Source organism: Acinetobacter sp. NIPH 2699 (assembly GCF_022549355.1).
In the GTDB taxonomy this organism is placed as follows: domain Bacteria; phylum Pseudomonadota; class Gammaproteobacteria; order Pseudomonadales; family Moraxellaceae; genus Acinetobacter.
In genome coordinates, this window is the sequence record NZ_JAKZGL010000012.1 from 1 (window position 1) to 98,997 (window position 98,997).

At 40.3% G+C, this 98,997-nt stretch carries 87 protein-coding genes and 1 pseudogene; 64 read left to right on the forward strand and 24 right to left on the reverse strand.

What is annotated here, in order from left to right:
• Both MMP72_RS11660 and MMP72_RS11665 read left to right on the forward strand, forming a co-directional pair.
• A partial coding sequence (locus tag MMP72_RS11660; protein ID WP_241317455.1) for an RHS repeat-associated core domain-containing protein occupies positions 1 to 630 on the forward strand: 630 nt, incomplete at its 5' end.
• Positions 620 to 1,078 carry a hypothetical protein gene (locus tag MMP72_RS11665; protein WP_241317457.1) on the forward strand — a complete coding sequence of 153 codons (459 nt, stop codon included), beginning with the start codon at positions 620 to 622 and terminating at the stop codon, positions 1,076 to 1,078. The genes MMP72_RS11660 and MMP72_RS11665, both read left to right, overlap by 11 nt.
• Before the next feature lie 243 nt (positions 1,079 to 1,321).
• Here the strand turns inward: MMP72_RS11665 and MMP72_RS11670 are convergent, their stop codons facing one another.
• From MMP72_RS11670 to folE2, 4 genes are read right to left on the reverse strand one after another with little or no spacing between them, the layout of a single operon-like run.
• Positions 1,322 to 2,677, reverse strand: a complete 1,356-nt coding sequence (locus MMP72_RS11670) for a dihydroorotase (RefSeq protein WP_241317459.1) — start codon at positions 2,675 to 2,677, stop codon at positions 1,322 to 1,324.
• Positions 2,667 to 3,227 (reverse strand): carbonate dehydratase, encoded by a 561-nt coding sequence (locus MMP72_RS11675; RefSeq protein WP_241317461.1) that lies wholly within the window; start codon positions 3,225 to 3,227, stop codon positions 2,667 to 2,669. Before MMP72_RS11675 ends, MMP72_RS11670 begins: the two co-directional genes overlap by 11 nt.
• Before the next feature lie 22 nt (positions 3,228 to 3,249).
• Positions 3,250 to 3,669: a phosphoribosyl-AMP cyclohydrolase gene (hisI, locus tag MMP72_RS11680; protein ID WP_241317463.1), complete on the reverse strand. Its 420-nt coding sequence runs from the start codon at positions 3,667 to 3,669 to the stop codon at positions 3,250 to 3,252.
• Positions 3,663 to 4,565, reverse strand: coding sequence for a GTP cyclohydrolase FolE2 (gene folE2 / locus MMP72_RS11685; RefSeq protein ID WP_241317465.1), 903 nt, complete (start codon positions 4,563 to 4,565; stop codon positions 3,663 to 3,665). Before folE2 ends, hisI begins: the two co-directional genes overlap by 7 nt.
• Before the next feature lie 110 nt (positions 4,566 to 4,675).
• Between folE2 and MMP72_RS11690 the strand changes: the two genes are divergently transcribed.
• The 3 genes from MMP72_RS11690 (at position 4,676) to MMP72_RS11700 (ending at position 9,879) form a co-directional block, all read left to right on the forward strand.
• Complete coding sequence (locus MMP72_RS11690) at positions 4,676 to 5,422, forward strand: D-Ala-D-Ala carboxypeptidase family metallohydrolase (protein WP_241317467.1); 747 nt, start codon at positions 4,676 to 4,678, stop codon at positions 5,420 to 5,422.
• 107 nt (positions 5,423 to 5,529) lie between these two features.
• The gene (gene zigA, locus MMP72_RS11695; RefSeq protein WP_241317469.1) at positions 5,530 to 6,756 is read left to right on the forward strand and encodes a zinc metallochaperone GTPase ZigA; all 1,227 of its coding nucleotides are present in this window, start codon (positions 5,530 to 5,532) and stop codon (positions 6,754 to 6,756) included.
• Positions 6,757 to 7,413: 657 nt separating this feature from the next.
• On the forward strand, positions 7,414 to 9,879 hold the full coding sequence (locus MMP72_RS11700) for an acyl-CoA dehydrogenase (protein ID WP_241317470.1): 2,466 nt from the start codon (positions 7,414 to 7,416) through the stop codon (positions 9,877 to 9,879).
• Positions 9,880 to 9,996: 117 nt separating this feature from the next.
• Here the strand turns inward: MMP72_RS11700 and pcaU are convergent, their stop codons facing one another.
• Positions 9,997 to 10,821: an IclR family transcriptional regulator PcaU gene (gene pcaU / locus MMP72_RS11705; protein ID WP_241317472.1), complete on the reverse strand. Its 825-nt coding sequence runs from the start codon at positions 10,819 to 10,821 to the stop codon at positions 9,997 to 9,999.
• Between the two features lie 247 nt (positions 10,822 to 11,068).
• On the opposite strand from pcaU, the gene MMP72_RS11710 reads away from it, so the two are divergent.
• The 17 genes from MMP72_RS11710 (at position 11,069) to MMP72_RS11790 (ending at position 29,289) form a co-directional block, all read left to right on the forward strand.
• Positions 11,069 to 11,755, forward strand: a complete 687-nt coding sequence (locus MMP72_RS11710; RefSeq protein ID WP_241317619.1) for a 3-oxoacid CoA-transferase subunit A — start codon at positions 11,069 to 11,071, stop codon at positions 11,753 to 11,755.
• A gap of 10 nt (positions 11,756 to 11,765) precedes the next feature.
• Positions 11,766 to 12,419, forward strand: coding sequence for a 3-oxoacid CoA-transferase subunit B (locus tag MMP72_RS11715; protein WP_241317474.1), 654 nt, complete (start codon positions 11,766 to 11,768; stop codon positions 12,417 to 12,419).
• 216 nt (positions 12,420 to 12,635) lie between these two features.
• The gene (gene pcaF / locus MMP72_RS11720) at positions 12,636 to 13,844 is read left to right on the forward strand and encodes a 3-oxoadipyl-CoA thiolase (RefSeq protein ID WP_241317476.1); all 1,209 of its coding nucleotides are present in this window, start codon (positions 12,636 to 12,638) and stop codon (positions 13,842 to 13,844) included.
• Positions 13,845 to 13,852: 8 nt separating this feature from the next.
• Entirely contained in the window at positions 13,853 to 15,208 is a 1,356-nt protein-coding gene (locus tag MMP72_RS11725; protein ID WP_241317477.1) for a 3-carboxy-cis,cis-muconate cycloisomerase, read from the forward strand.
• Positions 15,205 to 15,990 carry a 3-oxoadipate enol-lactonase gene (pcaD, locus tag MMP72_RS11730; RefSeq protein WP_241317478.1) on the forward strand — a complete coding sequence of 262 codons (786 nt, stop codon included), beginning with the start codon at positions 15,205 to 15,207 and terminating at the stop codon, positions 15,988 to 15,990. Before MMP72_RS11725 ends, pcaD begins: the two co-directional genes overlap by 4 nt.
• Positions 15,991 to 16,032: 42 nt before the next feature.
• Entirely contained in the window at positions 16,033 to 17,385 is a 1,353-nt protein-coding gene (locus tag MMP72_RS11735; protein ID WP_241317479.1) for an MFS transporter, read from the forward strand.
• A 26-nt stretch (positions 17,386 to 17,411) separates the two neighbouring features.
• On the forward strand, positions 17,412 to 17,825 hold the full coding sequence (gene pcaC, locus MMP72_RS11740; protein WP_241317480.1) for a 4-carboxymuconolactone decarboxylase: 414 nt from the start codon (positions 17,412 to 17,414) through the stop codon (positions 17,823 to 17,825).
• A 10-nt stretch (positions 17,826 to 17,835) separates the two neighbouring features.
• Entirely contained in the window at positions 17,836 to 18,561 is a 726-nt protein-coding gene (gene pcaH / locus MMP72_RS11745) for a protocatechuate 3,4-dioxygenase subunit beta (protein WP_241317481.1), read from the forward strand.
• A 13-nt stretch (positions 18,562 to 18,574) separates the two neighbouring features.
• Positions 18,575 to 19,204, forward strand: coding sequence for a protocatechuate 3,4-dioxygenase subunit alpha (pcaG, locus tag MMP72_RS11750; protein WP_241317482.1), 630 nt, complete (start codon positions 18,575 to 18,577; stop codon positions 19,202 to 19,204).
• A 61-nt stretch (positions 19,205 to 19,265) separates the two neighbouring features.
• Positions 19,266 to 20,105, forward strand: coding sequence for a type I 3-dehydroquinate dehydratase (gene aroD / locus MMP72_RS11755; RefSeq protein ID WP_241317485.1), 840 nt, complete (start codon positions 19,266 to 19,268; stop codon positions 20,103 to 20,105).
• A gap of 19 nt (positions 20,106 to 20,124) precedes the next feature.
• Positions 20,125 to 21,585 (forward strand): NosD domain-containing protein, encoded by a 1,461-nt coding sequence (locus MMP72_RS11760; protein WP_241317487.1) that lies wholly within the window; start codon positions 20,125 to 20,127, stop codon positions 21,583 to 21,585.
• A 61-nt stretch (positions 21,586 to 21,646) separates the two neighbouring features.
• A complete protein-coding gene (locus MMP72_RS11765; protein ID WP_241317489.1) occupies positions 21,647 to 22,975 on the forward strand; it encodes a carbohydrate porin in 1,329 nt (442 codons plus the stop codon).
• A 16-nt stretch (positions 22,976 to 22,991) separates the two neighbouring features.
• Positions 22,992 to 25,415, forward strand: coding sequence for a glucose/quinate/shikimate family membrane-bound PQQ-dependent dehydrogenase (locus tag MMP72_RS11770; protein ID WP_241317492.1), 2,424 nt, complete (start codon positions 22,992 to 22,994; stop codon positions 25,413 to 25,415).
• 168 nt (positions 25,416 to 25,583) lie between these two features.
• A complete protein-coding gene (gene uraD / locus MMP72_RS11775; RefSeq protein ID WP_241317494.1) occupies positions 25,584 to 26,084 on the forward strand; it encodes a 2-oxo-4-hydroxy-4-carboxy-5-ureidoimidazoline decarboxylase in 501 nt (166 codons plus the stop codon).
• Positions 26,084 to 26,419 carry a hydroxyisourate hydrolase gene (uraH, locus tag MMP72_RS11780; protein WP_241317496.1) on the forward strand — a complete coding sequence of 112 codons (336 nt, stop codon included), beginning with the start codon at positions 26,084 to 26,086 and terminating at the stop codon, positions 26,417 to 26,419. The genes uraD and uraH overlap by 1 nt, the downstream gene beginning before the upstream one ends.
• Before the next feature lie 46 nt (positions 26,420 to 26,465).
• Positions 26,466 to 27,839, forward strand: a complete 1,374-nt coding sequence (locus MMP72_RS11785) for a nucleobase:cation symporter-2 family protein (protein WP_241317498.1) — start codon at positions 26,466 to 26,468, stop codon at positions 27,837 to 27,839.
• Between the two features lie 154 nt (positions 27,840 to 27,993).
• A complete protein-coding gene (locus MMP72_RS11790; protein WP_241317500.1) occupies positions 27,994 to 29,289 on the forward strand; it encodes a hypothetical protein in 1,296 nt (431 codons plus the stop codon).
• A gap of 135 nt (positions 29,290 to 29,424) precedes the next feature.
• Here MMP72_RS11790 and hpxO read toward each other — a convergent pair whose 3' ends face one another.
• Together hpxO and MMP72_RS11800 are read right to left on the reverse strand one after the other, a co-directional pair.
• Positions 29,425 to 30,582: an FAD-dependent urate hydroxylase HpxO gene (hpxO, locus tag MMP72_RS11795; protein ID WP_241317502.1), complete on the reverse strand. Its 1,158-nt coding sequence runs from the start codon at positions 30,580 to 30,582 to the stop codon at positions 29,425 to 29,427.
• A gap of 448 nt (positions 30,583 to 31,030) precedes the next feature.
• Positions 31,031 to 31,744 carry an FCD domain-containing protein gene (locus MMP72_RS11800; protein ID WP_241317504.1) on the reverse strand — a complete coding sequence of 238 codons (714 nt, stop codon included), beginning with the start codon at positions 31,742 to 31,744 and terminating at the stop codon, positions 31,031 to 31,033.
• 161 nt (positions 31,745 to 31,905) lie between these two features.
• Between MMP72_RS11800 and alc the strand changes: the two genes are divergently transcribed.
• The 3 genes from alc (at position 31,906) to MMP72_RS11815 (ending at position 34,380) form a co-directional block, all read left to right on the forward strand.
• Positions 31,906 to 32,910 (forward strand): allantoicase, encoded by a 1,005-nt coding sequence (gene alc, locus MMP72_RS11805; protein ID WP_241317507.1) that lies wholly within the window; start codon positions 31,906 to 31,908, stop codon positions 32,908 to 32,910.
• Positions 32,911 to 32,968: 58 nt separating this feature from the next.
• Positions 32,969 to 33,478 carry an ureidoglycolate lyase gene (locus MMP72_RS11810; RefSeq protein WP_241317509.1) on the forward strand — a complete coding sequence of 170 codons (510 nt, stop codon included), beginning with the start codon at positions 32,969 to 32,971 and terminating at the stop codon, positions 33,476 to 33,478.
• A 134-nt stretch (positions 33,479 to 33,612) separates the two neighbouring features.
• Complete coding sequence (locus MMP72_RS11815) at positions 33,613 to 34,380, forward strand: hypothetical protein (protein WP_241317511.1); 768 nt, start codon at positions 33,613 to 33,615, stop codon at positions 34,378 to 34,380.
• A gap of 118 nt (positions 34,381 to 34,498) precedes the next feature.
• Here MMP72_RS11815 and MMP72_RS11820 read toward each other — a convergent pair whose 3' ends face one another.
• Positions 34,499 to 35,512 carry a 2-oxoglutarate and iron-dependent oxygenase domain-containing protein gene (locus tag MMP72_RS11820; RefSeq protein WP_241317513.1) on the reverse strand — a complete coding sequence of 338 codons (1,014 nt, stop codon included), beginning with the start codon at positions 35,510 to 35,512 and terminating at the stop codon, positions 34,499 to 34,501.
• Positions 35,513 to 36,169: 657 nt separating this feature from the next.
• On the opposite strand from MMP72_RS11820, the gene MMP72_RS11825 reads away from it, so the two are divergent.
• Genes MMP72_RS11825 through MMP72_RS11840 form a run of 4 tightly spaced genes read left to right on the forward strand, consistent with a single transcriptional unit; the run spans position 36,170 to position 40,250 of the window.
• Complete coding sequence (locus MMP72_RS11825; protein WP_241317515.1) at positions 36,170 to 37,150, forward strand: ABC transporter substrate-binding protein; 981 nt, start codon at positions 36,170 to 36,172, stop codon at positions 37,148 to 37,150.
• 52 nt (positions 37,151 to 37,202) lie between these two features.
• Positions 37,203 to 38,024: an ABC transporter ATP-binding protein gene (locus MMP72_RS11830; protein WP_241317517.1), complete on the forward strand. Its 822-nt coding sequence runs from the start codon at positions 37,203 to 37,205 to the stop codon at positions 38,022 to 38,024.
• Complete coding sequence (locus tag MMP72_RS11835) at positions 38,017 to 38,811, forward strand: ABC transporter permease (RefSeq protein ID WP_241317519.1); 795 nt, start codon at positions 38,017 to 38,019, stop codon at positions 38,809 to 38,811. The genes MMP72_RS11830 and MMP72_RS11835 overlap by 8 nt, the downstream gene beginning before the upstream one ends.
• Complete coding sequence (locus MMP72_RS11840) at positions 38,808 to 40,250, forward strand: amidohydrolase family protein (RefSeq protein ID WP_241317521.1); 1,443 nt, start codon at positions 38,808 to 38,810, stop codon at positions 40,248 to 40,250. The genes MMP72_RS11835 and MMP72_RS11840 overlap by 4 nt, the downstream gene beginning before the upstream one ends.
• Before the next feature lie 273 nt (positions 40,251 to 40,523).
• Here the strand turns inward: MMP72_RS11840 and puuE are convergent, their stop codons facing one another.
• Positions 40,524 to 41,474 carry an allantoinase PuuE gene (puuE, locus tag MMP72_RS11845; protein ID WP_241317523.1) on the reverse strand — a complete coding sequence of 317 codons (951 nt, stop codon included), beginning with the start codon at positions 41,472 to 41,474 and terminating at the stop codon, positions 40,524 to 40,526.
• 128 nt (positions 41,475 to 41,602) lie between these two features.
• On the reverse strand, positions 41,603 to 42,535 hold the full coding sequence (locus tag MMP72_RS11850; RefSeq protein ID WP_241317525.1) for a LysR family transcriptional regulator: 933 nt from the start codon (positions 42,533 to 42,535) through the stop codon (positions 41,603 to 41,605).
• Positions 42,536 to 42,713: 178 nt separating this feature from the next.
• On the opposite strand from MMP72_RS11850, the gene MMP72_RS11855 reads away from it, so the two are divergent.
• The 9 genes from MMP72_RS11855 to MMP72_RS11895 all read left to right on the forward strand — a co-directional run bounded on the left by MMP72_RS11855 (position 42,714) and on the right by MMP72_RS11895 (position 53,811).
• A complete protein-coding gene (locus MMP72_RS11855; RefSeq protein ID WP_241317527.1) occupies positions 42,714 to 43,769 on the forward strand; it encodes an aromatic ring-hydroxylating dioxygenase subunit alpha in 1,056 nt (351 codons plus the stop codon).
• 150 nt (positions 43,770 to 43,919) lie between these two features.
• Complete coding sequence (gene hutC, locus MMP72_RS11860; RefSeq protein WP_241317529.1) at positions 43,920 to 44,672, forward strand: histidine utilization repressor; 753 nt, start codon at positions 43,920 to 43,922, stop codon at positions 44,670 to 44,672.
• Positions 44,669 to 45,250 (forward strand): HutD family protein, encoded by a 582-nt coding sequence (locus MMP72_RS11865; RefSeq protein ID WP_241317531.1) that lies wholly within the window; start codon positions 44,669 to 44,671, stop codon positions 45,248 to 45,250. Before hutC ends, MMP72_RS11865 begins: the two co-directional genes overlap by 4 nt.
• Positions 45,251 to 45,491: 241 nt before the next feature.
• Positions 45,492 to 47,168 (forward strand): urocanate hydratase, encoded by a 1,677-nt coding sequence (hutU, locus tag MMP72_RS11870; RefSeq protein WP_241317533.1) that lies wholly within the window; start codon positions 45,492 to 45,494, stop codon positions 47,166 to 47,168.
• Positions 47,169 to 47,255: 87 nt separating this feature from the next.
• Complete coding sequence (gene hutH / locus MMP72_RS11875) at positions 47,256 to 48,794, forward strand: histidine ammonia-lyase (RefSeq protein WP_241317535.1); 1,539 nt, start codon at positions 47,256 to 47,258, stop codon at positions 48,792 to 48,794.
• Between the two features lie 64 nt (positions 48,795 to 48,858).
• Positions 48,859 to 50,271: an amino acid permease gene (locus MMP72_RS11880; protein WP_241317537.1), complete on the forward strand. Its 1,413-nt coding sequence runs from the start codon at positions 48,859 to 48,861 to the stop codon at positions 50,269 to 50,271.
• A 50-nt stretch (positions 50,272 to 50,321) separates the two neighbouring features.
• Positions 50,322 to 51,527, forward strand: coding sequence for an imidazolonepropionase (hutI, locus tag MMP72_RS11885; RefSeq protein ID WP_241317539.1), 1,206 nt, complete (start codon positions 50,322 to 50,324; stop codon positions 51,525 to 51,527).
• 34 nt (positions 51,528 to 51,561) lie between these two features.
• Positions 51,562 to 52,482, forward strand: a complete 921-nt coding sequence (gene hutG / locus MMP72_RS11890; protein WP_241317541.1) for a formimidoylglutamase — start codon at positions 51,562 to 51,564, stop codon at positions 52,480 to 52,482.
• Between the two features lie 57 nt (positions 52,483 to 52,539).
• Positions 52,540 to 53,811 carry a Glu/Leu/Phe/Val dehydrogenase gene (locus MMP72_RS11895; RefSeq protein ID WP_241317543.1) on the forward strand — a complete coding sequence of 424 codons (1,272 nt, stop codon included), beginning with the start codon at positions 52,540 to 52,542 and terminating at the stop codon, positions 53,809 to 53,811.
• Positions 53,812 to 53,879: 68 nt separating this feature from the next.
• Here the strand turns inward: MMP72_RS11895 and MMP72_RS11900 are convergent, their stop codons facing one another.
• Positions 53,880 to 54,707 (reverse strand): NAD(P)-dependent oxidoreductase, encoded by an 828-nt coding sequence (locus tag MMP72_RS11900; RefSeq protein ID WP_241317545.1) that lies wholly within the window; start codon positions 54,705 to 54,707, stop codon positions 53,880 to 53,882.
• Between the two features lie 39 nt (positions 54,708 to 54,746).
• Positions 54,747 to 55,463: an enoyl-CoA hydratase/isomerase family protein gene (locus tag MMP72_RS11905; RefSeq protein ID WP_241317547.1), complete on the reverse strand. Its 717-nt coding sequence runs from the start codon at positions 55,461 to 55,463 to the stop codon at positions 54,747 to 54,749.
• A gap of 119 nt (positions 55,464 to 55,582) precedes the next feature.
• On the opposite strand from MMP72_RS11905, the gene MMP72_RS11910 reads away from it, so the two are divergent.
• On the forward strand, positions 55,583 to 56,647 hold the full coding sequence (locus MMP72_RS11910) for an AraC family transcriptional regulator (RefSeq protein ID WP_241317549.1): 1,065 nt from the start codon (positions 55,583 to 55,585) through the stop codon (positions 56,645 to 56,647).
• Here MMP72_RS11910 and MMP72_RS11915 read toward each other — a convergent pair.
• Positions 56,644 to 58,056 carry a PLP-dependent aminotransferase family protein gene (locus tag MMP72_RS11915; protein ID WP_241317551.1) on the reverse strand — a complete coding sequence of 471 codons (1,413 nt, stop codon included), beginning with the start codon at positions 58,054 to 58,056 and terminating at the stop codon, positions 56,644 to 56,646. The genes MMP72_RS11910 and MMP72_RS11915 overlap by 4 nt on opposite strands.
• A gap of 232 nt (positions 58,057 to 58,288) precedes the next feature.
• Between MMP72_RS11915 and MMP72_RS11920 the strand changes: the two genes are divergently transcribed.
• From MMP72_RS11920 to MMP72_RS11940, 5 genes are all read left to right on the forward strand, one after another.
• Positions 58,289 to 59,107 (forward strand): hypothetical protein, encoded by an 819-nt coding sequence (locus MMP72_RS11920; RefSeq protein ID WP_241317621.1) that lies wholly within the window; start codon positions 58,289 to 58,291, stop codon positions 59,105 to 59,107.
• A 41-nt stretch (positions 59,108 to 59,148) separates the two neighbouring features.
• Positions 59,149 to 59,307 carry a cbb3-type cytochrome oxidase assembly protein CcoS gene (gene ccoS, locus MMP72_RS11925; protein WP_241317553.1) on the forward strand — a complete coding sequence of 53 codons (159 nt, stop codon included), beginning with the start codon at positions 59,149 to 59,151 and terminating at the stop codon, positions 59,305 to 59,307.
• A gap of 90 nt (positions 59,308 to 59,397) precedes the next feature.
• Positions 59,398 to 61,806: an FdhF/YdeP family oxidoreductase gene (locus MMP72_RS11930; protein ID WP_241317555.1), complete on the forward strand. Its 2,409-nt coding sequence runs from the start codon at positions 59,398 to 59,400 to the stop codon at positions 61,804 to 61,806.
• Between the two features lie 58 nt (positions 61,807 to 61,864).
• On the forward strand, positions 61,865 to 62,653 hold the full coding sequence (gene fdhD, locus MMP72_RS11935; RefSeq protein WP_241317557.1) for a formate dehydrogenase accessory sulfurtransferase FdhD: 789 nt from the start codon (positions 61,865 to 61,867) through the stop codon (positions 62,651 to 62,653).
• 84 nt (positions 62,654 to 62,737) lie between these two features.
• On the forward strand, positions 62,738 to 63,679 hold the full coding sequence (locus tag MMP72_RS11940; RefSeq protein WP_241317558.1) for a Dyp-type peroxidase: 942 nt from the start codon (positions 62,738 to 62,740) through the stop codon (positions 63,677 to 63,679).
• Between the two features lie 63 nt (positions 63,680 to 63,742).
• On the opposite strand, the gene MMP72_RS11945 is transcribed toward MMP72_RS11940, so the two are convergent.
• Entirely contained in the window at positions 63,743 to 64,585 is an 843-nt protein-coding gene (locus tag MMP72_RS11945) for an SDR family NAD(P)-dependent oxidoreductase (protein ID WP_241317560.1), read from the reverse strand.
• Positions 64,586 to 64,633: 48 nt separating this feature from the next.
• Positions 64,634 to 66,121: pseudogene (locus MMP72_RS11950) on the reverse strand (NAD(P)/FAD-dependent oxidoreductase).
• Between the two features lie 118 nt (positions 66,122 to 66,239).
• Here MMP72_RS11950 and MMP72_RS11955 point away from each other — a divergent pair.
• The gene (locus MMP72_RS11955; RefSeq protein WP_241317562.1) at positions 66,240 to 67,265 is read left to right on the forward strand and encodes an AraC family transcriptional regulator; all 1,026 of its coding nucleotides are present in this window, start codon (positions 66,240 to 66,242) and stop codon (positions 67,263 to 67,265) included.
• Positions 67,266 to 67,277: 12 nt separating this feature from the next.
• Here MMP72_RS11955 and MMP72_RS11960 read toward each other — a convergent pair whose 3' ends face one another.
• Complete coding sequence (locus tag MMP72_RS11960) at positions 67,278 to 67,895, reverse strand: TetR/AcrR family transcriptional regulator (RefSeq protein ID WP_241317564.1); 618 nt, start codon at positions 67,893 to 67,895, stop codon at positions 67,278 to 67,280.
• Between the two features lie 505 nt (positions 67,896 to 68,400).
• Here MMP72_RS11960 and MMP72_RS11965 point away from each other — a divergent pair.
• From MMP72_RS11965 to MMP72_RS11985, 5 genes are all read left to right on the forward strand, one after another.
• On the forward strand, positions 68,401 to 69,360 hold the full coding sequence (locus MMP72_RS11965; protein ID WP_241317566.1) for a metal-dependent hydrolase: 960 nt from the start codon (positions 68,401 to 68,403) through the stop codon (positions 69,358 to 69,360).
• A gap of 134 nt (positions 69,361 to 69,494) precedes the next feature.
• Positions 69,495 to 70,469, forward strand: coding sequence for a metal-dependent hydrolase (locus MMP72_RS11970; protein WP_241317568.1), 975 nt, complete (start codon positions 69,495 to 69,497; stop codon positions 70,467 to 70,469).
• Between the two features lie 37 nt (positions 70,470 to 70,506).
• Positions 70,507 to 71,331, forward strand: coding sequence for an SDR family NAD(P)-dependent oxidoreductase (locus tag MMP72_RS11975; protein ID WP_241317570.1), 825 nt, complete (start codon positions 70,507 to 70,509; stop codon positions 71,329 to 71,331).
• Positions 71,332 to 71,625: 294 nt separating this feature from the next.
• The gene (locus tag MMP72_RS11980; RefSeq protein ID WP_241317572.1) at positions 71,626 to 73,146 is read left to right on the forward strand and encodes an NAD(P)/FAD-dependent oxidoreductase; all 1,521 of its coding nucleotides are present in this window, start codon (positions 71,626 to 71,628) and stop codon (positions 73,144 to 73,146) included.
• A gap of 90 nt (positions 73,147 to 73,236) precedes the next feature.
• A complete protein-coding gene (locus MMP72_RS11985) occupies positions 73,237 to 74,118 on the forward strand; it encodes a class I SAM-dependent methyltransferase (RefSeq protein ID WP_241317574.1) in 882 nt (293 codons plus the stop codon).
• A 139-nt stretch (positions 74,119 to 74,257) separates the two neighbouring features.
• Here MMP72_RS11985 and MMP72_RS11990 read toward each other — a convergent pair whose 3' ends face one another.
• A complete protein-coding gene (locus MMP72_RS11990) occupies positions 74,258 to 74,434 on the reverse strand; it encodes a hypothetical protein (protein ID WP_241317575.1) in 177 nt (58 codons plus the stop codon).
• A gap of 396 nt (positions 74,435 to 74,830) precedes the next feature.
• Here MMP72_RS11990 and MMP72_RS11995 point away from each other — a divergent pair, with 396 nt between their 5' ends.
• The 4 genes from MMP72_RS11995 to MMP72_RS12010 all read left to right on the forward strand — a co-directional run bounded on the left by MMP72_RS11995 (position 74,831) and on the right by MMP72_RS12010 (position 80,542).
• The gene (locus MMP72_RS11995; protein ID WP_241317577.1) at positions 74,831 to 75,760 is read left to right on the forward strand and encodes a lauroyl acyltransferase; all 930 of its coding nucleotides are present in this window, start codon (positions 74,831 to 74,833) and stop codon (positions 75,758 to 75,760) included.
• Between the two features lie 681 nt (positions 75,761 to 76,441).
• On the forward strand, positions 76,442 to 77,200 hold the full coding sequence (locus MMP72_RS12000) for a 5-oxoprolinase subunit PxpA (protein ID WP_241317579.1): 759 nt from the start codon (positions 76,442 to 76,444) through the stop codon (positions 77,198 to 77,200).
• A gap of 35 nt (positions 77,201 to 77,235) precedes the next feature.
• Positions 77,236 to 78,822 carry an urea amidolyase family protein gene (locus MMP72_RS12005; protein WP_241317581.1) on the forward strand — a complete coding sequence of 529 codons (1,587 nt, stop codon included), beginning with the start codon at positions 77,236 to 77,238 and terminating at the stop codon, positions 78,820 to 78,822.
• Positions 78,815 to 80,542 (forward strand): biotin carboxylase N-terminal domain-containing protein, encoded by a 1,728-nt coding sequence (locus tag MMP72_RS12010; protein WP_241317583.1) that lies wholly within the window; start codon positions 78,815 to 78,817, stop codon positions 80,540 to 80,542. The genes MMP72_RS12005 and MMP72_RS12010 overlap by 8 nt, the downstream gene beginning before the upstream one ends.
• A 63-nt stretch (positions 80,543 to 80,605) precedes the next feature.
• Here MMP72_RS12010 and MMP72_RS12015 read toward each other — a convergent pair whose 3' ends face one another.
• On the reverse strand, positions 80,606 to 81,382 hold the full coding sequence (locus MMP72_RS12015; protein ID WP_241317586.1) for a M48 family metallopeptidase: 777 nt from the start codon (positions 81,380 to 81,382) through the stop codon (positions 80,606 to 80,608).
• A gap of 210 nt (positions 81,383 to 81,592) precedes the next feature.
• Entirely contained in the window at positions 81,593 to 82,300 is a 708-nt protein-coding gene (gene crp, locus MMP72_RS12020; RefSeq protein ID WP_005196588.1) for a cAMP-activated global transcriptional regulator CRP, read from the reverse strand.
• 147 nt (positions 82,301 to 82,447) lie between these two features.
• On the opposite strand from crp, the gene MMP72_RS12025 reads away from it, so the two are divergent.
• The gene (locus MMP72_RS12025) at positions 82,448 to 82,870 is read left to right on the forward strand and encodes an OsmC family protein (protein ID WP_241317588.1); all 423 of its coding nucleotides are present in this window, start codon (positions 82,448 to 82,450) and stop codon (positions 82,868 to 82,870) included.
• A gap of 61 nt (positions 82,871 to 82,931) precedes the next feature.
• On the opposite strand, the gene MMP72_RS12030 is transcribed toward MMP72_RS12025, so the two are convergent.
• Positions 82,932 to 83,732 carry a M23 family metallopeptidase gene (locus tag MMP72_RS12030; RefSeq protein WP_241317590.1) on the reverse strand — a complete coding sequence of 267 codons (801 nt, stop codon included), beginning with the start codon at positions 83,730 to 83,732 and terminating at the stop codon, positions 82,932 to 82,934.
• 264 nt (positions 83,733 to 83,996) lie between these two features.
• Here MMP72_RS12030 and clpB point away from each other — a divergent pair, with 264 nt between their 5' ends.
• Both clpB and MMP72_RS12040 read left to right on the forward strand, forming a co-directional pair.
• Positions 83,997 to 86,576 (forward strand): ATP-dependent chaperone ClpB, encoded by a 2,580-nt coding sequence (gene clpB / locus MMP72_RS12035; protein WP_241317592.1) that lies wholly within the window; start codon positions 83,997 to 83,999, stop codon positions 86,574 to 86,576.
• 168 nt (positions 86,577 to 86,744) lie between these two features.
• Positions 86,745 to 87,179 carry a hypothetical protein gene (locus MMP72_RS12040; RefSeq protein ID WP_241317595.1) on the forward strand — a complete coding sequence of 145 codons (435 nt, stop codon included), beginning with the start codon at positions 86,745 to 86,747 and terminating at the stop codon, positions 87,177 to 87,179.
• Between the two features lie 13 nt (positions 87,180 to 87,192).
• On the opposite strand, the gene rlmKL is transcribed toward MMP72_RS12040, so the two are convergent.
• Positions 87,193 to 89,397 carry a bifunctional 23S rRNA (guanine(2069)-N(7))-methyltransferase RlmK/23S rRNA (guanine(2445)-N(2))-methyltransferase RlmL gene (gene rlmKL / locus MMP72_RS12045; protein WP_241317597.1) on the reverse strand — a complete coding sequence of 735 codons (2,205 nt, stop codon included), beginning with the start codon at positions 89,395 to 89,397 and terminating at the stop codon, positions 87,193 to 87,195.
• A 275-nt stretch (positions 89,398 to 89,672) separates the two neighbouring features.
• Between rlmKL and MMP72_RS12050 the strand changes: the two genes are divergently transcribed.
• The 5 genes from MMP72_RS12050 to MMP72_RS12070 all read left to right on the forward strand — a co-directional run bounded on the left by MMP72_RS12050 (position 89,673) and on the right by MMP72_RS12070 (position 94,064).
• Positions 89,673 to 90,047: a hypothetical protein gene (locus MMP72_RS12050; RefSeq protein ID WP_241317599.1), complete on the forward strand. Its 375-nt coding sequence runs from the start codon at positions 89,673 to 89,675 to the stop codon at positions 90,045 to 90,047.
• Between the two features lie 120 nt (positions 90,048 to 90,167).
• Positions 90,168 to 91,184 (forward strand): aspartate carbamoyltransferase catalytic subunit, encoded by a 1,017-nt coding sequence (locus MMP72_RS12055; RefSeq protein WP_241317601.1) that lies wholly within the window; start codon positions 90,168 to 90,170, stop codon positions 91,182 to 91,184.
• 12 nt (positions 91,185 to 91,196) lie between these two features.
• Complete coding sequence (locus tag MMP72_RS12060; protein ID WP_241317603.1) at positions 91,197 to 92,429, forward strand: dihydroorotase; 1,233 nt, start codon at positions 91,197 to 91,199, stop codon at positions 92,427 to 92,429.
• Positions 92,430 to 92,631: 202 nt separating this feature from the next.
• Positions 92,632 to 93,201, forward strand: a complete 570-nt coding sequence (locus MMP72_RS12065; RefSeq protein ID WP_241317605.1) for a hypothetical protein — start codon at positions 92,632 to 92,634, stop codon at positions 93,199 to 93,201.
• An 83-nt stretch (positions 93,202 to 93,284) separates the two neighbouring features.
• Positions 93,285 to 94,064: a Rossmann-like and DUF2520 domain-containing protein gene (locus tag MMP72_RS12070; RefSeq protein WP_241317607.1), complete on the forward strand. Its 780-nt coding sequence runs from the start codon at positions 93,285 to 93,287 to the stop codon at positions 94,062 to 94,064.
• Position 94,065: 1 nt separating this feature from the next.
• Here MMP72_RS12070 and trmB read toward each other — a convergent pair whose 3' ends face one another.
• Complete coding sequence (gene trmB, locus MMP72_RS12075; protein WP_241317609.1) at positions 94,066 to 94,782, reverse strand: tRNA (guanosine(46)-N7)-methyltransferase TrmB; 717 nt, start codon at positions 94,780 to 94,782, stop codon at positions 94,066 to 94,068.
• 183 nt (positions 94,783 to 94,965) lie between these two features.
• Here trmB and MMP72_RS12080 point away from each other — a divergent pair, with 183 nt between their 5' ends.
• Together MMP72_RS12080 and MMP72_RS12085 are read left to right on the forward strand one after the other, a co-directional pair.
• Positions 94,966 to 97,422, forward strand: a complete 2,457-nt coding sequence (locus tag MMP72_RS12080; RefSeq protein ID WP_241317611.1) for an ExeM/NucH family extracellular endonuclease — start codon at positions 94,966 to 94,968, stop codon at positions 97,420 to 97,422.
• 238 nt (positions 97,423 to 97,660) lie between these two features.
• Positions 97,661 to 98,272 (forward strand): glutathione binding-like protein, encoded by a 612-nt coding sequence (locus MMP72_RS12085; RefSeq protein ID WP_241317613.1) that lies wholly within the window; start codon positions 97,661 to 97,663, stop codon positions 98,270 to 98,272.
• Positions 98,273 to 98,337: 65 nt separating this feature from the next.
• On the opposite strand, the gene MMP72_RS12090 is transcribed toward MMP72_RS12085, so the two are convergent.
• A complete protein-coding gene (locus MMP72_RS12090) occupies positions 98,338 to 98,649 on the reverse strand; it encodes a hypothetical protein (RefSeq protein ID WP_241317615.1) in 312 nt (103 codons plus the stop codon).
• Between the two features lie 159 nt (positions 98,650 to 98,808).
• Positions 98,809 to 98,997, reverse strand: a 189-nt coding sequence (locus MMP72_RS12095; protein ID WP_241317617.1) for an FAD-dependent oxidoreductase, incomplete at its 5' end; no start/stop codon positions are given.

Sequence of the window (98,997 nt, forward strand, 5' to 3'; positions counted from 1 at the left end):
CAAGGTCAATATTACGATCAAGAAACAGGATTGCACTATAACCGTTACCGATATTATGAGCCACATAGTGCAAGATATGTGAGTAAAGACCCGATAGGATTGGAGGGTGGGTTAAATATAATGAAATATGTTAGCAACCCGAATCAATTGACGGATCCAATGGGATTATATGTTGTATTAGATTTTTATAAAGATAAAAATATAATTGTTGCTAGAGATATTGAGAAAGACACTAAGTTAATTATTCGAGACGTGTATACTGGTGGGCAAATTAGTGATGCTGGTTTTACTTCCAATGGTACTGGATTACCTAATGGGAAATATTTTTTGGTGCCTGATGATAGACATCCAGACTGGTATGCTTTATATGGTGATGATGGTTGGATTGATGATTTTACAATTGATGGTAAAAGAAGTGGATTTCGATTACATCCTGGAAGGTTAAGTTTAGGTTGCGTTACAGTTAAATCTACTGGAAATAATGAGCAGTGGAATAAGTTAGATGAAATGATTTCTACTACTAAAACTCAACAGAAATATGTTTGGAAAGGAGGCCGTTCAGATACTTGGATGAATTTTGGTTGGAAAAGAAAGGAAGTTACAAATTGGGGGGAGCTGAATGTTAAATAAAATCAAAAAAACCTTATTTATAATTGGAATATTGTCATTTGCAGGGTGTTCCTCAATTGAAAAAAAATCTTGCATTAATAGTTTTAACAATAGGGTTGCTGTTTTAACACAGGATATTCAAATTGTTAACTCAATCAATCTTATTGACAAGAATATCTTCTGTGGTAGTCAGCCCTACAGTGAGTTTTATAATAATTTAGATAAATTTCTGTTAGGTTTAAGTGATGAGCAGAAAAAGATCTTTTATACAACTTTATTTTTTACTGAGTTTCATCGAAATGAAAACGGTGGGGAGTTTGTCGAATTCTTGGTAGAAAATAAGATTAATATTTTTGATCAATATATTAAAATTATAAGTGATCATGAGCTGTTATCGAAAATGAAATATACAGATGAAGAATTACAGAATCTTAAAATATTAGGGAGAATATTAAAAGGAATAGATTGAACTTATAAATTAAATTTTAGTTACCTATTAAGAAAGCCTAATAATTCCTTTTTTGTAGAAAACTTACAAAGGATCAATCCTGTATTGATCGATGAGAGAAATGAGATATTCTTAATTTTAAGAACTCAACTTCAATTTGGTCTATTTTCAACGGGGCAATATAATACTTACACCGTTGAGCAGACCAGAACTGGACTAAAAGTTGTAGAGCAGGCAAGTTCGGAATTCAATAGAATATCCTTCCTATCGATCAATCTCTAAGGCTTTGCCTCGACAACTTAAAAACAATTGTTGTTGATGCCACGCAAGTTGTCCTGAAACAATAGTGGTATCAACCTCATAACGGAAAGCTTTATCATGGAAAGGACTCCAATTGCACTTCATATAATTTCGCTGATCTTTCACTGCGATACGTTGCGTATTTTCTCTAAGTAAAACGAGATCAGCCCAATATCCCTCACGAATATAACCACGATCTTTGATCTTAAATAGGTCTGCGACTTGATGAGAGGTTTTACGTACCATCGTTTCGATACTGAGTTTCTCATCTGCAACCAGTTCCATCAATGCGGACAGAGCATGTTGCACTAGTGGCAGACCTGAAGGCGCATTCATATAGGATTGATGTTTTTCATCCCAAGTATGGGGTGCATGATCAGTCCCAATAATATCCAAACGGTTGCTGTTTGATATTGCATTGATCAGCGCTTCTTTATCTTGTTGGGTTTTGATTGCTGGATTACATTTAATTAAATGTCCAAGTGCAGCATAGTCAGAATCATCAAAACTGAGATGATGAATACAAACTTCAGCAGAAATATGCTTTAAATTTAAGGGTAAGTCTTTAAATAAGCAAAGTTCTTTGGCAGTTGTAATATGTAAAACATGCAGTTGCGTTCCATATTTTTCAGCCAATGAAACAGCCAGTCGTGAACTTTCATAACAGGCCTGTTTATCTCGAATTTCAGGATGCATTGCTGCTGGAATATTTTCGCCATATTTTTCTAAATATAGTTTTTCCTGTTCTTTAATCCGAGGCGTATATTCACAATGGGTCAATAAGATAGTCGGTACATTGGCAAACAACCGTTCAAGGATTTGAGGATCATCGACTAGCATATTGCCAGTTGATGCACCCATAAACACTTTGACGCCACTGACCAATTTTGGATCAAGTTGTTCAATAGTGTCTAAATTGTCAGAACTCACACCAAAATGAAATGCATAATTGGCCATGCTGTGTTGTGCAGCAATCTGCTTTTTTTGCGCTAAGGTTTCTAAGTTCAATGTCGCGGGATTGGTATTGGGCATATCCATATAACTGGTAATGCCACCAATCGTTGCTGCCATAGATTCCGATGCGATACTCCCTTTTTGTGGTGAACCAGGGTCTCTAAAATGGACTTGATCATCAATCATGCCGGGGATCAGCCAAGCACCATTGGCATCAATGGTTTTCGCATTGAAAATACCTGTGATGTCAGAGGCGATTTTCTCGATTCGTCCATCTTGAATCAGCACGTCTGCAATATACTGTTTATCTTCACTCACTAGATTGGCATTGCGAATAATGATCTTGGGAAATTGTTTAAAACTCATTGTGCAACGCCTTATAACCTTTGACTAACTCGATATTGGTGCTGACCACACTTTCAGAAAACTCACTGATCGAAACATCAACAGGAGGATATTGATCTAAATCGGTTTTAGGATTGATATAACTCATTGCAGGCACATAAAAATGGTTAGGTAAATCACGCCCATCGACTACCGCATTGTGTCGAATCGCACTGTGATCGCCCACTTTGCAGTTGAATAGCACACTATTAAAACCTACAAAAACATGGCGACCAATTTCACAAGGACCATGAATAATCGAACGATGTGCAATCGATGAGTTTTCTCCAATTGTCACTGCTGCACCAGCTTTGGAGTGAATCACCACGCCATCTTGAATATTGGAATTTGCGCCGATAATAATCGGTTCCATTTCGCCATGTTCATCAGTTTCATCTGCTCGAATCACCGCATAGGGTCCAATAAACACATTGGCATGAACAATCACTTTCCCACAAATAATCGCGGTTTGATCGACATAAGCAGATTGATCAATGACAGGAAGATGACCAGATGGATTTTTACGAAGCATAGAATTACCACTTTAAAAAAAGTTAAATCATCGGTTGGGTTAAAATCTCGACCTGATCACCTTTCAGACCAAGATAAAAACAGTTGGGGCGTTGGGTGTGGCAAGCAGGGCCGATTTGATTAACCAGAAACAAAAGGCTATCGCCATCACAATCAAGTCTGGCTTCAATTAAATGCTGCCGATGACCTGAACTTTCGCCTTTTCGCCACAAACATTTGCGTGATCGTGACCAGTAACACACTTGTTTTGTTGTCAATGTTTCGATTAAAGATTCGGCATTGACCCAAGCCATCATCAGTACATCTTTGGTATGGTGATCTTGCGTGATGGCAGGGATCAGGCCATCTTGATTCCACTTGATCTGCTCAAAAACACTGTTGAAATCAAACTTTTGTGCTAAAGCACCTTGTTCCATTTGCTTGAAAACTGAAAGCTCTACCATTGCCATGATCCCTGAGCGACTGCGTCATGTGCATGTAAGCTTTCGGCATGAATGACCTTGAAGTTGAAGCCTTTGATATTTTTATGCTGTAGAAATGTGCCATATAAACGTCTTAACGCATCCTCGCAAAACATGAGGTTCTGACCATTGGCGACAGCAAATGCTTGTTCATCAATCCGTTTTACTGCGGTTTGCACGGGTGTCATCAGTGACTGTTCAGCTTGATTAATAAATAGAATTAAAGGAATCAGTTTAATATTTTGATCTAATTTAAAATGGAGAATGGCAAAGCTTCTTTGACTATGTGGTGTTGCTGCGATTGCATCCGTGGTATTGAGCCAGTCTACGATTTGTTGTTGATCTAAACTGATTTCTTGATGAGCCAATGCGGTTAGAAATCGTTGTTGAATAATATTTCTAGATAGTGCTGCGGAACAAGGACAAGTCGAAGAATAGGGAATTTCAACTTTTAGCTTTGCTTCGAATTGATCTTGTAAAAGTTGGCATGACAGCACAAACGGATAACTTTTCCAACCTGATAAGTGACTAATCAATGCGGCTCTTTCGATATAAAGCTCACTGTGAATCTCGATTTTGGCATGTGTTGATAAACCTTTGTGGCTTTCTAGAAAGTCTTTTAAAACGTGTTTGATATCAAATAGGCTGAGATTTTTGATGCTGGTCAATTCTAAAAGTCGGGTATACAAACGCGACATGTGAATGCCTTTGGCTAAAGGATCATCCAAACTGACATACGCATTGATTTGGCTTTGACATAAGGTGTTTTCGATACGTACTGGTAGAGCGATGTTTTCCATACCGACCCAATCCAGACTATAGCGAGAAGATGTCAGAGGAGTCGATTCGGAAGAAATATCAGGAAGAGAAAGCGTCATTTGAGAAATAGAGAAAGTTGAAATGTATATTGTTATGTTATAACATAACAATATAGATCGGCAAGTTTGATCTGAACGGAAAATTCTCTGAGTGAACATGGCAAATCGAAATGAATAAAATCTATTTAATTGGATTGAGTATCTGTCTAGCAGCATGCAGCCAGAGTAAGGTACAGCCAACGAAACAAATCCATTCAGTGAATGATCGGAATTATTCTGATATCCCCAAAAGCAATAAAATTATTGCTCATAAAGAAAAAAATGTGCCCGTTACATATTCAGTTTGGGCGAGCATGCCTGATCATCAGCAACAGATTCAGGCATATAAAGGTTATTTACAGCAACAGGGTTTGTCTACTCGTGTTCCAGATTTTGAGTTTTTTCAGACAGCTAGAGATTGGCAAAAATGCAATGATGCTGAATACGAAGTTCCACCAAGAGAGCTATGGCCTAACATTGTTCCAACTTTAAATATTCTGAATCAATTTATAGAACAAAAGCTGATTGATCAGTTCACGGTGACATCCGTATACCGAAACTATCATTTAAATCAGTGTGCTGGCGGAGCGGGAGCATCAAAACATGTCTTTAATGCTGCTTTAGATTTCCGTATTGGCAGTGAAAATCCAGATCCTATTGAACAAATAAATATCGAGCACGTAAAAGCCAAACTTTGTCAGTTTTGGCGCGATCAAGGCGAAGCACTGAATATGGGCTTGGGTGTTTACGCATCAGGACAAATCCATATTGATGCATCGGGATATCGGACATGGGGTGTCGATCATCGTTATAGCTCATCGCCCTGTATCAAAGATTCTTTAGCCTCCAATTTGATCACTTCGTTGCAGCAGCAATGAATGCCAAAAAATGAGCACAAATTCCTATCTTTAGAAACTTTAGCTCAATGTGTTTGATGTGACAGCAAGCCATTGAACAGTCACCATGAAATATAGTGAGAAAGCCAATGAATCATTCTTTAGCCACTCCAACCAAACTGCCTGTTACCGTATTATCAGGTTTTTTGGGTGCAGGTAAAACCACTTTACTCAATCATATCTTGAACAATCGTGAAGGGCGAAAAATCGCTGTGATCGTGAATGATATGTCTGAGGTCAATATCGATGCCGCTTTGGTTCGTGAAGGCGGGGCGGAGCTGTCTCGCACAGATGAAAAGCTGGTGGAGATGAGTAATGGCTGTATCTGCTGTACCTTACGAGAAGATTTGCTGATCGAAGTACGACGTTTGGCAGAGGATCAGCGCTTTGATCAGTTGGTGATTGAATCTACAGGGATTTCTGAGCCATTACCTGTTGCTGAAACTTTTACCTTTGAAGATGAAAATGGCATTTCTTTGAGTGAGTTTGCTCGCCTAGATACCATGGTCACAGTGGTGGATGCTTATAATTTCCTGAAAGATTATAGCTCGCTCGATAGTTTACAAGCACGTGGCGAATCACTGGGTGAACAAGATGAACGTAATGTGGTTGATCTGTTAATTGACCAAATTGAATTTTGTGATGTGATTGTACTCAATAAAGTGGATTTAATTAATGCTGAAGAAAAAGAACAGTTATTTGGCATTTTACATTCACTGAATCCTAGAGCAAAAATTGAAATTTCCGAGTTTGGTCAGGTGAATTTGGATCGGATATTGGATACACATTTGTTTGATTTCAATGAAGCGGCACAGGCACCGGGTTGGTTAAAAGAACTTAGAGGTGAGCATACGCCAGAAACAGAAGAATATGGTATTCGTAGCTTTGTTTATCGTGCTAGAAGACCATTTCATCCACAGCGGTTTTTTGATTTTGTAAATTCAGAATGGACAGGTGTGATTCGCTCAAAAGGCTTTTTTTGGCTTGCATCTCATCCTGAATATGCAGGCACTTGGTCTCAGGCAGGTGCAATGGCGCGACATGGTGTAGCGGGGTATTGGTGGGCGGCTGTAGCTGATGAGCATTGGCCTGAAGATCAAGCAAGTCGTGATGCTATTGAAAAAAGCTGGGATGAGTTAACCGGTGATGCGCGTCAGGAAATTGTTTTGATTGGCATGGAAATGGATGAATTAAATTTAATAGATCAATTTGATGCCTGTTTATTAACTGATGATGAAATGGCGCTGGGTGCGAAAGAATGGGAGAAATTCGAGAATCCGTTTGTTGAATGGAATGACTTAATCGTTAATAAATAGCACCATGACTGTTTATCACTGAATGATCGCTAGAACTTTCTAAATGAACCTATTAGACTTCTTTCATAATGATTGACACCCACTTTGTATTTCTCCCATAGGGAGAATGAGGAACAATTGAAGTTTCGCAAGGGGATTTATGAAAGCAGTCTATTATAAAAATAGAGCGTTCTCGCTTTTTTAAATTTTTGTTATTTAGATGAGGAGATGAGTCAGGGACAAAGCTTTAATTCTTGCCTGAATGTTTAGAAAGGGTCTAAACATTTCAATGATGGATTTTGTTGATACAGGAAGTATGAGGTATTATCAGTTTAAAATAACTTTTATAATATTTTAAGAAGTAAGTGTATGATATTTTTGATGAATTAATAATAAGGATGTTGGTTTTATATAAGTCACCTTTGATTTGTTACCGATGTTGTAACTGAATATACGGATAGATTCGATTACATTTAATACCTATTAAAATAATTGCTATTTTATTTAAGTTTTGTTTTGCAAGGATTATGTAATGTTTGGTAGTTTATAAGGAAAATAAACAAACTCTCTGTACAATAAATATTCACTATTTTTATTAAGCAAAGACTAAATTCAAGCATAAATTTAATGACTTAGGCTTCATTTTTCTCAGTTCAAGTTCAATGCAAAGGAGCAACCATGACGCTATTATTGATATTGCTTAGCTTGTTGATTCAGTTTGTTATACTGTGGGCTGTATTTTATTTCGAACTCAATCGAACAATCGGTAGTATTCTGTCTATCCTCGTCGCTATTCTATGTAGTGTTTTTATCACGCCATGGAGTTTATTGGCGGGCTTACCCATCATCCTAATGAGTGTGATTTTACTCATTCCTCCCTTACGTGAAGCACTGATTAGTCGACCTGCTTTCAATATCCTTTCTAAAGCGATGCCAAGTATGAGCAGCACAGAAAGAGAGGCCTTAGAAGCGGGTACAAGCTGGTGGGAAAAAGAATTATTCATGGGTGCTCCCGACTGGGAAAAATTTGATAACTATCCTTATCCTCAGCTTTCAGTAGAAGAACAATCATTTATAGACAATGAAGTACAACAATTGTGTTCGATGCTGGATGAATGGAAAATTCATCACCAAGATAAAGATTTGCCACCAGAGGTTTGGCAATTCGTCAAAGACAAAGGTTTTTTAGGCTTAATTATTCCAAAGTCATTTGGGGGGAAAGAATTCTCACCTTTTGCGCAAAGCCGAATTATGAGCAAAATTGCTTCGCGTTCCTTAACTGCTGCCGTGAGTTGTATGGTTCCAAACTCACTGGGGCCCGGTGAATTATTGCTGCACTATGGAACTGAAGCACAGAAACAACGCTATTTGCCGGGTTTAGCAAATGGCACTGAAGTTCCTTGTTTTGGTTTAACCAGTCCAGAAGCGGGTTCGGATGCGGGCGCGATTCCAGATACAGGTGTGGTGTGTCATGGTACATATCAAGGACAAGAAGTGCTTGGTCTGAAAATGAATTTTTCTAAGCGCTGGATTACCCTTGCGCCAATTGCAACCGTGATCGGTTTAGCCTTTAAACTCCATGATCCTGAAGGCTTGTTAGGGGATAAAAGTAAGCTTGAATATGGTATTACCTGTGCCTTAATTCCTGCGAGCCATGAGGGCATAAAAATTGGGGCAAGGCATAATCCTGGTGCGCCATTTATGAATGGTACTGTTGAAGGAACCGATGTTTTTATTCCGATTGACTGGATTATTGGTGGTCCGAAAAATGCGGGCAAAGGCTGGCGTATGTTGATGGAATGCCTTGGGGTCGGTCGAGGTATTTCACTGCCTGCTTTGGCAACGGCTGCGGGTGAAATGAGCTATCTTCTGGTGGGTGCTTTTGCCAGTGTTCGTCAACAGTTTAAAATTTCTGTTGGGCAGTTCGAAGGGGTACAAGAAGCCACCAGCGATATCGCCAGTGACGCCTATATGCTGGAGTCATTCCGATATTTAGTGACCTGTGGTTTGAACCAAGGTGGGACACCAGCAGTCATGACTGCGATGGCAAAGTACTATGCCACTGAAGCCATGAGAAAAGTCATTAATCATGGTATGGATGTCGTAGGTGGTCGTGCAATTCAACTCGGACCGCGTAATTTTCTAGCGTTGACTTATCAATCAATTCCAGTTGCGATTACGGTTGAAGGTGCCAATATTTTGACGCGATCATTGATGATTTTTGGTCAAGGTTCGATGCGATGTCATCCATATTTATTCGAAGAATTACAACTTCTACAATCGGAAGATAAAGTATCGGCATTAAAACAATTTAATCCGTTGTTATTTAAACACCTTGCTTATACGTTCAACCGCGCAGCGAAAGCAGTCGCATTTGGTCTTACAGGTGGATCAAGTCAGGGCTCTCAGCAATCTGATGATTTCTCAAAACCCTATTACAGCATCATCAATCGTATGAGTACGGATTTTGCATTAACAGCCGATATGGCACTTGGTATCTTGGCTGGTGATTTAAAGCGTAAAGAAATGCTTTCAGGTCGCTTAGCTGATATTCATTCGCATTTATTTATTGCTACAGCCATTTTAAAATACTACCAAAATGGTCAAAGGACAGATGCAGAACAGAAGCATGCTGAATTGGCATTAAATAAGGCGTTATATAATGCACAAGAAGCATTTTTCGGATTTTACGAGAATTTTCCTGTCAAGATCGCAGCTCAGTTGGTGAAACTTGTTTGTTTCCCATTTGGACGTCCGATCTCACAACCTTCGGATCAGCTTAAACAAGAAGTTGCTCAATTACTTTTACAGGAACATGCGTTCCGAGAAGAATTGAAAAAACATGTTTATTACACGACTGAGGAAGATGATGTTATGGGACGAATGGAGTCAACATTCCAAATGCTGCTTAGTATGCAACCGTTGTGGAATAAGTTTAAAAAAGCTGAATCTAAAGATCAGTTTAAAGGGCTTACTTTTGAAGAACGAATTGCAGATGCGGTTTCCGTTGGATTTATTGACTCAAGCGAAGCTGAAAAGCTTTTGCAATACAATGCAAAACGCTATGACAGCATGTTGACAGATATTTTTGATGAGCATTTAGAACATGATCTGCAACCAGAGAATCCTCATTTGAAAAGTTAATTCAAGATGGAAGTGTAGAAAAGCGAGTGATGAATGGCTCGCTTTTTTATTGATCAAATGGGTAACACATTTTTCCCGCTGTCAGATTCAGTAGCAATCAGGACAGTAAATTCAGGCTTAGATGACATGCCGTAAATCACGTGAGGTTTCTAGCAATAAAGGTAAAATATGAGTGATTAAGTAGTCTTTGGTTGTCCGCATAGTGGGCGATACGATATTCAGAGCTGCCACGACAGTCGCATTTGAATCATAGATCGGTACAGCAACTGCATGTACGCCAAGCTCATGTTCTTCGCAGGAGTAACACCAATCTTGCTCTTTAATTTCATGTAATAGGGCTAAAAAATCCTCACTATTGGTATGCGTATATTTGGTCAATCGTTTGAGAGGATATTTTTCTAACCATTGTTTCTGTTGCTCTAAATCAAGATGTGCAAGTAGGATTTTACCTGCCGAAGTGGCATGTGCGGGGAGGCGATTGCCTAAATGTAGGCCATAAGGATTAACACGGTCGGTTTGTTGGTGTGCAGCACTACGGGCAATGGTAATGGCTTCATAACCATCTAAAACCATAACCGAATAAATTAATGAAGTCTGATTGGTCAATAGATTTAATAAAGGCTGGCAAATCTTTGGTAAAGGAGAACCATCTAAATATGCACCTGAAAATTTAAGAATTTTAGGGGTTAAATAATAGTAATGACCATCAAACTCTAAATAGCCTAAGTATTCCAAAGTCAATAGATGACGACGAGCAGCGGCACGTGTCATGCCTGTTTTTTCCGCTGCGGTACTCATATTTAAACGATGTCGTTCAGGTCCAAAACATTCCAAAATACTTAAGCCTTTGGCGATACCTGCAATATAGTCCTCATGCCGAATAGTTTTTTTATTTTCAGTATGATGAATGAGCCGAACAGTTTTGTTTTGATCATTTCCCATAATTAAAGTACCTATTTCGAAATCCATTGTCTAAAATTTATTCTAATTGAAATATGATTCATTTACTTGGATTTTGTTCGATCATCGAACTTAAAAAATAATAATCGAACAAAATAGGATTCTAAGCGTAGAAGTTAGAGAAAAACTCATCAAGAATGAATATAAGAAATCCGAACAAAACACTCAGCTTAATTTCGTCGGTTTTCAGGATGAAAATTGAGTGGCTCATAGTACAGGAAGTAGTCAGATGATTGATAAAAGTTCAACCTCATTAACTGAAGCACTGTCCCAAATTAAAGATGGTTCTACCATCATGATTGGCGGTTTTGGCACCGCAGGTCAACCCGCTGAACTGATCGATGGATTGATTGAACTTGGCGTCAAAGACCTCGTCATCGTCAATAACAATGCAGGCAATGGCGATTATGGTCTGGCTAAACTGTTAAAAACAGGTGCCGTGCGTAAAATCATCTGTTCTTTCCCACGTCAATCTGATTCATGGGTGTTTGATGAACTCTATCATGCAGGCAAGATTGAACTGGAACTGGTGCCACAAGGCAATCTCGCTTGTCGTATTCAAGCTGCGGGTATGGGTTTAGGTGCGGTTTTCACTCCAACAGGTTTTGGCACATTACTGGCTGAGGGTAAAGAAACCCGCCATATTGATGGTAAAGACTACGTGCTTGAATCTCCGATCAAAGCCGACTTTGCCCTAATCAAAGCTTATAAAGGCGATCGTTGGGGCAATCTAATTTATCGTAAATCTGCACGTAACTTTGGTCCAATCATGGCCATGGCAGCCGATGTCACCATTGCTCAAGTCTCTGAAGTGGTCGAACTGGGTGAACTTGATCCTGAACATATCATTACACAAGGGATTTTTGTACAGCACGTGGTTGAAGTTGAAGCGACTTCACCGATTGCTGCGCAGTAAGGAGAACAACATGAGCTATCAAAAACTCAGCCGTGACCAAATTGCAGCACGTGTGGCACAAGATATTCCTGATGGTGCTTATGTCAACTTAGGCATTGGCTTACCGACCAAGATTTCAAACTATCTACCTGCGGATAAGGATGTATTCCTGCATTCTGAAAATGGTTTATTGGCTTTTGGTCCAGCACCAGCCAAAGGTGAGGAAGACTCTGAACTGATCAATGCAGGTAAGGAATACGTCACCATGCTCACAGGTGGTAGCTTTTTCCATCATGGTGATTCCTTTGCCATGATGCGTGGTGGTCATTTAGATATTGCAGTACTGGGTGCATTTCAAGTGGCGGCCAATGGTGATCTGGCCAACTGGCACACGGGTGCAGCCGATGCGATTCCAGCGGTGGGCGGTGCCATGGATTTAGCTGTGGGTGCCAAGAAAGTATTTATCACTACCGATCACGTCACCAAACAGGGTGAACCCAAGATTGTTGAAGAATTGACCTATCCCGTGACAGGCAAGCATTGTGTCGATCGTATCTACACTGATCTGTGCGTGATTGACGTAACACCAGATGGTTTAAAAGTGATTGAAAAGGTAGATGGTCTCTGCTTTGACGAATTACAGGCTTTGACAGGTGCTCAATTGATTGATGCGACACAGGGATAAAACCAGCACTGCCGCAAATGATGACAATGTTCAAAAGCTTTTTGTATAGGCGACATCTTACTTTTCAAAGATGAAAAGTAACAAAAATCTTTGTTGGGCTGATGGTATATCCATATACCACAGTCCAACGGGCGACATCCATGTCGCTGCCGCGAAATACTTAGAGTGAAATTGAGTCGAATTAAGCCAGACATGGATTGAAGGAAAATATTTAAAATGAAAAATGCTTATATTGTAGATGCCATCCGTACCCCATTTGGTCGTTATGCCGGTGGTCTGGCACCAGTACGTGCAGATGACTTAGGAGCTGTTCCACTTCAGGCATTGATGCAACGTAATCCAACAGTCGATTGGCAACAAGTTGATGATGTGATCTATGGCTGTGCCAACCAAGCGGGTGAAGATAATCGTAATGTCGGTCGTATGTCAGCATTACTGGCAGGTTTACCGTATCAAGTACCCGCCACCACAGTGAACCGTCTATGTGGTTCTTCGCTTGATGCGATTGCCATGGCGGCTCGTGCCATTAAAGCTGGTGAAGCAAATCTAGTGATTGCAGGTGGTGTGGAAAGCATGAGCCGTGCACCCTATGTGATGGGTAAATCGGACAGTGCCTTTGGTCGTAGTCAGAAGATTGAAGATACCACCATGGGGTGGCGCTTTATCAATCCAAAACTGAAAGAATTATATGGTGTAGACACCATGCCACAAACCGCAGAGAACGTGGCAGAACAATTCAATATCAATCGTAGCGATCAAGACCAGTTTGCCCTGAACAGCCAACAACGTACCGCAGCAGCGCAAGCCAAAGGCTTTTTTAGACAAGAGATTGTGCCAGTCAGCATCCCTCAACGTAAAGGTGATGCCGTTGTGATTGATACCGATGAACATCCACGTGCATCGACTACGTTGGAAGCATTGACCAAGCTCAAAGGAGTGGTGAAAGCCGATGGTACGGTTACAGCAGGCAATGCCTCAGGGATTAATGATGGTGCAGCAGCTTTGCTGATCGCGTCAGATCAAGCGGTTGAGCAATATCAACTGAAACCACGTGCCAAGATTATTGCAGCAACCACAGTGGGTGTTGAACCACGGATTATGGGATTTGCGCCAGCACCAGCGATCAAGAAATTACTCAAACAAGCCAATCTGACTTTAGATCAGATGGATGTGATTGAGTTAAATGAAGCCTTTGCGGCTCAGGCATTGGCAGTAAACCGTGATTTAGGTTTAGCCGATGATGATGCACGTATCAATCCGAATGGTGGTGCGATTGCCTTGGGCCATCCACTCGGTGCATCGGGAGCCAGACTGGTCACAACAGCACTGAATCAGCTTGAGCAGATTCAAGGGCAATATGCTTTATGTTCAATGTGTATCGGTGTTGGTCAGGGTATTGCCTTGATTATTCAGCGTGTTGAGTGAGGTGAACCATGAGCCAGTTATATGCCAGCTTATTTTATCAGTCTGATGCCACTGCGATTTTTAGTGACCGCGCTTTATTGAATTATATGATTCAAGCCGAAGTGGCTTTGGCAAAAGCTCAGGCTCAGGTGAATGTCATTCCTTGTCATGCTGCAACGATCATCGAACAAGTTGGGCAAGATGCTTTAGCAAAAATTGATTTTGATGCTTTAGCGATTGCGACAGGTTTGGCTGGAAATATTGCGATTCCCTTTGTCAAGCAATTCACCGCGATTGTGAAACAGCAAGATGAAGAAGCATCTCGCTATGTACATTGGGGCGCAACCAGTCAGGACATCATTGATACGGCAACGATTTTGCAGTGTCGTGATGCTTTAGCATTGATTGAAAAACAACTTCAATCTGCTTACCAAATTTCACTACAGCAAGCTGAACGTTACCGTGATCAAGTGATGATTGGCCGTACATGGTTACAACAAGCTTTGCCGACTACATTAGGACATAAGTTTGCACGTTATGCAGCCGCATTGAAACGTGATCTTGATCGTCTACAAACTATGAAAAGTCGTGTTTTAACCGCTCAACTGGGTGGTGCAGCAGGTTCATTGGCATCACTACAAGATCAAGGTTCAGCCGTAGTTAAGGCTTTTGCTGCTGAACTCAACCTGACTATGCCTGAATGTACTTGGCATGGTGAGCGTGATCGTATGGTTGAGATTGCCAGTGTGCTTGCCATGATCGTGGGTAATGTGGGAAAGATGGCACGGGATTGGTCTTTGCTTATGCAAACTGAAATTGCTGAAGTGTTTGAACCGACAGCAAAAGGCCGTGGTGGTTCATCTACGATGCCGCATAAACGTAATCCTGTCGCAGCAGCCTCTATTCTGGCAGCAGCAAATCGTGTGCCTGCACTTATGGCAAGTGTTTATCAAAGCATGGTGCAAGAACATGAACGTGCTTTAGGTGCTTGGCATGCGGAATGGTTAGCCATTCCAGAAATTTTTCAGTTATGTGCGGGTGCATTAGAGCGTACTAGCGATGTACTGGAACATATGCAAGTCAATGCAGATGCAATGCAACGTAATCTTGAATGTACTCAGGGTTTGATCATGGCAGAAGCGGTGATGATGGCGCTTGCCGCCAAGATTGGTCGTTTAAATGCTCATCATTTGGTTGAGCAAGCGTGTCAGCAAGCTGTCGCACAACAGCTCCATTTGAAAAACGTTTTATCCAACCTCGATGAAGTAAAAGCCCATTTTTCAGCACAAGCTTTGGATGCGCTTTTTCAATCTGAGTCATACCTCGGCAATATTCAGGCACAAATTGATGCGGTACTGCAAGCTGCTCAAGGAGAGTCACAATGATGATCAATATCAATAATCGTCAAGGACATCAACTTGCTGTGCAAGTACAGGGTCTAAAAGATGCACCAGTGATCATGTTTTCTAATTCGCTTGGAACAGATCATGGCATGTGGCAAGCACAAGTACTTGCATTGGCAGAGCATTATCAAATTGTGACTTACGATACCCGTGGTCATGGGGCGAGCAGTGTAATTGCCATCAGTACATTGCAAAACCTCGCTGAAGACGTGATTGATATCTTGGATGCACTCAAGATTGAAAAAGCACATTTTTGTGGTATTTCCATGGGCGGAATTACGGCACTTGAATTAGCGATTCAGTATTCAGAGCGTTTGCATAGTATTACGGTTGCAAACTCAGCTGCGAAAATCTGGACAGCAGAGGGCTGGAATGCTCGTGCTGATAGTGTAGAGCAGCAAGGTGTGGCAGAACTTGTTAAAACTACGCATACACGATGGTTTAGTGCGTATTTTGATTATGCACATGATGTGTTGGCGCAAAAAACCATACAAAGTTTAGCGCTGACACCTGCACAGGGTTATGCCCATGCGTGTCGAGCTTTAGCAGATGCGGATGTTCGAGATCAACTTCAACAGATTCAAATCCCAACTTTAATTATCGCAGGTCAGTACGACCCAGTAACGACGATTCAAGATGCAGAGTTTATGCATCAATTTATTCCAACCAGTCAGCTTGAAATCTTGGCAGCTTCGCATTTGTCCAACATTGAACAACCTCAAGTATTCAATCAAGCATTGTCCAAGTTCATTCAAAAAATATAACCGTAAGAGGTTAGAAAGGAATTCGCCTACAAGGAGACAACTATGGCACAGGAATTTGCTGCTCCAAAAAGCAGTATGGATGCACAGGCTCTCATTAATGATGCGCCGATTAGCAAGTATCAGTGGATGATTGCGATTATCTGTTTTCTCATCGTATTTGTAGATGGGATTGATACTGCTGCAATGGGTTTTATCGCACCTGCTTTGGCACAAGATTGGGGCATTGACCGTTCGCAACTTGGCCCTGTAATGAGTGCTGCACTGGGTGGCATGATCATTGGTGCATTGGTCTCAGGTCCTACAGCAGACCGTTTTGGACGAAAAATTGTTTTAACGATTTCTATGCTGATTTTTGGTGGTTTTACTTTGGCTTCTGCCTATGCAACCAATTTAGATAGTTTGGTGCTATTACGTTTCTTAACGGGTATTGGTCTAGGTGCCGCGATGCCGAATGCGACGACACTGTTCTCAGAATATTGTCCACATCGCGTTCGTTCATTATTAGTGACCTGTATGTTCTGTGGCTATAACTTGGGTATGGCAACAGGTGGCTTTATCAGTAGTTGGTTGATCCCAACTTTTGGATGGCACAGTCTATTTTTATTGGGTGGATGGGCACCACTGATTTTAATGATCTTGGTGATTTTTTTCTTACCTGAGTCTTATCGTTATTTGATTGTGAAAGGTAAAGATCCTGAAAAAGTACGCAAAATCTTAGGCCATATTGCACCTACGAAAGTTCAAGGCGTGACCGAGTTTCATATCCCAGAAGAACAATCTGCGGTCGCACAAAAGAAAAATGTATTCGGGATGTTGTTCTCTAAACAATATTCCAAGGGCACGGTTTTATTGTGGTCAACCTATTTCATGGGCTTGGTGGTGATTTATCTACTCACCAGTTGGTTGCCAACACTGATGCGTGAAACAGGCGCAACGATGGAGCGTGCTGCATTTATCGGTGGTCTATTCCAGTTCGGTGGTGTGCTCAGTGCCTTATTTATTGGTTGGGCAATGGATCGTTTCAATCCAAATCGAATTATTGCAGGCTTCTATTTCGTTGCTGGTTTATTTGCCATCGCAGTCGGTCAAAGTCTAGCAAATCCAACTTTACTTGCCGTTTTAGTGCTCTGTGCAGGGATTGCCATCAATGGTGCGCAGTCAGCAATGCCAGCCTTAAGTGCGCGTTTTTATCCAACTCAATGTCGTGCAACAGGTATTGCATGGATGACAGGGATTGGTCGTTTTGGTGCGGTATTTGGTGCGTGGATCGGCGCAGTTTTACTAGGTAACAATTGGTCATTCACCATGATTTTAAGCATGTTGTTCATTCCAGCAACGGCTGCTGCTGTGGCGATCTTTGTCAAATCTCTTGTTGCGCATACTGATGCAACCTAATTTTCTTCCAATTCAGGACAACGTCAATGAATGATGAACAACGTTATCAACAAGGGCTGAAAGTCCGTACTGAAGTACTGGGTGAAAAGCATGTCGGGCGTTCTCTAGAGAATCTGAATGACTTTAACCAAGATTTTCAAAACTTTATTAGCCGTTTTGCTTGGGGTGAGGTGTGGTCACGTGAAGGCTTACCACGTCATACCCGTAGCTTAGTCACCATCGCCATTTTGCTGGCGTTGGGACGTGAAGATGAACTCAGAATGCATTTACGTGCTTGTTTTAACAATGGTGTCACCAAGGATGAGCTTAAAGAGCTGATTTTACATAGTTCATTGTACGCAGGCTTGCCAGCCGCAAATGCAGCAATGCACATGGCAGAAGAAGTGTTCAAAGAACTTGGAATCGAGGTGCAACCCGTTTCGGCACAACCACAGGATTAAGGAGATGAGCATGTTTAATCATACTTTGGGTGCATATCCACAACGTAATACTGATGATCACCCGCCAGCTTATACACCCGGCTATAAAACCAGTGTATTACGCTCGCCAAAAAATGCGTTGATTGCGATTAATGAAACATTGACGGAAGTGACATCACCACATTTCTCACCAAATATTTTTGGCGCGAAAGACAATGATTTGATTTTGAACTATGCCAAAGAAGGTCTACCAGTGGGTGAGCGAATCATTGTGCATGGTTATGTGCGTGATCAATTCGGCCGTCCTGTGAAAAATGCGCTATTGGAAGTGTGGCAGGCCAATGCATCGGGTCGTTATCGCCATCCAAATGACAAGTTTATTGGGGCGATGGATCCGAACTTTGGTGGCTGTGGACGTACCTTAACCGATGAAAATGGCTTCTATATTTTCCGTACCATAAAACCGGGTCCATATCCTTGGCGTAACCGTATCAACGAATGGCGTCCAGCGCATATCCATTTTTCTTTGATTGCGGATGGTTGGGCACAACGTCTAATTTCGCAGTTCTATTTTGAAGGCGATACCTTGATTGATTCTTGCCCGATTTTAAAAACCATTCCATCTGAAGATCAGCGTCGTGCCTTGATTGCATTGGAAGATAAAAACAATTTCATTGAATCAGATAGCCGTTGTTACCGCTTTGATATTCATCTTCGTGGTCGTCGTGCGACTTATTTTGAAAATGATTTGACTTAATGGGAGTAACACAATGAATGCATGGAATTTTCAGGAACTCAAGGAAACTGCCTCACAAACAGGTGGTCCTTATGTGCACATTGGTTTGTTACCTCAACAAGCCAATATTGAAGTGTTTGAACATAACTTTAACAACCAGTTGGTGAATGAAAAAACTCAAGGTCAGCGTATTCGCCTCGAAGGGCAAGTGTTTGATGGACTGGGTTTACCGTTAAGAGATGTTTTGCTGGAAATCTGGCAAGCAGATGCTAATGGTGCTTACCCAAGTCAGGCAGATACGCAGGGCAAAACGGCTGATCCAAACTTTTTAGGTTGGGGACGTACAGGCGCTAACTTTGAAACTGGTTTTTGGAGTTTTAACACCCTTAAACCGGGTGCTGTTGCAGGTCGTAAAGGTACAACACAAGCACCGCATATTGCAGTTGTTGTATTTGCACGCGGTATCAATCTTGGTTTGCATACACGTGTTTATTTTGAAGATGACGTTGAAGCCAATGCCAATGATCCTGTTTTAAACAGCATTGAATGGGCAACACGTCGCCAAACTTTGATTGCCAAACGCAGTGAAGTTGATGGTGAGGTGGTATATCGCTTTGATATCCGTATTCAAGGTGAAGACGAAACCGTGTTTTTTGATATTTAAACCAATAAAGAATGATTGCTGTGCCTTGGGAAAGGCAAGCAATCCATTAAGGAAGATGATGATGAAAATGAAAACATTGGCAGCGTTGATGCTGCTGGTCAGCCCGTTATTTACGGTTCAAATGACTCAAGCCCAAGTGACTTCGGCAGATTCAGTTGAATTGGCTGAGCTTGCAAAATTACCCGTTAAAACCATTGTACCGATTACGGCTAAAACCAAAGAGCAGGCGATTGCACAGGCAAAAGTCATTGCAGCCAATCAAGATGCTGACTTGGCTGAGTTTCGTATTGATTTATTAGATTTTGCTAGTGATACCAAACAGGTGATTGCTTTGGGGCATGAATTAAAAAAGGTATTAGGCAATAAAGCCATGATTGCTACGATTCGTACCCATAACGAAGGTGGACAACTCACCATTAGCGATGCGGACTATGGCAAAACCTATCAAGCGTATTTGAAACAACCTTTCATGGACATGCTGGATGTGGAAATGTTCCGAGATCAGCAAGTGGTTAAAAATACCATCAAATTAGCGCATCATAAAAAAGTCCTGATCGTCATGTCGAATCATGATTTTCAGAAAACCCCAAGTGAAGATGAAATTGTTAAACGCTTACTCAAACAAGATCAGCTTGGTGCGGATATTTTAAAAATCGCAGTGATGCCACAAAACAAACAAGATGTATTCACCTTGATGAATGCCACTTTAAAGGTCAGTCAACAATCGAAGAAACCGCTATTGACGATGTCGATGGGCAAATTGGGTACGATTTCACGTATTGCAACTGCGAATATGGGAGGCAGTTTCAGCTTTGGCATGATTGGTGAAGCATCTGCACCGGGTCAAATTGATGTGACTGAACTCAAACAGTTATTAAAAACAGTTCAACCAACACAATAATTTAAAAGGATTTATAGAGATGAAATCGATTTCTTTACGTTTAAGTACTTTAGCTATTGGTTTAGCGGTATCGAGTTTAGCAGCAGCTGAAACCTATGTGGTAGACCGCTATCAAGATGATACCGAAAAGGGTTCACTACGTTGGGCGATTGAACAAGCCAATACCAAACCAAGCGAAGCAAGTGAAATTTTGATTCAAGCGGTTGGCAAAGCACCGTATGCAATTAAGGTCAATAGTCCACTTCCTGAAATTAAAGCACCTGTCAAAATCATTGGTACACAATGGGCAAAAACAGGTGAACATATTGCCATTGATGGTTCAAACTATATCAAAGGACGTGGTGTAGAAGCATGTCCGGGTGCTGTAGAAGGGCAGTTCGGAACCAATGTGCGCACCACAACCTTACCGGGTATCGTGTTACGTGACATTAATGGCGTGACCATTCAAGGTTTAGAAATTCGTCATTTCTGTATCGGTATCTTGATGAATCGCGCCAGCAATAGCTTGATTCAACATAACCGCATTATGCACAACTACGGCGGTGCTGGCGTGATGCTGACAGGTGATGATGGTCAAGGTAATCCAACGGCAACCACCACCAATAACAACAAAGTTCTCGACAACTATTTCCAAGACAATGGCGATGGGCTTGAGTTAACTCGTGGTGCTGCATTTAACTTGGTTGCCAATAATCACTTTATTTCGACGTCTGCAAATCCAGAACCGTCACAAGGAATTGAAATTCTTTGGGGCAATGATAATGCCGTGGTTGGCAACAAATTTGAAAACTATTCAGATGGCTTGCAGATTAACTGGGGTCAGCGTAATTACATTGCTTATAACGAACTCACCAATAACTCATTAGGATTTAACCTGACGGGTGATGGTAATATTTTAGATAGCAACAAAATTCACGGCAATCGTATTGGTATTGCGATCCGTTCTGAAAAAGATGCCAATGCACGTATTACATTAACAAAAAATCAAATTTGGAATAATGCCAAGGACATTAAACGCTGTGAAGCGGGTGGAAACTGTGTACCAAATCAACGTTTAGGTGCAATTCGTTTTGATATCCCTGGGCTTGAGCACGCGCATTTTGTCGGTTCCCGTGGTCATGGGGTCAAGATTGATCCTGCAAATTTACAGAAAACTTGTCAACAACCAAACGAGCAAGGTTGCAATGCTCAACCGAACCAAGCCATTCAAGCACCAAAACTCACAGTATCAAAAGGACAGATTGCTGTTGAGGTGAAAGGACAACCAAATCAACGTTATCAAATCGAATTTTTTGGAAACGCATCAGCACAGTCAAATGAAGCAGAACTTTATTTAGCATCAATTGTTGCTGTGACCAATGCACAGGGGGTTGCAACTGTTTCATGGAAACCGACGACTAAAGTAGCTTCAGTTACTGCCAATGTGACGGATCATTTAGGTGCAACTTCTGAACTAAGTTCAGCAGTGCAAGTCAAATAACAATAAAAGCAGCATCTTTTAGGGGATGCTGCATACATTAAAAAAGACAAGGAATTTTTCGATGAGACAACATTCATTTTTATTTAAAACCAGCTTACTCGCTTTATCTATTCTATCTGCGCCACATGTTATGGCTGATCAGCCATGGTCGCAAGATCGTCAATGGTTGTTGGGTGATTGGAATGGACAACGCCAGCAGCTAGAACAAGACGGTTATAAATTTACTGCATCGATCATGAGTCAAGGTGCGACCAATTTAGAGGGTGGTTATAACGAGAACAACACCTTTAAAAATGCAGCTCAACTGGCTTTAGGTGCAAATTTTGATTTAGACAAAATTGCAGGCTGGAAAGACACCACCGCCAATATTTTAATCACCAAGCGTGACGGCAATGCGTTGACTTTAGAACGACTTAAAGATCCACGTTCAAGTGCTTTAGGGAACACCCAAGAAATCTATGGTCGAGGCAAAATCTGGCGTTTAACACAGGCATGGATTAAAACAGGTTTTGTGGACAATACCGTTCAATTCAAGATTGGACGTATGGGCATGTCAGAAGACTTTAATGGTTCGCAATGTGAATTTCAAAACCTATTGCTTTGCGGCGGACAGCTTGGCAAATCAATCGGTTCAATTTGGTACAACCTACCAGTCGGTCTGTGGGGGGCAAATGTGAAGTATCAGTTTGCACCTGAGTGGACGTTGGGTGTCGGTGTGTATGAAGTGAATCCTGATAATGTGAAAACAGATAAAGACAGTGATGGTTTTAACTTGGATATGGATCACGTTAAAGGTGCAACTATTCCAGTAGAACTGGCTTGGAAACCTAAACTTGCTGTTTTTAATGGTCTAGCCGGTGAATATAAAGTGGGAGCACTTTATTCAACAGCAGAAGCGAATGACATTGCGATCGCAGATAAAGTGCATGATAGTAAACACAGCTTTTGGCTCAATGCACAACAACAACTCACCCAAAAAGCTGATGACCCAAAACGTGGTTTATTCGTGAGCTTTAATGCCGTTGTGAATGACAAGGACACCACCGCTGTACAAAGTACACAACAACTCGCACTTTGGTACAAAGGTGCTTTGGATAGCCGACCAAATGATTCGATTGGTTTTGGTATCGCAAATTATTTAGTCAATGATCGATATAAAGATCGTCAGATTGCAACCAATAGCAGTCGTGGTTACGACCGATACGATGCACTCGCAGCGGATTATGTACCAGTTCAGCGTGATGAACTCAATATCGAGCTGAACTATACCTATCAATGGTCACCTGCGGTTATGTTACGACCAAACCTCCAATATATTCATCAACCTGCGGGCGTAAAAGAAGTGGATGATGCATGGGTTGCTGGTTTGAGCATGCGCGTGAATTTCTAATATAGGAGTATGACGTATGTCTGAATCTTCAAGTACACATACCATACTGAAAATATGGTGTTTTATTTTAGGCCTAGCTTTGTTGCTCACAGGACTGTTCTTTACAGTCGGTGGCGCAAAGCTGGTGACACTGGGTGGATCATGGTATTTCGTGATCTCAGGTTTATTGACCCTCGCATCTTCATTTTTTATTTTTAAGCGAAAAGCCTTCGGTGTTTGGTTATTTAGTCTGGTTTTTGTCGCTACCATCATTTGGTCTTTATTTGATGCGGGTTGGGAGTTTTGGCCATTATTCTCTAGGCTGATGTTCCCAGCAGGTATTTTTGCTGCGTTGATGTTTACATTGCCAGCGATTCGTCGTTATCAATTTCAACCAAGCGCTGATTTGCCTGCTTATGGTTTAGGTGCGTTAACCGTGTTTGGTATGCTGATTGGCTTTTATCAGATGTTTCAACCCCATCCAACGGTTGCTGCATCTGGGGAACAATTACCATTGGTGCCTGTTAAAGCCGATATGACCCAGACCAATTGGCAACATTATGGTCAGGATGCAGGTGGTAGTCGTTTTGCCGCATTGGATCAAATCACTCGTGATAATGTGCATCAGTTGAAAGAAGCATGGCGCTTCCGTACCGGTGATTTCACCACAGGTACAGGCAATGGTGCAGAGGATCAAATGACACCTTTGCAGGTTGGAAATAAAGTCTTTTTATGTACACCGCATAACAATATTTTTGCTCTAGAGGCGGATTCTGGTAAACAAATTTGGAAGGCTGAAGTCAACTCTAAAGCAGATGCTTGGGAACGTTGTCGTGGTGTTGCTTATTTCGATTCAACTCAAGCATTACAACAGCCAACTTTAGCAGGCGCTACGCCTGTGCAGCCTGTTGCAACCAATACAGCATGTTTGCGTCGTGTGTATACCAACACACCTGATGGTCGTTTAATCGCAGTGAATGCCGATACCGGTGAGCGGTGTAAAGACTTTGGTGTAGATGGTACAGTCGATTTACATAAAGGACTGGGTGAGGGCACTAAGGCGCCACGTTTCCAAGTCACCTCTGCGCCAACTGTTGCTGGATCAGTCTTGGTTGTGGGCAGCCGTATTGCTGATAACTTTGCCGCAGATATGCCTGGTGGTGTGATTCGTGCATACGATGTCATTACAGGTGAATTACGTTGGGCCTTTGATCCACGTAATCCAGATCCAAACTATGTACTCAAAGAAGGTGAAATTTATAAACGTAGCTCTGCAAATGCTTGGGCTGCATTATCTTATGATCCTCAAATGAACACCGTATTTTTACCAATGGGCAGTTCATCTGTCGATGTATGGGGCGGCAATCGCCAACCTATTGATCATAAATACAATTCATCCGTATTGGCTTTAGATGCGAGCACAGGTAAAGAAAAGTGGGTGTATCAAACCGTTCATAATGATTTATGGGACTTTGATTTACCAATGCAACCAAGTTTGGTGGATTTCCCAATGCCAGATGGTTCAAATAAACCAGCGGTTGTTATTGGAACCAAATCGGGTCAGTTCTTTGTACTTGACCGCCTAACAGGTCAACCGTTAACAAAGGTGACTGAGCAGCCTGTTAAACCGGCTGATATTCCTGATGAGCAATATAGTCCGACTCAACCACGTTCAGTGGAAATGCCACAAATTGGCAATCAAACTATAACTGAATCAGATATGTGGGGTGCGACACCATTTGATCAACTGATGTGTCGTATCAATTTTAAATCGATGCGTTACGAAGGTTTATTTACCGCACCGGGTACTGATATTTCTTTAAGTTTCCCAGGTTCTTTGGGTGGAATGAATTGGGGCAGTATTGCTTTTGATCCAAGCCATCAATATTTGTTTGTCAACGATATGCGGTTGGGCTTATGGATTCAGTTGATTAAACAAACACCAGAAGATTTGGCACTTGAAGCAAGTGGCGGTGAGAAAGTGAATACAGGTATGGGTGCTGTTCCAATGAAAGGAACACCATACAAAGTGAATAAAGATCGTTTCTGGTCGAAGTTCAATATTCCATGCCAAAAACCGCCTTATGGCACAATGACTGCAATTGATATGCGAACACGTCAAATTGCTTGGCAAGTGCCAATGGGGACTGTTGAAGATACTGGACCAATGGGCATTAAAATGGGGCTGAAAGTACCGATTGGGATGCCTACCATTGGTGGACCAATGGCGACACAAGGTGGCTTAGTGTTCTTCGCTGCAACGCAAGATTACTACTTACGCGCGCTTGATTCTTCAACAGGTAAAGAACTATGGAAATCACGGTTGCCTGTGGGAAGCCAAGGTACGCCGATCAGTTATGTTTCACCTAAAACAGGTAAACAATATGTGATGATTACTGCTGGCGGTGCTCGTCAATCTCCTGATCATGGTGACTATGTGATTGCATATAGTTTAGATTAAATCATTCAAAATATTCAGAAACCAAACCTGCAATAGTTGATCTATTGCAGGTTTTTTATTTTTCAATTTTTATATTTAACCAAAGTTCTTTTATAAATTGGCATATTCATTGCTTCATATAAATCATCTGGTCTGACCAGTCAGACAGTGCTATAAATTGGAGCAAATATGGACTTGGAACAATTCAATCAACTCAATGTTGAACAGGCGATGAACACCTTGCAGCCGTGTGTTCATATTGGCTCTTGGATTCAACACCTCATTCAGCAACGTCCTTTTACCTCAACCGATGCGTTATATCAAACAGCAGCGGCACAAGCCCAATTTTGGCAATGGTCTGAAATTTCAAATGCACTTGCACAACACCCAAGAATTGGTGAGAAAAAAGCAGCCATTGTTTTATCTAATAAAGAGCGACAATTTTCCCAAAAAGAACAAAGTCAACTTGATGCAGACATTCAGCTCCAGCAAGCGCTATATCAGGGCAATTTAGCCTATGAGCACAAATTTGGGCATATTTTTCTGATCCGTGCAGCAGGGCGTTCAGGTATTGAGATGCTGGCAGAATTAAATCGTCGTTTAAAAAATACCAATGAACAAGAACAGCAAGAGGTGAAACAACAGCTCAGTGAAATCGCACTAATTCGTCTAAAACAGGAGATCCAATAATGGCAGCTATAAGTACACATATTTTAAATGCATCACTGGGGCAGCCTGCGGTTGGTGTCCTCGTTCAATTATTTCAACAAACCGATCATGGTTTGGTTTTGCGAGATGAACAATTTACAGATGTTGATGGACGGGTTAAGGCATTTGAGACCATTTCACTTACTGAGGGAGATTATCAACTTATTTTCAATATCGCTGAATATTTCCAGTCTTTAGCGGTTGAAAGCTTTTATCCGAGAGTGTGCATTGATTTTAAGGTGGCTGATATTCAGCAACATTACCATGTGCCTTTATTAATCAGTCCATTTTCATATTCCACCTATCGCGGCAGTTAAAACAAGCAATGTAGAAATCATGAACTTTCATTGAGGAAGAAGCACCATGCACAACGATAAAATGCACAGTGATACTGATGCAACAATTTCAGCGGAACATCAATATTTAGGCATGAATAAAAATGTCATTTATGGTTTGCAACATGTACTGACCATGTATGGTGGGATTATTGCTCCGCCATTGATTATTGGTGCTGCCGCGGGTTTAGATGCATCGGAAATTGGATTGTTGGTTGCTGCTGCGCTCTTTGTTGGTGGTATCGCGACCATGTTACAGACATTGGGTTTTAAACATTTCGGGGCAAAGCTTCCTATTGTTCAGGGGGTATCTTTTGCAGGTGTTGCAACGATTCTAGCCATAGTGACCACAGGTGGCGGTTTGGCTTCTGCTTTTGGTGCCGTGATTGTGGCCTCACTGATTGGTTTATTGCTTGCACCATTCTTCTCAAAAATTATTCGGTTTTTCCCACCAGTGGTGACAGGCTGTGTGATTACCATGATTGGTCTTTCTCTTTTACCTGTCGCAATCCGTTGGATGATGGGGGGAAATCCGAAAGCTGAAAATTGGGGAGATCCTGCCAATATTGGCTTGGCGGCGATGACTTTGGCGATTGTCATTCTCTTTAGTATGTTAAAGAGCCAATTATTGCGTCGATTAGCGATTTTAATTGCGATTATTCTAGGAACTATTCTTGCTTCCTTCGCTGGATTTGCTGATTTTTCCAAAGTCGCGAGTGGATCAATGTTTGCCTTTCCTCATATCTTTCATTTTGGTTTGCCTGTCTTTGAATTTACCGCGATTCTTTCCATGGTGATTGTCACCTTGGTAATTATGACCGAAACCACAGCAGATATTATTGCGATTGGCGAAATCGTGGGAAGTAAAGTGGATTCAAAACGTATCGGTGATGGTTTACGTGCAGATATGTTATCCAGTGCAGTTGCACCAATCTTTGGTTCATTTATGCAAACGGCATTTGCACAAAATGTAGGGCTCGTTGCGATCACAGGGATTAAAAGTCGTTTTGTAGTGGCAACAGCGGGTGGGATTTTGGTTGTACTCGGTTTGCTACCTATCGTCGGGCGTTTAGTTGCCGCAATTCCAATGCCTGTTTTAGGTGGTGCTGGAATCGTACTGTTTGGCACCGTCGCAGCGAGCGGTATCCGTACTTTAGCAAAAGTGGATTATAACGATCATAAGAACTTGATTATCGTTGCCACTTCACTGGCAATCGGCATGATTCCAATCGCAAATCATGAATTTTATGCTCAATTTCCAAAATGGGTCGGTACGCTATTACATTCAGGTATTAGCTCAGCATGTATTACCGCCATTTTACTCAACCTTTTATTTAACCATTTACCCTTTAGCAAAAAGTCAGTAGATAGTACGGCATTGCCAGTAAATTCAGGGCATTAATGACACAATTTGGTTATTTTTATTTTCTAAAACTGTAACATTTTTTAATCATCCATCATTAAAAGTCGCTTATTCATTTTTGAATAGGTCTAGGGGAGTTTTGGCTTTTTAAAAGGTTTAAAGCGATTTTTTAATGACATATTCGGGGAACTTTATGAGAACTTTTACTTTAAAATCTGCGACTCTAGTGCTTGCAATGACCGCAGCAATGCAAAGTTGGGCAGTGGATACCAGTTTAAATGGTCTATTTAATTTAGAACAAGACTGTAACGTTAATGACAATTCAGTCAAAACAGTGCAACAAATGTTTGGCTGTGGCGCTGTACATGGTGTCGTTAAATCAGCGTACTACTCTTTAAATAATGGCTATTTTGTCAATAACTTAAATCAAGATACAGTTGCGATTGGCGGTTATATCAAATACGAGACAGCACCATTTTATGGGGTGCAGGCAGCGATTGGTTATGACTTACAACGCCGTTTAGACGAGAAGAATAAAAATGATGAAGTCTCAGAATTAAAAGAAGATCGTGATGGTTTAGCGGAAGCTTATATTACTTGGAAAAATGATTTGGCTAGAGTGACCATTGGTAATCAGCGTCTCAATTTACCTTTTATGGGCGATTATGCAGACCGTCGTATTTTGATGGCTTTATATCAAGCAGCGGATATTCAGGTGGGGAACAATACAGATTTCTTGCGTCTAACCAAAGTCAATAAATTTAAAAGCTATGGCGATGATGCGTTTACCAAAACCACGCGTCAAAATGCCAATATTAAAACAGATGGGGTTTGGTCAATCGGTGCAGGGAAGAGTTTTGAGTTAGCCAATGACAAAAAATTAAAAATGCAGCTTTGGTATCAAGATTATGAGGATTACACAGGTTTAATCTATACACAAGCCGATTTGGCATTTCCCAAACTGAATTATGCGCCTGAGTTTTCACTGCAATATATTTCAGGAAAAGATCAGGGAAAAGCGCTTGCTGGGGAAGTCAACAGCCAGATTTTGGGTGTTCAGGCAGCGTTTAAGGTGATGCCAACTGCAAGTCTTAAAGTGGCATATAACTATATCAAACCTGACCATGACAGTTATCTAAATGGTGCGCTTTTAACGCCTTATGCCACAAAAACATCTTCTGGTGAATTTTTTGCCCAGCCATTTTTTACCAGTACCCAAGATTTAGGGGCTGGAAATGCCTTTATGCTGTCCTTAGAGGGTAAACTGACAGACCAAGTGATTGCGGGTACTCGCTATTCTTTTATGGACTTAAAGGAAAGTGCAGATGTTGCCAGTCGTAATCAATCTGAATATATGATTTTTGGTATCTATAATTTTACAGGTGCTTTAAAAGGTTTGAGCGTCAGTAATTTCTTTGGTATCCAAACCTCACCACGTTATGAAAAGGACTTTCTACAGAATCGTTTTGCCTTGAGTTATAAGTTCTAAAACGAATCTTATGAATACGACCTATTTCAAATGTGAAATAGGTTTTTTATTTTCCACTATATTTTTCTCACTGTTTTGATCTAACTCTGCATAAAAAAAGCCCCCAATGAAGGGGGGAGTTAAAACTTTACTTTATTAATCTAATGGATTTCCCACAATATTGCTAATGATTCCTTGCATAATATGTGAACCTTGTTCCTGATACAGGGATTGATACCATTCTTCAGTCACTTTTTGATCTTTCATATGGGTCACATCACAACGTTTACGTGCACGTAATACCATTTCTTTGGTTCGATCATTACGTTTGTTTTGGTATCTTTCCAGTGCATCATCTAAACCAAAAGTATTTATCTGCAAAGCACGTGCCAAGTAAATGGCATCTTCAATGGCTTGGCAACCACCTTGTCCAATATCAGGTGTTGTACTGTGGGCTGCATCACCGAGTAAAACCACTCGACCTTTATAAAAATTCATAAAAGGTTCAATATCATGTATTTCGACACGATTGGTTTTTTGCTCGTCCAAAGTATCAATCAATCTTTGGACTGGAGCACACCAACCATTAAAATATTTCTTTAAATCTTGCTTATAGCATTCACGTTGATTGGGTAGACCCGCATCTAAAGGCACATCGAAGAAGAAATAAAAACGGTTTTGTGCGACAGGCATGAGTGACACTCGTTTTCCTTCACCCACATAAGTGGTCCATTGCTGTGCAGGGGCAATATTCTCATCTATGTCTACTAAACCATTCCAATTTACATAACCTGCATAACGACGTTCGACTTGATAACCAAGTACAAATTTACGGGTGATGGAATGGGTGCCATCTGCACCAATCAGTAAATCGGCTTTTATTTGGGAACCATCTTCAAAATGGAGAGTAACATCATCTTGATGATCTTCAATTCCAGTCATTTTCATAGCAAGTTTGATATCTTCAAAACCAAACTGTTGCATGAGAAGCTGTTGTAAATCTGCACGAGCGACAGGATAGGCACGTTGTCCAACTTCTTTATAGAGAGGTGTTAAGCTAAATTGGGTCATGCTTTGTTGCGTGAGTCCATCGATATAGGCAAGGGATTCCATTTGCCCACCTAAGGTCTGAATTTGCTCAGTTAAACCGAGATAGTTCAGACATTTGACACCATTGGACCAAAGAGAAATCGCTGCACCCACTGGTCGAATTTCAGCAGCTTGTTCGTAGATCGTAACCTGATGACCAAATTTCTTTAAAGCGATACCAGCAGTTAAACCGCCCATACCAGCACCTACAATCGCAATATTCATCGTTTAGATCCTGATTGTTAAAAATATAAAATTTCTAAACAGTCTTAAGCGAGAATTGTGCCAGTTTTTAGCTTGTGGTTTTACTGGTCATACCAGTTATTATGCCTTATAAAATAGCAGTAATAGGAAAGGTGCGTTGATGTGGTTCGAAGCATGGGGCAAAGTGGTGCATTAATAAAAGTTCAAGTTTTTATCTAAAGTAGAAATAAGATTTTTCTTAAATTAATGTGATTACGATAGGCTACATATTTTAAAACATTTTATAAAAAACTTAATTCGGTAGACTTTAAGACGATAAATTTTTACCTTACTTTTGAGAGATCAAAAGTAACAAAAATCCTTTGTTTAGCTGATGGTACTTCCCTGATACCACAGCTAAACAGGCGGCATCCATGCCGCCAGTCACGATAGTCAATAAAGTTTATATTCAAATTAAATGTGGGGCTTTTTAAGCATTCTCATGTCGAGAAAAATACACACCAGCCCTTTGCGCAGCACCGATGATATGGGCTTGCATGGCTTTTTCAGCGGCAGCAGCATCTTGTTTAAACAAGGCTTGTAAAATAACGTCATGCTCTTGAATAGTTTTAAAAGCAAGATTGGGTTGTACAAAGGGGAGAATCTGGCTTTTTTTCATCCATTCAGTATGCATTTTAAGTGTCTGAATAATAGACTGATTATGACTGAGTTCAATAATATGTTGGTGAAAAGCGTAATCAAATTCAGAAGCAGCTTGCCAATTTTGTTCTTTGATTGAAGTCGAGAGCGCTTCATAGTGTTGTTTTAAGATATTTTTATCATTTTCGGTTAAATACTCGCAGGCGAGGAGAGCACAAAAGCCTTCTAATACATAGCGTAATTGATAGAAATCTTTTAAAGAAACTCGATGTTCACCTTCCCATTGTTCCGCTGCTTTACTATGTTGTGAAATGACATAGACCCCTTTACCTGCCTTGATTTCTAATAATCCTAAAGCTGCGAGACGCGTTAAGGCTTCTCGTAAAGAAGCACGACTGATGCCTAATTGGATGGCTAAATCACGTTGAGAGGGTAAAGCAGAACCGATCGTGTAAGTGCCTTGTTGAATGCGTTGATGAATGACTTCCACAGCTTGCTCAGTCACCTGAGATGATTTTCCATTGAGCATTGCTTGTGGGCTCATCCGTAACGTATCCTAAATAAAATAAACAATTTGATTCTACACAAAATTTATAAATTAAGATTGATTCAGCGTAAATTTAAGTAGAGTTTTTACAACAGGTCAGACCAGTTGGACTGGTTTTTGCTTATAATAAACGAAATGAAAATATTTAGGATTGATCAATGACGGTGCATATTGCTAAAGCAGTCACTTTACCAGACAACTTACAGGGTTTAACCAATTTAGCTGATGCGCGTATTGGTGCGATGATTGTCTCTTGTTCAGATGAGTTTTTCGCAAGCGCGGAAAGAATGCTGCAAACTGAACCAGCCAAGTTTGTCGAAGGTAAATTTGATGATCATGGTAAATGGATGGATGGATGGGAAACTCGCCGTAAACGTGAAGCGGGGTATGATTGGTGTATTGTTCGTTTAGGGGTAACAGGAACAGTATCAGGCTTTGATATTGATACGTCCTTTTTTACGGGAAATTATCCTGCTTCTGCATCAATTGAAGGATGCTATGCACCTGATGAGCAACTGGAAAATATAACTTGGGTTTCATTGCTCGAAAATTCGGTTTTGTCTCCAGATCATCATCATTTTTTTAATTGTGAAGCACATAAAATCACTCATATTCGTCTCAATATCTTCCCTGATGGTGGTGTTGCTCGCTTACGTGTGTATGGAAATGTCGTTTTAGAGAATATAGATACAGCTCAACACATTGATCTGGTCGGCTTAAAGAATGGTGGACGCATCGTAGCATTTAGTGATGCACATTATGGACATCCCAATAATCTACTTAGCCCTGATCGTGGAATCAATATGGGCGATGGTTGGGAAACTAAACGTCGCCGTGCACCTGGGTTTGACTGGTGCATTATTGCTTTAGGTCAAGCTGGGCAAGTTGAGAAAATAGAAATTGATACAGCGCATTTTAAAGGTAATTATCCTGCATTTTGTTCGATTCAAGCCGCTTATGTTGAAGATGCAACGGATGCACAATTGATTCCTCAAAGTATGTTTTGGCCTTTCTTAATTGAACAACAACCTTTATCAATGGATGCTATTCACGAATATATTGCTGAAATTATTCAGCATCAAAAAGTGAATTATATTCGGGTCAATATGATTCCTGATGGTGGGATTAGTCGGATTCGTTTGTGGGGAAAGATTACTGAATGATTTAGATACGTAAAAGTTAAAAGTCTTTATCTCTAAATTTAAAATGTGAAGATAGTCTATGCATGAAAAAAATATCCAGATTCAGCCCTTAACTCAGGAAAACTTTGCACCTTTTGGTGATGTGATTGAAAAGAGTGGCAAAGACTTTATCCCCATCAATCAGGGCTTGACTGAGCGTTATCATGCACTGTCTTTGGCACAGGTGTCAGGTGAAAATGTGGCAGTAGCTATGAGTATTTTTCATAATCTATTCGCCACAGCAATTCCTTTCCAAATTGAGATGTTGGAACGACATCCTTACGGTTCACAATCCTTTATTCCATTGCAACAGCAGCAGTTTGTGATTGTAGTCGCGTTGCCTTTAGATGAGACACAACCCGATGAGCAACAGATTTATGCTTTTCTCAGCAATGGGAAACAGGGCATCACTTATCATCAAGGAGTGTGGCATCATCCATTAATCACATTGGAAGCTGAAAGTGACTTTTTAGTGGTTGATCGTATTGGTGGTGGTCAGAATTGTGATGTATATCCTTTGTCTCAACCACACTGGGTTGTTGACCTTTAAATGAATATACTTGCTCTAGAATATTGGAGTATGAGCATTTTTAATTTAGAATGTACTACCATATTTCTATTTATGTATCTTTATTTTTATAACTCAGATTGTTTTGAGGAAAAAGCAACAAATATTAATTTTATATGTCAACTAACCGTTATTTAGCAAGGGAATTACTTGCACAACATACTCGGCAAAAAAAGCAAAAAAAGCTAGAACAACGACGTTTATTGCTCGAGCAAAAAGCTAAACAAAAAAAACAGGATCAAAGGCTTTTGTTTTTTGGATTTGGTTTATTCTCACTACCATTATTTTTATTTCCAGCATATCCAAAGAATCAATGGCAGTATGATCTTTATCGTTATATCACTGAGGAAATGTTTATTATTGTTGGTACTAAAGGACCATTGCCTTTTTTTACTATTCTTTCAAGCATTTATACCACTTTGGTAATGATGGTTTTTTGCTGTTATCTATTTTTTTTATTGATCAAAAAATTCAGAATAAACAAAGAATTCCAAGAGTTCGTCTATAGTAAATTTTTTCAGGCTGAATTTGAGTCTTCTAAGAGGTATCCATGGCTTGAAAAACCATTAATCAAGAAAATAATTGTTTCTGGTATGTTTTTATTATGTCTCTTAATGGGAGTTTTACATTTTATTTTTGATGAGATTTCATTTAAGACAGGTAGTCGGAGAGGTGCTTTAATTGAATTTAGTTACAATTATAAGATTGGAGTTATTTTCTGGGAGTTTATCTTTAGCATATTTACAATATTTCCATTCTTTTATTTTGGGCTTTTCACGATTTATCTATTCAACTACTTTTTCCGAGGATTGGGAACAGGAAAAATTATTATCCCACTGAAAACAATAAGGAAACGGAAGAGGAGAGGCAAAAGAAAAAATTGAACTTATTATTCAAGTTTAACATTTTGCCTCAAATTTAGTCCATTAATTACATAGATGAAAAATTTTGTATTTCCATTCGTTGATTCGGAAGTCACAAATGTATTGAATGTTTATCAACTTAATACTTCCCTTTAAAATTTGCACTAATTCGTTGTTTTAAATACTCTTTTGCCGTAATGGCTGGATATTTGTTTTGAGGGCTTTCAATCAGCACATCTTCATTGGCCTGACAAAAGAATGCCAAACTATAACGTGCACCTTGATATTCATGTGCTTCAGGATTTTTCACACGATGGAAATTAGAGGGGAGTTGATCATCGCTCCAGCGCATCAGCATATCACCGATATTACACGTGATCACATCATCTCGTGGTTCGATACTGGTCCATTGCTGTTGTTCCATATCTTTACCAGGACAGACTTGTAAACCACCTTGTCCTTTACGTTGGAACAATAAAGTTAAACAATCAAAATCGGTATGAGCCCCAGCACGCCATAAACCCAATTGATCTTTAAGTGCAGGATCAATGGCATAGTAGTGCAACATGCGTAACGTGCTTTGGTAAGTTTCTTGATCAGGGTCATGGGCAAGGGCAAAGAAATTATCTGCAAAACCCAGTTTATAGGCAAAACAGGATAAAATTTTCATACCGACCTGCCAACAGGCTTGTTCAAACTCAAGCATGGTATTTTTGAAATCAGGTAGTTCCTGTTCGCTTGGGTAGAGTCCTGTCATCCTTGGGCGGGTAATTTGATAGGATTCTTTCTGATCTGGAGTACTGGTGGATGGGCGAATCTGGGCTTTACTTTCCCAACCAGCATTACGATTTAAAGGGTATTGCGCTTTGACGTGTTCAGGGAGATGAAAAAACTTTTGTGTCATGTCAAAAGCATTTTGAATTTGATCAAGATCAATGCCATGATTTGAGACTTGGAAAAAACCAATATCTGTCGCAGCAGACCAAAGCTGATCTGCAATTTCATTTTTACGCTGTTCAAAATCAGACAAATCAATGATTCGTACTTCACGTTCAAAGGTTTCTTGACCGAAAGCTCCCATACGGGATTCTTTTTGCAATTCTTCTAAGCTGTAGTGGTTTTCAGCTACATTGGTCATATTCGCGCTATTCATTTTCAACCTCGATTTCTGGATAACCATGACCCAATCAAATGGATTGAAAGAGACTGGGTCATTATTTTCAAAAAAGAGCCGTACTTTCTAAATCAATAGAAAGAAAGCTTATTTCTGAGCAATGACCCACATATATGCCGAATTGGTTATATATGCTGAACGCTTCTACTCTGACAGAATTTTAATAAGCATTTTCTATACCAGATTTTAAAATCTTAGATTATGGTGATATTTGATTAGCAAACTTATGTACTAGGTGAGAAGCGATCATTAAAATGAAGTTTTATGATTCTTTTTTGCGCATTCTATTGTTTTAAAATGGTGCATTTAAGAATTTATTTGAAAAACAGCATTTGTTAAAAATGTATTCAATCAAAAATAGATAGTGAATTAAGACCTAAAACAAATTGTTGGGATCTATTTTATTGAAAAATAAGTCATAAATAAATACTGGCATGGTGTTTGCTAAATCATAACTGAGTATAAGCGGTTAGTGTGTATTACACATGGGACATTGCTCTACAGCGTTTGCTGTTCCTCTTTTGGGGACAAAGTCATTGCTTGGCTTTGAGAGAATCTGTGTGCTTTTATACATGTGGTTTTTATTCCCCTAAAAGAATAGCGAGATGAGTTCATACATATTTAGGGGTCTTACTTATGAAAATTCAGCACAATGTAGGCAAAGCACGATTAACTGTTATTGCTGGCGCATTATTCTTCAGTTCATTTACCCATGCTGCCGATAAACTGGTGTTACAAACAACATGGTATGCACAAGCTGAACAGGGTGGGTATTATCAGGCCTTGGCACAGGGTATTTATAAAAAATATGGTCTAGATGTCGAGATTAAAATCGGTGGACCACAGGTCAATAATATGTCTTTATTATTGTCTAAACGTGCCGACATTATTATTAATTATGATTTACAAGTATTAAAAGGGATTGAAAGTAAATTTCCAATCAAAGCTGTAGCAGCACCATTTCAGTTTGATCCCCAAGGTGTTTTAACACATAGCGATGTAAAGTCTTTGGCTGATTTAAAAGGAAAAACCATCCTTGTTTCAACCAGTGGACAAGCAAGCTGGTGGCCTTGGCTAAGAGAAAAATATAATTTAAATGCAGCTCAAGCTCGTCCTTATACGTTCAATATGCAGCCATTTCTAGCGGGTAAAAATGTAGCACAACAAGCCTATGCCACTTCAGAGGTTTTTCAGGCAAAAAAAGCCGCACCATCAAGTAATTTCTATTTATTTGCTGACGCTGGCTATCCAGCTTATGGCGGCATTTTAGTGACTCGTAATGATGTGATTCAGAGTAAACCCGATGTGGTAAATCGTTTTGTACAAGCATCTATGGAGGGATGGAAAAACTATCTGGCTGATCCACGTCTAGGAAATGCGGTTATTAAAAAAGAAAATCCAAATATGAATGATGAGTTGCTGGCTTTTGCTGTCAGTCAAATGAAAAAGTTACAACTGATTGATGGAGGTGATGCCAAAACACAGGGTATTGGGGTGATGACCGATGCACGTTGGAAAGCAACACGAGATTTTATGGTGAATGCAGGTTTACTGAATGCCAATACCAACTGGAAATCAGCTTATACGACACAGTTTATTGGGCCTGTGAAGAAATAAGGGCTGTTTTTGGGGTTAGGAAAATAGGGCTATTGCACGAAGGGGAAACCATATGAATTCAGTTTTATCTGTTGATATTCCAGTAAATACATCATCAAATTTCATCACACCCATGCTCATGCTAAGAGGTGTGGAAAAGACTTATCCAAATGGCACACATGCATTGCAGCGTCTAGATTTAAACATTGGGCGTGGTGAGATTGTTTCTTTGCTCGGGCCATCAGGCTGTGGCAAAAGTACTTTATTGAAAATGTTTGCTGATCTTGAACAGCCATCAGCAGGGCATGTGCGCTGGAATGGTAAAGCGGATATCCAGTCACAATGTAAAATGGCAATGGTGTTTCAGGAAGCGACCTTAATGCCTTGGGCCAATATTGAAGACAATGTTCGTCTACCTTTAGATTTGCAGCATGTTGCAAAGTCGGTGAGTACGCCTAAAGTGTTGGATGCTTTAAAAGCAGTAGGGCTGGATAACTTTACCAAATCTTACCCACGTGAACTGTCTGGTGGGATGCAAATGCGCGCTTCTTTAGCCAGAGCTTTGGTGACAGAACCTGATCTATTACTCATGGATGAACCCTTTGGGGCTTTGGATGAATTTACTCGGCATAAGCTTGATAGTGATATTCGTAAACTTTGGTCTGAACGTGATTTAACCGTTGTTTTTGTCACGCACAGTATTTATGAGGCAGTGTATTTGTCTTCTCGTGTGGTTGTCATGGGGGCACGTCCAGGTCGTGTGGTTGCTGATCTGGAAATTGAAGGTCCTTATCAACGCGATGAATCATTTCGAACGTCAGAAATCTTTATTAAACAATGTTCGCATCTTTCAGAAGTATTGGCTAAAGCAAGTGGGGAGTATGATCATGATTAAACCATTAATAAAAAATCCTGCGATACAGCGTATAGCAGCTCCTTTGACCCTCGGTTTTTTATTGTTGCTGCTTTGGCAGTTGAGCTTTCAACAGCTTGAAGTCCCTGTATATGTGATACCGAAACCAAGCGACATTGTGATGGCGATGATTAATCATTCTGCATTGTTGTTTGGCAGCTTGTTGGTTACTTTAAAAATCACCTTATTGGCTTTTGCTTGTGCTGTGGTGATTGGAATCCTCATTGCATTTTTATTCGTGCAAAGTCGTGTAATTGAAGCCTGTTTTATGCCTTATGCCATATTATTTCAAGTGACACCGATTGTAGCGATTGCGCCATTGGTGATTATCTGGATTCAAAACACAACTTTAGCGTTGGTGGTGTGTGCGATGTTGGTGGCAGTTTTTCCAATCCTGACCAATACCACGTTGGGGTTGCGTAGTGTCAATAAAGGTTTACTTAATCTTTTTCAAATCAATAAAGCCAGTCGTTGGCAAATTCTGATGCGGTTACGTGTGCCAAATGCATTGCCTTATTTCTTTGGTGGTTTACGGATTTCTTGTGGACTTGCTTTGATCGGTGCTGTGGTTTCTGAGTTTGTTGCAGGAGCAGGTGGTACAAGTGCAGGCCTGGCTTATCAAATCTTGCAGGCAGGTTTCCAACTGGATTTGCCTCTCATGTTTGCAGCGCTATTTTTGATTACTTGTACGGGTTTAGGGCTGTTTGTATTGATGTCTTTATTAAGCCGTGTGTTTTTAAGTAAATGGCATGAGAGTGAGCAAGTATGATGAGTCAGCGTTATTTAATTAAAAATGCTTATGCCATTTTAACAGGCTTATCTGGTGATGCAGCTCGTTCCTCATGTACCGATATTCGTATCCAAAATGGCAAAATTACAGCATTAGGGCAATTGACTCAGCAAGCCAATGAACAAGTGATCGATGCTAAAGATTGTGTGATTTATCCAGCATGGGTCAATACCCATCACCATTTGTTTCAGTCTTTATTAAAAGGTGAGCCACAAGGTTTAAATCAAAACTTAAGCGCATGGCTTGCCAGTACACCGTATCGTTTTCGTGGTGCATTCGATGAGGAAACTTTTCGGGTTGCGGTACGTATCGGTTTGATTGAATTGTTACGTTCGGGTTGTGCAACCGTCGCAGACCATCATTATTTATATTGGCCGAAAATGCCTTTTGATGGCGCTGCAATTTTATTTGATGAAGCTGAAAAGTTAGGGATGCGCTTTGTGCTGTGTCGCGGTGGTGCAACCCTGACACGTGGTTTAGAAAGTGAGTTACCTCAAGCCTTACGTCCAGAGAAATTTGAAGACTATATGGCGGATATTGAACGTTTAGTCAGCCAATATCATCAGCCGAGTGGGACAGCATTTAGAAAAATTGTGATGGCACCCACTTCAACCTTACATTCAACGACACCGCAACAGTTTAGAGAAAGCGCCAAAATTGCTAGACAATTAGGCATTGGGATGCATAGTCATTTATCCGAAACGGTTGATTATCTGGATGCAGCCAAAGCCAAATTTAACATGACTCCTGTACAGTTTTGCGCTGAGCATGATTGGGTAGGGGCTGATGTTTGGTTTGCGCATCTGGTTAAATTATTGCCCGAGGAAATTCAGATTTTAGGTCAAACTCGAACAGGAATTGCGCATTGCCCACAAAGTAATGCGCGATTAGGCAGTGGTATTGCTGATCTTGTAAGTCTAGAACAAGCTGGCATGAGCATTTCAATCGGTGTTGATGGTGCAGGTTCGAATGAAGCCGCAGATATGCTCTCAGAAACACATGCCGCATGGTTATTACAACGTGCTAGAAAAGGCATGTTGGCGACACCACAATATGAGGGTGGATCATTTGAGGGCGGTGCAGACGCAGCAACGATTGAAGATGTGATTCGTTGGGGAACCGTGGGTGGTGCAAAAATCTTAGGACTCGATCAGGTTGGTACGATTGAAGTCGGGCAACAAGCCGATTTGGTTGTGTATCAACTGGATGATCCTCGTTATTTCGGATTACATGATATGGCAATTGGTCCTGTTGCCAGTGGTGGGCGAGCGCATATTAAAGCGATGTTTGTTGCAGGTAAAATGGTGATTGAAAATGACCAGATTCCTGAGCTGGATATGATGGAATTGGCTTGGCAAGCTAAGCAATCGGTGAAAGTGTTGCAACAGCGAAGTATGGAAATGGCTAAAATAGCCTAAGCAAAAATAGAATCGTACACAAAATATGATACTCGGAAACGTCATTTGCAACCTGCGTGGTGTCAACAAAATACAAAGTTTTATACAACTAGTTAGTGTATGGTAAATGCAAGAAGTGAACAGGTTTTGCAAATGACAATGGTTTTGCCTACTTTTCCCGAAAGAAAAGTAGGGCGAACCGCAGGTTTATCTTGAAATTGGATGAGAACTCGGCAAGACTCCGCTAAGATTATTATAATTATTTGTATATCAATATTTTGTTCCTAAGACAGCTTATCCCTGATAAGGATGATATTTATACCAATGATCTGCAATCTGCTGACGAGTACATACCCAAACCCGATCATGGTTTTGCACATAATCCAGAAATTTTTGTAATGCTTTAAAACGAGCAGGGCGACCTAAAATTCGACAATGCATGCCGATGGAAAGCATTTTAGGGTGGGTTGTTCCTTCAGCATATAAAACATCAAAGGCATCTTTTAAATACTCAAAGAAATCTTCACTGCGGTTAAAACCAGTTGGTGAAGCAAACTTCATGTCATTGGTATCAAGAGTATAGGGAATGATTAAATGTGGACGAGTTTCGCCATTCTCTTTTGTTAATTTTGTCCAAAAAGGCAGATCATCGCCATAATAATCACTGTCATATTGAATCTGATCATAGTCTGCTAATAATTGACGAGTGTTGGGGCTATCACGACCTGTGTACCAACCAGTAGGCATTTCACCAAACAAATCTTTTAAGATCTGCATAGCCTCAGCCATATGCTGTTTTTCAGTTTCAGGATCAACATTTTGATAATGAATCCAGCGTAAACCATGCGATACCACATCATAGTTATTCTGTTTGATTGCCTCGACAATTAATGGATTTCTTTGTAATGCCATGGCAACTGCAAAAATAGTCATCGGTAAGTTGCGTTTGGCAAATTCCTGTTGAATACGCCAAAAACCAACGCGTGAACCATATTCATAGATCGAATCCATGGACAAATGTCGAGCAGGATAACTTTCTGCACCACTGATTTCAGACAAAAACTGCTCTGAACCGTCATCGCCATGCAAGATATGTTTTTCACCACCTTCCTCATAGTTCAATACAAACTGAACCGCAATTTTTGCTTGATTAGGCCATTGCGCATGCGGAGGATGGTTAGCATAACCGACCATATCTCGTGGATAGTCTGCTGTTAAATCAATGTCTTTATGGAACCAAACCATATCAATGCCTGAATCGTGAAATAGGTGAAACTTCACATCAATTTACTGGATAGGTTCTCTAATTGTCAATTATTATATCTATTTAAATCAATGGTTTATTTGTTTTATTTTGGTGCAATAATACGGTTTCATTCATGAATATTCTTTAGCATGCGCAATTTCAGTGCTTCCATTTCTTCAATGATTTGATTCATCATGATTTGTGCAATACGAGAAAGTTGCCGTTTTGGTGCAACACATAAAGCAAGGGTAATTGGATGCAGCCCATTATCGTGGATTGCCCTAAATTCGAATTCGCCACTTTCAATAAATGGATAGGCATCCAAGTAACTCATGATAGCAATGCCTAAATTCTGTCTCAGCAATGAAATCATCATGTGAATATCGTTGCACTCGATTTTATGTGGCGGATTAAAATCATGTTTTTTATATAAAGCGGTGACGTGATCGTGAATAATTAAAGGTGCAGCAGGAATAATATGATTGAATTCCAGCGTATCTGAGAAATAGATTTTTTCCTTATTGGCTAAATGATGTTGCTTTGGAATCACAAAGCCAAGCGGCATTTCGATAAAGGAACTGATTTGTAATTGATGTTGATGCTTTGGATTGAGAATTAAGCCAAAATCGAGTTCAGCGTTAATGACCAAGTCAGCAACACGTTCACTATCTAACACACGAATACTGAAATTAATCCAAGGATAATCTTGATGGATAGATTGAATCACTTGAGTGACGAAGCTTTCACTTAATGCTGAGATCATCCCAAAATCAACTGAACCTCGTTGTAACCCCTGAATTTCATTTAAGCGCTTTTGTGTCGTTTGAAATTCTTTTTGCCAAGTCAGTAAATCGGCATAGAGTAATTCACCTGCCAAAGTCAGTTTTAGTCCATTGGGTAGACGCTCAAATAAGGCAACGCCAAGTTCTTCTTCAGCTAAAGCGATCTGACGATGCACTGCTGAGACTGAAATATAAAGTTGATCTGCTGCTTTTCGCAAGCTGCCAGTTTTAGCTACAGCGATAAAATATTCTGAGAAACGAGAAAAAGGCAATGCCATAGCAATCAATTGAAAGATAAAAAATAAGTATAACCAAAAGCAATTTTAAAAAATATATAGTGTTCTAGTTTTTAGAATGATTCATTGAAATCATTCTAATAGACGAAATTATTGTTCTGTTCCAAACTGCATTTAAGCCATACAGATCGTTGATCTATAGCAAAAATGAGAGTAAAGAATGAATGCAATTCCTTTAATTAATGTGCCGAATAAACCTTGTTATAGCCAGTTTGATGACCGAGATTGGGAAATACTGGCACAACATTGGTATCCTGTTGCTCGAATTGAAGATGTGAGTAGCAAACCACAGCAAGTCACCTTACTTGATCTGAATATGGCGATTTATAAAACTGAAACAGGGAACATTCATTTGGTTCGTGATATTTGTCCACATCGCGGTGTGCCATTAAGTAAAGGTTGGGTCGAGGGAGAAACCCTTATTTGTCCTTATCATGGTTTGCATTTCAATGAAGACGGGAAATGCACAAAGATTCCCGCACAACCCGATCTGACTAAAATTTCTGATCGGTTTTCCTTAACCAAGTTTCCTGTGGTTTTAAAATATGGTTTGGTGTGGACCAGTATTTTAGGACGAGATGAGCGTTTAGCCAATTTTCCTGTTTTGGATACATGGGAGACTGCTGAGCATCAAGCGATTTTACCACCTTATGTGGATATTGCTGGTTCAAGTGGTCGCCAATTGGAGGGATTTATCGACGTTGCGCACTTTGCGTGGGTACATCACCATGCCTTTGCCGATCGAGAAAATCCTATTGTGCCGAAATATTCGACTGAGCGAACTGATTATGGATTGCATAGCGAATATGTCAGTAATGTCAGCAATTATCCGCATGGCATGCAGCATTTAGCACCTGATGATTTCCTCTGGGAGCGTATATTTGATGTTTATCCACCATTCTCAGCCATATTGACCATTCATTTTCCGAATGATGGCGTATTAAAGATTTTAAATGCCTGTTGCCCCGTTTCTCATAATAAAACCCGCTTGTTTGTGCCCTTAACTCGCAATTTTGATACCACAGGTGATTTACAGGCTGTATATGACTTTAATGCACAAATTTTTGCGGAAGATCAAGAGATGGTGGAGGCACAAAAACCTGAAGAATTACCTCTAGATATTACGATGGAAGCACATTTTGAAGCAGATCGATCATCGACCATGTACCGTCGTATCTTGGCGGAATGGGGCTTAAGTAAACGTTATACGGTTTAAATAGACACAAGTTCAGGATTATTTAGTTCTTATACTTATGAAATGATGCCTTATTGAAGATTGAAACAACCTAATTGTATAGGCTTGTATATACAAATGAGATGAATTCAATATACAATAACTTAGCATATATTGTATGAGTTTTAGTCAATGTCAAGAGCGTCCAAGCAAAACGATTTGGATTTATCTCTAGGTGAAGATAGCCCTGTTCCTTTGTATTTGCGTGTGAAACAAATGATTTCACAAAAAATCTATGAGGGAACTTGGACGGTAAATAAAAAGATTCCTTCAGAAAGTGAATTGGTGAATTTGCTTGGTTGTAGTCGTATGACCATCAACCGCGCTTTGCGCGAACTGACCAGTGAAGGCCTGTTGGTACGAATACAAGGGGTTGGCTCTTTTGTCGCGGAAGGTCAAGGTCGTACCGCACTTTTTCATGTCAATAATATTGCAGAAGAAATTCTTGCTCGAAATCATAAACACCATGCGGAAGTACTGGTGCTTGAACAAATTCAAGCAAATGCAGAGCAAAGTGTCCTGATGCAAATTCGTGAAGGGCAAAAACTGTTTCACTCGATTATTGTACATTATGAAAATGACGTTCCTGTTCAGATTGAGGATCGATTGGTAGATCCTGCACTGATTCCAGATTATCTATCACAAGATTTTAAAACCATTACGCCAAATGCTTATTTAATGTCAAAAGCACCTGTCACGGAAGGTGAGCATGTGGTAACAGCAATTTTGGCCTCAGCCCAAGAGTGCAAATGGTTGAAAATCAATAAGACCGAGCCTTGTTTATTGATTCGCCGTAGAACATGGTCTAATAAACAATTGATTTCCAGCGCACGATTGATTTACCCAGGTAGTCGTTATTATCTTGAAGGTAAATTTACCCAATGATTGAGCTTTTAACCTTAGCAGATTATAAAAAAATGCTTTGGAAAAATGGTGCTGGTTTTACCATTGAACTTGCCCGAAGTGATGGTGACAGTCTGGATGCGTTTGATTGGCGTATTTCCATGGCGGATGTCAAAACTGCTGGTGAATTTTCTAAGTTCTGTGGAATGCATCGGATTTTGACCGTATTGGAAGGTCAAGGTATTTCACTTCAAATTGAAGATGATTCCAAGCATTTGGCATCATTACAAACCGTGCAGTTTAGTGGTGACAGTCGTGTCAGTTGTGAGTTACTGCATGGACCAATTCGAGATTTTAATCTGATCTATGATCCTCAAAAGGTACATGTCAGATACCAATGGATTTTTGAGTCAGCAAGCGTTGAGATTTTCAGTTCAGCCGATTTAATTTTTATTTTTAATCAGCGTGTAGAACCATTAACAATTGAAATCGATCAACAGGTTTTTCATTTACAGCATCAGGAAAGTCTGAAAATACAGAATAAAAAATTGTTGAAAAATATTGTTTTAAGTGAACAGAGTATAAAGCAGATTTGTCTAATCGAACTCACGATAATCTAGGTTTATATCCTTTTTATAGAAACCCATACAAATTGTAGTTGTATGGGTTTTTTATTGGGATTTAAAAAATAAATATATTAATTTCATTGTCTTATGAATTTTTTTCATAAAAGGATTAAAAAGTATCTTTTCAATATTAAAGATTTGTGTAGTATATGGATGTATATACAAGTTAATACATTGCTATACAGTAAAAGCAGTTTAATTTGCTGATTCAAATCTCAAAGGAAGGAGTCCGATTGTGACCACAACGACAACAAAATTTCGTGATGTAGAAATTCGCGCACCACGTGGTACAAAGCTCAATGCCAAAAGTTGGTTGACCGAAGCGCCATTACGTATGTTGATGAATAATCTTGATCCTGATGTTGCAGAAAATCCAAAAGAACTCGTTGTTTACGGTGGTATTGGTCGTGCTGCACGTAACTGGGAATGTTTTGACAAGATCGTTGAAACGCTAAAGAGTTTAGAAACTGATGAAACTTTGTTGGTTCAATCTGGTAAGCCAGTTGGCGTATTTAAAACCCATAAAGATGCACCGCGTGTTTTGATTGCAAACTCGAATCTTGTTCCACATTGGGCAAATTGGGAGCATTTCAATGAATTGGATGCGAAAGGTTTGGCAATGTACGGTCAAATGACGGCTGGTTCTTGGATCTATATTGGTAGTCAGGGCATTGTACAAGGCACATACGAGACTTTTGTTGAAGCAGGTCGTCAACATTACAACGGTGATTTGACAGGTCGTTGGGTCTTGACTGCTGGTTTAGGCGGTATGGGCGGTGCACAACCCTTAGCTGCAACACTTGCAGGTGCATGCTCACTCAATATCGAATGCCAACAAACCAGTATCGATTTCCGCTTACGTACCCGTTATGTCGATGAGCAAGCAACTGATTTAGATGACGCTTTGGCGCGTATTGAAAAATATACCAAAGAAGGTAAGGCAGTTTCGATTGCACTGCATGGCAACGCGGCAGAAATCTTACCTGAATTAGTTCGTCGCGGTGTACATCCAGATATGGTGACTGACCAAACCAGCGCACATGATCCATTGAATGGTTATTTACCAATTGGCTGGACATGGGAAGAGTATCGTCAACGCGCTAAAACAGAACCTGAAGCTGTGGTAAAAGCAGCGAAACAATCCATGGCACAGCATGTTCAAGCCATGTTAGATTTCCAAAACATGGGTGTTCCAACATTTGACTATGGCAACAACATCCGTCAAATGGCACAAGAAGAAGGCATCGCAAATGCTTTTGATTTTCCTGGTTTTGTTCCAGCGTATATCCGTCCATTATTTTGCCGTGGTGTAGGTCCATTCCGTTGGGTCGCACTGTCTGGTGATCCAGAAGATATTTATAAAACAGATGCAAAGGTAAAAGAGCTGATCCCAGATGATGAACATTTACATCGTTGGTTAGACATGGCACGTGAGCGCATTAGTTTTCAAGGTTTACCAGCCCGTATTTGTTGGGTGGGTTTAGGTTTACGCGCAAAACTTGGTTTGGCTTTTAATGAAATGGTGCGTAGTGGTGAACTTTCAGCACCAATCGTCATTGGTCGTGACCACTTAGATTCAGGTTCAGTATCAAGTCCTAACCGTGAAACTGAAGCAATGCAAGATGGTTCTGATGCTGTTTCAGATTGGCCATTGTTGAATGCCTTGTTAAATACAGCGGGTGGTGCGACATGGGTGTCATTACATCATGGTGGTGGTGTTGGTATGGGCTTCTCGCAACATTCAGGTGTGGTCATCGTTTGTGATGGTACTGATGAAGCCGCAGCACGTATTGCACGTGTACTGACCAATGACCCTGCAACAGGGGTGATGCGTCATGCTGATGCTGGTTATGACATTGCGATTGACTGTGCCAAAGAGCAAGGTTTGAACTTGCCAATGATCACTCAATAAAAATACCACAACAACGATTACGGTGTTTTTTGCAATTGTGTAAGAAGTGCCGTAAGAGAACAATATAGTGCAAAACAGGACGCCAAAATGGAACTCTTAATTCAACCCGGCACACTTACGCTAGCAGATCTTCGTCAAGCCTACTTAAACCCAATCAAAGTTAAACTTGATGAGAGTGCCTCGGCTGCGATTAACGCCAGTGTTGCTTGCGTCGAGCAAATCGTCAATGAAGGGCGTACGGCTTATGGTATCAACACTGGTTTTGGTTTATTGGCTTCGACCAAAATCGCACCTGAAGACTTAGAAAAATTACAACGTTCTTTAGTGCTTTCACATGCCGCAGGTGTAGGCGAGCCACTTGATGATGCGATGGTTCGCTTAATCATGCTGCTCAAGGTCAATAGTTTGGCACGTGGTTTTTCGGGTATTCGCCGTAAAGTCATTGATGCGATTATGGCATTGATCAATGCTGAAGTTTATCCTCATATTCCATTAAAAGGTTCAGTCGGTGCTTCGGGTGATTTAGCGCCACTTGCACACATGTCGTTGATTTTACTCGGTGAAAGTAAAGCACGTTATAAGGGTGAATGGTTACCTGCGGTTGACGCACTGAAAATTGCAGGTTTAGAACCAATTTCTTTAGCTGCAAAAGAAGGCTTAGCCCTGTTAAATGGTACACAAGTTTCAACAGCATACGCATTACGTGGTTTATTTGAAGCAGAAGATCTATTTGCTGCTGCAACGGTTTGCGGTGGTTTAAGTGTTGAAGCGATGCTGGGTTCACGTGCACCATTTGATGCGCGTATTCATGCAGTCCGTGGTCAGCGTGGTCAAATTGATGTGGCGGCTGCGTATCGTGACTTACTGACAGATTCAAGTGAAATTGCACATTCGCATGAAGATTGTAGCAAAGTTCAAGATCCGTACTCACTTCGTTGCCAACCACAGGTCATGGGTGCATGTTTAACTCAAATTCGCCAAGCGGCAGAAGTGTTGGCCATTGAATCAAATGCAGTTTCGGATAATCCATTGGTTTTCGCTGCTGAAGGTGATGTGATTTCAGGTGGTAACTTCCACGCTGAACCAGTGGCGATGGCTGCTGATAATCTGGCATTGGCGATTGCCGAAATTGGTGCATTGTCTGAGCGTCGTATTTCCATGATGATGGATCGCCACATGTCACAGCTTCCTCCATTCTTGGTAGCGAATGGTGGTGTCAACTCAGGTTTCATGATTGCGCAAGTGACAGCCGCTGCATTGGCCAGTGATAATAAAGCATTGGCTCATCCTGCCAGTGTAGATAGTTTGCCGACTTCAGCAAACCAAGAAGACCATGTCTCTATGGCACCAAATGCGGGTAAGCGTTTGTGGTATATGGCGGATAATGTTCGCGGTATTTTAGCTGTTGAATGGTTAGGTGCATGTCAAGGTCTTGATTTCCGTGAAGGATTGAAAAGTTCGCCGAAACTTGAACGTGCGCGTAAAGTGTTGCGTGACCAAGTGCCTTATTACAGTGAGGATCGTTTCTTTGCACCTGATATCGAGCAAGCAAGTGAATTGCTGGCGAGTGGATGTTTGAACGAACTCATTATTCCAAACCTATTACCGAGTTTATTTAAAGGTTGATCAATAAAACGGCCACATGGAGTGGCCGAATCTAACTAAATTTACTCAAGGATTGGAGATTATAATGTCACAACACTCCACATTACAGCGGGGATTAAACACCCGTCATATCCGTTTCTTAGCGTTGGGATCAGCGATTGGAACGGGACTTTTTTACGGTTCTGCAACTGCCATTAGTATGGCAGGCCCCTCAGTCATACTCGCCTATATCGTTGCAGGGATTGCAATCTATATCGTGATGCGGGCATTAGGTGAAATGGCTGTGAAGAATCCAGTATCGGGTTCATTTAGCCATTATGCGACGCAGTATATTGGTCCATTTGCCGGTTTTACCACAGGTTGGACCTATGTTTTTGAGATGATCATTGTCGCGCTTGCTGACGTGACGGCATTCGGCATTTACATGGGATTTTGGTATCCCGATGTGCCACGGTGGATTTGGATTTTGTCACTGATTATGTTCTTAGGGGCAATCAACTTAATTCACGTAAAGGTTTTTGGTGAATTAGAGTTTTGGCTATCTATTGTTAAAGTTACCGCGATTATTGCCATGATTATCGGTGGTCTAGGACTCATGTTGTATGGCTTTCAAGCGGATAACAGTGGTTTTACCACAGGCATCCAAAACCTATGGATACATGAAGGCTTTATGCCTAATGGTATTGCTGGTTTAGTTGCTTGTTTATCGGTGGTGGTATTTGCCTTTGGTGGTATCGAAATTATTGGTATTACTGCGGGTGAATCTAAAGATCCAAAGACCTCGATTCCGAAAGCCATTAATGCCGTTCCTGTGCGTATCTTATTGTTTTATGTGCTCACGATCTTTGTATTGATGTCGATTTTCCCTTGGAATCAAATTGGCAGCCAAGGCAGTCCATTTGTACAAATTTTTGAAAATCTTGGTATTGGCTCTGCCGCAACCATTTTAAATATTGTGGTGATTACTGCTGCTGTTTCTGCCATTAATAGTGATGTGTTTGGTGCTGGACGTATGCTTTATGGCATGGCGGACAAAGGACAAGCGCCACAAGTCTTCCAAAAATTATCTCGTAATGGTGTGCCTTGGATGACAGTTGTGGTGATGGCAGGGGTGTTATTGATCGGTGTGCTACTGAACTATCTGATTCCAGAAAATGTATTCCTGATCATTGCTTCAATCGCAACATTTGCAACGGTTTGGGTCTGGTTAATGATCTTGCTGTCTCAAATGGCGATGCGCCGTAAGCTTTCTACCGAAGAAATTAAAGCACTCGACTTCCCTGTGATTGGCTGGCCGTATGCACCTGCATTTGCCATCGTGTTTATGGTGTTTATTTTAGTCATGATGGGGTATTTCCCTAACTCACGACCTGCGATCTATGTGGGAATCTCATGGTTGATTCTACTTTGGATTGCTTACAGCATCTGGGTGAAACCTAAACCAAACACTGTACAAGTAGACGATAGTCTGCCACAGAATATAGAAATGGAACGCTAAATACGAAATAGCCTAAGCATCTGATGCTTGGGCTTTTTGAGGATATATGCATGAAAAAGCTTTGGAAAAACTGCCATATTGCCACCATGCAACATGGACAATATTCCAGTATCGAAAATGCTGCTATGGTGACGCTTGGGCAGCATATTCATTGGATCGGCATAGAAAAAGATGTACCGATTGATGATTATGTTGAAACCATTGATCTCAACGGCGCATGGGTGACACCGGGCTTGATTGATTGTCATACCCATAGTGTGTTTGGGGGCAATCGTAGTATCGAGTTTGAACAGCGTTTGCAAGGTGTCAGTTATGCTGAAATTGCAGCAAGTGGTGGTGGCATAGCAAGTACAGTGCGCGCAACACGAGAGGCAAGTGAAGAACAACTACTTGCATCGGCACTGAAACGTATTCGCTGCATGTTGAAAGATGGTGTGACCACGATTGAAATCAAGTCGGGTTATGGTTTGGATTATGCCAATGAACGGAAAATGCTGCGTGTGATTCGTCAAGTTGCGCAAATATTACCGATGACTGTGAAAAGTACTTGTTTAGCAGCACATGCGTTGCCACCTGAATATCAAGATCAAAGTGATGCGTATATCGAGTATATCTGTAATGAGATGCTGCCCAGACTACATGAAGAGGGTTTGGTGGATGCCGTGGATGCTTTTTGTGAGTATTTAGCATTTTCACCTGCGCAAGTTGAACGGGTGTTTAAAACAGCCCAATCTTTAAATTTACCAATCAAATTACACGCGGAACAGCTTTCTTCGCTTGGTGGATCAAGTCTTGCGGCACGTTACCATGCATTATCAGCAGATCACTTGGAATTTATAACTGAGGATGATGTGAAGGCAATGGCAGGGGCTGGCACTGTTGCGGTGTTATTGCCGGGTGCATTTTATTTCTTAAGAGAAACGCAGCTTCCACCCGTAGATAGCTTGCATAAACATGGGGTGCGTATCGCATTGTCCAGTGATTTAAATCCGGGGACTTCACCTGCATTGTCTTTGCGTTTGATGCTGAATATGGGCAGTACCTTATTTCGTTTAACGCCTGAACAAGCGCTGGCGGGTGTCACCATTCATGCGGCTCATGCACTTGGTCTACAGGACACGCACGGCAGTTTAGAGCAAGGCAAAGTTGCCGATTTTATTGCTTGGGATATTGAGCATCCTTCCGAGATTGTTTATTGGCTCGGTGGAGATTTGCCGAAGCGGATTGTTCAACATGGCAACGAAATCGTTTTTTAGCATCAAAACCAATTTTTAAAGAGTGATATGAATTATGAATCATTCATTTACGTGGCAAGGACGACAAGACGGTGAGGGTGACGGACATTTACGCATCCATCAAGTGGTCAATACCAGCCAACACGCTACTTTTGCCTTGATTGGTTTTAGTTCTGATGAAGGTGTGAAACGTAATAAAGGCCGCTTAGGTTCAGCAGATGCGCCTGATATGATTCGTGCTCAATTGGCAAATTTACCTGTGCATCAGCCTGTGATGATTGCGGATGTTGGTACAGTAGTTTGTGATCATGGAAAATTAGAAAAAGCACAGGCTGAACTGGCTGAACAAGTGGAAAGAGGTTTGCAACAAGGCATGAAGCCCATTGTTTTAGGTGGTGGCCATGAGGTTGCTTTTGGTAGTTTTTCTGGTTTATTTCACTATATCCAAAAGCATCAACCGAATTCTAAAATCGGCATTATTAACTTTGATGCACATTTCGATTTGCGTGAAGCAGAGCGTGTCAGTTCTGGTACGCCATTTTTAAATGCAGCAAAATTATCAGAACAACATCAGCAAGAATTTCATTATTTGTGCATAGGTGTTGCTAAACATTCCAATACCAAGGTGCTGTTTGAAACAGCAGATCGCTTAAATTGCGAATATATATACGATCAGCAATTACAACCTTCAAAAATTGATCATTTGATTGCGAAAATTAACGGTTTTATCGAAAAAGTTGACCACTTATACATTACAGTAGATCTGGATGTATTCAGTGCCAGCATTGCTCCAGGTGTGAGCGCACCAGCAGTGAAAGGAATTGATTTATCAATCTTTGATCCGCTGTTCCAAGCCATTAAGGAAACAGGGAAAATCCGTGTTTTTGATGTGGCTGAATGTAATCCACGGTTTGATTTGGATAATCGAACATCCAAACTAGCTGCATATATTATTTTTAATTACATATTCGATTGATGGATTGACTGCGTAAGTCGTCGGTCCATCAATTTTTTAATTATATGAGGATAGACAATGTCTAATTTATCTTATATCTCTCAAAATAACGGTCCATGGTCAACTTATCTCGAACAAATTGATCGTGTTGCTCCTTATCTAGAGCATTTAGCAGATTATATCGATACACTCAAGCGCCCTAAACGTGCTTTGATTGTGGATGTGCCGATTGTGATGGATGACGGTACAATCCAACACTTTGAAGGCTACCGTGTTCAACACAACCTATCACGTGGACCGGGTAAGGGTGGTATTCGCTACCATCCAGATGTGGATTTAAATGAAGTAATGGCACTTTCAGCGTGGATGACCATTAAAACTGCGGTATTGAATCTTCCATTCGGTGGTGCAAAAGGTGGTGTGCGTGTAGATCCGCGTAAACTTTCTCCTCGTGAGTTAGAGCGTTTAACACGTCGTTATACCAGTGAGATCAGTCATATCATTGGGCCACAAAAAGATATTCCAGCACCTGATGTAGGCACCAATGCCAATGTCATGGGGTGGATCATGGATACCTATTCATCGGGTCAAGGTCATACTGTAACAGGTGTGGTGACAGGTAAACCTGTACATTTAGGTGGTTCATTGGGTCGTGTTAAAGCCACAGGTCGTGGGGTCTTTATCACTGGTCAACAAGTTGCAGACAAGATTAAACTACCCTTAGACGGCGCAAAAATTGCCGTACAAGGCTTTGGTAACGTGGGTAGCGAAGCGGCTTACTTGTTTGTTGAATCAGGATCGAAAATCGTGACGATTCAGGATCACACAGGGACTATTTACAATCCTGAAGGAATTAACTTAGAAGACTTAAAAGTTTATTTTGAGAAAAACCAAGGTGTGGGTGGCTTTGCAGGCGCACAAGCGATTAGTGATGAAGATTTCTGGTCTGTTGATATGGATATTTTAGTTCCAGCAGCATTGGAAGGGCAAATCACCGTTGAACGTGCTGAAAAAATCACAGCAAAATTGGTGCTCGAAGGTGCAAACGGTCCAACTTATCCTGACGCAGATGACATGTTGATCAAACGTGGCGTAACCATTGTGCCAGACGTGATTTGTAACGCAGGCGGTGTAACCGTGAGTTATTTTGAATGGGTTCAAGATATGGCGAGTTATTTCTGGTCTGAAGATGAAATTAATCAAAGACTAGATAAGCTGATGATTCAAGCGATCAACGATGTATGGCATACCGCCAACGAAAAAGCGTGTAGCCTCAGAACTGCTGCTTTTATTTTGGGTTGTGAGCGTATTTTGAAAGCACGTATGGAACGCGGGATTTTCCCAGGTTAATTTTATTTGTTGTTATTACAACGACCTTAGAGTGAATGCTTTAAGGTCGTTTTTTATGTGTTAGTTTATTAATCCAAGAAAAAATCTTTTTGTAGATTGGTATTGCCAGTAATACAAGCATATTGTTCAAAATCAATGATTCCGATTCTCGCTAAAGCTTGCTCATCCGTCAGGCTGTGTCCTGTTAGCTCTCCTTTGGCTGTTGTATAGATTGCATAGGCTGCATCAGCCATAATCTCAGGATTACGACTGACCTGCTGGGTATTGTCTTCACCTAAGTTTTTAGAAACTGCTGCTGTCGCAATATAAGTTTCAGGCCATAACGTATTACAAGAAATTCCATATTGACGAAATTCCTCAGCCATTCCTAAGGTCAAAATAGTCATGCCATATTTAGACAAGGCATAAGGGGAAAGCATCCCGAGCCATTGAGGTGACATATTTACAGGCGGAGATAAACTTAAAATATGTGGATTGGCGGCTTGTTTGAGAAAAGGGAGTGCTGCTTGTGCGCAAATGAATGTTGCGCGGTGGTTAATGCTTTGAATCAGGTCATATTGCTTTAATGAGGTTGATTCGACACCTGTTAGGGCAATGGCACCTGCATTGTTGATCAGAACATCAATTCCCCCAAAGTGCTTAGCTGCTTGTTGAATCGCCGTATGGATCTGTTGCTCATCCCGAACATCGAGAATCAAGGGCAAGGCTTTACCGCCAGTAGCTTCAATTTCTTCGGCCACGCTATAGATGGTGCCTGTTAATTTAGTTGTTTCAACAGCAGTTTTGGCTGCAATCACAACGTTTGCGCCTGCTTGAGCTGCTTTTAAGGCAATGGCTCTACCAATACCTCGACTGCCACCTGTGATAAAAACAGTTCTTCCTTGCATTGTATTCATGGATATTTCCTTAATTCGATTTGTTATAAAAATGTTGAATTACATTATGAATGCATGTGCATATTTTTCAGGATGATAAAGTTGACGTTCTTTTGCGATGTGCACGATACGGCTGCGTAGCTGACGTTTGATCACAGCATAAGTCATGCGATGCTTCTGCGACATTTCCTCCGCGAATTTAAAGACTTCTGCATGGAGCGATTCTATTGGATGAATTTGATGAACAACTTGTGACTGTAAGCATTCAGCACCTGTTAGGGCTTTCGCTGTCAAAGACATTTCCCATGTCGCATGTTGGTTCGGAAGTAATTGCACGATTTCAGCAATGCTATCTGTAAATGGAATTGTGAGATGGACTTCGGGAAAACAAAAACGTCCTTTGTCTGCTCTCATAAATCGAAAATCACATGCAGCGGCAAGGATGGCACCACCTGCATAGGCATTGCCATTGACTGCTGCAATTACAGGTAAATTCAGCAAGGCCAAACGTAGCAACATATTCTCAAGTTGCGTAGTAAATGTTTTTTTATCTTCAAGTGACTGTTGCATCAACCAGCCAAGGTCTAATCCATTACAAAAGGTTTTTGCATGGTCGCTTTGGATGATGAGACTTGCATTGTTTTTGTCATATTCAATTTCATCAAAAATGGCGATATATTCATTTAATACATCTTGATTTAGAGCATTTTCCTGATCACCATTGGTCAATGTGAGCACGTAAATGGATTGCTGTTTATCGAGCTTCATTGTCGCCATTTAAGTGATTCCTCGTTTGTTATATCCATAAATGTTGGACTTATTATTTCGGATAAAACCCTCGCTCAATAGGTGAGACTATGCCATATTGATGATCATTTTAGGACATTGGATGTGCCATGCGTGATCCCTTTGGGTTGTTTCAAGAAACGATTTCGGTTTCTTATGCGAATTTGTTGCTAGAAATTACCCATGAATATGGCATTGATGCACAAACAGTTTTGCAGGATACAGGACTTGTCGCTGCTGAAATGAAACAGGCCGATGCCAAGATGAGTGCACATCAATGGTCTAAGTTAGTGGTCAATGCCTTACGATTAACTGAAAATTATCGTCTTGGGATTGAATATGGTTTTAAATTACGACTAACCTCACATGGAGCATTAGGCTTTGCTTTCTTAAGTTGTGCCGATGTTGAAAGTGCTTTAAGCCTTTGCCAGCAGTATTTTTGTACCCGTATTCAAAATTTCACACCCGCATGGCACGTCGATGCCAGTTTTGTTTATGTTTATTTAGATGACGTGCATCCAGTCAAATTTGGAAATACACAACAATCGGATCAACTTAGATATTTTTTAATTGAAAGTTTACTGTTTGGCGCAATTCATTTTTTAACTTTATTTTCGCAACAGATGACTGAGAATATCGTCGTTTTTGTTGACTGGGCACAATCTCAGGATTATGAAAAAGTTCAATTAGACCCCATGCAAATTCATTTTAATCAGCCCAGAAATGGCTTTCGTTTTCCTAAAGCCTATTTAAGCTGTAAAAATCCAAACTCCGATCAGGTGGCTTTTCAGCAAGCAGTTTTATATTGTGAAAATGATAAAGTGAAACTGGTCAAAGAAACAACGCGGGATCTACAAAAAAGCATTAAATCCGAACTGCTTTATAACTCAAGCAATGGTTATCCAACACTAGCATTGATTGCACAGCGTTTGAATATGTCAGAACGAACTATTAAACGTCATTTACAAGCACAGGGAACAACGTTTCTACAAATTTTGGCTGAAGTTCGATTTAATGAAGCAAAGAAACTACTCCAGCAACAGCACTATAGTATTCAAGATATTGCAGGCTTAGTTGGCTATGAAGAAGCCACCAATTTTATTCGTGCCTTTAAAAAAACCTTTGGCGAAACACCTAGTCAGTATCGGAAAAACTACTTCTCTAAGCCTGATTAAACTGATATTTCATTTTGAATAGCTTGAATAAATTGTTCTACAGCATGCTGAATGTGTTCAGTCCATTCAAAGGAACAATTCATTCGGATAAAGTGCTGATGCGATGGCAGCACATTAAATAACGGGCTAGGGGCTACACCGACTTGATGTTGAATCAGTTGCTCATAGATATGCATACTACTGACTTTGTCAGGCAGTTGAATCCAGAGAAAAAAACCACTTGGATAGTTATATACCTTGCAGCCTTGAGGTAAATGCTGTTTCAGATAATGAAAAAACTGTTTTTTATTCTTCTCTAAAGCACGTCGCAGTGTTCTTAAATGTTTTTCATAATGATGATGTGAAAGAAACTCAACCAGTGCATTCTGAATCAGTGAATTGGCTGAAATGGTACTCATCAATTGTAGATGTTGAATATGCTCAGAGAACTTGCCTGCATAGACCCAACCGACGCGAAAACCTGATCCCAAAGTTTTGGAAAATGAGGAGCAGTGTAGTACCAAGTTTTGTTGATCAAAATACTTCATTGGCAAGGGTTTCTGCTTGCCATAAAACAGTTCTTCATAGACATCATCTTCAATGAGATGAATCTGATGCTCATGTAAAAGCTTGGCAATTTTATATTTGATGTCATCGCTGACGGTAAAGCCAATTGGGTTGTGCGCATTCAGCATAAACCAGCAGACTTTGATGGGATAATTTTTGATGACTTGTTCAAACGCTTCGATATCAAAACCATGCTGAGGATGTTCTGGAATGGTAATAACTTTCAATCCCAGTCGTTCAGCCGCCTGCCAAGCACCATAGAAAATGGTTTGTTGCAATAAAATATAATCACCGGGTTGGGTAATGGCTTGCAATGAAAGGTTCAGTGCATCTAAACCACCAGATGTAATGACAATATCATCCGCCTCAGTTGGAATGCCTTGCATACAATAGCGTTGAGCAATCAGTTTTCTTAGCGCTAAGTTTCCCGGGGGCAGATTTGAGGTTTGATCATAACTGTGTCGATTTCGAGAAAGCTGCCCCATAATTTGTATCAGCTTAGGTGGATAGAGCAACTGACTGTCTGGAAAAGCTGAACCTAAAGGACTGACCTGTTTGGATTGAATCGACTTGAGATATTTAAAAACTAATGAGTTAATTTCAATTTTCGGATTTAACGAAACTACAGAATAAGCTTGAGGAATCTGGATATTGTTTTGCTCTGCCACAAAATAACCCGATTTTTCTTTTGAATAAATCAGTCCTTGTGCTTCCAATTCTTGGTAAGCATTCATCACGGTCATTAGGCTGAAGCCTGATCTTTGCACTTGCTCACGTAAAGAGGGCAATTTGGTGTGAGGTTTCCATGACCCATTTTCAATTAGAAGTTTAAGCTTATGTGCTAACTGTTCTGATTTATACATAAGGTCGTGAGTCCAAATTACTCTGTTGATGAGAAGACTGCATCAGGTGATTTAATTTTATAACAGAATATAAGGGAATGAATCATCTGTTATATTTTTTTAGTCAAACTCTGTCGCTATTCAACTGTTGGTCTCTGATTCACAATAACAGTGTGGACTAAGTAATTTGTTCAATCAGCAATGATTGTACATCGTTCAAAACACAATAATTTGGGCTGAATGACGTATGGCGATGTTTGTGACGAAAGAACTTAATGCGATAACTCAACTGTTTACAGATAGAGCACCTTCGCAATCGGTGCAAAAACAGCTTGCGCTTGAATATGTAAATCTTGAAGCGACCTTGTTACGAGCAAAGGTACTGCGAGATTTTTCTAAAGAGAAAGTTACTTATATTGCTCAAGCGAAAATTACTGTTAATGACAATAATCTGGCCTATTTATTCGCACCATTTATTATTGCCAATCTCAATCAAGCTGTGATGTATACAACACCACGTTCACCATCGGTGTTGGCAATTTTGAATCCATATTATCAGGCAGAAAAAAGTGTCAGTCTAAAAATTGAAGAGGTGCTTCATAGTTTAGGACTGTATGTCGATCTGGTTGATGATGTGAGGGATGAAGAAGATTTTCTCTTTCGATGTTTAGTCAAAGCATTATGTCGAACAGATATCTCAGATCTTTTCTTGATTACGCATTTGGTTATAGATGATGAGCCACTTCAAATCCTACAAGATTATTTTGAAGTGAAAATTGTTGTGATTCATTGCGATACAAGCAAGAGCATCATCCATGATGATTTAATCAATACCAGAAAATTATTGTTCAAAAATAAAGATGAATTACACAAGAATATATGTACTTTGTTTTCGACTTTAAATGCCAATCTTGTTTCGAGGATTGGTCAGTTCAGTCCAACACAAGCGACTCATTTAATTGAAGATATGTTTTATTCAGAACATATTTTTGAAAAATTATCGGTTTATGCCGAATACATGCAAACCCATATTCAAAATGGTACTGGTTATAGAGCATTGACCACGATTTAATTTTTCAAAAATTGAAATTTATGATTTTAGGAGCAGATGATATGTCTCAGCAACAACAGAAGTTCCCATATATTATGGTTGGGATTAGTATTTTATTAGGTTGTATATTTTTAGTATTCTTCTTTCTTGCCGTGAGCAACCAGCCTGATTATATGCCTTCGCAGCAGCAAAAAAGCGCAGAGGTACAGAAGTTAAAATAATTAGACAAAACGTGAATAGTCAAACAAGCTACTTTTGTGTTAATCCTATTTAAGCGAAACGTTAAGAATAGCTCACATGAGGGCAGCTAAATGGATAATTCAGAGCAACCTATTCATAAACAAGAAAACAATGGCTATGCGAGAATCGAGCCATATACCCAGCCCGCTGGTGGATGGGGTGCATTGTTAAGTGTTGCCCGTAACCTCAAAAGGCAAGATATTTTAAAAAAAGGTTCAATCACATTACTCAATATTAATCAGCCAACAGGCTTTGATTGTCCGGGTTGTGCATGGCCTGAGAAAAAAGATGCGCATGCATTTAATTTCTGCGAAAACGGCGCAAAAGCAGTTGCCTTTGAGGCAACCAGTAAAACCGTGACCCCCGAATTTTTTGCACAACATACGGTCAGTTGGTTGGCTGAACAAAGTGATTTTTATCTCGAAGACCTTGGTCGTTTAACTGACCCGATGCGTTATGATCCTGTATTAGATAAATACCTGCCAATTTCGTGGGATGATGCATTTCAACTGATTGCCAAACATTTACATGCATTAGATGATCCAGACCAAGCTGCATTTTATACCTCTGGTCGTACCAGTAATGAAGCTGCCTTTTTGTATCAACTCTTTGTAAGAAGTTTCGGAACCAATAACTTCCCAGACTGTTCCAACATGTGCCATGAAACCACCAGTGTGGGTTTGAAAGATTCTATTGGTTTAGGCAAAGGCACAGTCACTTTGGATGATTTCGATCAAGCCGATGCGATTTTTAGTTTTGGACATAATCCGGGAACTAATCACCCAAGAATGTTGGCAACGTTGCGTGAAGTGTCTAGACGTGGCGGCAATATTATTGCGATTAACCCGATTAAAGAGCGTGGTTTAGAGCGGTTCCAAGATCCGCAAGCGCCTTTGGAAATGATGACCAATGGCAGTACCCCAATCAGTCGTTATTACTTCCAGCCTAAAATTGGCGGTGATTACGCTTTATTATTTGGTGTGCTGAAGCATTTGTCGGAGTGGGATAAAAAAGCCATTGCCAAGGGTAAAGCCAGTGTATTTGATCGTCGTTTTATCGAGGTCAATACCATTGGCTTCGAAGAAATGCTAGAAGAAATTGATCGTACGGAATGGTCTCAGATTCATAAACACACAGGACTTTCACCTGAACATTTAGAATCGATTGCTCGAATGTTTCTTGATTCGAAAAGAGCCATTTTCTGTTGGGGTATGGGGATAACCCAACATCGTCATGGCACTGCCAACATTCACATGCTTGCCAACTTGATGTTGGCAAGAGGACATATCGGTCGTCCGGGTGCAGGGTTATGTCCAGTTCGAGGGCATAGTAATGTGCAGGGTGATCGCACTATGGGGATCAATGAAATTCCAAGTCCCAAATTACTGGATAGTATTGATCGTGTTTTTGGGATCAAGTCACCAAGAAAGCATGGTTTTGGGGTTGTTGATACCATTAAGGCAATGTATGAAAACAGAGTAAAAGTCTTTATCGGCTTAGGGGGCAATTTTGCCGTTGCTACCCCAGATACGCCTTATACACAGGAAGCATTAAGACGTTGTAATTTAACAGTACATATTGCCACTAAAATGAATCGAAGCCATTTGGTTTGTGGTAAGGACGCTTTGATTTTACCTTGTCTTGGGCGTACTGAAGTGGATATACAGCTTCATGGTGCACAGGCCATTTCAGTGGAAGACTCAATGAGCAATGTCCATCTTTCGGCAGGACGTAATCCTCCAATCTCGGAGAATATATTATCTGAACCCGATATTGTAGCTCGAATGGCTGAAGCAACTTTGCCTAACAGTAAAGTGAAATGGAAATGGTATATCGACAGCTATGATCGCATCCGAGATTCGATTGCAGATGTGTTTGACGAATTTCATGATTTTAATCAACGCGTTTATCAACCGAGTGGTTTTCATTTAGAACATCCCGCCAATCAACATGTTTGGAATACGCCAAGCGCTAAAGCTCAATTTATGATTACGCCATTGGCAGAAGTTTATGAAGACAAAGAAAATCAATATGCAGCAGCCTATAGTGAACAACAAGTTTATACCTTGATGACCACACGTTCACATGACCAGTACAACACAACTTTATATGGTTTAGATGATCGTTATCGAGGTGTGTATGGGCAGCGGCGGGTACTGTTTATGAATCAAGTCGATATTGATGAAGCAGGGTTCGAAGCCGATCAATGGGTGAATATTGAAAGTGTATTCTCAGATGGTGTGAAGCGGATTGTGCACAGTTTTCGTATCGTGCCATATAACATTCCGCGAGGAAGTCTGGCTGCCTATTATCCTGAAACTAATCCACTGGTGGCGTTGGGCAGTCATGACAAATATGCCAAGATTCCTGCATCTAAAAGTGTTCCAGTGATTCTACATGCAGGGCAAGCACCAGAACATTTCAATTTGGCAGTTGAGGTCGATCCAGAACATGCCAATGAAAGAGTTAGCGGTGCATAATTTATTTGGATTTATAAATTAATTTTAATCAAGTTATACAGGAAAGAGAGTATATAGAGTGGAAGCGCAAGAGTTAGGCTATGAGACGATGCAAGTGCATCGTTTTCATCGTGAAGTTTCTGAAAATGAAATGGATTATATTGTTCAGGAATACCCTGTTGTATTGATCTATAACGGAATTTCTCATGCGGTGATGATGGCAACGCCTTCTGATATTGAGGTATTTGCCAAAGGCTTTAGTCTATCCGAAGGCATTTTACACAGTTTAATGGAATTGTATTCGCTGGAAATTAGTCAAAATGAATTGGGTATTCAAGTTGACATGAGCATTTCATCTAGAGCTTTTATAGCGTTAAAAGAACAGCGTCGGATGATGGTCGGACGAACAGGGTGTGGTTTGTGTGGCATTGAAAGTTTAAAACAGCTTTATTCAAACCTGCCTGTTGTCAGTACAAAAGTGTCTGCTACATGGTTAAATCAGATTCCTCATGCCATTGCCCAACTTAAAATTAGACAAAAAATCAGTGAACTGACAGGAGGAGCACATGCTGCGGCTTGGGTCGTCAAAGGGCAAATTGTGGCATTGTTTGAGGATGTTGGTCGTCATAATGCTTTAGATAAATTATTAGGTTATTTAGCGATAAAAAATTTGAATGTCGCGGATGGCTTTGTGATGATGACCAGCCGCGCCAGTTATGAGTTAATTCGTAAATGCGCGCAATACAACATTGGTTTGTTGGCAACGATTTCAGCACCAACCAGTATGGCGATTGAGATGGCAAAGAAATTAAATTTAACTTTAGCCAGTTTTTGTCGCGGTGATAGCTTTGTTTTATATACAGAATAATAGTAAAAATTTATGATTTTTTTGATAATGAGTTCACTGATTTGTGTAGGATATCAACACTAAGTTTTTTTATTCCTAAAAATTATGAATATACCGCTCAGACCACAACCTGTGATTAATAATCTATCGGGTGAGAATGCATTATTTATTGTACTTGGAATCAATAGTAATCCTGATCATTCAGGTGTGATTGATTTTCTCGCTAATTTCTCAGCTTTGGTTCGAAGCTTGACCAACCGTTTTCCCAATAGTAATTTTAGTGCTTCTGTTGGGATTGGCTCAAATGCTTGGGATCTTTTATTTCCTGAGTTAAATAAACCCAAAGAGCTTACACCATTTCAGGAAATTAAAGGATCAAAGCATACCGCAGTTGCAACGACAGGTGATTTGTTTTTCCATATTCGTGCCAATCAGATGGCGATTTGCTATGAACTTGCTTCCATTTTGCATGAGCAATTAAAACAAGATACCTATCCGATTAGCGAGACCAAAGGGTTTAGATACTTTGATGGTCGCGCCATTATTGGTTTTGTGGATGGTACTGAAAACCCTGAACATGAGATCGCAAAAGAAATTGCTTATGTTGGTTCAGAAGATGCTGAGTTCCTAGGTGGCAGTTATGTGTTTATCCAAAAATATCTGCATAACATGGAGATGTGGAAAGGCTTATCGACCGAAGAACAGGAAAAGGTGATTGGTCGAAAGAAATATGATGATGTTGAACTCGGCGATGATGTCAAACCACAAAATGCGCACAATGTCGTCAGTAAAGCACATGATGTAAATGGTAATGAGCTGAAAATTCTGCGAGCTAATATGCCATTTTCCAATCCCACAGAAGGCGAGTATGGCACTTTCTTTATTGGATATTCTCGTTCATTCAATATCACCAAGACCATGCTGGAAAATATGTTCCAAGGCAAGGAAAATGGTCATGTTGATCGACTGCTAGATTTTAGTACGCCAGTTTCAGGAAGTTTATTCTTTGTTCCTACGTTTGATTTTCTAGAAGACTTGGCTGAATAAAAATAAAACAGTAGGAATGAGATTCACCGTTGTTCAATCAACGGTGAATCTAAGTACCAAGTGTTATTTCATAAAGCGTGATTGCAATGCTGTTGCCGCAGCAAAAATCCGTTGATAGCCTTGTGGCATCAGACGCTGAAGAATATCCACCGCTTTTGCATCTGCACCAATCAGTAAACGACGACGATTTCTTTGCACCGCCTTTAAAATCAGATTTGCGGCTTCATCAGCAGGCGTACGTAGTATTTTATCAAATGCTTCCTGACTTTTCGCTGGGTCCATACCTAAACTGGTGACGCTGTTATTCATCCGTGCTGCTTTGGCAATATTGGTACGAATACCTCCAGGATGTATACACGTTGCACTAACCCCAGAATTTTCGATATCCAGTTCTTGACGTAATGATTCAGTAAAACCACGAACTGCAAATTTGCTGGCATTATAGGCACTTTGCGTCGGTTGAGCGGTTAAACCAAACATACTTGAGATATTGATGATATGCCCGTCACCACTTTGTTTGAGGTAAGGTAAAAACTCTTTCGTACCATATACCACACCCCAGAAGTTAATCCCAATCAACCACTCAAGGTCTTCGTAACTTACGCCTTCGGCAGTACTGCCAATGGCAACCCCTGCATTATTAAAAATCAGGTTTACCTGATGATGTTGTTCCACCACAGTTTTTGCCCACACCGCAACTTGTTCACGTTTTGCCACATCAACTTTTTGTGTAGTGACTTTGATAGGGTAAGCCTGTAGTAAAGCAACGGTCTTGGCTAAGCCTGTTTCACTGACATCCGATAAGGCAAGGTTACAGCCCCGTTTTGCCAATGCAATTGCCAAAGCCTGACCAATCCCTGAGCCTGCGCCTGTGACTGCCGCAACCTTATTTTGAAATGTTTTCATGTAAATCATCCTTTGTTTTTCTGATAGATTGCCTGATTCAGTATTGAACTATTTTGCCATTGGCACTTGCACATAGTTTTCGATGTCAAAACGACGAGTACGTTGACGATATTCAAAGGTAAAACCAGGCTAGTTATTGGTGTTTTTGCCTGCTGCGGTTTGATACCAACTGCTACAGCCTTGTGACCACATGGTGGTTTTCATTCTTTCCTGCATTTCCTGATTAAAGCTGTGCTGACTCTCGGCTTTTAAATCGGTAAATAACAAATTCTTTTGGATATGGGTTTGAATGGCATCCAGAATATAATTCACCTGACTTTCAATCATATACACAATCGAATTATGCCCAAGATTGGTATTCGGACCATACAGCATAAAGAAATTTGGGAAACCACTGACCGTTAGACCTAGATACGCTTCTGCACCATCTTTCCATAGGTCTTTTAAAGTCACACCTTCTAAACCTGTGATTTGAATCGGTGCCATAAACTCAGTTGCCGCAAATCCAGTCCCATAAATAATGCTATCAACTTCACGCAGTTTTCCATTTTGATCCATAATGCCAGTTTCAGTGATTTCCTGAATATCGGTGTTGATCACATCCACATTCTGACGTGTTAAGCTCTGATACCAATAATTAGAAATCAAAATCCGCTTACATCCAATTGGATAATCTGGCATGAGTTGGTGGCGGAAATGTGGGTCTTTGATTTCCTTGCGAATATGGCGTTGAAACATATATTCGACCAGTGGGATTTCATTGATGGTGATGGTGAAACCCTTGAGAACACTCTCGTTATAACTATACTGATACATACGATCAAGGCTTTGCAAGATCGGTAACTTTTGAAAAGCCTTGCGTGCTAACGGAGAGTAAATGCGATCTGGCTTTGGAATAACATAGGGCGCAGAGCGTTGATAGACATCAAGATGTGCCACTTGCTTGGCAATTTCAGGTACAAACTGGATGGCACTTGCGCCAGTACCAATCACAGCAACACGTTTATTGGTCAAGTCATAATCATGATCCCAGCGTGCTGAGTGAAATGCTTTGCCTTTGAAGTTTTCAAGACCCTTAATTTTTGGATAAGCAGGGCGATTGAGTTGACCCACTGCGGCAATCAGAAACTCGGCTTCAAACGTTTCGCCATTCGTGCTTTGAATCTGCCAAAGTCCTAGGGTTGGATCAAAGTCTGCACTGGCAATTTCAGTATCAAAACGAATATGCGGACGAATATCGTATTTATCGGTGCAATGACGTAAATATTGATGAATCTCTTGCGATGAGCCGTAGCGATTTTTCCAGCCTAGCTCTTGTTCAAAAGAAAATGAATACAAATGTGAGGGGACATCACAGGCAGCACCCGGGTAGGTATTATCACGCCAGACACCGCCGACATCGCCTGCTTTTTCAAATAAAGTGAATTGATGATAGCCTGCTTGCTTGAGACGAATCGCAGCACCTAAGCCCCCAAATCCTGTTCCTATAATGGCGATACGGATATTTTTATTTGAGTTGGATCCCTGCTTTAACATAATCTGCCTTGAATCATAAAAAGATAAATTCCTGATTGTAGAATAGTTGTTTAAAGTGTTGATTTAGAGGATGGATGCGGACAAAATATTGTGATTCGAGGACATTGGGGGATGTACATTGACGTATGCATGGGCATTTGAGCGAAGTATACATAGTGTTCGACTGATGGCTGATTTTGCAGCAGAGCTGGGTGTTGATTATCAAGTCATATTAAAAGGAACAGACTTAGATCAACAACACTTACTTGATCCCAATATGGCAGTATCGGCACAACAAGAATTACAGGTGATTCGTAATCTGGTTGAACAATGTGGAGAGCGAACTGCTTTAGGATTAGACGTCGGAACACGCTACCATTTCACCACCTTTGGCTCGTTAGGCTTGGCTTTAATGAGTGCTGCCAATATTCGTAAAGCATTAGATTTTGCCTTGGCATATTTCCCATTAACTTTTGCATTTACTCAATTTATTGTTTCCGAGGAAGAACAGGGGATTCGAATTGAGTTCGCAGTTGATAAGGGGATTCCTCAAGCGCTTTCCCAATTCATTGTTGAGCGAGATATTTCAGCCTTAATCACGGTTCAAAGAGATTTAATACCAGAAAATTTTTGTTTAGAACTTGCCTTTTCTTTTCAGCCCAAGGGTGATGTACAAACATATATCGATTTATTTGGCATTGAGCCTAAGTTTGGTGAGACGAAGAACTTTATTATTCTTGATGCTGACAACATAAATCAAAAATTGCGTATGGCAAATGAGTTGGCTTTACAGCATGCAGAGCAACAATGTCGTCAAATTTTAGAGAAGCGGCAATCACAAAAGAAATACTCCCATCATGTACAACAAGTCCTCATGCACACGAAAGGAGAAATACCTTCAATGGAAATTGTGGCTGATCGGTTGCACCTAAATACGAGAACGTTACGTCGTCACTTGCTCAATGAAGGTACAACTTTCATTAAGATCAGAGAGGACGTTCGGAAAATTTTGGCAGACTACTATTTATCTTTACCACAGACTTCGATTGAACAGATTGCTGAATGGCTCGGCTATGCAGAAGCGACTAGCTTTATTCATGCTTATAAGCGCTGGTATGGGAAAACGCCGCATGCATCACGTTTGGCAATGAAAATATTGATCTAACAATAATTTAAATCACTGTTCTGCCTTCGCCAATTCTGCTTCGATATAACTAATAATCATGGTACTCAATCCTCTGACCATTTCATCAAAGCTAATTTGTGGGTTTGGTAAAATCAGATGGCGTGCCACGTTAAAGATACTGCTGTTGATACTAATATAAGCTGTCACGCTAAGATTATTTACCTTTAGGTATCGCGGATGACGGATCATGTATTTCATTAATACATCCATCAATGCATACTCAATTTGACTGATATATCGTTCATATTTCAATTCAGTGGCATACCTTAAACAAATCAGATAGCGATCATTGTCACGTGTTAGTAGGTCACGGAATGTATAAAAAATCATTTCAAAAAGTGGTTCTAGCTCTTGTTCAATAATAAAAGGGGTGAGCTCTTTCACCATATCTAAAACTTCTTTGACGAAGGTCTTTGCCATCGCGTCGTAGATTTCTTCTTTATTTTTAAAATATTCATATAAAGAGCCGACACTGACACCTGCGATATCGGCAATGTGTCTTGTGGTGGTTCCACTGGTACCGTGGGTTGCGACAGCGATAAAACCTGCTTCAATAATGGTATCTACGGTCACTTTTGAACGAGCTTGACGAGGTTTACGTGTAGCCATGGTGGTTTTACTAAAATCCGAACATAGTGTCAGATTATCATGTCGTTGAATATTATAGAAGGTAGGGGCTTATAATCCGAACAAATAAAATTACTAAAATTTTAACATTCATGTTTTATTTGTAATAAAAAGATTAAATAGACATTATTCTTAAAGTTTTTATATGATTGATTTTTATTTTATTTTTATTAATAGATTGATATTTATTGATAATATTTGGTTTTTGAGTGGTTTTTCTTGATTTTTATCACATCAAGAACTGAGCACTTTATTGGTTATTTATAAGCAGTGAAAATTGTAAATTACCCGAATTGAATCCGAACATAAGATCAGTCTACAGTAGTCATATCGAATATTAAGTTCAGAAATATCTTCCCGAATGATTCTTCAATGAGCTATCCACTGTTTAAAAAGATAGAGATGCTCCAAGAACCATGGTTAATGAGCTTAATGGAGTGTCATATCACGAGCTAACTCCGCTCAATACTGAATGTAAGGTGTTGCTATGATTGCGAACACAGTGAAAAAGACCTTTAGTCTATTTAAACCTAACCCACTCGCTAAGCAAATTGATTTTGCGAGTAAAGATTCTATCCCAATTCGTCATTTGGCAATCGGATTTGAAGGTGAGAAGGTTGATTTATCATTTTATATGAATAATCAATTTGCCACGATTTTTTTCGCTACGCTTTCCGTATTCTTGACTTATGGCGAAGATCTGGTCATTGAAACTGCGCGTCATCATCGAGATTTGCTTAAAGATCCGATATTAAAGCAACGCGTAACTTCATTGATTGGTCAAGAAGCGATTCATTCTAAACTACACAACGAATTTAACGATGCGATTGTAGAACTAGACTATCCAGTTACTTTTTATCGTTTCTTGGGTTCAAACTTCTTTAAATATATATTTCTTCAATTTCCACAACCATTAAAACTATCCATGATGGCGGGTATTGAGCATTTTACTGCGGTACTTGCTGAATACATGATGAAACATGAGCAAAATTTCTATTTTTCTGACGATGAAAAAACACGTGCCTTGTGGATGTGGCACATGCTGGAAGAATCTGAACATAAAGACGTTGCTTACGACGTTTATCAAATTTTGAATGGCAACTATGCGCTACGTATCAGTGGTTTTGCACTTGCTTACTTTACCATTTTAGGACTGATTCCATTTTCAGCAACACTGGTGCCTGTTTTCCGTAGACCACAAGAGATGTTGACGGCTAAATTTTGGAAAGATGCGAAACGAGGTGTAAAGCTGATCTTTAGCCCTAAAGATGGTGTGTTTGGCAGTACCCAAGGACAAATCTTTGATTACTTGCGTAAAGACTTTCATCCAAATGATCATGATACATCGAAATATCTTGAATACTATAAGCAAAAACTACTTTCAGAAGGTGGGGCATTACATCCTTTCTTTGTGAAAGAGTTCACGCCTAAAGTTCAAGCTGCTTAATCCTTTGATCGCACGATCTAACCACCTGATTGAGACAGTTAAAGTTGTAGAAATAAACTTATAAGCAATTTTACTGTTTCAATTGATACGTTGCTGTTTTATTTAATTTTTCACTATTTTTACGGGAATAGAAAATGGTCGCTCAAATTATACGAAATGTCTTTAATGACAAATTAAGTACCAAATATCAGGGGATTGTTCAGAACTTTGTGAATAAATCGCCAATTCCTATTCGTCATTTCGATTTTAAATTCAACCCGACAGAACTTGATGAAAAATTTTTCTTAAATAAAGAGTTGGCAACGTCTTATTTCCATGCACTATCGATATTTCTAACCTTTGGGGAAGATGTCGTGATTGATACTGCACGTTATCATCGTGATTTTATAACCGACCCTATTCTAAAACAAAGACTAACGTCTTTGATTGGTCAAGAAGCGATTCATTCTAAAGTACATAATCAGTTTAATGATGAAGTATTGAAAGAGAATCATTATCCAGTTGAACTGCTGCGTGCGATTGCAGATAAAGTTTTCGAGTACGGCATCTATAAACTTCCACATTCACTACAACTGTCGTTGATGGCAGGTATTGAACACTATACCGCTGTTCTAGCTGAATTTATGATGCAGCATGAAGACTATATCCTTGGTTCTCAAGATGAGAGACAGAGAGCTATGTGGATGTGGCACATGTTAGAAGAGTCGGAGCATAAAGACATTGCTTATGATGTGTTTTTAGAGCTATCTGGTAATTATTGGGTCAGAGTAACAGGCTTTTTATTGGCAAGTTTAACGATCCTCGGTGGTGTGTCATTGGGTGGCTATCTTATTCCTTTTATCCGTAAACCGAGTAATTTGATCAACCCACGCTATATGAAAGATATGGTAGAAAGCACTGCTTTATTGTTTGGTAGTGAGCGAGGTGTATTTGGTAGTAGTTTTATGCACATTTTGGAATATTTACGTCCAAGCTTTCACCCAAATGATCATGACACCACGGCCTATATGGAATATTACAAACAGCGATTATTAGACCCAGAAACGGGTTTGTTGACACCTTATTTTCTTAAAGAATTTGTACCGCCAGTACGTGCAGTATCTGCATAAACTTAGCGAATAAAAACCTGATTGTTGGATCGTAAATATGAAATTATTTGGTAAAAAAACCAAGCCTAGTCAGAAAGCATTTGCGGTCGTGACGGGTGCAGGTAGCGGGATTGGTCGTAGTTTCGCACTTGAGTTAGCAAAGCGTGGCGGAACTGTGGTCTGTTCAGATATCAATCTGGATGCTGCCAACGAAACGGTCAGTCTGATTGAACAACTTGGTCAAAAAGCCTTTGCCGTCCAATGTGATGTGAGTAAGGCAGAACAAGTCACACAATTGGCAGAGCAAGCAGAACAGTTGATGCAAAAACCTGTCACGCTGGTGATTAATAATGCAGGTATTGGATTGGGTGGCAAGTTTGATGAGATGACCACAGAAGATTGGCAATGGTGTATGGATGTCAATTTATGGGGCGTGATCCATGGTTGCCGTACTTTTGTGCCTAAGTTTAAACAGCTTGGACATGGCGCAATTATCAATGTTGCATCTGCTGCATCTTATACAGCGGCACCTGAAATGGCGGTCTATAACGTCAGTAAGGCAGGGGTTCGTGCGTTATCGGAGACACTTTCTGCTGAGCTTAGAAAGTTCAACATTAAGGTCAATGTATTATGTCCAACGTTGGTGCCGACCAATATCATTAAAAATGGAAAAGTACCGCATAAAGGTATTTTAGATTATGCCTTGACCAATTTGGCATTTACTACCAGTGATAAGGTCGCAAAACTGACTTTAAACCGTTTGGATAAAGATCAGCTTTATACCATTCCACAAATTGATGCCAAGCTATTTTGGTTAATGAAACGTACAGCACCGAATTTATATGCAAAATTCTTAGGCAACTCGTACAGATTTATGAAGTAGCCTAAGTAAATACCAAAACTTTTGTCAAAATTTGATACACGCAAATGTCATCCACAACCTGCGTAGTATCAAAAGGATATAAAGTTTTGTATTTATGACGGGATTAAAGATATGAAACAAGTGAACAGGTTTTGTGGAGGAGCAGCGATGTAGCTGCGCAAGATGGTTGCCCTTGCGGAGCTTCGCTCCTCATCCCGAAAAAAAATTAGGTAGAGCCGAAGGCTAATTACGAAATTTAGATGAGAACTCGGCAAGATGCTGCCGTGAATTTAAACGATGGATAGGAAGTTTTAAATGACAGCTCAAGCAAAAAAATTAAACTCAGCTGAAGGCAAGGCCTTACCGCAACACATTTACGATACGTTTATTGTTGGGGCAGGTATTTCTGGGATTGCAACTGCAATTCGACTGGATCAAGTCGGCTATAGCAATTATAAAATTATTGAAAAAGCCAATCGTGTAGGTGGCACATGGCGTGAAAATACCTATCCTGGTTGTGGCTGTGATGTGCCCTCGGCATTGTATTCATACTCATTTGCGCCAAGTGCAAAATGGAGTCATTTATTCGCACGTCAGCCTGAAATTCTGAGCTATTTGGAAGAAGTCAGCGAAAACTTCAATGTCAGTTCAAAAATTGAATTTGGTACTGAGCTGCTCAATGCTGCTTGGGACAATGCGCGTAATTTGTGGGTGATTGATACCAATAAAGGTCAATATTTATCGAGAACTGTGGTTTTTGCGACAGGGCCGATTACTGAAGCACAGATTCCAAAACTAGATGGTTTGGAAACCTTTACAGGTGAAATGTTTCATTCGGCTCGATGGAATCATGATTATGATTTGACTGGTAAGCGTATCGCTGTGATTGGTACAGGTGCATCTGCGATTCAATTTGTACCTCAGATTCAGCCTTTAGCAAAAGAATTATATGTATACCAACGCACTGCGCCGTGGGTTGTACCAAAGCCTGATACTGATTTGGGTGATGTGAGCAAAAAATTAATTGAAAAGTATCCACTCATTCAAAAAACATGGCGTAAAGCAGTTGCACAGTCACTGAATGCGATCAACTTTGGTCTGCGTAACCCAGCGGTATTAAAACCAGTGGGTGAACTCGCTAAACTGATTTTAAAATTCCAGATTGAAGATCCTGAATTACGTAAGAATGTCACACCGAACTTCACCATTGGCTGTAAACGTTTATTGTTCGCAAACAACTATTACCCAGCTTTACAGCAGGAAAATGTCAAACTGATCCCGCATGGTTTGGTGAAAGTGGAAGGGAATACTGTTATTTCTGCAAATGGCGAACGTCAAGAGGTTGATGTAATCATTTGGGGAACAGGATTTGAAGTGTCTCATCCGCCTATTGGTAAACGTGTTCAGAATGAAAAAGGCGAAATCTTAAATGATTTATGGAAAAGCAGTTCACCAGAAGCATATTTAGGGACCAGCATTGAAAATGTACCTAATGCATTTCTTGTATTAGGACCAAACGTTTTGGTTTATGATTCATTCATTGGTTTGGCAGAAGCTCAGCTTGATTATATTGTTGATGGTTTATTAAAAATCAAAGCGCAGAATATTGGCAAGTTGAATGTTAAGCCAGAAGTGATTAAACATCATAATGAATTGGTACAGAAGCATCTTAAAACCACAGTTTTCAATGCTGGTGGTTGTAAGAGCTATTACTTGGATGCCAATGGGCGTAACTTTGCTGCTTGGCCTTGGTCGTTGAAGAAATTAAAACAGCGTTTAAAGCGTATGGATTTGAATGATTACCAAGTCACTTATCAGACTACCAAGACAAAATAATTTAATGAAGTAGGAAATAGCAGTAAATTTTATCTTAGGGTAAAGTTTGCTGCTTATTTTTTTATGGCATTAAAATAATGGGAAATAAATATGAAAAAAGGGCAATCAAGCCGTACGGCTGAGGCAGCAGCAGCATTAAGAGCCAATCATTCTCAAAATGCGTCAAATCCAGTATTTTCAGACCCTTATGCATTTGAATTAACCAGTACAGGTTGGAAAAAATTATTGACCACATCACTGACGGTCAAAGTAATCAATTCATCTGTATTTAACCGAACTTTAGGATTGTTGACTGGGCAAGTAGTGGGACGCTCTCGCTATGCTGAAGATTTGCTTCAACAAGCGATTGCACAAGGTATTCAACAATATGTATTGGTGGGTGCTGGCTTAGATTCTTTTATTTTACGTCAAGCAGGACAGTACCCGAATCTAAAAATTTTTGAAGTCGATCATCCTGATACGCAAGTCGCTAAACAGAAAAAATTATATGAGTTTGGTGAAATCCCAACCAATGTTGAATTCGTTGCAATAGATTTCGAGAAGGAATCCATTGCAGAAGCTTTGGCACGTAGTGGATTTCAACAAGATCAGCCAGCATTTTTCTCATGGTTAGGTACAACTCATTATCTCGAACCAGAAACCACTTTAAATACCTTACTAAGTATTGCAAAAATCGCAGTACCAAACAGCGAAGTGGTATTGGACTACTCTATTGATTATCGAGAGTTACAAGGCGTGGAGAGATTCGGTAGTTTATTTGTTTCTCAATTTACACGGTTTTTAAAAGAGCCACTTAAAGGTCAGTTTCGACCAAAGGTACTACACCAAGCAGTTGAAAAAATGGGTTATGTCGTTGTAGAAGATTTATCTGGTGATGGTTTGAGTGAACGTTATTTTCAAGATCGCCCAGATCAAATACGGCATACCATAGCAACGCATATGCTACATCTCCGTTTACAACAAACATGCTGAGACGAGCGTAAATAACCCCACCCAATCAGACAAATTTCATCTCAAGTTGAGTTTGAAATTCACCAAATTTAGGTGGGGTTATTGTATTCATCTTTTGTGCGACAAGGTCTAATGAGCCTTAAACTTTGCCGAAAATCGCTTATTTGTTATTTGGATCTGCTTTTTCACTATGTTCAGTCTGTTCGGCTTCAGGACTAGGTGCGTTATCAGGTTTTGTTTCGGCAGATGAATTTACTTGTGAATGTTCGTTCGCTTGAACTTGTTTAGTATTTTCATCACTGGTGGTTTTTTGAGAAAAACTTTTGAAACCTGACATTATTATCTTCTTCATTCGTTATCGAGCTTTCATGGTACAGACTTGGATTGATTACACTAAGGTAGTTATGAGACCGATATGTGGAGATATGTGCGCGGGGAAGTGTTTATATCGACATGATATTTCGCTAATAAAATCAATTATATATTACCCATTGAATCTAATGGTTTAATTGAAAGAAGACGAACCGAGTGTCCGCAAGTGCTGTACACAAAGAACACAAATATTTTATGTGGTGTTGCTATGGAATATTTTTATATGTGCATGCACATCGTGGTTTATTGGAATAACGCAGCAAATATTTGAGAATGTGAATCAACACGTATACGAGAATTAAAAACATTAAAAAACGATATGTGCTAGGCTTGCTGGATTTTCTTTAAAAAGCTATCCGCTATGAATGTTGAACGACACCATGAGGCAAGTAAGTTTCAATGGTCTTTTCTATTGCCTAAATATTGGGGGATATGGATAGCGATATTAGTTTTGATGCTATTTGCCATTCTTCCTTGGGGCATCCAATGGCGATTAGCGGAAGGTTTATCTAAACTTGCATGGAAGTATCTAAAATCGAGACGTAAAACGACGATTAGAAATCTAGAACTCTGTTTTCCAGATAAAAGTGAACTTGAGATACAACAAGATGCCAAACAAGTCTTTTTAAATATGATGTTGGGTCTTTTTGAAGCATTGAACGCTTGGTATTGTCCGAGTTGGTTTAAAAAACGGATACATATCCATGGATTAGAGCATCTTCATCAATCACAGGGGAAAGGTGTTTTATTGTTAAGTAGTCATACCACCTTGTTAGATGCTGGTGGCTATGTAAGCAGTTGCTTTTTTGATTTTGATGTCGTTTATCGCCCACAAAATAATCCTTTGTTAGATATGTTGATCCGTAGGTGTCGAGCTACGATTTATAAGAATCAGATTTCTAAAGATGACATGAAAGGGTTAATTCATAGTTTGAAAAATGGCAATGCAATTTGGTATAGCCCAGATCAAGATTTTGGATTGAAACAAGGGGTTATGGCGCCTTTCTTTGGGGTACAGGCAGCAACATTAACAGCGCATCGACGATTGATGAAAATTACAAAGGCATTCGCTATCCCTTTATTCTTTTATCGTGAAGGTGATATTCGAAATCCCCAATATCACATTTTGTTGGAACCACCTTTAGACAACTTTCCGAGTCTTGATGAGGTGGAAGATGCGACTCGAGTGAACTTAATAATTGAAAATCAAATCAGAACGCATCCGACTCAATATATGTGGTTTCATCGACGTTTTAAAACCAGATTGGAAGGACAGGAAAAAGTGTATTAAAAACTGAAGCTGAGCTGATCCAAAAAAGAAGATTTTCTTATAAAGGTCGCGGAGTTTTATCTTGTTATTACCAATATATAAGTGCAATTTTTGTTTCTGGGGCGTTGCCTGATGATTTGTCAGGCTTTTTGCGCAAAAGTGATTTCAACTAAAGCGTTTATTATACATTGAGCTTTTAATTATCGAGATTGTTTGGAATTAAACTTGATATAATTCAAGGTGGAAAATATGTTAAGTAAGTCATATTTTTTAATTTAAAATTAAGCCTTTAAAACTATGTTATAGTTGTTTTCGATCGAATCCGTAGGCGATACGGTAATATTTGAGCAGTAAAAGAGAGTGAGCGTATTCCTTTAACTTAGCCTTCGTCGAGCTATAATCGTCAGGTTCAAATTATAAGCGCAAAGCATGAGATCGCATCATGCCGATCATGAAACCCACCTTATTTTGGTGGGTTTTTTTATAAAAAACCGAGATAAGTTAAAATTAGAACAACTGCAATTTAATACTTTAAAATAAATACATGTAGTCAAGTAAAAATCATATAGATCCAGAATTTAAGCATTCATTTACGATAAAATCTAACAGGATCTAAAGATTTTCAATCGCTTTTTCTGTTAGCATTTTAGAAGGGCGGTTAAGTCAACCTGCTTTTTGGAAAATTAAAAATATAAGGTCATTATGCATATTGATTTAAATAGCGACTTAGGCGAAAGCTATGGCTCATGGAGCATGGGCAATGATGAGCAAATTCTTCCGATTGTGAGTAGCGCGAATATTGCATGTGGCTTTCATGCAGGCGATCCGCTTCATATTCTTAAAACATTAAAACAAGCTGCCCAATTCAATGTAAATGTCGGTGCACATGTTGCTTATCCAGACTTGGTGGGTTTTGGTCGGCGCAAAATGGCCTTATCTTACGATGAACTACTTGCAGATGTACTTTACCAAATTTCGGCTTTACATGGCTTAGCGCACGTTGCAGGAACACGAGTGCGGTATGTCAAACCTCATGGTGCTTTGTACAACACTATCGCGACAGATTTAAATCAAGCCCAAGCGGTGATTGATGCCATTTTACAATTTGATGCGGACTTAACCTTGGTGGCATTGGCTGGCTCGCCTTTGATTGATTTTGCTCAAAAGCAAGGTTTGTCAGTGGTATCAGAAGCTTTTGCCGACAGAGCTTATCATGATGACGGTAGTTTAGTTTCTCGTCATGAAACTGGAGCTGTTTTACATGATGCCGAGATTGTGGCTCAACGTGTTCTTGATATGATTCTAAAGGGTGGAATTGAATCTATTGAGGGAAAATTTACGCCCATCCAAGCAGACACGATTTGTTTGCATGGCGATACCATGGGAGCTGTACAACTTGCGACAGTGATCCGCCAAGCCTTAACTGAAAATCAAATTGAAGTACGTGCTTTTTGCATGTAAATGCTTTTATGCTTATTAAATAAAAGAGTAATGGTATGCGATTTTTATCGGTCAATCTGAATTGCTTTCTTGTTGAATTTTCGAGTTTAGAGGAAACAATCGCTGCCTATCATTTCTTACAACAGACCCAATATCCTTATATTCAAGAACTGATCCCAGCCGCACGTACTATATTGGTCCATTTCGATGTGCTTTTTATAGATGCTAAAACACTGATCAGTTGGATTTCGTCGCAAAAAATAGATCAATATGCTGCAAACACCAGCAAAGAAGTCACCATCAATGTGTGCTATGACGGTGTTGATCTAGTGTATGTAGCAGAATATTTGGGTATTGGTGTGGATGAAGTGATTCACAAACACACGCATAGTCGTTGGCAGGTTGCCTTTATTGGTTTTGCACCTGGGTTCGCTTATTTGGTCAGTCCAGACCATCCTTTTGGAAGTATTCCACGCTTAGCCTCACCACGAAAAAAAATAACATCAGGTTCAGTGGGGCTGGCAGGTGAGTATAGTGGTATTTATCCGAAAGATAGTCCTGGTGGATGGCAATTAATAGGCCATACAGATCAAGCGATGTGGGATGTTTATCGAGAGCAAGCTGCTTTATTGTTGCCAAGTGATCAAGTGATTTTTAAAGATATTAGCAAGCATCCGACTCAAGTTGCGGTGCCTTCTACTCGATCTATTTCTACCCAAGCACAGCAAAACCCTGTGGTGTTGACTGTGAAAAATGTCGGTTTGCAAGTGTTGGTACAAGATGAAGGGCGCAAAAATGTTGCTCAACTAGGCGTTGGTCATGCAGGTGCAATGGATCGGGGCGCATTTTATGGTGCTAACGCATGTGTGGGTAATCCTAAAAATGCCGCAGTTCTGGAAATCCTCAATGGTGGTTTGCACTTGAAAGTGATGAAAGAGACGGTCATTGCTGTTACAGGTGCAGACGCAGAACTATGGGTGACATATGCGAATGCCTATAAAGTTAAACAACTGTTATATCAACCGATCGCCTTAGATCAGGGAGATGAGATTTATATTTCATCGCCTCAGGCTGGGATTCGTAATTATCTGGCTATTCGTGGCGGTGTAGCCGTCGAACACGTCTTAAATAGTGCCAGTTACGATTCCTTGGCTGAATTGGGAGCAGCACCTATAAGAGTGCGAGATGAGATTCACTCTGCTCAATTAAAAACTCAGCCAGTAGATTTAAATCAATTACCAGTATCACCTTTGCCAAAAGTGGGTGATCAGATTGTGGTGGATATTATGCTGGGACCTCGAGTGGATTGGTTTACGCCAGACAGTATTGATCTACTGCTTGGTCAACGCTGGTTAGTGACTGCGGACAGCAATCGCATTGGATTAAGGCTCGCTGGCGATAAGTCCTTACAACGTCAGATCAATCAAGAGTTGCCGAGTGAAGGCTGTTGCACTGGGGCGATACAGATTCCACCGAGTGGGCAGCCAGTTTTGTTTATGAATGACCATCCGATCACTGGAGGGTATCCAGTCATTGCTGCTGTTACACCCTATCATCTTGATTTGATCGCTCAAATTGCAGCAGGATGTTATATCCAATTTCGCAAAATTTCAGACTTTATGGGTATCAAAGAAAATGTATAAGCAACATCGGTTGTTGATTGCCAATCGCGGGGAAATCGCTGTTCGGGTTATTCAAGCATGTAAAGACTTAGGTATTCACTCCGTGGCGGTTTATGCTGACGATGACATCGAGAGTTTATATGTAAAACTTGCAGACGAGGCTTGGGCATTATCTGGACAAACAGCGAAAGAAAGCTATCTCGATATCGATAAAATTTTGAATATTGCCAAACAAAGCCAAGCGACCATGATTCATCCCGGTTATGGTTTTCTGTCTGAACGTGCTGATTTTGCGCAAGCTGTTATAGATGCAGGCTTGATTTGGATCGGACCATCGCCTCAAAGTATGAGAATATTAGGCGATAAAATCGAAGCGCGTAAGCTTGCACAAGCTGTTGGAGCACCGTTGGTTCAGGGCACTGAACAGCCACTTCGCTCTGCCAATGAAGCGCTGACGTTTGCACAAACATACGGTTTGCCTATTGCGATTAAAGCGGCGTATGGTGGTGGCGGACGCGGTTTAAAAGTGGTTCGGCAGCTTGATGAAGTCGCTGATTTATATGAATCCGCAGTGCGAGAAGCCCAAGCGGCTTTTGGCCGTGGAGAGTGTTTTGTTGAACAGTATTTAGATAAGCCCAGACATTTGGAAGCCCAAATGATTGCTGATCAACATGGACATGTAGTGGTGGTTGGAACTCGTGATTGTTCTTTACAGCGCCGTAATCAAAAATTGGTAGAAGAAGCACCTGCACCATTTGTTGATGACGATATTTATCAGCAATTAATACAATCCACGGTCGATATCTGTCGAGCAGCCAACTATGTTGGCGCTGGCACAGTAGAGTATCTGTTGAGTCAAGATGGCACACTGTCTTTTTTAGAGGTCAATACACGATTACAGGTTGAACATCCTGTCACTGAGCAAACGACTGGGATGGATCTGGTGATTGAACAGATTCGAATCGCTCTAGGTCAACCGCTTTCTATTCAAGAAACACCAAAACCACAAGGACATGCGATTGAGTTTCGTATCAATGCAGAAGACCCAGCGCGGGGTTTTATTCCGACATTTGGTCAAATTACTCGATTTAATCCACCTTCGGGGATTGGTATCCGCTTAGACACAGGTGTCACCCAAGGAAGTCTTGTTTCGAGTCATTTTGATTCTTTAATGGCAAAATTGATTGTGACGGGTGCAACACGTGAGATCGCCATTCAGCGCGCTAAAAGAGCAGTTGCCCATTTTGAGCTAGAGGGGATTGCATCCGTTTTAGCATTTCATCGTGCAATCTTGTCAGAACCTGACTTTGTTGATGCGTTTAACGTGCATACGCGCTGGATCGAGCAGCAGTTTCAATCTGAGTGTGCAACACATCAACGCAGTAAAAAATCAGAATTACCTGTATTACAACGCTATACCATTGAGATTGATGGCAAGCTTCATCAAGTGGGGTTACCTATCGGATTGCTGAAAATGGTAAGTGTTCAGGATAGCCATTTATCTACCGAGACTCCGCAGTCATTACAGAACGAAAATGCTGTTAGAGCGCCAATCAATGGCTCGTTGAGCAGTTGGGCGGTGCAAGAAAATGCTCAAGTCGAGCAGGGTGATGTTATTGCGACGATGGAAGCAATGAAAATGGAAGTGCCCGTCATCGCGCATCGAACAGGTAAAATTAAAAACTTAGTGACTGTAAATCAAATGTTTGATGCGGATATGAAGATTGCAGAAATTGTTTGAATTTGGGTTCTTGATACTAAAAAGCCATTAACCTCCTATTGGAATTTAATGGCTTGTATGTGATTAACGACGGTTATTATAAATGGCCATTGCTGCTGGTAAGTTTTTACGCATATCGCTGATACGTTGAGTGTTTGATGGATGCGTTGATAAGAATGCAGAACCACCCTGACCATCTAAACGACTCATTTTTTCCCATAATGTAATGGCTGCATTGGGGTTATAGCCCGCTTGAGCCATCAGCATTAAACCACCATAGTCGGCGCGGCTTTCTAGGTTGCGTGAATAAGGCAAACCAATACCGACTTGACTGCCCAAATTAATTGCAGCATTACCGGCTTCACCGATGTTGGCACCTGCATAGCTGGTACCAATACCAATGGCTAAGTTCGTAAGCGCTTGCGCACCAATTTTACTTTTTGCATGTTCTTCTAAAGCATGAGTCATCTCATGACCCATGATTGCACCAATTTCATCATTGGTGAGATTAAGCTTATTTACGATACCTGTGTAGAACACAACTTTACCACCAGGTGCAACATAAGCATTGACTGTATCTGATTTTAATACAGCGAGCTGCCAGTCAAAACGTTGACCTGTTTGGTTCATTTTATCTGCATGTGGTTTTAAACGATTAAAGACGGTATTGATGCGTTGATAAGTAGCTGAACTGGTATCAAGCTGATTTTTAGCACGAGCTTCCTGAGTCATCTTGCTGAAGCCTTGTGCAGATTGAGCATTTAAGGTTGCGCTATCTGCGCCAGCCATTTCTGCGAAAGATGCACAGCCCGATATTGTCATTACAGTGACGGCACAAAGGCTCAAAGCTAACTTATTCATACTTATTCTCTCCAAATCAGTATCTTATGAGTATAGTCGTAATTAAGGTGAATTATAAAAAATGTTGATCCGTCTTAACATTCTGATTCGCTCTATAATCATAGTAATTATGTAATCATATCTACATAGAGTCTGTTATTCATTTATAAAACAAAGCCAGTGTTTTTACACTGGCTTTGTTTTATAAGATGAGGTGAAGATTAGATAAGTTTAGTCTTCATCATCAAACTCTTCTTCAGGAAACGTATTTTCCTCTAAAGAAGCATCAAAAATTAAGATTGCTTTACCTTCGGTTTGAATCATACCTTGGTCTTCAAGTGTTTTCAGTACACGACCAACCATTTCACGTGAACAGCCAACAATACGACCAATTTCTTGGCGCGTAATACGAATCTGACGACCATTCGGTAGAATCATAGCTTCTGGTTGTGAAGATAAATCAATTAAGCAACGTGCAATACGACCTGAAACATCAATAAATGCAAGGTCAGTAACTTTACGTGTTGTGTTTTTAAGGCGGCGCACAAGTTGAGCAAAAACAGCGTAACTCAGATCAGGATACTGTTTGCTGAGTTCATGAAAGTTGTCATACGTAATTTCTGCAATTTCACAAACATCTCGAGTGCGTACTTCAGCCGTACGTTGAGGGTTTGTTTCAAACAGCCCCATTTCACCAAAGAAATCCCCAGGGTTTAAATAGGCCACGACAATCTCACGCTCATCATCTTCGCGTAGTATGATCGACACAGAACCTTTTAAAATTAAATACAGTGATCTTGACTCCATTCCAGCGTCAACAATCGTCGTGCGTTTAGGATATCTATTAATATGAGCACGTTTTAGCAATGCTTTTACAGATTCAGGTAGTTGGCCTGGAGACAAAGCATCAGTGCTAAGTTGTGAAAAATTTGAAGTCATGCTTAAAATTTCCGAATTTGGATAAAACCGATCGCACAGGCTCATTTTGAGCTTTTTCTACACAGAAGAGATGAAATTCCTTATCAACTCATTTTATGTTAGTGTACAAGAACACAGTAAATTTATAACGTTTTTTAGGTAGTTGCAATGCAAACAAGTGTACATTGGTTAGAGAATGTTGCTTTTGAGGCAAAATCAGAAAGTGGCCATAGTGTAGTGATGGATGGTTCTGCCGAATATGGGGGTGAAAACCGTGGTCCACGTCCTATGGAGTTGATTTTAATGGGACTTGGTGGGTGTGCTTCGTTTGATATTGTGACCATTTTAAAGAAATCTCGACAAGATGTGACGGATGTCGTATGTGAATTAAAAGCTGAGAGAGCGAGCACAATCCCCGCAGTCTTCACTAAAATCCATTTGCATTTCATTGTGACAGGTAATGCAGTAAAAGCCAAACAAGTTGAAAAAGCAGTTGAGCTTTCAGCAGAAAAATATTGTTCAGCCAGTAAAATGCTGTCTGATGGTGGTATTGAAATCACCCATGATTTTGAAATTTTAGGAGCTGTATAAGCTCTTATTGTTAAGTCTTTCTAAAAAGTGATCTATTTTGATAGATCACTTTTTTTTGTTCTTATTTAAGAAATAGCTGTGGATCTACCCGAGCATTATTTAAACTCATTCCCCAATGTAAATGTGCGCCTGTCACTCGTCCTGTTTTACCGACCAGCCCCAGTACTTCACCTTGTCTAATGACTTGTCCTTGTTCTACATTGATTTTGCTTAGATGACAAAACATGCTAATTAAGCCTTGTCCATGATCAACCAGAACGGTCTTGCCATTAAAAAAATAATCTCCAGTTTGCACAACAATGCCATCTGCAGGAGCAACAACTTTTTGTCCGACAGGAGCAGGGATATCTAAACCAGAGTGCGGCGCACGTTCTTCACCATTGAAAAACCGTTTTCGTCCGAATGAGTTACTAAACTTACCTGAGGTGGGGACAATAAATTTGGGAAAGCTTTGCCATGTGCTTTGGTTATATGAGGTGTAAACCGCATTTTGCTCTTTAGCTTCGCGCGCATAGCGTTCTAATTGGCTTTGATTGGGATTGACATGATCTTGATTTTTAATAGTTAAACGCTGTTCGGCGTATTTGTAGGGCTTAACTTCAATTTGAATGGGGCTGTTATTGGTGTTTAAGGTCAATGTACCGACGGGTGTAGAAAGTGGGATGCCAAAAATAGCATAGCGTTGCCCATTCTCTTGGCTCAGCAACACGGGTTTTTGTTCATAAAAGACTTGTGTTGTATTTGCCGTGAGTGGAATAACCGCGATCCCGCCAGCCCGTCTTGAGTCTTGGGGCAGTTGGGCAAAAGCGAGATGAACAGGGAGCAAGCAAGCCGTGGCAAGGAATATTCTTTTTAAATACATAATGACAATTTTAATGAACGTAAATATATAGGCTAAAAGCTCCGCTGCAAAATCACAATAAGTAATTTGTGTGAATCAGACTCGATAGAAAAATGCTACAAAATATACTTGAAATAGATTGTTTATACACCCATATTATGATTGAGTTTTATCTCTTTTATTGTTAATAAGAGTTTGAAAAATATATAAATTTTTTATTTGAAATTTTAAAAAGCGTTCCCATCTTAGTGGTAAGTTAAAAAATTGTTGTGAGGAATAACAAGAATGCGTTTTGAAAAATTTACAAACCGCTTACAGCAAGCACTCTCAGATGCACAATCATTGGCAATGGGTAAAGATCATACTGCGATTGCAGGGATTCATATTCTAACGACTTTACTCGAAGAACCTGCCAATTTAAGTTTGTTGCAACAAGCGGGTGCCCGTTTACCTGAATTAAAGCAAAAACTGGAGCAAGCAATACAAAATGCCCCAACTTTGGCAAATCCTACAGGTGATATCAATCTCAACCCAGAGGCAGTTAAGGCCTTAAATTTAGCTGACCGTTATGCTCAAAAAGCAGGTGATGAGTTTTTATCAACAGACTGGGTATTACTGGGTTTGGCTGAAACAGGTGAAACCAAAACCATTTTAAATAGTGTTGGTGTAACTCCAGAAAATTTACGTAAAGTTATTGAAAATATTCGAGGAAGTGACAAAGTCATGAGTAATAACCACGAAGATCAACGTGACTCACTCAATAAATACACCATTGATTTGAATGAACGAGCATTGGCTGGAAAATTAGACCCTGTGATTGGTCGTGATGATGAAATTCGCCGTACCATTCAAGTGTTATCACGTCGTACCAAAAACAACCCTGTGCTCATCGGTGAACCTGGGGTAGGTAAAACTGCGATTGTTGAAGGTTTGGCACAACGTATCGTCAATGGTGAAGTTCCTGAAAGCTTAAAGAATAAGCGCGTACTTTCTTTGGACTTGGGTTCATTGCTTGCGGGTGCAAAATACCGTGGTGAATTTGAGGAACGTCTCAAAGCGGTGTTGAAAGACCTCGCTAAACATGATGGTGAGATCATCTTATTTATTGATGAGTTACATACGCTCGTGGGTGCGGGTAAAGGTGATGGTGCAATGGATGCGGGGAATATGCTGAAACCTGCATTGGCGCGTGGTGAATTACGTTGTGTTGGTGCGACCACTTTAGATGAATACCGTCAATTCATTGAGAAAGATGCTGCGCTTGAACGTCGTTTCCAAAAAGTGCTGGTCGATGAACCGAGTGTTGAAGATACCATCGCGATTTTACGTGGTCTAAAAGAGAAGTATGCGACCCACCATGGTGTACAGATTTTAGACTCTGCGATTATTGCGGCAGCGAAAATGTCACATCGTTATATTACGGATCGCCAGTTGCCTGATAAAGCGATTGATTTGATTGATGAGGCAGCTTCACGTATTAAAATGGAGATCGATTCTAAACCAGAAGCTTTAGATAAACTTGATCGCCGTTTGATTCAATTGAAGATGCAATTAGAAGCCGTGAAAAAAGATCAAGATGCTGGCAGTAAAGCAGAAGTGAATCATCTTGAGCAGCAAATTGCGGAAAAGCAAAAAGAATACAATGATCTGGAAGAGATTTGGAAAGCTGAAAAAACACTGGTTGAAGGTGATAAAAAAGCACAGGTTGAGTTAGACCAAGCACGAATGGCATTGGAAAAAGCCAAGCGTGAAGGTGATTTGGCTGAAGCTGCACGTTTGCAATATGGGGTTATTCCTGAGTTGCAAAAACGTTTGGAGCAAGCGGAAGTTGCTGAGGAAAATGAAGAGCCGAAGTTGATTCGTACCAAAGTGACGGAGAATGAAATTGCTGAAGTCGTGAGCGCTGCAACAGGGATTCCTGTCTCGAAAATGTTGCAAGGTGAACGTGAAAAACTACTGAATATGGAATCATTCTTACATAATCGTGTGGTTGGGCAAGATGAAGCGGTGGTGGCGGTATCCAATGCTGTACGGCGTTCGCGTGCAGGGTTGTCTGACCCGAACCGTCCAAGTGGTTCATTCTTGTTCCTTGGACCGACAGGTGTCGGTAAGACTGAGTTGACCAAAGCATTGGCAAACTTCTTATTTGATAGTGACGATGCCATGATTCGTATTGATATGAGTGAGTTCATGGAAAAACATTCAGTCAGTCGTTTGGTCGGTGCGCCTCCAGGCTATGTTGGCTATGAAGAAGGTGGTGTTCTAACGGAAGCAGTTCGACGTAAACCTTATAGTGTGGTGTTATTTGACGAAGTTGAAAAAGCACATCCAGATGTCTTCAATATCTTATTGCAAGTCTTGGATGATGGTCGCTTAACGGATTCACAAGGGCGTGTGGTTGATTTTAAGAATACGGTCATCGTGATGACCTCGAACTTGGGTTCACAAGATGTACGTGAACTGGGTGAGGGTGCAACGGATGGTGAGATGCGTGCTGTGGTGATGAGTGCTGTTAGTCAGCATTTCCGCCCAGAGTTTATTAACCGTATTGATGAACTGGTGATTTTCCACTCACTCCAAAAATCGCAGATTCGTGGCATTGCAGACATTCAACTAGATCGTTTACGTTCACGTTTGAGCGATCGTGATATGGACTTAACTGTGGATGACACTGCTTTTGATTTGCTGATTGATGCTGGTTTTGACCCAATCTATGGTGCGCGTCCATTGAAACGCGCAATTCAGCAACAAGTGGAAAATAGTTTAGCTCAGAAAATTTTATCTGGTGAGTTTCAAGCAGGTGATAACATTTTGATTAAAGCTGAAAATGGTCATCTGGTCTTTGATAAAATCAAACTGAGTTAAGTTGAAATTTCAATAATGAGATCAAAAGATGGTGATGAAAATCACCATCTTTTTTTGTTTTGCTGCAATTTGTCTGATTTCTTAAGGAATCTTTGCAATAACATTGCGACTTGATGAAAAACTTGATAGTTTCAGAACAAATAAGAAAAAGATTCAGGATGAATTGCAATGGAAAATAAGCAACATCATTACGCAAGTATCTGTGTAATTTTGTGCATGATGGTTCTACCTTCTTCAATCGGGTGGACTGCTCAACCGATGTCAGAGGGAACGCTCGCACTACAAACAGGACTAGCAAACAATACTTTGCCGAGTATTATTATCAAAGCCAATCAAGATGCGTTAAAACCTGAGGCAGAACGTTGGAGAGCTCAACGTGCCTTGAGTGATCGTTATTTACGTGAAGTCAGGATTAGTACACTACTCGATAGTGTGCTATCGCCTCATGAAGAACAAAAGAAAACCAAAGTGACTGACCCACGAGAGAAAAAGGTTGCAAGCATAAAACCGCATACTCAAGCTTCAGATCGTTTTGTAGTGTATGAATTTGATTCCAATGACAATGTTCATGGAACCATCACCATTCATGTGAAAGAACGGTGATGGTCAGTTTTACTTATACTGCGTGATGTTGAATTTTCCATGCACGATGGATTTTTTGATTGCGTTTGAAATCTAAGCCAATGGTTTCAGAGGTGATTTCTTCAATCTGATACATTGCTTCGATTTCTTCATCCAACTCAAAACCGCGATAGTTGTTAGAAAAATACAAAGTACCTTCAGTCGTCAGGCGATTCATGGCACGTTTCAAGAGCGAGAGATGATCTCGTTGAACGTCAAATGTACCGTAAAACTTTTTCGAGTTAGAGAAGGTCGGTGGATCAATAAAGATTAAGTCGTATTGTTCATGACCTTCTTTTAACCATTCAAAGCAATCACTAGCGAAGAACATGTGTTGTTCATCCGCATGATCAACTGTTAACCCATTCAGCACAAAATTTTCTTTAGACCAATTTAGGTAAGTATTGGATAAATCAACACTTGTGGTGCTGGCTGCACCACCTAAAGCGGCATGTAAGCTTGCTGTTGAGGTATAGCTATACAGATTTAGGAAGTGTTTGCCGCGAGCTTCTTGGGCGATTCTTAAACGTATTTGGCGATGATCCAAGAACAAGCCTGTATCTAAATAGTCCGTTAAATTTACCAAAATTCGTGCTTTGCCTTCTTGCACAATAAAACGTTTAGAAGCCGTGCTTTGCTTGCTGTATTGGGTTGTTCCAGCTTGTCTAGCACGTGTTTTGATGAAAATGGCATCACGATTTAGTCCTGTTACTGCGCGAATTGCAGCGAGTCCTAGATTAAAACGTTTTTTGGCTTTTTCAGGGTCGATGGTTTTGGGTGGAGCATATTCTTGTACATGCAATCTATCTCCATATAGATCGACTGCAATATTAAAATCTGGTAAATCAGCATCATAAAGACGTAAGCAATAGATATTTTCTTTGACAGCCCATTTTTTCAATGCTTGCATATTTTTTTGCAAACGATTGGTAAAGTCCTCAGCACCTTCAATCTTTTCAAATTGTAGAGGTTGCCAATTTGCTAAAAATGGTTGAGTGACGCTTGCTGGTTTGATTGTACCAAAACGAATGTAAATCGGTAGTTTACCGTTCATCAAACGTAAAGTTTGCGGATCATTGATTGCAAGTACATCTGCTTGTTCGATTTGTGCAGCAATCACGGCAGCAGGTTGATTTGGAAAATTCTTTTGTAATAATCCAGATAAACCCAAGTAGAATGAACGGCTAGAGGCTTTATCACCTAAACGCTCACCATAAGGTGGATTGGTTACGATAAAGGCTTTTTTGCCTTCAGCGTGGAAATCATCCCAATCGGCTAAGGTGCGTTCTTCGATTTGAATTTGATCAAGTATGCTTTCAAAACCAGCAGCAATAATATTCAGACGCGTCGCTTTGACTGCCTCCCAGTCTGCATCGTAGGCGTAGAGCTTCGGAAGCGGTTGTTCTAATGCTTTCTCATGACGTTCGGTTGCTTCAGCTTTAAGCGCTAACCACAGTTCACGATCATGTCCGTGCCAGCCATTAAAACCGAAACGGCGAACAAGACCTGGTGCACGATCGGTTAAGATCATCAGTGATTCAATAATAAATGTCCCTGAACCACACATAGGATCAAGAATGATATCTGGTTGATATTGTAATAATTGTGCTTTTTGTAAAATAGCTGCGGCGAGGTTTTCTTTGATGGGCGCATCAGTCATAAAGTGACGATAGCCACGTTTATGCAAGGAATCGCCTGATAAGTCGAGACAGAAGGTATGTTCAGTTTTTCCTGCTAACACATAAAGTGTAATTTCAGGCTGCTTAATATCAATACTTGGGCGTTTTCCAACGGCTTCCATAAAGGAATCGACCACACCATCTTTCACACGTAAGGTTGCGAATTGAGTATTGACCTTGATATCTCGTTCAACATGCAGACGTACAGCGAAGGTACTTTGTGGTGCAAAAACTAAAGACCAATCGAAGCTAATCGCACCTTCATAAAGTTCTTCCGCAACATCGCGCGCATCATGAGTAAAATCAAGCTCATGTTTATGAATCGGTAACAGGACACGTGAAGCAAGACGTGACCACATGCAAATACGATAAGCTTGCTCAAGCGTACCTTGGAAAATTAAACGTCCAGCAAAACGTTGGATGTCTTGAACACCTAAACTTTCCAGTTCTTGTTGAAGTAGGGTTTCAAGTCCATCCGCACAGGTTACCCAGTAGCTTGTAAGACGTTGTGTTGAATTCATTCAAATTTCCAAAAGCGATTTTAGCAATCGCATATTTTAACCGATTTTTATAAGTTCTGTCGGTGCATATTTGTGTGATTGTCAGCTTTATCATCGATTAAAAGCTTTTTTTGAGTTTGGGTTCGAGAGGATGCTTTAGGTGATCGATTTCATATTTATAAATAATTTTAATAGTTGGTACATATTTTGCTAAATCATTGGTAGATCATCAGCAACTTATTTTTCTGAGAGCTGATGAAATTTAAGCAGTTTAATGGGGAAATTGTGGGGGATCTATGAAAGAGAATATAACTAATGATGTGATGATCAATGCTGAAGCTTTCACGATCGCAACTCAAATGTATGTACGTTTGAGACGTGTATCGAGTCGTGTGATTGATGTGATGTATCTGGTCGGTAACAAGGAATATGCCAAACATATTGTTGATATTGCTTTGGCAACTCAAGATGCAGAGTTGGAGCGCTATGTCGCTCGGTTAACTCCACTCATTGATTTATATCCTGAATCCAAGGCTGTCGAGGTGCCAGAGCAAAAAGATAGGCTAGAAAGTGAGCGCGTTGAGACCTTGGATGTCTATTCTAGTGAGGTGACGGCAGAGGAAATTTATGAGGCTCAGGTTTCACATCACTATATTGGTGCATTGCGATAGATAGAATTTGTTGCAACCCTCTAATTATCTGCAACAAAATGGTGGAAAGTTGTTCTGCGAAAACCCAAGAATTGGGCTACACTATGCAAGTTTTGGTGATTCGACCCATAGGAATCCTTTATGCATATTGCAGCCCTGCATCAACCGAGTCAGGTTCAATTGAATCAACAAGGAAATTTAAAGCACTTTTTAACCATTGAGGGTCTTTCCAAGGAAAGCCTGACCAAGATTTTAGATACAGCGCAAAGCTTTTTAGATGACAATAATAATTTGATCAACCGTCCGTTATTAGAAGGGCTGACGGTGATGAATCTTTTCTTTGAAAATTCGACTCGTACTCGCACCACCTTTGAAGCCGCGGCAAAGCGTTTATCTGCCAATGTCTTGAATATTGATATTGCACGTTCAAGTACCTCAAAAGGTGAAACCTTACGTGACACGCTTTGGAACTTAGAAGCGATGGCTGCGGACATTTTTGTGGTTCGTCATTCATCTTCTGGTGCGGCACATTTTATTGCCAAAGATGTTTGCCCGAATGTTGCGATTATCAATGCGGGCGATGGTCGTCATGCGCACCCGACTCAAGCGATGTTGGACATGTTGACCATTCGCCGTGAGACCAAAAAGCCTTTTGAGCAACTGAGTGTGGCGATTATTGGCGATATTAAGCACTCTCGTGTGGCACGTTCTAATGTTGCAGCATTGCAGACTTTAGGTTGTAAAGACATCCGTGTGATTGCACCGAATACGTTATTACCTGTCGGTTTTAACGAATATGGTGAACATGTACGCTTATTTAATCAAATGAATGCTGGTGTCACGGACTGTGATGTGATTATTGCGTTGCGTATTCAAAATGAACGGATTGATTCACCAGCCTTAGCATCACAATCAGAATTTTACAAAATGTACGGTTTAAATAAAGAACGCCTTGCTTTGGCTAAACCAGATTGTATTGTCATGCATCCCGGTCCGATGAATCGTGGGGTGGAAATTGATTCAAGCGTTGCTGATGGTGATCAATCTGTGATTCTAAAACAGGTTACCAATGGTATTGCTGTGCGTATGGCGGTGCTTGCACTAGCGATGCAAGGGCAATTACAAGAACAAGGTTTGATTGACGCGATTGCGCTGTAAGGGATAGATCACATGAGTATTGTAAAAATTGAAAATGTCCGTGTGCTAGATCCAATTCAGAAAACTGATCAAGTCAAAACGGTTTATATCGAAAATGGTAAGTTGATCGATGCGGTTGAACAGGTTGATGAAACCATTAATGGTCAGGATAAATGGCTGATGCCAACCATGGTGGATCTCTGTGCTCGGCTACGTGAACCGGGGCAACAGCAGCATGGAACATTAAAGTCAGAAGGTAAGGCTGCACGTGCCAATGGTATTTTGCATGTGATTACTCCACCAGACTCAAAGCCGATTGTGCAAGATAATGGTGCGTTGATTCATGGCCTGATTGAAAAAGCCCAGCTTGATGGCGGTATTTATTTGCAAATCATTGGCGCACAAACGCAAGGTTTAAATGGCAAACAGCCTGCGAATATGGCTGGGTTAAAAAAGGGTGGCTGTACGGCAGTTTCCAATGCCAATGCTGCTTTTGAAAATGATGATGTTGTGATTCGTACGCTTGAGTATGCTGCTGGTTTGGGCTTAACCGTGGTGTTCTATGCTGAAGAACCACAAATCGCTAAAGATGGTTGTGTTCACGAAGGCTTTATTGCATCGCGTCAAGGTTTACCGATGATTCCTGCAATCGCTGAAACGGTTGCAATCGCAAAGTATCTTTTGATGATCGAAGCGACAGGGGTGAAAGCTCACTTTGGTTTATTGTCTTGTGGTGCATCTGTTGAATTGATTCGTGCAGCAAAAGCCAAAGGCTTACCTGTTACAGCGGATGTTGCGATGCATCAATTGCATTTAACTGAACAATTGATTGATGGTTTCAACTCACTGGCGCATGTACGTCCGCCTTTACGTTCTGAACAAGATAAGCTGTTATTACGTCAAGCTGTTAAAGAGGGGGTGATTGATGCGATTTGTACCCATCACGAACCATTAAGCAGCTCGGCGAAAATAGCGCCGTTCGAGGAAACGCAATCAGGTATTACTGCTTTTGATACCTATGTTGGATTAGGTGTTCAACTTATTCAGGAAGGTGTATTTGAACCCTTGGAGTGGGTTGAAAAGGTCACTTCAATTCCTGCACAAGTTGCTAATATAACAGACCGTTGGCAGCAAGAAGCAGGATGGGTGTTGGTCGATCCAGAGTTGCAGTGGACTGTTTCTAAAGAAGAAATAATTTCACAGGGTAAGAACACACCCTTACTTGGACAGCAGTTGACAGGTAAAGTCATCACTACATTTGCCTAAGTATAATCAACGTGAGTAGAGTAAGCCTTCTAATGGGCTTGCTCTGCTGTCTAAAAAATGATGTATATATATTGTATTTAAATTTTAAAAAATAGATGAAAACAATAAAAACTATATTAAAGTAACAGAATGAAATGAGATTTATTTTGCATAAAATTATAAAAAAGAGATATAAATCATTTGAATTATTGGAGTTAATACAATGCCTATAAATCCAATGGAGTTACTTAAACAGAAAGTTTCATCGGTGATTGTGAATGATCAAACCAGCTTGGTAAATGAAAAAAATGATGTTTTATCAAGATTTTATCCAATTCTTTTGTCTAGATTTTTAGTTAAGCCAGAACTTGTTGATCAATTAAAAGAAAAACTCACGCCTTCAGTTTATGATCTATTTGAAAAAAATGACCAAGTAAAAAACGCATTACTTTTACGACTAGCTGCAGGCAGAGTCCCTGCGAGTGAAGTAGAAAAAACCTTAAATCGGGCGATTCCTAAAAGTTTAGCGGTGCTTTCAAATGAGGTGGGCAATGATACGATGAGTATTATTTATTATCTCAGAGAGCATAAAGAGTCAATTGATGCACTACTACCCAATTGGATCAATGAAGTTCTGTGCTTAGATCAGCCCGTTGTAAAAGCAAGCATAGCGCCTCCTATTTTATCTTTGCCTGTCATGCCTCCAGATTTGAAACAGCCCAGAGCCTTTCCATTTTTTGCCTTAGTATTTGCAAGTTTTTCTTTGTTATGGCTCTATCAGATAAGTAAATAGTCAGCATTGTTATTGTTGATTGATTTAGGTGTTTTTTATTGGCATGCTTAGAGTTCGGGCAATTATTTTTTTAGATAGAGTTTATGCGAATCACATTTGTCGGTGCAGGACGAGTCGCTACACATTTAGCAAAGGCATTTCAATCAAAGCATCAGATTGTTCAAGTTTTTAGTCGCAATTTACAGCATGCACAACAATTAGCAGTACAGGTCAATGCACAAGCGATTGATCGTGCAGATCAACTCAATACACAAACAGACTTGGTGATTGTTGCTGTTAGTGATCTAGTGATCGTGGATGTTGTGGAATCTATCACAACTTATTTGCCGAAAAGTCTGATCGTGCATACTTCGGGAAGTACCAATTTATCTGTGGTCGCGCAGAAATATTCACGTGTAGGTGTGTTCTATCCTCTACAAACCTTTAGTTTTGAGCGAGAAGTCGATTGGTTAGCAACACCACTCTTTGTAGAGGCCGTAACGCAGGAAGATTTATTTTTACTCACAGATTTGGCAAATAGCCTAAGTCAACGAGTCTATCAATATAGCTCTCAGCAGCGCCAAACATTACATTTGGCTGCGGTATTCGCATGTAATTTTAGTAATTATTGTTATGACATGGCAAAACAGGTTGTAGATGCGGAACAGGTTGATTTCAGTTTGCTATTCCCATTGATTTTAGAAACAGCGAACAAAGCAACGAGTACTGACCCAAAGCAAATGCAAACTGGGCCAGCAATGCGTGGCGATCAAAATATTTTAACCATGCATCAAGCGTTATTATCTCAATCCCATCGACCAGATTTGGAAGACGTATATAGCTTGATGAGTGATGGTATTTATAAACGCCATCACTCCGATTGATTTACTTTATTTTCTTAAAAATAAAATCATTGATTTTATGACCCGCTTCAATCCCACGGCGTTCAAACTTTGTCACTGGACGCCAGTCTGGGCGAGGGTAGCTATTGCCTTTACCTGCTAAATTTTCCAGATCAGGACGATTATCTAAAATATCAAGCATCCATTCTGCATACGGTTCCCAGTCTGTCGCTGCGTGGAAGGTACCGCCAAGGACTAACTTTTGCTCGACCAATTGCATGCGTTCATGAATCACAAAACGACGTTTAAAATGACGTTTCTTCTGCCAAGGATCAGGGAAGTAAAGTTGTACACAGTCGATACTGTTATCTGGCATTTCGCGGAGTACTTGAATCGCATCCGCATCTAATACAAATAGATTTTTTAGACCAGCCATGCCAGCTTCAAATACACATTGAGCAATACCAGGAATGTGTACTTCAATCCCGACAAAGTTGCGCTCAGGATTGGCTTTCGCCATAAGAACTAAAGAACGGCCCATGCCGAAACCAATTTCTACGGTTAATGGTCGCTCAGGATGTTCAAAGTGCTGACGTAAATCACCAACAGGATATTCCAAAATTAAATCACGATAATCTTCCAACGCAGTACGTTGTGAAGTATTGAGCGGAGCTGAACGACGCATAAACGTCACAATTTCACGGTGCTCAGGCAAATTGTCGAGTTCCGTAATTTGCGTTTCTAACTGATCGTTTGACATGAATTCTGGAGATATAAATATAGAAATGCCGTATTTTAAGTGTTCATGTGGTCAAGTCAAACTTTTAAATGATTTTATTTAGCTGAACTTTTTTAGATGAGGGAAAAGTTGTAAGAAATCCTTCATCTCGTTGTCACAGAGATTGAATAGGCTAATGGCGATTTGAACATTAAGTAAAAAGTTATGAAAACATTTAAATTTCACTCTATCGCAATTTGTTTGGGCTTACTGGGGGCTTCGACGCCATTTTCTATGGCACATGCGCAATTGATGTTTAGTCAATATGTCGATGGAAGTAGTAATAAAAAAGGTTTGGAAATTTACAATCCAGATGCGACCAGTGCGAATCTATCAGACTATGAAATTCAGCAGTTTAATAATGGTCTATTGACGAAAACAGTGGCTTTTCAACTACAAGGTACGTTGGCCAGTAAAGCACGGTTTTTGGTTGGACATACTGCTTTACAAGAGGTGCTTGGTTCACAGGTCAATCAAGTTGCAGCTTTATCATTTAATGGCGATGATGCTGTGGTTCTCTTGCATAAAGGAAAGGTCGTTGACCGTTTTGGCCGAATCGGTGAGCAACCTGCGGCAGGTTGGGGAAGTGCTGTTTCGAGTAAGGGCAATAGTTTTACCCGAATACAAACTACAAACACAGTGACAGAAATTGACCCGACGACGAGTTTTGATTTAGACAGTGTATGGAAAGCATGGACGGATCGTAATGATTTTTCTAATTTATCAGGTTCTACAACGACACCACCTGTACACGAGACAGTCAGTTGTTCTAGTTCAGATACAGCAATTGCGGATCTAAATACAGTAGCCCAAGATCAAAACTATACAGTACGTGGGGTGATTACTGCCGACTACCGTTATAACAATGGTTTTTCAGGTTTCTATGTACAAACCGTAGATAGCAAAGCAAAAGCCAATGTGAGTAATGCGATCTTTGTCTATATTCCAGCAAGTAGCACAGTTAAAGGTGGTCAGGTTGGTGAGGAGGTCATCCTCCGTGGTCGTTTAACCGCTTATCAAAATCAACTTCAAATTGATCAGATACAGCAAGATATTCAAACCTGTAGTACCAATATGCTGAGTCAAATTCAGCCTAAAGAGATTGATTTACCCTTTAATAGTTTAATGGCAACAGGACATTCACCACAGCAGTATCAAGGCATGCTGGTGAAATTACCACAGACATTGACGATTAGTGAAAACTATAATTATGGTCGATATGGTGAATTATCATTGAGTCTTGGGCGACTATTTATCCCAACAAATCTATACCCATCCTTATCCGCAGAAGCCAAAGCTTTAGCGCAAAAAAATCTATTGTCAAAAGTGATTTTGGATGATGGCTATAATAATCAAAATAGAACGCCTTGGTTGCCACAAAATTTTAGTGCAAGCAATACGCTACGTGTTGGCGATCAACTTGAAAATGTACAAGGTATTTTAGAATATCGTTTTAATGGATGGCGTATTCAACCCGTTCAGGGAGCTAATCTTCCTACGATTATCAAAGCAACGCCATCACGACCAAGTGTGAATGCAAAGGATGATAAATTGATTCGTACGGCCGCATTCAATGTATTGAACTATGATAATGGTAAGGATGGTTTTCCAACAGAACGTGGCGCAACAACACAAGCAGAATTTGATAAACAGCACCGCAAGATTGTCAGTGCCTTACGTGCAATTGATGCTGATGTATATGGTTTGATGGAAATCGCCAACAATGGTTATGGCGACGATAGTGCCATTGCTTATTTGACTCGTTCATTAGGCGCTGACTGGAAATATGTGGTTCCTGAAAATCTTGATCGTTTAGGCACAGATGCGATTGCTGTTGCCATCATTTATAACAGTAAACGAGTTAAGCCTGTCAATAAACCAGTGGTCTTTGATTTGGGTGATAAAAACAGAACCACGATTGCACAAACTTTTCAGCCACTGTCAGGCAAGCAGATGTTTACCGTGATTCCAAATCACCTTAAATCTAAAAGTTGTTCAGGCGTAAGTGCAACGTCTTTAGATGCTGATCAGAATGATGGTCAAGGCTGCTGGAATCCAACACGGATCAAGGCTGTCGAACAATTGATTCAATGGATAGCTAAAAACCCAACGCAAGTTGAAACACCTAATATTTTACTCTTAGGTGATATGAACAGTTATGCCAAAGAAGATCCAATTTTGGCACTAGAAAAAGCCAACTATAAAGTTCTACTCAATGACAAAACGATAGGACAGGGTGAGCAAGCCTATAGTTATGTATTTGGCGTGTCGAGTAATGCTGATGGTTATGGTGGTGCGGGTAATCTAGATCATGCCATTGCTGATGCCAATTTGTATAGCAAAGTGAAAAAAGCCTTTGCTTGGCATATCAATGCCGATGAACCAACGGTATTGGATTACAACGAAGAATATAAAACTGATGAGCAAAAAGCTTTATTCTTTGCAGAAGACCCATATCGTTCTTCGGATCACGACCCTGTAATTGTGGATTTAGATTTGCAGGATGAAGCGCCTAAAGCATCTCATCGCAAAAGTTCATCGGGTAGTTTTGGCTGGCTCTCTATCTTTGGATTATTGAGTTTAGTTGGCTATTCAATGCGCTCAAGAAAAGCAAAATTATAATCAGACTGAGAAAAAGAGCAGAAAAATAAGCTGCTCTTTTTCTGACAAGAATCTATTTGAACAGGACTTATACGATCACGATAAAAATTTGACATAAGAGCACTTGCAAAATAATGAAATTTCACTAATAGTCAAATTATTCGGTATTTTTACTTTTACTGACAAATTTGTAAAAACAGATTTTGCAAATTTTGATAAAGCGTTTTAGAACAGAAGAGTTAGATAACAAGGATCAAACATGAAGTTGTATTATTCACCTGGTGCTTGCTCATTGGCAGCACATATTATTTTAAATGAAATAAATGTAGATTTTGATTTAGAACGCGTTGATTTAAAAACCCACAAAACTGAGAAAGGTATTGATTATTACGAAATCAATCCAAAAGGCTATGTTCCAGCCTTAGAAATTAATCCGGGTTTAATTTTAACTGAGAATGTTGCGATTCTACCATTCTTGGCTCAGCATGACCCTAAACAAGATTTAATTCCGCCATCAGGTATGGGAAGAGCTAAAGTCCTCGAATGGTTAGGGTATTTGAACTCTGAACTGCATGATGCTTATGCTGTATTTTTCAGTGGTAAATTAACTGATGATGAAAAGACCAAAGCTTATGCTGAAGTCAATCGTTTGCTTAAATATATCGACCAATATTTAGCTGAATCTGAATATGATTATTTAGTGGATGATAATTTTGGCCCAGCAGATGCATATTTGTTTGTGCTTACCAATTGGTCAAATCATATCGAACATGACTTGAGTCCTTATATCAATATTGTCGCTTTGCGTAATAAAGTCGCTGAGCGTCAATCTGTACAAATTGCAATGCGTGATGAGGGACTCTTGTCTTAATCTCTCCGCAGAATTAAAAAAGCCTCTGATCAATCAATGATAGAGGCTTTTTTAATCTCAACAGATTATTGTTGAGCTTGTTCTTTTGCATCAGCAGCGGTTGATTCAACAGCGCCAGCTACATTTGCAGCAGCTTCACGTGCGGCAGCTTCAGTTTCTGCAGCAGCTTCAGCCGTTGCAGTTGCAGTATGATCAGCAGCAGCATCGATTTGATCAGCAGCAGTATCGACAGCAGTTGCAACATCATGACCCGCTTGGTCAGCAGCATGCTCTAAGTGTTCGCCAGTTGTAGCCCCTGTTTCAGGCGCTTTATCTTTATTACAGCCTACAAGAGCAACGGTAGCAGCGAGACCTAAAGCAACAAGTAATTTATTCATTTTCATATTTCCTTTTGTTGTGGCATCCAATAACGATGGATAGCCAAAATATAAACATAAAATAAGGGGATAATAAAGTTGAATATTTGTTGATAACTTGTAAAAACACGCACTTAGGTTTAAAAATGTAAGTGCGTGCACATCTTTTTTAATATTGTGTTAAACACCAGAGCGAATCATATAATCAAAAGCAGAGAGTGATGCTTTAGCACCTTCACCAGTGGCAATGATGATTTGCTTATAAGGCACAGTGGTACAGTCACCCGCAGCAAACACACCTTTGACATTGGTTTCATTACGATCATTCACCATAATCTCACCACGGTTGCTTAACTCAACTGTACTGTC

Excerpts from the sequence above, each read along its gene's own strand:
- MMP72_RS11665 (WP_241317457.1), top strand. The coding sequence starts at position 620 with ATGTTAAATAAAATCAAAAAAACCTTATTTATAATTGGAATATTGTCA.
- MMP72_RS11670 (WP_241317459.1), bottom strand. The coding sequence starts at position 2,677 with ATGAGTTTTAAACAATTTCCCAAGATCATTATTCGCAATGCCAATCTA.
- MMP72_RS11675 (WP_241317461.1), bottom strand. The coding sequence starts at position 3,227 with ATGCTTCGTAAAAATCCATCTGGTCATCTTCCTGTCATTGATCAATCT.
- hisI (WP_241317463.1), bottom strand. The coding sequence starts at position 3,669 with ATGGTAGAGCTTTCAGTTTTCAAGCAAATGGAACAAGGTGCTTTAGCA.
- folE2 (WP_241317465.1), bottom strand. The coding sequence starts at position 4,565 with ATGACGCTTTCTCTTCCTGATATTTCTTCCGAATCGACTCCTCTGACA.
- MMP72_RS11690 (WP_241317467.1), top strand. The coding sequence starts at position 4,676 with ATGAATAAAATCTATTTAATTGGATTGAGTATCTGTCTAGCAGCATGC.
- zigA (WP_241317469.1), top strand. The coding sequence starts at position 5,530 with ATGAATCATTCTTTAGCCACTCCAACCAAACTGCCTGTTACCGTATTA.
- MMP72_RS11700 (WP_241317470.1), top strand. The coding sequence starts at position 7,414 with ATGACGCTATTATTGATATTGCTTAGCTTGTTGATTCAGTTTGTTATA.
- pcaU (WP_241317472.1), bottom strand. The coding sequence starts at position 10,821 with ATGGGAAATGATCAAAACAAAACTGTTCGGCTCATTCATCATACTGAA.
- MMP72_RS11710 (WP_241317619.1), top strand. The coding sequence starts at position 11,069 with ATGATTGATAAAAGTTCAACCTCATTAACTGAAGCACTGTCCCAAATT.
- MMP72_RS11715 (WP_241317474.1), top strand. The coding sequence starts at position 11,766 with ATGAGCTATCAAAAACTCAGCCGTGACCAAATTGCAGCACGTGTGGCA.
- pcaF (WP_241317476.1), top strand. The coding sequence starts at position 12,636 with ATGAAAAATGCTTATATTGTAGATGCCATCCGTACCCCATTTGGTCGT.
- MMP72_RS11725 (WP_241317477.1), top strand. The coding sequence starts at position 13,853 with ATGAGCCAGTTATATGCCAGCTTATTTTATCAGTCTGATGCCACTGCG.
- pcaD (WP_241317478.1), top strand. The coding sequence starts at position 15,205 with ATGATGATCAATATCAATAATCGTCAAGGACATCAACTTGCTGTGCAA.
- MMP72_RS11735 (WP_241317479.1), top strand. The coding sequence starts at position 16,033 with ATGGCACAGGAATTTGCTGCTCCAAAAAGCAGTATGGATGCACAGGCT.
- pcaC (WP_241317480.1), top strand. The coding sequence starts at position 17,412 with ATGAATGATGAACAACGTTATCAACAAGGGCTGAAAGTCCGTACTGAA.
- pcaH (WP_241317481.1), top strand. The coding sequence starts at position 17,836 with ATGTTTAATCATACTTTGGGTGCATATCCACAACGTAATACTGATGAT.
- pcaG (WP_241317482.1), top strand. The coding sequence starts at position 18,575 with ATGAATGCATGGAATTTTCAGGAACTCAAGGAAACTGCCTCACAAACA.
- aroD (WP_241317485.1), top strand. The coding sequence starts at position 19,266 with ATGAAAATGAAAACATTGGCAGCGTTGATGCTGCTGGTCAGCCCGTTA.
- MMP72_RS11760 (WP_241317487.1), top strand. The coding sequence starts at position 20,125 with ATGAAATCGATTTCTTTACGTTTAAGTACTTTAGCTATTGGTTTAGCG.
- MMP72_RS11765 (WP_241317489.1), top strand. The coding sequence starts at position 21,647 with ATGAGACAACATTCATTTTTATTTAAAACCAGCTTACTCGCTTTATCT.
- MMP72_RS11770 (WP_241317492.1), top strand. The coding sequence starts at position 22,992 with ATGTCTGAATCTTCAAGTACACATACCATACTGAAAATATGGTGTTTT.
- uraD (WP_241317494.1), top strand. The coding sequence starts at position 25,584 with ATGGACTTGGAACAATTCAATCAACTCAATGTTGAACAGGCGATGAAC.
- uraH (WP_241317496.1), top strand. The coding sequence starts at position 26,084 with ATGGCAGCTATAAGTACACATATTTTAAATGCATCACTGGGGCAGCCT.
- MMP72_RS11785 (WP_241317498.1), top strand. The coding sequence starts at position 26,466 with ATGCACAACGATAAAATGCACAGTGATACTGATGCAACAATTTCAGCG.
- MMP72_RS11790 (WP_241317500.1), top strand. The coding sequence starts at position 27,994 with ATGAGAACTTTTACTTTAAAATCTGCGACTCTAGTGCTTGCAATGACC.
- hpxO (WP_241317502.1), bottom strand. The coding sequence starts at position 30,582 with ATGAATATTGCGATTGTAGGTGCTGGTATGGGCGGTTTAACTGCTGGT.
- MMP72_RS11800 (WP_241317504.1), bottom strand. The coding sequence starts at position 31,744 with ATGAGCCCACAAGCAATGCTCAATGGAAAATCATCTCAGGTGACTGAG.
- alc (WP_241317507.1), top strand. The coding sequence starts at position 31,906 with ATGACGGTGCATATTGCTAAAGCAGTCACTTTACCAGACAACTTACAG.
- MMP72_RS11810 (WP_241317509.1), top strand. The coding sequence starts at position 32,969 with ATGCATGAAAAAAATATCCAGATTCAGCCCTTAACTCAGGAAAACTTT.
- MMP72_RS11815 (WP_241317511.1), top strand. The coding sequence starts at position 33,613 with ATGTCAACTAACCGTTATTTAGCAAGGGAATTACTTGCACAACATACT.
- MMP72_RS11820 (WP_241317513.1), bottom strand. The coding sequence starts at position 35,512 with ATGAATAGCGCGAATATGACCAATGTAGCTGAAAACCACTACAGCTTA.
- MMP72_RS11825 (WP_241317515.1), top strand. The coding sequence starts at position 36,170 with ATGAAAATTCAGCACAATGTAGGCAAAGCACGATTAACTGTTATTGCT.
- MMP72_RS11830 (WP_241317517.1), top strand. The coding sequence starts at position 37,203 with ATGAATTCAGTTTTATCTGTTGATATTCCAGTAAATACATCATCAAAT.
- MMP72_RS11835 (WP_241317519.1), top strand. The coding sequence starts at position 38,017 with ATGATTAAACCATTAATAAAAAATCCTGCGATACAGCGTATAGCAGCT.
- MMP72_RS11840 (WP_241317521.1), top strand. The coding sequence starts at position 38,808 with ATGATGAGTCAGCGTTATTTAATTAAAAATGCTTATGCCATTTTAACA.
- puuE (WP_241317523.1), bottom strand. The coding sequence starts at position 41,474 with ATGGTTTGGTTCCATAAAGACATTGATTTAACAGCAGACTATCCACGA.
- MMP72_RS11850 (WP_241317525.1), bottom strand. The coding sequence starts at position 42,535 with ATGGCATTGCCTTTTTCTCGTTTCTCAGAATATTTTATCGCTGTAGCT.
- MMP72_RS11855 (WP_241317527.1), top strand. The coding sequence starts at position 42,714 with ATGAATGCAATTCCTTTAATTAATGTGCCGAATAAACCTTGTTATAGC.
- hutC (WP_241317529.1), top strand. The coding sequence starts at position 43,920 with ATGTCAAGAGCGTCCAAGCAAAACGATTTGGATTTATCTCTAGGTGAA.
- MMP72_RS11865 (WP_241317531.1), top strand. The coding sequence starts at position 44,669 with ATGATTGAGCTTTTAACCTTAGCAGATTATAAAAAAATGCTTTGGAAA.
- hutH (WP_241317535.1), top strand. The coding sequence starts at position 47,256 with ATGGAACTCTTAATTCAACCCGGCACACTTACGCTAGCAGATCTTCGT.
- MMP72_RS11880 (WP_241317537.1), top strand. The coding sequence starts at position 48,859 with ATGTCACAACACTCCACATTACAGCGGGGATTAAACACCCGTCATATC.
- hutI (WP_241317539.1), top strand. The coding sequence starts at position 50,322 with ATGAAAAAGCTTTGGAAAAACTGCCATATTGCCACCATGCAACATGGA.
- hutG (WP_241317541.1), top strand. The coding sequence starts at position 51,562 with ATGAATCATTCATTTACGTGGCAAGGACGACAAGACGGTGAGGGTGAC.
- MMP72_RS11895 (WP_241317543.1), top strand. The coding sequence starts at position 52,540 with ATGTCTAATTTATCTTATATCTCTCAAAATAACGGTCCATGGTCAACT.
- MMP72_RS11900 (WP_241317545.1), bottom strand. The coding sequence starts at position 54,707 with ATGAATACAATGCAAGGAAGAACTGTTTTTATCACAGGTGGCAGTCGA.
- MMP72_RS11905 (WP_241317547.1), bottom strand. The coding sequence starts at position 55,463 with ATGGCGACAATGAAGCTCGATAAACAGCAATCCATTTACGTGCTCACA.
- MMP72_RS11910 (WP_241317549.1), top strand. The coding sequence starts at position 55,583 with ATGCGTGATCCCTTTGGGTTGTTTCAAGAAACGATTTCGGTTTCTTAT.
- MMP72_RS11915 (WP_241317551.1), bottom strand. The coding sequence starts at position 58,056 with ATGTATAAATCAGAACAGTTAGCACATAAGCTTAAACTTCTAATTGAA.
- MMP72_RS11920 (WP_241317621.1), top strand. The coding sequence starts at position 58,289 with ATGTTTGTGACGAAAGAACTTAATGCGATAACTCAACTGTTTACAGAT.
- ccoS (WP_241317553.1), top strand. The coding sequence starts at position 59,149 with ATGTCTCAGCAACAACAGAAGTTCCCATATATTATGGTTGGGATTAGT.
- MMP72_RS11930 (WP_241317555.1), top strand. The coding sequence starts at position 59,398 with ATGGATAATTCAGAGCAACCTATTCATAAACAAGAAAACAATGGCTAT.
- MMP72_RS11940 (WP_241317558.1), top strand. The coding sequence starts at position 62,738 with ATGAATATACCGCTCAGACCACAACCTGTGATTAATAATCTATCGGGT.
- MMP72_RS11945 (WP_241317560.1), bottom strand. The coding sequence starts at position 64,585 with ATGAAAACATTTCAAAATAAGGTTGCGGCAGTCACAGGCGCAGGCTCA.
- MMP72_RS11960 (WP_241317564.1), bottom strand. The coding sequence starts at position 67,895 with ATGGCTACACGTAAACCTCGTCAAGCTCGTTCAAAAGTGACCGTAGAT.
- MMP72_RS11965 (WP_241317566.1), top strand. The coding sequence starts at position 68,401 with ATGATTGCGAACACAGTGAAAAAGACCTTTAGTCTATTTAAACCTAAC.
- MMP72_RS11970 (WP_241317568.1), top strand. The coding sequence starts at position 69,495 with ATGGTCGCTCAAATTATACGAAATGTCTTTAATGACAAATTAAGTACC.
- MMP72_RS11975 (WP_241317570.1), top strand. The coding sequence starts at position 70,507 with ATGAAATTATTTGGTAAAAAAACCAAGCCTAGTCAGAAAGCATTTGCG.
- MMP72_RS11980 (WP_241317572.1), top strand. The coding sequence starts at position 71,626 with ATGACAGCTCAAGCAAAAAAATTAAACTCAGCTGAAGGCAAGGCCTTA.
- MMP72_RS11985 (WP_241317574.1), top strand. The coding sequence starts at position 73,237 with ATGAAAAAAGGGCAATCAAGCCGTACGGCTGAGGCAGCAGCAGCATTA.
- MMP72_RS11990 (WP_241317575.1), bottom strand. The coding sequence starts at position 74,434 with ATGTCAGGTTTCAAAAGTTTTTCTCAAAAAACCACCAGTGATGAAAAT.
- MMP72_RS11995 (WP_241317577.1), top strand. The coding sequence starts at position 74,831 with ATGAATGTTGAACGACACCATGAGGCAAGTAAGTTTCAATGGTCTTTT.
- MMP72_RS12000 (WP_241317579.1), top strand. The coding sequence starts at position 76,442 with ATGCATATTGATTTAAATAGCGACTTAGGCGAAAGCTATGGCTCATGG.
- MMP72_RS12005 (WP_241317581.1), top strand. The coding sequence starts at position 77,236 with ATGCGATTTTTATCGGTCAATCTGAATTGCTTTCTTGTTGAATTTTCG.
- MMP72_RS12010 (WP_241317583.1), top strand. The coding sequence starts at position 78,815 with ATGTATAAGCAACATCGGTTGTTGATTGCCAATCGCGGGGAAATCGCT.
- MMP72_RS12015 (WP_241317586.1), bottom strand. The coding sequence starts at position 81,382 with ATGAATAAGTTAGCTTTGAGCCTTTGTGCCGTCACTGTAATGACAATA.
- crp (WP_005196588.1), bottom strand. The coding sequence starts at position 82,300 with ATGACTTCAAATTTTTCACAACTTAGCACTGATGCTTTGTCTCCAGGC.
- MMP72_RS12025 (WP_241317588.1), top strand. The coding sequence starts at position 82,448 with ATGCAAACAAGTGTACATTGGTTAGAGAATGTTGCTTTTGAGGCAAAA.
- MMP72_RS12030 (WP_241317590.1), bottom strand. The coding sequence starts at position 83,732 with ATGTATTTAAAAAGAATATTCCTTGCCACGGCTTGCTTGCTCCCTGTT.
- clpB (WP_241317592.1), top strand. The coding sequence starts at position 83,997 with ATGCGTTTTGAAAAATTTACAAACCGCTTACAGCAAGCACTCTCAGAT.
- MMP72_RS12040 (WP_241317595.1), top strand. The coding sequence starts at position 86,745 with ATGGAAAATAAGCAACATCATTACGCAAGTATCTGTGTAATTTTGTGC.
- rlmKL (WP_241317597.1), bottom strand. The coding sequence starts at position 89,397 with ATGAATTCAACACAACGTCTTACAAGCTACTGGGTAACCTGTGCGGAT.
- MMP72_RS12050 (WP_241317599.1), top strand. The coding sequence starts at position 89,673 with ATGAAAGAGAATATAACTAATGATGTGATGATCAATGCTGAAGCTTTC.
- MMP72_RS12055 (WP_241317601.1), top strand. The coding sequence starts at position 90,168 with ATGCATATTGCAGCCCTGCATCAACCGAGTCAGGTTCAATTGAATCAA.
- MMP72_RS12060 (WP_241317603.1), top strand. The coding sequence starts at position 91,197 with ATGAGTATTGTAAAAATTGAAAATGTCCGTGTGCTAGATCCAATTCAG.
- MMP72_RS12065 (WP_241317605.1), top strand. The coding sequence starts at position 92,632 with ATGCCTATAAATCCAATGGAGTTACTTAAACAGAAAGTTTCATCGGTG.
- MMP72_RS12070 (WP_241317607.1), top strand. The coding sequence starts at position 93,285 with ATGCGAATCACATTTGTCGGTGCAGGACGAGTCGCTACACATTTAGCA.
- trmB (WP_241317609.1), bottom strand. The coding sequence starts at position 94,782 with ATGTCAAACGATCAGTTAGAAACGCAAATTACGGAACTCGACAATTTG.
- MMP72_RS12080 (WP_241317611.1), top strand. The coding sequence starts at position 94,966 with ATGAAAACATTTAAATTTCACTCTATCGCAATTTGTTTGGGCTTACTG.
- MMP72_RS12085 (WP_241317613.1), top strand. The coding sequence starts at position 97,661 with ATGAAGTTGTATTATTCACCTGGTGCTTGCTCATTGGCAGCACATATT.
- MMP72_RS12090 (WP_241317615.1), bottom strand. The coding sequence starts at position 98,649 with ATGAATAAATTACTTGTTGCTTTAGGTCTCGCTGCTACCGTTGCTCTT.